This window comes from Nocardioides lianchengensis, assembly GCF_900101465.1.
Lineage (GTDB): Bacteria > Actinomycetota > Actinomycetes > Propionibacteriales > Nocardioidaceae > Nocardioides > Nocardioides lianchengensis.
In genome coordinates this window covers 1-113,742 of record NZ_FMZM01000002.1, presented here as the reverse complement: position 1 = coordinate 113,742, position 113,742 = coordinate 1, and the positions used below count along the sequence as shown (strand labels likewise).

Below are 113,742 nucleotides of genomic sequence, written 5' to 3'. Positions count from 1 at the left end.
CGCTCGAGCTCGACGGCCAGCGGCCGCGCGCGGCCCGGGCCGCCGCCCGACTGGCGCTGGACGAGGTCGGGATCGGCCACCTCGCCGACCGGTTCCCCGACGACATGTCCGGCGGCCAGGCCCAGCGGGTCGCGATCGCCCGGGCCGTGGTCGGGGAGCGGCGGCTGATCCTGGCCGACGAGCCGACCGGCGCCCTGGACACCGAGACCGGCGAGGACATCCTCCAGCTGCTGCGCGCCCGCTGCGACGCGGGTGCGGCCGGGGTCCTGGTCACCCACGAGGCCCGGCACGCGGCCTGGGCCGACCGGGTGGTCTTCCTGCGCGACGGGGTCGTCGTCGACGAGTCGGGGTCCGCCCCGGTCGACGCGCTGCTCGACGCCGGGCAGGGGCGATGAGGGGCTGGCGGCTGCCGCTGCGACTCGCCTGGCGTGACGCCCTCCGCTCCCGGGCGCGCAGCGCGCTGGTGCTGGTGATGATCGCGCTGCCGGTGCTCGGGGTGACGGCCGCGACGGTGCTGATCGCCACCTCCAACGTCAGCACCGTCGAGGGCCTCGACCGCGAGCTGGGCGACGCCGACGCCCTGGTCGCGGTCCGCGAGGGGGTCGACGAGGTCGCCCAGGCGCCCAACCCCGACGATGGCCTGGACTACGACGAGGACAGCGGCACCGCGCTCACACCGGCGCAGCTCGCGGCGGCACTCGGCGACCGCCCGCTCACGGAGGTCCGCCAGGGCTGGGGGATGCTGCGAACCGACCGCGGGGCCACCGACGCGCAGCTCACCGAGGTCGACCTCTCCGACCCTCTCGCCGCGCGCCTCGTCGACCTGACGGACGGTCGGTTGCCCCGCGCGGCGGGGGAGGTCGTGGTCAACCAGGCGCTCGCCGACAAGGGGTACGACGTCGGCGACCCGCTGCGGCTGCGCGGCCAGGACTCGCCCGAGTCGGTGGTGGTCGGCATTGCGGAGTCCAGCCGGGTCCGGTCCGAGCCCGCCGTGGCGGGCCTGGTCGGCAGCCTCGGCTTCGAGACGTTCGACACGAGCCGCACCTGGCTGGTCGGCGGCGGACCGATGGACTGGGACGAGGTCCTCGCGCTCAACGAGCGCGGGGTGTCGGCGTACTCCCGAACGGTCCTGGAGGACCCGCCGCCGGCCTCGGAGGTCCCCAGCGAGGTCGAGGTCTACGAGAGCTCCACCGACGAGACCGCCCTGGCGATCGCCGCGCTGGTGGTGACGATGGCGCTGCTCGAGGTGGTGCTGCTGGCCGGTCCGTCGTTCGCCGTCGGGGCCCGGCGCCAGGCGCGGACGCTGGCGCTGGTCGCCGCCAGTGGCGGCACTCCCGCCCAGGCGCGCCGGGTGGTGCTGGCGAGCGCGATCGTCCTCGGTGCGGTGGCCTCGGTCGGCGGTGTCCTGCTCGGCATCGCCCTCGCGGCGGCCCTGCTCCCGCTGGTGCAGTCGTTCACCTCGTCGTGGCTCGGGCCCTTCCAGGTGGCATGGCTGCCCCTGATCGGCGTGGCCGGCTTCGGCCTGGTGAGCGCCTTCCTGGCGGCGGTCGTCCCGGCCCACCTCGCCTCTCGGCAGGACATCGTCGCGGTGCTGGGCGGCCGGCGCGGGGACCGCAAGCCGTCCCTGCGTTCGCCGCTGCTGGGGGTGGTGCTGCTCGGGGTCGGGATCGTCGGCGCCGTGCTGGGGGCCCGTCCGGGGGGCGAGCTGCTGATCGCGGCCGCGGCGATCCCGGCGGTGCTGGGCATGGTGCTGCTGGTTCCGGTCGTGCTCGCCGTGCTGGGTCGGCTCGCCGGCCGGCTGCCGCTCAGCCTGCGCTTCGCCGTACGTGATGCGGCCCGGCACCGGACCCGCACCGTGCCGGCCGTGGCTGCGGTCGCCGCCACCGTGACCGGCGTCGTCGCGCTCGGCATCTCGACCAGCAGCGACGCCGCCGAGGCGAGGGCGACGTACGCGCCGATGCTCCCGGCCGGGGCGGCGATCGTCTCGACCCTCGGCGGCCAGGACGCCGAGCAGGTCCGGACCGCTATCGGGCGGGAGGTCCCGGGGGCGGAGCCCACCGACATCCGTGGCGTGCGCGACGCGACCGAGGAGCAATACCTCGAGGTGACGGTGACCGCCGGCTCCGACGACTGGTTGCTGAGCAGCAGCTCCTCGGTGCTCGGCTCCTCGCTGCTGGTCGGCGACGAGCTGCCGCCGCTGCTGCTGGGGGTGGATGAGGACGAGCGCACGTCCGCGGCCAGGGTCCTGGCCGCAGGCGGCGCCGTCGCCTTCACCGACCGGGGGGTGAGGGGTGACGAGGTCGGAGTGCGGGTCGCGCGGTCCGATGGCATGACCGGTGAGCCGATCGGGCGACCGGTGAGCGCCACCCTGCCGGCTGTCGTGATCGACGTGGACCCGGCCTCGACCGGCCCGGTGGCGGTCCTGGCACCCGCGGCGGCCCGACAGATGGACCTGGAGGTGACGACCGTCGCGGTCGCGATCACCGGCGCTCGCGTCACCGAGGAACAGGAGCAGGCGGTGACCGAGGTCCTGGCCGCGACGGCCTCTGGCCAGGAGATGTACGTCGAACGCGGCTACCGGGCCGACGGCGAGACGCTGATCATCCAGCTGGTGCTGGCCGGCCTCGGCGCCCTGCTGATGCTGGGCGGCACCCTGACGGCGACGTTCCTGGCCCTGTCGGACGCCCGGCCCGACCTAGCCACGCTGTCGGCCGTCGGCGCCTCGCCGCGGACCCGTCGCGGGGTGGCGGCGTCGTACGCGCTGGTGGTCGGCTTCGTCGGCGCCGTGCTCGGCGCGGCGGTCGGGTTCGTCCCAGGGATGGCCGTGTCCCGCCCGCTGACGACCATGGGAGGCGAGACGTGCGTCATCACCGGGTCCGGCTCCTGCACCCCCTCTGGGGTTCAGGTCGGCCCGTTCCTCGACGTCCCGTGGCTGCTGATCCTCGGCATCGTGGTCGTGCTGCCGCTGCTCACCGCCGCGGTCGTCGGGCTGACCGCCCGCTCGCGGCTGCCGCTGGTGGCGCGGCTGTCGTGACGGCGCTCAGTTGAGGACGACGACCGTGCTCATGAACTTGTCGCCGGTGGTCTGCCGCTTGTCGTCCCACAGCGGCCACAGCCAGCCGAGGTAGCAGACCAGGCTGTCGACGTAGTGGGCCAGACAGCGCACGAGGGTCTGTCCGGCGCCGGTCGGACGGCCGGCGCTCTCCTTCAGCACCCGGATGCCGAGGTGGGACTTGCCGAGCGTGGCGCCGGTCCGACCCTGGCGCACGCAGGTGTTCCAGATCCAGAACGCCAGGGTCACGAGCACGCCGAGCGTCACCAGCACGACCGGTCCGGCGCCGCCGGTGTACTGGGACGAGGTGCCGCCGGTGTTGCCGTCCGTCCGGATCTCGTGCGAGGCCAGCAGCCAGGCGTAGCCCGGCGATCAGGGGGACCGACGCGGCCAGCCCGAGGAAGAGCCGGGCGTAGGGATTCCCGGCGTACGGCGGGGGCGGCGGCTGGCTCACGGCCGCACCGTAGTCGCTTTCGGGGTGGAGCGCCGGTGGTTGCGGAGGTCGCGCAGCGGCCGTCTCGAAACCCGTCCGGACGGGCGTCGGGTCCCGGAGACCGACTGTCGGCCCACCGGGTTTCGAGACGGGACGTCGTCCCTCCTCAACCACCGGGGAACCGTCCGGCCCAATAAAAGTCAGGCTTGACTGTTTGTAGTGATCCGGACGATGCTGTCCGGGTGCCGACCCCCACCCGCGTCCCCCAGGAGGAGCGGACCCGCGTGATGCGGGCCCGGCTGCTGGAGGCCACGGTGGAGCTGCTGGTCGAGCGCGGCTTCGGCGGGACGTCGACCACGCTGGTCTCCGAGCGGGCCGGGGTCAGCCGGGGCGCCCAGCTGCATCACTTCCCGACCAAGAACGCGCTGGTCGTCGCGGCGGTCGAGCACCTGACCGAGGTGCGGGGGGCGGAGCTGGCGGCCGCGGCGAGCGCGCTGCCGGCGGGCGGGCGTCGTACCCGGGCGGTGCTGCAGGTGCTGGCCGACCACTTCACCTCGCCCGTCTTCACCGCGGCGCTCGAGCTCTGGGTGGCCGCGCGCACCGATCCCGCGCTGATGGAGGCCGTCGCGCCGCTGGAGCAGCGGGTGGGCCGCGAGGTGCACCGGCTGACCGTCGAGCTGCTCGAGGCCGACGAGGCGCGGCCCGGCGTACGCGAGCTGGTGCAGGCCACCCTCGACCTGGTGCGCGGCCTCGGTCTCGCCGACACCATCACCGACGACGCGCGCCGCCGCGACGGCGTGCTCGACCGCTGGGCCGACGTCCTCGACAAGGAGCTCCCATGACCCTGCTCGACGACCTGCTCGACGACCTCCGGGCGGAGGGCGACACCCTCTGGAGCGCCGTCGCCGGCCTCGACGACGCCGGCTGGGCCACGCCCACTCCCGCCAGCGGCTGGACCGTGGCCACCCAGGTGGCGCACCTCGTCTGGACCGACGAGGTGGCCGTCGTCGCGGCCACCGACCAGCCGGCCTGGGACGCGCTCGTCTTGCAGGGAATGGTCGACCCGAGCGGGTTCGTCGACGCGGGCGCCCACGAGATCGCCCGGCTGGCGCCGACCGCGCTGCTCGCCCGCTGGGGCACCGCCCGCACCGCGCTGACGACGGCGCTGCGGGAGTTCCCGGAGGGCGAGCGGATGCCGTGGTTCGGGCCGCCGATGTCGGCGACCTCGATGGCCACCGCGCGCTTCATGGAGACCTGGGCCCACGCCCTCGACGTGTACGACGCCCTCGGCATCGAGCCCGAGCGCAGCGACCGGGTCCGGCACGTCGCCCACCTCGGCGTCCGCACCCGGGGCTTCGCCTACTCCGTCCACGGCGAGACCGCGCCGGCCGAGGAGCCGCGGGTCGAGCTCACCGCCCCGTCCGGGGAGACCTGGTCGTGGGGCCCGGAGGACGCGGCCCAGTCGGTGACCGGCTCGGCGTACGACTTCTGCCTCCTGGTCACCCAGCGCGTCCACCGCGACGACACCGACCTGGTGGCCGTCGGCGACGACGCCGCCCACTGGCTGACCATCGCCCAGTGCTTCGCGGGGCCCGCGGGCGAGGGGCGGGCCCCGCGATGAGCGTGCCCCTGCGGATCGGCAACTGCTCCGGGTTCTACGGCGACCGGATGTCGGCGATGCGCGAGATGCTCGAGGGCGGGCCGCTCGACGTGCTGACCGGCGACTACCTGGCCGAGCTGACCATGCTCATCCTCGGCAAGGACACCATGCGGGACCCGGCGCTGGGCTACGCGAAGACCCACCTGCGCCAGCTCGAGGACTGCCTGGGCCTCGCCCTCGAGCGCGGCGTGCGGATCGTCAGCAACGCCGGCGGGCTCAACCCGGCCGGGCTGGCCGCGCGGGTCCGCGAGGTCGCCACCGGGCTCGGGCTCGACGCGAACGTCGCCCACGTCGAGGGCGACGACGTCCGCGCCCTGTCCTTCGACGGCGCGCTGACCGCCAACGCCTACCTGGGCGGGTTCGGCATCGCCGCCGCGCTCCGCGAGGGTGCCGACGTCGTCGTCACCGGCCGGGTCACGGACGCCTCGCTGGTCGTCGGTCCGGCGGTCGCGCACCACGGCTGGACGCCCACGTCGTACGACGAGCTCGCGGGCGCCGTCGTCGCGGGCCACGTCCTGGAGTGCGGGACCCAGGCCACCGGCGGCAACTTCTCCGGCTTCCGGACGCTGCCGCACACCGGTGCCCCGCTGGGTTTCCCGCTGGCCGAGATCGCCGCCGACGGGTCCAGCGTCATCACCAAGCACGACGGCACCGGGGGCGCGGTCACCGTCGACACCGTGACCGCCCAGCTGGTCTACGAGATCCAGTCGACCCGCTACCTCAACCCCGATGTCACCGTGCGCCTCGACTCGGTCCGGGTGCAGCAGGACGGCCCCGACCGGGTCCGCCTCGACCGGGTGCGCGGCGACGCCCCGCCCGAGCAGCTGAAGGTCTGCGTCAACAAGCTCGGCGGCTACCGCAACACCGTCGAGTTCGTGCTGACCGGCCTCGACGTCGAGGCCAAGGCCGACTGGGTGCGCGAGCAGCTCTCGCCCGCGCTCACCGCGAGCACCGTGCACTGGAGCCGGGCCGCGCTGCCGCTGGCCGACGCGGACACCGAGGAGGGCGCCTCCACCCTGCTGCGCTGCACGGTCATGGACGCCGAGGCCGGTCCGGTCGGCCGGGCGTTCACCGCGGCGGCGGTCGAGCTGGCGCTGGCGTCGTACCCCGGGTTCACGATGACCGGGCCGCCCGCCGCGCCCACGCCGTACGGCGTCTACGGCGCCGAGTACGTCGACCGCGGGCTGGTGACGCACGCCGTCGTGCACGCCGACGGGGCGCACGAGGTGATCCCCGATCCGCCCGGGTTCTCGTCCGCCGACCCGGCCCTGGGGCTGCGCGAGTCGCCGTACCCCGCCCCGGCGGACTCGCTGACCCGTCGCGTCCCGCTCGGCTCGTTCGTGCACGCACGGTCCGGTGACAAGGGCGGCGACGCCAACCTCGGGCTGTGGGTCGTGAACGACGGCTCGCTGCTCCGCGACGACCGGGTGCGCTGGCTGACCAAGCTGATGAGCCCGCGCAAGGTCCGCGAGCTGATCCCGGAGGCGGCCGACCTGGACGTCGAGGTCTACGTGCTGCCCAACCTCGGCGGCGTCAACGTGCTGATCCGGGGACTGCTCGGGCAGGGGGTCGCCGCGTCGACCCGGTTCGACCCGCAGGCGAAGGGGCTGGGCGAGTGGATCCGGTCCCGGATGGTCCACGTCCAGGAGGACTTGTTGTGAGTGAGCTGAAGGCGATGGGCGCCGAGTTCGTGCGGCGCGAGGTGGCGCCGTACCTCGACGACTGGGAGAGCGCCGGCGAGATCCCCCGGTCGCTGCACCTGGCGGCGGCCAAGCAGGGGCTGCTCGGCGTCTCCTTCCCCGAGTCGGTCGGTGGCGAGGGCGGCGACGTCCTCGACACCGTCGACCTGCAGGAGGGGATGTTCGAGGCGGGCGCGTCGAGCGGGCTGATGTCCGCGCTGTTCACCGGCGGCATCGCGCTGCCGCACATCGCGGCCCACGGGTCGCCCGAGCTGGTCGACCGGTTCGTCCGCCCGACGCTGGCCGGGGAGACGATCGGCTCGCTCGCGATCACCGAGCCGGGCGGCGGCTCCGACGTCGCCAACCTCCGCACCACCGCGCGCCGGGAGGGCGACGAGTACGTCGTCAACGGCACCAAGACCTTCATCACCAGCGGCGTGCGCGCCGACTTCGTGACCACGGCCGTCCGCACCGGTGGGCCGGGTCACGCGGGCATCTCGTTGCTCGTGATCGAGAAGGGCACGCCCGGCTTCACCGTCGACCGTGCACTGACCAAGATGGGCTGGCACTGCTCCGACACCGCCGAGCTCGGCTTCGCCGACGTCCGGGTCCCGGCCGCGAACCTGGTCGGCCCCGAGAACAGCGGCTTCTACCTGATCGCCGAGCAGTTCGTCGTCGAGCGGCTGGCCCTCGCGGTGCACGCCTACGGCATCGCGGCCCGGTCGCTGGAGCTGACGGCGTCGTACTGCCGCGAGCGGGAGACCTTCGGGAAGCCGCTGATCGCCAACCAGGTGGTGCGCCACAAGCTCGTCGAGATGCGCCGCCAGGTCGAGGTGGCCCGCACCTACACCCGCGAGGTGGCCCGGCGCCATGTGGCCGGGGAGAACGTGATCGCCGAGGTCTGCCTCGCCAAGCAGACCGCCTGCGACACCGCGACGTACGTCTGCGACCAGGCCGTCCAGCTGCACGGCGGGACCGGCTACCTGCACGGGACCGAGGTGGAGCGGCACTACCGCGACGCCCGGATCCTGCCGATCGGAGGGGGAGCGACCGAGGTGCTGACCGATCTCGCCGCCAAGCTGTTGGGCTACGCGTCATGAGGACCGACCCCCGGTGGTTGAGGAGGTCGCGCAGCGACCGTCTCGAAACCCCGGCACCTGACAGTCGACCTGGATCGACGTCGTCCCCCGGCTCACCGGGTTTCGAGACGGGACTTCGTCCCTCCTCAACCACCGATCAGCCGTCCCCCGGCTCACCGGGTTTCGAGACGGGACTTCGTCCCTCCTCAACCACCGGTCGGGGAGGTGCGCGATGACCGCCAATCGTGAGGCCATGCTGGAGAAGCTGGCCGACCTGGACGCCGAGCACGCGAAGGCGGTGGCGGGCGGGGGCGAGCGGTACGCCGAGCGCCATCGCGCGCGCGGGAAGCTGCTGCCGCGCGAGCGGATCGAGCTGCTGGTCGACGAGGGGTCGGCGTTCCTGGAGCTGAGCCCGCTGGCCGGGTGGGGCTCCGACTTCACGGTCGGGGCGAGCGTGGTCACGGGCATCGGCGTGGTCGAGGGCGTGGAGTGCCTGATCACCGCCAACGACCCGACCGTGAAGGGCGGGGCGAGCAACCCCTGGACGGTCAAGAAGATCTTCCGGGCCGCCCAGATCGCCGAGGAGAACGGGCTGCCGACGATCTCGCTGGTCGAGTCCGGCGGCGCCGACCTGCCGACCCAGAAGGAGATCTTCATCCCGGGCGGGAAGCTCTTCCGCGACCTGACCCGGGCCAGCGCGCGCAAGGAGCCGACCGTCGCGCTGGTCTTCGGCAACTCCACCGCCGGCGGCGCCTACGTGCCCGGCATGTCCGACTACACGGTGCTGGTCCGCGACCAGGCCAAGGTGTTCCTGGGCGGCCCGCCGCTGGTGAAGATGGCGACCGGCGAGGAGTCCGACGACGAGTCGCTGGGCGGTGCGGAGATGCACGCGCGCACCTCGGGGCTGGCCGACTACCTGGCCGAGGACGAGCGCGACGCGATCCGGATCGGACGGCGGATCATCGCCCGGCTGAACTGGCGCAAGGGTCTCGATACGCTCGCTGGCGCTCGCTGCTCGACCACCGAGAGGGAGTACGCCGAGCCGGACGCCGACCCCGAGGAGCTGCTCGACCTGGTGCCGGCCGACCTGAAGGAGCCGTTCGACCCCCGCGAGGTGATCGCCCGGATCGCCGACGGGGTGAGCGCGACGAACGGCGTCGCGTTCGACGAGTTCAAGCCGCTCTACGGCACCTCGCTGGTCACCGGCTGGGCGCGGATCCACGGCCGGCCGGTCGGGATCCTGGCCAACGCGCAGGGGGTGCTGTTCAGCCAGGAGGCGCAGAAGGCCACCCAGTTCGTGCAGTTGGCCAACCAGACCGACACCCCGCTGCTGTTCCTGCACAACACCACCGGCTACATGGTCGGCCGGGAGTACGAGCAGGGCGGGATCATCAAGCACGGCGCGATGATGATCAACGCGATCAGCAACTCCACCGTGCCGCACCTGACCGTGGTCATGGGAGCGTCGTACGGCGCCGGCAACTACGGCATGAACGGCCGGGCCTTCGACCCCCGCTTCCTCTTCACCTGGCCCTCGGCCAAGTCGGCGGTGATGGGCCCGGCCCAGCTCGCCGGCGTCCTCTCGATCGTCGCCCGCGCGGCGGCCGAGTCGCGCGGCAAGGAGTACGACGAGGAGGGCGACGCCGGCATGCGCGCCTTCATCGAGCAGTCGGTCGAGGAGCAGTCGCTGCCGCACTTCCTGTCCGGGATGCTCTACGACGACGGCGTCATCGACCCGCGCGACACCCGGACCGTCCTCGGCCTCTGCCTGTCCGTCATCGAGAACAAGGCGATCGTCGGCACCGACCGATTCGGAGTCTTCAGGCCATGATCCAGAGACTGCTCGTCGCCAACCGGGCCGAGATCGCCAGCCGGGTGTTCCGCACCTGCCGGCGGCTCGGGATCGAGACCGTGGCGATCCACAGCGACGCCGACGCCGACCTGCCCTACGTGCGGGAGGCCGACCACGCCGTACGCCTGCCGGGCAGCACGCCCGCGGAGACCTACCTGCGCACCGACCTGGTCGTCGAGGCGGCCAAGCGGGCGGGCGCGGACGCGATCCACCCCGGCTACGGCTTCCTGTCGGAGAACGCCGACTTCGCGCGGGCGGTGCAGGCGGTCGGGCTGACCTGGGTCGGCCCGCACCCGGACGCGATCGACGCGATGGGCTCCAAGATCGCCGCCAAGCGGATCATGGCGACGGCCAGCGTACCCGTGCTCGAGGCGCCCGACGAGCCGACCGAGGCCGACCTCCCGCTGATCGTGAAGGCGTCCGCCGGTGGTGGCGGCCGCGGGATGCGCATCGTCCGCACGCTGGCCGAGCTGCCGGGTGAGCTGGAGCGGGCGCGGGCCGAGGCGGCGTCGGCGTTCGGCGACGACACCGTGTTCGTCGAGCCGTACGTCGAGCGCGGGCGGCACGTCGAGGTCCAGGTGCTCGGCACGCCCGACGGCGTCATCGTGCTCGGCGAGCGCGACTGCTCGCTGCAGCGCCGGCACCAGAAGGTCGTGGAGGAGTCGCCGGCCCCCGGCCTCTCCGACCCGACCCGCGAGGCGCTCCACGACGCCGGCCGGGCCGCGGCGGCGGCGATCGACTACCTGGGCGCCGGCACCGTCGAGTTCCTGTACGACGCCGCGCGCGACACGTTCTTCTTCCTGGAGATGAACACCCGGCTCCAGGTCGAGCACCCGGTCACCGAGCTGGTGCACGGCGTCGACCTGGTGGAGCTGCAGCTCGCGGTGGCCGAGGGCGGGGTCGTGACCGACCCGTCGACCGGGCCGACCGGGCACGCGATCGAGGTGCGGCTCTACGCCGAGGACCCGGCGGCGGACTACCAGCCGCAGAGTGGCCTGCTCACCGTCTTCGAGCTCCCGACGGGTGACGGCCTGCGCGTGGACGCCGGCTTCGAGTCGGGCTCGACCGTGAGCACCCACTACGACGCGATGCTGGCCAAGGTCGTCGCACACGCGCCGACCCGCGAGCAGGCCGCGCGGAAGCTGGCCGGTGCGCTGCGCCGGGCGCGCATCCACGGCCTGACGACCAACCGCGACCAGCTGCTGGCCGCGCTCGCCGACCCGGGCTTCCTGGCCGGCGAGGTCAGCACCGCCTTCCTCGACGAGCTGCCCGCGCCGGTCGCCGACGAGCCGGAGGACAGCACCGGACCGACCACCGCGGCGGCGCTCGCCCTCGCGGCGCGGGCCGGCGCGGCACGCACGGTCCAGCGCGGCCTCCCCGTCGCCTGGCGGAACGTGCCGTCGCAGCCGCAGCGCACCGAGTTCGAGAGCGGGACGGTCGAGTGGTGGGGCGGACGCTCCGGCTACCGGGTCGACGGGGTCGAGGTCGTCGCGGTCGCGGCCGACCGGGTGACCCTCGGACACGACGGCCTGCGGACGTCGTACGACGTGACGGTGGCGGGTGACCGGGTCGACGTCGACTGGCCCGGCGGCCACCTGGCCCTGCGCCGGGTGCCGCGGTTCACCGACCCGGCCGACGCCGTGGCCAGCGGGAGCCTGCTCGCGCCGATGCCCGGCACGGTCGTGCAGGTCGCGGTGGAGGCGGGCCAGCAGGTGGAGGCCGGCCAGCCGGTCCTGGTCCTGGAGGCCATGAAGATGCAGCACACCGTGAGCGCGCCGCACGCCGGCACGGTCGCGGAGATCAGCGTGGAAGCCGGGTCGCAGGTCGCGGCCGGGGAGGTTCTGGCCGTGGTGGAGGAGACAGCGTGAGCATGTTCAACGAGTCCGAGGAGCGCCAGGAGCTGCGCAAGCAGGTGGCGCGGCTGGCCGGCAAGTACGGCCGCGACTGGTTCACCGAGAAGGCGCGAGCCGGCGAGAAGACCACCGAGCTGTGGCTCGAGATCGGCAAGAACGGCTACCTCGGCATCAACATCCCCGAGGAGTACGGCGGGGGCGGCGGCGGGATCGGCGACATCGCCGCGGTCTGCGAGGAGCTCTCGGCGCAGGGCTGCCCGCTGCTGCTGATGGTCGTCAGCCCGGCGATCTGCGGCACGATCATCAGCCGCTACGGCACGCCGGAGCAGAAGCAGCGCTGGCTGCCCGGCATCTGCGACGGCACCGGGACGATGGCCTTCGCGATCACCGAGCCGGACGCCGGCACCAACTCCCACAACATCACCACCACCGCCCGCAAGGACGGTGACGGCTGGGTGCTCAACGGGCGCAAGATCTACATCTCCGGCGTCGACGAGGCCGAGAACGTCCTCGTCGTCGCGCGCACCGAGGACGCCCGGACGGGCAAGCTGAAGCCCTGCCTGTTCGTCGTCCCGACCGACGCGGCCGGCTTCGAGGCGAAGCCGATCCCGATGGAGATCGTCAGCCCCGAGCTGCAGTTCCAGGTCTTCATCGACGACGTCCGGCTGCCGGCCGACGCGCTGGTGGGCGACGAGGACGGCGGGCTCGTGCAGCTGTTCGCCGGGCTCAACCCGGAGCGGATCATGGCGGCGTCGTTCTCGACCGGCCTGGCCCGCTTCGCGCTGGACAAGGCGGCGTCGTACGCGAAGGAGCGGACGGTGTTCAAGGCGCCCATCGGCTCCCACCAGGCCGTCGCGCACCCGCTCGCCCAGGCCCACATCGAGAACGAGCTGGCCCGGCTGATGACCCAGAAGGCGGCCGCGCTCTACGACGCCGGCGACGACATCGGGGCCGGCGAGGCGGCCAACATGGCCAAGTACGCCGCCGCCGAGGCCGCCTGCCACGCCGCCGACGCGGCCGTGCAGACCCACGGCGGCAACGGGATCACCCAGGAGTACGGCATGGCCGGCCTGCTGGTCGCGACCCGGGCCGGCCGAATCGCCCCGGTGAGCCGCGAGATGATCCTCAACTTCGTGGCGATGCACTCGCTGGGACTGCCCAAGTCCTACTAGCCCGATCTGCTCTAGCGTCGCCGGGATGGAGCACCTCGACCGGCACGCGCCCGGGGCCGCGGCGGCCTACGTCGCGGTCGCGGGCGCCCGGGTGGCGCCGTCGTACGACGTGGCCGCCCCGGCCGTGGTCGCGTTCGCCGAGCAGTTCGCGGTGGACGTGTCGGTGATCGACGACGCGCAGCGGGCGGCGTTCCTGGCCGCGACGGGGGCGTCGGCGTTTGCGGCGGTCCAGCGGGTCTACGTCGGCGACGTCTGGCCGCGGGTGCGTGCCGTGGTCGACGCGGTGCTGGGCCCGGCCGGCTGGCCGGAGCCGCCGGCCGTCGAGGTGGCCGACCTGTGGCCGCTGCTCGACGCGTTCATGCGCGAGGTCGCTCGGCTCGACGCGCTCGACCCGGTCACGACCGAGCTGGTCCGGCTGCGCGGTGCCCGGCAGCACGACTGCCGGGTCTGCCGTTCGCGGCGCAGCGTCGCCGCGCTCGACGCGGGCGCCTCCGAGGCGACCTTCGACGCGGTCGACCGGTGGCCCGACAGCGACCTCCCGGCGGACGCGAAGGCCGCCCTCGCGCTGACCGACGCGACGATCTGGACGCCGTACGCCGTCCCGGCCGACGTCGTGGCCGCCGCCCGCGCGCACCTCTCCGACGCCCAGGTCGTCGAGGTGGTCCTGGACGTTGCCCGCAACGCCGCGAACAAGATCGCCGTCGCGCTGCGCGCCGACGCCGCCGAGGTCACCGACGGCGTCCAGCTCTTCACGACCGACGCCGAGGGCAACCTGACGACGGTGTGACCGCCCCCCAACGGCGCAAGTGCGCTGTCGGGGGGACCACGAGTCCTCTCATCTCCCGCAACCGGCGCAATTGCGCCGGTCGCGGGCCGGGCCGCGCGGGTCGTCGCACGGCCGCCGACGGTGTGACCCGGGTCGCTCCGTAGGGTCGGGAGGGTGACAGGGGTCTTCGAGGGGTTCGCGACGATCGCGATCCTCATCGGCCTCGGCATCCTGCTGGCCCATCTGAAGGTCATCGACGACGCGGGGCGTCGCACGCTGGCCACGCTGGCGCTCTTCGTCGCCAGCCCGGCCCTGCTGATCACGGTGCTCGAGGACACCGACCTCGGCGGGGTCTTCTCCGGCAACCTGGTCGCGATGAGTGCGGGCGTGCTCGCGAGCGCGCTGCCCGTCGTCCTGGTCGCCCGGTGGCGGCGCCGCGGGCTGGGCGACACGGTCATCACGGCGATGGCGGCGTCGTACCAGAACGCGGGCAACCTCGGCCTCCCGATCGCGGCCTACGTCCTCGGCGACGCCAGCCTGGTCGCCCCCGTGCTGCTCCTGCAGATGCTGCTGCTCCAGCCGCTCGCGCTGACGCTGCTCGACGCCGACCGCGCGGGCGAGCGGATCTCGGTCGGCAAGGTGCTGAAGCGGCCGTTCACCAACCCGATCACCATCGCCACCCTGATCGGCCTGGGCCTGACGATCACCGGCATCCGGCTGCCCGGGGTCATCCACGACCCGCTGGAGCTGGTCGGCGGGATGGCCGTCCCCTCCATGCTCATCGCGTACGGCGTCGCGCTGCGGCTCGGTCCGCTCCCCGGCCGCGGCGTCCCGCCCCGGGTGCTGGCCGCGGTCACCGCGCTGAAGATGGTCGTCCAGCCGACGGCGGCGTACGTCGTCGGCCGGTTCCTGCTCGACCTCGACACCCCCGCCCTGCTCGCCGTGACCGTGCTGTCCGCGCTGCCGGCCGCCCAGAACGTCTACGTCATCTCGGCCCGCTACGACCGGGCCACCCTGCTGGCCCGCGACGCCGTCTTCGTGAGCACTCTCGCGTCGGTTCCCGTCATCCTGCTGATCACCGCGCTGGTGGCCTGACAGGCTTATCGCCATGTACGCACGCGCGCTGGCCACCACCGCGCTCTCGTACGGCGTCCTGCACCACCTCGGCCTGCTCCCCGACGGTCTCGGCACCGGGCCCGACGGCACCCGCTGGGCGGACTGGCTGGACCTGCTCGTGCCCTGGCTGGTGCTCGCGCCGGCGGCCTGGACGATGGTCGCGGCGGAGGCCGACCGCCGGACCTGGCTGCTCTTCGGGATGGGCGCGCTGGCCTACGCGAACGGCCACGGCATCCACCTCGCGGGCAACTCGCTGGCCAACACCGAGCCCGGCCCGACCGCCCACCTGTGGGACGAGGTGGTCGGTCACGCGATCTGGTACGCCGGCGTCGCGCTGGTCGTGGCCGCGCTCGCGACGACCATGCGCGGGCGGCCGCGACCGCCCTGGATCGGCTACCCCCTGGCGCTCGGCGTCGGGCTGACCTGGGCCACCAACGCGGTCGGCGGCGGCACCGTCGTACCCGCGCTGGTGCTGGCGCTGGCCGCCTCGGCGTGGGGCTGGCAGCGGCGCGCCGAGCTCGGCGTGGTGCTGCTCGTGGGCTTCCTGCCGGGTGCCGTGCTGCTCGCGGGTGAGCTGATCGGGCGGCTGAGCCAGTAGGTTGTGCCTGTGGGCCGGGTCATCGACGCTGTCGACCGCGGTCAGCAGAAGGTGCCGGTCGTCGGCTTCCCGCTCGCGGTCTTCTACAAGTACCTCGACGACCAGGGCAACTACCTGGCCGCGATCATCGCCTACTACGCGTTCATCGCGATCTTCCCGCTGCTGCTTCTCGGCACCTCGATCCTCGGCTTCATCCTCCAGGGCAACGCGGGTCTGCAGGACCGGATCCTCGACTCGGCGCTCGCGCAGTTCCCGATCATCGGCGACGAGCTCGGCCGCCCGAACGGCCTCGAGGGCTCGACCACCGGCGCCGTCGTCGGTGGCCTGGTCGCCCTGTACGGCGCGCTCGGGCTCGGCCAGGCCATCCAGAACGCGCTCAACCAGGCCTGGGCCATCCCGCGCAACAGCCGGCCCAACCCGGTCCTGCTCCGGCTGCGCAGCCTGCTCCTGCTCGTCACCGCCGGCGTCGCGCTGCTCGGCCTCTCGATCGTCTCGGCCCTGCTCAGCCAGACCGAGGTGTTCGGCGAGTTCGCGTCGTACCGCTGGCCGATCGTCGTGGTCACCGTCCTCCTGGTCACCCTGGTGCTCGCGCTGCTGCTGCGCCTCGGAGCCGCCCGCACCCATCAGCTGCGCAGCGTGCTGCCCGGCGCGTTCGTCGTGGCGCTGATGTGGCAGAGCCTGCAGAGCATCGGCACGGCGTACGTCACCGGCGTCATCGCCGAGGCCGAGGGCATGGACGAGACCTTCGCGGTCGTCCTGGGCCTGATCGGCCTCCTCTGGGTCGCCGCCGTGATGGGCGTGCTCGGCATGGAGGTCAACGTCGTCCTGGCCCGCCGGCTCTGGCCGCGCGCCCTGCTCACGATCGTCACCGACCACGTCGACCTCACCGACGCCGACCGCCGCGCCTACGCGTCGTACGCGCGGATGCAGCGGCACAAGGCCTACGAGGACATCTCGGTCGTCTGGCAGGAGCGGCAGCCCAAGCCGCGCCGGCGCCCCGACCCGCCGGAGGAGTACGACGCCGTCGAGCCGGTGATGGCCGAGGACGAGCCGGAGCCCTCGTCCGAGCCGTCGTCCGAGCCGTCGTCCGAGCCGTCGTCCGAGCCGGAGCCGACCCGGCCGATCAGCCGGCCGGGGGACTAGCCCCGCAGCTTGGCCCGCAACGCGTCGAGCACGTCGTCCCCGAGCCCGAGCCCCGTGCGCAGATAGGTGTCGCGGTCGCCGTACCCCCGCTCGACCGAGGCGTACGACGTCCGCAGGTAGTCGGCGTCGGCGACCAGCACCGGCTGGTAGACCTCGGCCTTGTCCGGGCCGAGGTGCTCGACGATCTGCGCCAGGACGGCCGCGCGGCTGGACTCGGCGTAGGTATTGGTGAGCAGGTAGTCGGCCTCGATCACGTCGTCGGCGACGCCGGCCAGGTGCAGCAGCAGGGCCGCGGTCCAGCCGGTCCGGTCCTTGCCGGCGCTGCAGTGGAAGAGGTGGACGCCGTCGCCGGCGAGGGTGGTGAGCACCCGGCCGAGGGCGGCGCGGGTGGCGTCGTCCTCGACGAAGCCGCGGTAGACCCGCTCCATCATCGCGACGGCGGCCGCGCGGTCGGGCAGGTTCGAGATCTCGTCCATGGGGATGCCGAGCACGTCGACGTGCGACCAGGTGGCGCCCGGGATCTCGATGTCGGGGTGCACGTCGATCTCGTGCTGGCTGCGCAGGTCGAGCACGCCGGTCACGCCGAGGGCCGCGATCGAGGCGGCGTCCTCGTGGGTCAGCCGCAGCTCGTTGGCCCGGAAGAAGACGCCGCGCCGCACGGTCGAGCCGTCGGCGGTGGGGTAGCCGGCACCCGGGCCGGCGACGTCGCGGAAGTTGTCGGCCGACGCGAGCCGGACCAGCTCCTCGGGCAGCTCCTCGGTGGTCACCGCGCCAGGTTAGGCGGCCTCTTCAACGGGAGAGTGAACGGATTCGCCTGACCGGGACTACCGGGATGCGCCACACTTCCGGCCATGATCCGGTTCCTGCCGCTCGTCCTCGGCTTCGTGCTGTGGCTCTACTGCCTCGTCGACTGCATCGGCACCCGCGACGACCGGGTGCGCAACCTGCCCAAGGTCGCCTGGATCATCATCGTCCTGCTCTTCCCGTTCGTCGGGTCGCTGGCCTGGCTGCTCGCCGGCCGCCCCGCGAAGGAGGCGCCGCTCACCCGCGAGCAGGGCGCCGCCCCGGGCTTCTCCGAGTACGAGCGCCGCGGCCGGTTCGCCGCCGCCGACCCGGAGAAGGACGCGGAGTTCCTGCGGCAGGTCCGCGAGCGGGCCGAGCAGCAGCGCCGGGCGTACGACGAGAAGAAGCGCCTCGAGCGCGAGGCGCAGGAGCAGCCGCGCGAGCCGGAGGCCTGATCAGCCGCGGAACGTCCTACTTACCCGGTTATCAGGGTAAGTAGGACACCGCCTCGCTCAGCCGCGCTTCGGCGGCAGCGGCACGAACGCCGAGGTCCGCTCGGCGTACTCGGGGTAGCCGGGCCGCTGCATCATCGTCTTCTCGAGCAGCCGCACGCCGGTGACCTGCACCAGGAAGAACGTCATGATCGCGGGGCAGACGACGGTGGCCAGGCCGGCGACCCAGCCGGAGCCGAGGCCGGCGGCGAGCCAGATGCCCCACCAGACCGTCGCGTCGCCGAAGTAGTTGGGGTGCCGGGTCCAGCCCCAGAGCCCGGAGTCCATGACCTGGGGGCGCGACTCCTTCGGGATCGCCTTGTAGGCCGCGAGCTGCCGGTCGCCGACCGCCTCGAAGAACAGCCCGACGCCCCAGACGACCACGCCGGCGACCACAGCAGGCCACCAGTCGGCGCCGAGGACCGCCCCGACCATGACCGGTACGGCGACCAGCCACTGGGCCAGCCCCTGCACCAGGAACACCCGCCGCAGCGCGGTCGCCATGCCGACCTCGGCGAGCGAGCCCCCGAGCATCTCGGCGTAGCGCGGGTCCTCCTTGCCCTGGTGCTCGCCGATGGCGCGGCCGCGCACGTGCCAGGCGAGCCGGAGCCCCCAGACCGCGACCAGGCCGGTGACGAGCCAGCGCTTCCACGCCGATCCGTCGTCCAGGACGGTCCCGACGACGGCCGACGTCAGGGCGACGAGCACGAAGCCCGCGCCCCAGGCGATGTCGACGACGGCGACCTTGTTGAGCTGCTGCGCGCGGACGGCGGCCGCGCCCATCCCGATCACCACGGCCACCAGGCCGGCGACCAGGACGACGAGGACGCTCACCAGTCACGCACCGGCGGCAGCGAGTGCGGGCCCCCGGGGCGGACCATCAGGATCTGGTCGACGCCCATTCGGCCGTCGCGGAAGGCCATCGAGCCGCCGACGAGGTAGAGCCGCCACACGCGGACGACCTCCTCGCCGACGAGCTCGACGAGGCGGGGGAGGTTCTTCTCGAACCTCTCCAGCCAGCCGGCCACGGTGAGCACGTAGTGCTCCCGCAGCGCGTGCACGTCCCGGACCTCGAGCCCCCCGCGCTCGAGGTACGCGACGGTCTCGCCCACCGGGCGCATGTACATGTCCGGGGCGATGAAGGACTCGATGAACGGCCCTCCGCCCGGCCACTTGCCGGTGCGCGACATCTGCTGGACCAGCACCCGCCCGCCCGGCTTCACCGAGCGCGCGAGCACCGAGGCGTACGTCGGGTAGTTGCCCTCGCCGACGTGCTCGCCCATCTCGATCGAGCCGACCGCGTCGAAGTGGTCGCGCTCGGGGACCTCGCGGTAGTCCTGCAGCCGGATCTGCACCCGATCCTGCAGACCCCGCTCGGCGATCCGGGCGTCGATGAACTTCTTCTGCTCGGCCGCGATGGTCACGCCGACGACCTGCGCGCCGAAGTGCTCGGCCGCGTGCAGCGACAGCGAGCCCCAGCCGCAGCCGACGTCGAGCATCGTCGAGCCGGACGAGAGCCCGAGCTTGCGGCAGACCAGGTCGAGCTTGGCCCGCTGGGCCTCCTCCAGGGACACCGACGGCGAGGCGTGGTAGCCCGACGAGTAGGCCATCGACTCCTCGAGGATGAGCGAGTAGAACTCGTTGGAGAGGTCGTAGTGGTGGCTGATCGAGCGCCGGTCGCGCAGCGGGCTGTGCAGCCGCCCGCGGATCCGGGCCTGCGACGCGGGGGCGGCGGGCGGGAGCCTGAGCAGGCCCAGCCCGGCCACCGCGCGCACGGCCCGCGCGAGGTCGGCCGGCGACGGCCGCTTCGGCAGGCCGCGTTCGCGGGCGACCGCGAAGGCGTGGGTCAGCGCGTCGTCGAGGTCGTGGTGCACCTCGAGCTCGCCGGTGACGTAGGCCTGCGCCGCGCCGAGCTCGCCGGGGTGCCGCAGCAGCCGTCGTACGGCGTCCGGCGAGCGCAGCTCGACCAGCGGGGCGTCGACCGGGCCGGCCTCGGAGCCGTCCCACGCGCGCAGCCGCACGGGCAGGTCGCCGCCGACGAACGGGCGCGCGGCCTCGGCCAGGGTGCTCGCGACGTTCACGAGGCCGCCTTGGTGAGGACGATCTGGTTGACGTCGATGTAGCCGGAGGCGAAGCCGGCGCGCGAGTACTCCAGGTAGAAGTGCCACATCCGCAGGAACATCGGGTCGAAGCCGAGGTCGAGCACGTCCTGGGAGCCGGCCAGGAAGGTCTCGTCCCACATCCGCAGCGTGGCCGCGTAGTGCTGGCCCATCGACAGCTGCTGCTCGAGGCGCAGCGACGTGTGCTTGCGCGTCACCTGGTCGATGACGTGGACCGAGGGCAGGAAGCCGCCCGGGAAGATGTACTTGTTGATCCAGGTCCAGGTGTTGCGGGTGGCCAGCATCCGGTCGTGCGGCATGGTGATCGCCTGGATGCCGGCGCGGCCGCCGGGCGCGAGGACCGCGTCGATGGTCTCGAAGTAGGTCTGCCAGAACTGCCAGCCGACCGCCTCGATCATCTCGATCGACAGCACGGCGTCGTACTGGCCGGTGACCTCGCGGTAGTCGCACAGGTCGACGTCGACCAGGTCGGTGAACCCGGCGGTGGCGATCCGCTCGCGGGCCAGCGTCTGCTGCTCGACCGACAGGGTGATGGTGCGGACCCGGGCGCCGCGGCGGGCGGCCCGGATGGCCAGCTCGCCCCAGCCGGAGCCGATCTCCAGCACCCGGGTGCCCTCGCCGACGTGGGCCAGGTCGAGGAGCCGCTCGATCTTGCGGCCCTGGGCCGTCTCGAGATCGGCGCGTACGGCGGTGGCCGGGTCGCCCTCGAAGAGCGCGGAGGAGTAGCTCAGCGTCGGGTCCAGGAACTGCTCGAACAGGTCGTTCGAGAGGTCGTAGTGGTGCGCGATGTTGCGCTGGGAGTTCTGCTTGCTGCTCAGCTCCTTGCGCGGCGGGCGCGCGACGATGAACGAGCGCAGCTTCTGCAGCCGCTTCGGCACCAGGTCGGTGATCTCCGCGGCCAGCACGGTGAGGAAGCCGCCGAGGTCCTCCGCGTCCCAGGCGCCGGTGAGGTAGGCCTCGCCGAAGCCGATCAGCTGGTCGCGGCCCAGCCGGGCGAAGAACTCGTCGGGCCGGTGCACGACGGCCACCGGGCCGCCGCGGCCGAGCTGCTGCGCGTCGACGCCGGAGCCGAGGTGGACCGTCACGTCGAGCCGGTTGACGGCGGCGCTGAACAGCCGTCGCGCGATCCGGGCGGCCACGGCAGCGCGGGGGCCGACCGGGACGTCGTGGAGACCGGGCCACGGGTCCGTGGTGGCGGTGCGGGCGGGGGCGAGCGTCATGACACTCCTTCCTGGTGGTGGGCGGGTCGGCGGTGCACGGGCAGGCGGCGCAGCCAGAGCCAGACGCCGTGTACCCGGATCAGCACGGCGCCCCTCAGCGCCGCGCCCGCCGCTCGCCGTGGGCTGTCAAAGGACCGCCGGCCGTCCAGCGAGGCGCTGAACGCGGCTCCGTCGTCGGTGTGCAGGGTGACGGCGACCCGGAGCTGGTCGCCCGGCAGCGGTACGGCGAGCTCGTAGCGGCCGTCCGTGCCGTGGAACGGCGAGACGTACATCGCCTTGTCGGTGCTCGCGCGGCCCTGCTCGTCGGGGTGCACGAGGTAGGCGTGGCGGTCGCCGTAGGTGTTGTGGACCTCGACGACGGTGGCGACCTGGCCGCCCCGAGCGTCGAGGCACCAGAAGACCGAGATCGGGTTGAACGTGTGGCCGAGGGTCCGTGGGTGGGCCGCCATCAGCACCCGGGCCGGTCGCTCGAGGCCGGCGTCGGCGAGGAACGCGTCGACGTTCTCCCGGATCGAGCGGTCGGGCGAGCCGAGGTGGTCGCGGGCCTCGAAGCTGCCGAGCAGCCAGGACCGGGCACCGTGGTCGGGCAGGTCGTCGAGGTCGACCAGCCAGGTGTGCGAGCGGTGCGTGAACGACCGCTGGAACGGCGTGCGCCGCGTGTGCCGGATCGTCGTGTCATAGAGGACGGCCCCGGTGGTTGAGGAGGTCGCTCTGCGACCGTCTCGAAACCCGGTGAGCCGGGAAGCAGCGGTGGTCGGGCCCGTCCGTCGACCTACTGGGTTTCGAGACGGTTGCTGCGCAACCTCCTCAACCACCGGAGCAGCGGCCGGCCAGGACAGTCCGAGCCGCTCCGCGGCGGCCAGCCCGGAGCGTGCGCCGTCCTCGTGGAAGCCCCAGCCGTGGTAGGCGCCGGCGAAGGCGATCCGGTCGGTGTCGAGCTCGGGCAGCCGGGCCTGGGCGGCGACCGAGGCGGGGTTGTAGAGCGGGTGCTCGTACTCCATCCGGTCGATGACCAGGGCCGGGTCGACGAGGTGCTCGCCGCCGAGGGTGACCAGGTAGTGGGTGTCGGTGTCGAGGCGCTGCAGCCGGGTCAGGTCGTAGGTGACGACCACGCCGTCGCGCTCCTCGGCCGGCCGGTGGAAGTTCCACGAGGCCCAGGTCTGCTCCAGGCGCGGCAGCAGCGAGGTGTCGGTGTGCAGCAGCGCGGTGTTCGGCGAGTACGGCATCGCGCCGAGCACCTCGGTGTGCCGCGGGGTCGGCTCGGCGAGCAGGGCCAGGGCCTGCGCGGGGTGGGTCGCGACCACGACCGCGTCGTACGACGTGACGACGCCGTTGCCGTCGGTGAGCTCGACGCCGGTCGGGGTCTCCAGCAGCGAGGTGACCTTGGTGCCGGTGCGGACCTCCGCGCCGGCGGCGGCGAGCGCGGCGGCCACGCGGTCGACGTACTCGTGGGAGCCGCCGGTGACCGTGCGCCACGTCGGCGAGCCGAAGATGCTCAGCATCCCGTGGTGCTGGAGGAACGAGAACAGGTAGCGGGCCGGGTAGTCGAGGGACACCGCCGGGTCGCAGGACCAGACAGCGGCGACGAGCGGCTCCATGAAGTGTCGCGCGAAGTACGGCGTGAAGCCGCCCACCTCCAGGAACGCCCGCAGCGTCAGGTCGTCCCCGGGCCGGGCCAGCAGCGCCTTCGCGCGACGGTGGAAGCGCGGGATCTCGGTGAGCATCCGCAGGTAGCGGGGGTTCGCGAGGTGCCCGCGAGTCGGCAGCACCCCCTGACGGCCGAGCGCGCCGGCCCACTCCAGGCCGGTGCCGGCGTCGCTGATCGACATCGACATCTCCGACTCCTGGGTCTCGACGCCGAGCTCGGAGAACAGGCGCAGGAGGACGGGGTAGGTCAGCTCGTTGTGGACGATGAATCCGGTGTCGATGGCCAGCCGGTCGTCGCCGTCCTGGACCAGGTGGGTGTCCGCGTGCCCGCCCAGACGGTCGTCGGCCTCGAACAGCGTGACGTGCGCGCTGCGCGAGGCGACGTAGGCGGCCACCAGGCCGGCCACGCCGGAGCCGACGACCGCCACGCGGCGGTGGGGCTGACCGGTCATGCCTGATCGAACCCGACGACCGCGACGACCTCGCCCTCGGGCTCACCGCTGGTGGAGCCGCCGTCGGTCTCGACGGTGATGCCGAAGCCATCGGCGGTCGCAGGGTCCCCGGACAGCTCGACCACGTTGTCGGGACCGTCGGGCATCAGCCCGGCGGCGACCATCCTGTCGTCGTGCTGGAGCCAGAGCTCGTAGACCTTGCCGGAGGGAGCGTCGGCCATGTTCTTCGTGACGATGGCCGCCTTGTTCATTGAGGTCGAGCGGTAGAGCGTCGCCGAAGATCCGTCGGGGAAGTCCTTGCTGAAGGACTGCACGTCGTCGGCGGCCTTGATCCGGTCCACGGCCGAGGGCTGGACCTGCGAGCTCTCGTCCTGCCAGGGCTGGGTGACGCCGACGCCGACGCCGATGGCCGTCACCACCGCAGCGGCAGCGACCAGTCCGGGAAACCAACGGCGCGCGGGCCGACGCGCCACCGCCTCTCCGGAGACCAAACCCGTCACGAGGGGCGGCAGCGGCCGCACGGTGGCGATGTCGGCGAGCACCCGGTCGCGCAGCCCGGCGGGCGGCGCCTCCAGGACGGTCTCAGCCATCAGCGCGCTGGCTTCCTGGAGACTCGCCACCTCGGCCCGGCAGGCCGGGCAGTCGGCGAGGTGCCGCTCGAACTGGGCCCGCTCGATGTCATCGAGCGCGTCGACGGCGTACGCCCCGGAGAGGGCGTGGATGTCGATGCTCATGCGCCCCCAACTCCCATCGTGTCGCGCAACCGGATCAGGCCGTCTCGGATGCGGGTCTTGGCGGTGCCGACCGGGAGGTCGAGCAAGCCTGCCACTTCTGTGTGCGTGTAGCCCCCGAAGTACGCGAGCTCCAGTGCTTCGCGCTGGACCGGGGTGAGGCTACCGAGTGCAGTGCGCACCCGGCGGGCCTCGAGCGAGGCGTGGGCCGCCTCGGCGGTCGCGTCGTGGTCGACCGGCTGGTTCTGCTGGTGGTACGACGTGTCGCGACGCGTGGACGCCTCTGCGGACCGGACCCGGTCGACCGATTTGCGGTGCACGATCGTCAGCATCCAGGCGAGCGGGCTGCCGCGATCGGGGTCGAACCGGCTGGCCGTGCGCCAGATCTCCAACAGTGCCTCCTGCGTCACCTCCTCGGCCTGCGCCCGGTCGCGGACGACCCGGACGGCGAGTCCGAAGACGCGCGGCGAGACGGCGTCGTACAGCTGGCTGAAGGCGCCCTGGTCCCCACGCCCGGAGAGCTTCAGCAGCTCTGCGAGGTCGGGGGCCACCGACGCCCCCTCCGCAGGGGAGGGGGCGTCGGAGACGGGCCGTAAGGGGTCCACGTGATGATCCTTGCGTCTCAGGTCAAGACCTTGGTGACGGGGATCGTCACATCGCCGGCATCAGGACGGTGTCGATGATGTAGACGGTGGCGTTGGCGGTCTGCACGTTGCCGCACAGGACGGTGGCTCCCTCGGTGCCGATGGTCGCCTCCTCGCCCTCACCCTCGATGGTCAGCTTGTCGCCGGCCAGCGTCTCGAACTCGCCCGACAGCTGGTCGGGGCTGATGCGCTCCGGCACCACGTGGTGGCTGAGGACGGTCCCGAGCAGCTTCGGGTCCTTCATGGCGGCCTCGAGGGTCGCCTGGTCCATCGCCTCGAAGGCCGGGTTGGCCGGCGCGAAGACGGTCAGGGCCTCGGCCGAGTTCAGCGCGTCGCCCAGGCCGGCCACGCCGACCGCCTCGACGAGGGTGCTGAGCAGCGGGTTGGCGCTCGCCGCAGTGGCGACCGGCTCGGCGGCCATGCCGCTGAACGAGGCGGCGCTGTCGTCGGTGGGGATGTCGCCACAGGCCGGGCCGTAGGTGTCGGCGGCCGCGTCGGTCATCCCGGCGTCCTCGGACGGCGAGGTCTCCTCGGACGGGGCGCTGGAGCTGGAGGAGCTGGTGTCGTCGCTCGCGGTGCTGCTGCTGTCGTCGCTGCCACAGGCGGCGAGACCCACGGAGAGCGTGATCGCGGCGGTCGCGAGGGCGCCGGTGCGGCGCAGGGTCTGGAGCTTCATGGTGATGCCTTCCGTCGGTGGGATTACGTGAGTGATTCGGGGTGAGGCCCGGACCGGATTGGTCCGGATCGGAAAAAGTTGGTCACGAGACCGTGACGCGGGTCTCCTGCACGCCGCTGGAGCCCTCAGGGAAGGGCTTCGCGCGCACAGGGGTCTGGGTCTCGCCGTCGCCGCTGATGGCGCGGACCGCGAGGGCGTGCTGGCCGGAGTCGGCGTTCCAGGGCAGGTACCACTGGCGCCAGTAGTCGTTGCCGGCGTCCGGGCCGAGGGTGGCGTCCTGCCAGGACCCGCCGTCGATGCGCACCTGCACCTTGGCCACGCCGCCGCGCTGCTGCGCCCACGCGACACCGCCGATGAACGTCTCGCCGGGGTCGATGGTCGACAGGGACTTGGGCGTGTCGATGCGGCTGGAGATCTTGATGGGGGCGTCGGTGGCCCACTTCTTCTTGGTCCAGTACGCGTCCTGCTCGGCGTACGTCGTCAGCGTCATCCGGGTGATCCACTTGGTCGCGCTGATGAAGCCGTAGAGGCCGGGGATGACCATCCGGGCCGGGAAGCCGTGCTCGAGCGGCAGCGGCTCGCCGTTCATGCCGACCGCGAGCAGCGCGTCGCGGCCGTCGATGGCCAGGTCGAGCGGGGTGCTGATCGTCATCCCCTCGACGTCCTCGCTGAAGATCTGGTCGGCCTTGGTCGAGTCGATGCCGGCCCGGTCGAGCAGGTCCTTCAGGGGTACGCCGAGCCAGCGCGCGGCGCCGACGTACTTGCCGCCGACGTCGTTGGAGACGCAGGTCATGGTGATGTCGCGCTCGACCATCGGCATCTCGAGGATCTCGTCGAAGGTGAAGCTGACCTTCTGGTCGACGTCGCCGTCGATGGTCAGCGTCCAGTCGTCGAGGTCGATGACGGGCAGGGTCAGGCGGGTGTCGACGCGGTAGAAGTCGCCGTTCGGGGTTTGGAACGGCGTGATGCCCTCGATCTTGCCCTCGATGCCCTGCGGGAGGGGCGGGGCGGGGTCGGCGGCCGCGGGGAGGTCGACGTTCGAGATCCGGGTGCGAACGCGCGCGATCCACTCGCCGGCACCGCCGACGACGGCGGCCGCCGCGGCCAGGACCGCGGTCGCGACCAGGACGCCGCGCCGGCTGGCGCCGCGGGCGGGCGCGGGCCGCTCGGCGGAGTCGACCACGTCGGGGTCGCCGGCCGACCCGGTGGCCCCGGCCATCGCGTCGTGCGGGGCGGCCACGGCGGACCCGCGCCGGAAGGTGCGGTCGAGGAACCACAGCGCGGCCACGGCGACGATCGCGGCGACCAGGCTGGGGAGCAGGTCGAGGGTCTCGAACTGGGGCCGGTTGGCCGTCGCCGCGCCGGCCACGACGACCAGCACGACCAGCAGGCCGGCGCCGAGTGCGAGCCGGCGCCGGGCGAGCACGCCGGCGATCGCGGCCAGGACCAGCACGCCGGCGAAGACCGAGCCGATCAGGATCGGCTTGTCCTTGGTGCCGAAGTTCTGGATGGCCCACTCCTTCAGCGAGGTGGGCGTCAGGTCGATGACCTGCGAGCCCACCGCCAGGACGGGGGAGGCGGCAGGGTCGGTCAGACCGGCCACCAGATGGGCGAGTGCGACCGCCACCAGGGTGGCCAGCACCCCGAAGCCTGCGTACGCGAGACGTGTCCTCATGGGGGGTGTTCGTCGCGGACGGCCCGGACGGATTGGCGTGGGGCAGGATGCGCGGCATGAGCGACGTCACTGCCGAGCTGGTCCACTACGCCGTCGAGGACGGCGTCGCGACCCTCACCCTCGACTCCCCGCACAACCGCAACGCCCTCTCCCGGCAGCTGGTCTCCGAGCTGCTCGCCGGTCTCGAGCGGGCCGACGGCGACCCGGCGGCCACGGTGGTCGTCCTGCGCGCGGCCGGGAAGGTCTTCTGCTCCGGCGCCGACCTGGCGGAGGCCGCGGGCGGCAGCATGGAGGAGGGCGCGCTGACCATCGTCCGGCTGCAGCGACAGCTGCTCACCCTGGCCAAGCCGGTCGTGGTCCGGCTGCACGGGGCGGTCCGGGCCGGCGGTATCGGGATCGTCGCCGCGGCCGACGTCGTGGTCGCCGCCGAGGACGCCACCTTCGCGCTGACCGAGGTGAAGCTCGGCCTGGCCCCGGCCGCGATCTCACTGACCGTGCTGCCCCGGCTGACCTCGCGGGCCGCCGCGCTCACCGCCCTGGGCGGCGAGGTGTTCACGGGAGCGCAGGCGGCGTCGTACGGGCTGGTGACGGAGGCGGTCCCCGCCGACGCGCTGGACGCGGTCGTGGACCGGGTCGTCGCGTCCCTGGTCACGGGGGCGCCCCAGGGGTTGCGCGAGACCAAGGCGCTGCTCAACCGCGACCTGGTGGCCCACCTCGACGCCCGGGGCCCCGAGGTGGCCGCGCTCAGTGCCCGGCTCTTCGGCTCCGAGGAGGCGAAGACGGCGATGACGGCGTTCCTGAGCCGCAAGAAGAGCTGACGACCACCCGTGTAACGGTCTGGGAAACTGGCGTCGGGCATGCCCCGGCGCCGGATAGAGTTGCTCTCTTGCCGCGTCCCGTCCGGGACCGGCGAGAAGAGGGCAGGGCACGTGGGTGCGGAGGGGAACGCAGCGTTGACGGACGAGGCAACGGAGTCCCGGGAGATCGCGCAGGAGCAGGCGTTCGTCGACCGGGTGTACCTCCAGCTGGAGGACTCGGCGAAGGCGGCGCAGGAGCTGGCGCGCGAGGGGCACGAGCGGGGCCGGCTGGGCCACGAGGGCGGGCTGGTCGAGCGGGACGCGATGGTCTTCCAGGCCGCGAAGCGGATCGCCCAGCTCGACGCCGCCCACGAGGGCCTGGTCTTCGGCCGGCTGGACCTGCGGCCGGGTCTCGACCCCGAGCCGCGGTACGTCGGCCGCATCGGCCTGCGTGACGCCGACCGCGACTCGCTCCTCATCGACTGGCGCGCGCCCGCGGCCGCGGTGTTCTACCAGGCCACCGCCGCCGAGCCCCAGCACGTCATCCGCCGCCGGGTGCTGCGCTCCGACGGCCGCAAGGTCGCCGGCGTCGAGGACGAGCTGCTCGACGCCGCCGCGCTCGAGGAGGACGGCGTCGACCTGCCGATCGTCGGCGAGGGCGCGCTGATGGCACAGCTCTCGCGGGCCCGCGACCGGTCCATGCACTCCATCGTCGCCACCATCCAGGCCGAGCAGGACAAGGCGATCCGGGCGCCCGGCAAGGGCGTCGTGTCGATCTCCGGCGGACCCGGCACGGGCAAGACCGTGGTCGCGCTGCACCGCGCGGCGTACCTCCTCTACAACGACCGGCGCCGCTACGAGACCGGCGGCGTGCTCGTCGTCGGCCCCAGCGGCGTCTTCATGCGCTACATCGAGCGGGTGCTGCCGAGCCTCGGCGAGACCGCCGTCGCGCTGCGCTCGCTCGGCGAGGTCGTCGACGGCCTCAAGGCCAGCCGGCACGACGAGCCGGCGGTGGCCGACGTGAAGGGCTCGGCGCGGATGGCCGAGCTGATCCGTCGTACGGCGCGGCAGCAGGCGCCGGGCAGCCCCACCGAGTTCCGCGTCTTCTACCGCGACGACACGGTCGTGCTCGACCGCGGGGTGCTCGGGCGGGTGCGCCGCAACCTGATGTCGCAGGGCCGGCGCAACCGCCAGCTGCCCCGGGTGACCCAGATGCTGCTCGACCAGATGTGGCGCCAGGTCCGCGGCGAGCGCGGCCGGGAGCGGGGCCGGGAGTCGTTCGACGAGGAGATGCTCGGCAACGACGCCTTCCTCGACTTCGCGGCCGCCTGGTGGCCGCCGCTCGACGCCCCCTCGGTGCTCGCCTGGCTGCGCGAGCCCGAGCTCCTCGCCCGGGTCGGGGAGGGCGTGGTCTCCGCCGAGGAGCAGCGGCTGCTGCTGAAGTCGTGGACCGCCGGCGGCCCGCCCTCGGTCGAGGACGTGCCGCTGATCGACGAGCTGCGCTACGCACTCGGCGACGTCCCGGCCAAGACCGAGGACGAGCGCGACAACCCGCTGACCGCCATCCAGGGCGCGATCGACCTGCAGGAGCTCTTCACCGCCTCCGACCGGGAGTACGCCCCGACCGGGCGTGCCTGGGCGCCGCCGACGCACAGCATCGAGGACGACGGCTACGCCCACGTCCTCATCGACGAGGCGCAGGACCTCACGCCGATGCAGTGGCGGATGGTCGGGCGCCGCGGACGGACCGCCTCCTGGACCATCGTCGGCGACCCCGCGCAGTCCTCCTGGCCGGTGCCGGCCGAGGCCGCCGCCGCCCGCGCCGAGGCGCTGGAGCGCAAGGTCCAGCACGACTTCCACCTCTCGACCAACTACCGCAACTCGTCCGAGATCTACGAGCACGCGGCGGCGTACGCCTCGCGGGTCGGGCTCGACGCCGACCTGCCCACCGCCGTCCGCTCCACCGGCGAGCACCCGACGGTCGTCGAGGGCGTGGTCGACGTGGAGGCGGCGACCCGGTCCGCCGTGGTCGAGATCGCCGGCCGGGTCTCCGGCACGGTCGGCATCGTGGTCCCTGTCGCTCGCCGCTCGGAGGTCAACGCCTGGCTGGCCTCCTGGCCCGAGCTCGCCGACGCCGCCCCCGGCGCCCGCGCGGCCATCGACTCCTCGGTGACCCCGTCGGGCGAGGACCGGGTCGTCGTCCTGACGGGTCTCGACACCAAGGGCCTGGAGTTCGACGGCATCGTCGTCGTCCGCCCGCAGGAGATCGAGGACGAGTCGGCCACCGGCCGGGCGACGCTGTACGTCGTCCTCACCCGCGCGACCCAGCTGCTGACCACGATCTCCTGATCGCGGTTTCCGGCCGCCTCCGCTCGGGGAGGGAGCGGGGCATGGGACGCATCGGGATCGTGGTCGGGCTGGTGGGCGCGCTGGTCGCGGGGCTGGTCGTGGGGTTCGGCGTGGGCTGGGCGGTCTCCGGCGGCTCGGACGACGCCGACCTCGCCTGCGCGGCGGCCGAGCGGCTGCCGGCGGAGCTGCCCGACACCGAGGACGGCGACGACCCTCCGGGGATCGGGCTGCTCAACCGGGTGGCCGGCGTCGGCCTGCTCGCCCAGGGCGCCGGGCAGACCGGGGACTCCCAGGGCGACCTGGACGACCTCGGCCGTGCCGGGCAGGAGCTGAGCCGGGTCCTGCAGACCCTGCGCCTCGAGGACTACAGCGACGCGCGCGACGCCCTGCTCCGGGCGTGCGACGACCGCTGACTAGGGTCCTGGGCGTGACCGACGTGGAGCACTACGAGTCCCTCCTCGCGGAGGGTCCCTTCGACACCGAGTCCCTCACCGTGCTGGTGGTCGCCGGGGCCACCCAGCAGGACGTCGCCACGGCGCTCGGCATCGACCTGGCCGCGGACCCGACCGAGTACCCCGAGGCCGACGACGAGGAGTTCTCGGCGTACGCGATCACCGACGTGGAGGGCGGCGTCCTCGCCGTCGAGCACAGCGGGTACGCCGATCCCAGCCTCGACGCCCTGCGCGCCCTCTCCGCCGGCGGCCGGAGCGTCGCGGTGGTCCGCGACAACATCCAGGCGCACGTCCGGTTCGGCTGCGCCCGTGACGGGGAGGTGGTGTTCGACGACGACGAGTACCTCTTCCTCGACGACCCCTCCCCGGTCCCGGCGGAGCTGCGTCCCCTCTTCGACCTCGCCTGGGTGGACCCGGAGGACGAGGACGCCGAGGACGACGCCGACGCCGTCGCTGTCGGCCTGGCCATGGCCGAGGTGGTCACCGGGCTGCGGCTCACCGCCGAGGACCTCCAGCGGGTCGCCGACTCCGGCTACCGACTGGCGCCGAGCCTGGTCTACCTGCCCGACGCTGATTGAGCCGGTCGCGCCCCCCGGTGGTTGAGCAGGTCGCGCAGCGACCGTGTCGACACCCCCGCAGCCCGAGAGTCCCTGTCGAGCCCGCCGCCACCGGCTCGTCGGTCGTGGGCCGCGGGTCGGTGGCCGGGCGTGGCCTGCTCCCCGCGGCCCGAGCGAACCCGCAAGCAGCGCAATTGCGCCGGCTACGGGCGAGTAGGCCTTGCCGGTTCCCTCAACCGGCGCAATGGCGCTGCTTGGGGATACGCACGGGTGGCCGGCCCGCCCAGGATCCGGCGCGCGGTCCGTGCGGGCCCGCGGCACAACTAGAGTTCCGCCATGACTGCCTCACGTGACGCCCGGGCCGCGATCGACGCGCTCCAGGGGCACGAGGCCTGGGCGATCATCCGGCGCTCCACGCGCGCGGGCGACCGTGACACCGTCGGCCTGGTCGGCGGGCGTCGTACCGTCGTGGAGTCGATCCTCGACGTGCCGCTCGAGGCCGGGGTGCCGGCCGACGGGCACATCGCCGACCGGCTGCTCGCCGTCCCGTTCCGCCAGGTCGCGGAGCGCGGGTTCGAGGCGCACGACGACGGGACCCCGCTGGTCGTGGTCGACGTCGAGACCGAGCTGGAGTTCTCGGTCGCCGAGATCGTCGACGCGATCGACGACACCGGGGTCGAGTTCGCCGACCGGGGCGGGTTCGAGACCGACGACGAGGAGTACGGCAAGCTCGTCGAGGCGATCATCCGCGACGAGATCGGCCAGGGCGAGGGCGCCAACCTGGTCATCGGACGCCACTACCGCGCCACCGTCGCCGACTGGGGTGCGCAGCGGGCGCTCACCGTCTTCAAGCGGCTCCTCGAGCGCGAGCGCGGCGCCTACTGGACCTACGTCTTCTTCACCGGCGACCGCTACCTGATCGGCGCCAGCCCGGAGCGGCACGTCTCCATCCACGGCGGCGACGTCCGGATGAACCCGATCAGCGGCACCTTCCGCATCCCCTCCGAGGGCGACACCCAGCAGCAGCTCCTCGACTTCCTCCACGACGAGAAGGAGATCTACGAGCTCTTCATGGTCGTCGACGAGGAGCTGAAGATGATGTGCGACATCTGCGACCGGGGCGGCCAGGTGCTCGGGCCGTTCCTGAAGCCGATGAGCCGTCTCGTGCACACCGAGTACCTCCTCGCCGGGCAGACCGACCGGGACCCGCGGGAGGTGCTGCGGGACACCATGTACGCCGCCACCGTGACCGGCAGCCCGGTCGAGAACGCCTGCCGGCTGATCAAGCAGTACGAGTCGGTGGGCCGCGGCTACTACGGCGCAGCGCTGGCCATCCTGGGCCGGGACGGCGACGGGGAGCCGGTGCTCGACAGCCCGATCGTGATCCGCACCGCCGACGTCGACCTGGAGGGTCGGCTGACCGTGACCGCGGGTGCGACTCTGGTCCGCGACTCGGACCCGGCGTACGAGGTCGCCGAGACGCACGCCAAGGCCGGCGGCATCCTCAGCGCCTTCGGCCTGGTCCCGCCGGCCCCGGTGCCGACCACGAACCTGGCCGAGCTCGTCAACGACGAGGACGTGCTGCTGGCGCTCAACAAGCGCAACCGGCGGCTGTCGCGGTTCTGGCTGACCGACCAGGGCGGCTCCCGGCCCGACCCCGGCCTGGCCGGCAAGCGCGTGGTGATCCTCGACGGCGAGGACGACTTCGTGAACATGCTGCGCCACGTCCTCGGCGTGCTCGGCATGACCAGCGAGGTGGTCCGCCACGAGGACTACGCACCCGGGGTCCTGGACGGCTTCGACCTGGTGATCGTCGGCCCCGGGCCGGGCGACCCGCGCGACGGCGACGACCCCAAGATGGCCCAGCTGCGCGCGGCCGTGGCCGAGCTGATGGCGGCCGAGCGGCCCTTCCTCGCGGTCTGCCTCGGCCACCAGGCGCTCTGCCACCACCTCGGCATCCCGCTGGCCTACAAGGACATCGTCTTCCAGGGCACCCAGTCACCGGTCGTCATCGACGGCCGGACCGAGCGGGTGGGGTTCTACAACACCTTCGTCGGCCGGGTGGACGCGGCGACCGCGCTGCCCGCGGGTGTGAGCGTCGAGACCGAGCCGGGCTCCGGCGACGTGCACCTGCTGCGCGGCCCGCACTACCGGGGCATCCAGTTCCACGCCGAGTCGATCCTCACCGAGCACGGCTACGACCTGCTGCACGAGCTGGTCGCCGACCTCCTCGTTCCTCAGGTTCCCTAGGTTCCCTGGGGTTCCCGAGAGTCGTCTTGGGTCCTAGGGTGGCGAGGTCAGGAACACGGGCCCGACGGTGACTGCCCCCCAGCGCCGCCGGGTCCGTCCTATTTCCGGGGCAGTAGGTTGCTGACCGTGGCCGGAGCGGACGTGGTCGTCGTGGACCACCACGACTCCTACACGTGGAACCTGGTCCACCTCGTCGCCGGCGTGACCGGGGTGCTGCCCCGCGTGGTCCAGCACGACGAGGCGGACGCCGCCGACCTGCTCCGCCACGAGTACGTCGTCCTGTCGCCGGGACCCGGCCACCCCGCCTCGCCGCGTGACTTCGCGGTCGGCCGCGAGGTGCTGCTCGCCGGCACCCGGCCGGTGCTGGGCGTCTGCCTCGGCATGCAGGGCCTCGTGACGTCGTACGGCGGCCGCGTCGACCGGGTGCCGCCCGGGCACGGCGTGCTGGCGAGCGTCGAGCACGACGGTGCCGGGCTGTTCGCCGGCGTACCGACCCCGTTCGCGGCGGTCCGCTACCACTCGCTGGCCGCCCTGGAGCTGCCCGCGTGCCTGCGGGTGACCGCGACCGACGCGTCGACCGGGCTGACCATGGCCGTCGCCCACCGGGACCTGCCGCTCGTCGGCGTCCAGTTCCACCCCGAGTCGATCCTCTCCGAGCACGGCGCGCGGCTGGTGGCCAACTTCCTGGAGCTGTCGTGAACGGGACTGTGGGGGACCCCGTCGCCGCGTTCCGTGACGTCGCCGCCGCCCACGCCCGCTGCGTGTGGCTCGACGGCGGCGGCGCGCGCGCGTGGTCCGGGCGGCGCTCGCTCCTCGGCTGGCTGGAGCCCGACGACGTCTCGCTCACCTACTCGGCCGCCACCCGCGAGGTGGTCCGGCACGCCTCCGGGCGGTCCGAGGTGGTCGGCGACGACCCGTTCGCCGTCCTCGAGGCCGAGCTCGCCGCCGGCTCGTCCACCGACCAGTGGTTCGGCTACCTCGGGTACGCCGCCCGCGCGGACCTGCCGGCGTACCCCTCGGACACGGTGCCGGATGCGGTCTGGATGCGGCCGAGCCACGTGCGGCTCTTCGACCACGAGCCGGGGGCGGGACAGGCCGAGAACCTCCCACGGCCCCGGATCACCGGCGACGTCGCACCCGCCTCCTACGCCGCCCACTTCGGCCGCGTCCAGGAGCACCTGCACGCGGGCAACAGCTACGAGGTCAACCTGACCTACCGCGCCGACGTGGCTGCCGACCTCGACCCGGCGACGGCGTACCTGCGGCTGCGCGAGCTCAACCCCGCGCCGTACGCCGGGTTCCTGCAGCACGACGTGCCGGGCGCGGAGGCGTGGCTGCTGAGCTCCAGCCCGGAGCGGTACGCCGTGGTCGGGGCGGACCGGAGCATCGAGACCAAGCCGATCAAGGGGACCACCCTGCGCGGGGCGACGCCGGCGGAGGACGACGCGCGGCGGCGTGAGCTGGCGGCGGAGCCGCGGTTCCGCAGCGAGAACCTGATGATCGTCGACCTGCTGCGCAACGACCTGTCGACGGTCTGCGAGGTCGGGTCGGTCGGGGTGCCGGTGCTGATGGAGGTCGAGTCGTACGCGACCGTGCACCAGCTGGTCTCGACGGTGCGCGGGCGGCTGCGCGACGACGTGACCACCCTCGGCGCGGTCCGCGCGCTCTTCCCGGCCGGGTCGATGACAGGCGCCCCGAAGCAGCGCACCATGGAGATCGTGCAGGAGGTCGAGGACACCCCACGCGGCGCGTACGCCGGCGCTTTCGGCTGGGTCTCCGCCGACGGCCGCGCCGACCTGGGCGTGGTCATCCGCTCGCTCACGACCGCCGGCGACGGGGTCTACCGGCTCGGCACGGGGGGCGGCATCACGGTCCACTCGTCCGCGAACGAGGAGTACGCCGAGTCCCGCTGGAAGGCCGAGCGGCTGCTGCGGGTGTTCGACGCCGACCCACCGACACCGGGAGGAAACACCGCGTGACTACCCTCGACGACATGGAGCAACCGCACGTCATCGTGCTCTTCGGCGCCACCGGCGACCTGGCCAAGCGCAAGCTGCTGCCGGGCCTGCTGCGCCTCTTCGAGGCCGGCCTGCTCAAGGACTCCTGCATCGTGGGGACGTCGCTGGAGGAGATTGACACCGACACGTTCGTGAAGATCGCCCGCGACGCCTGTGAGGAGTTCGGCAAGGGCGACGTGACCGACGCCCGCTGGGCGCCGTTCGCCGAGATGCTGAGCTACGTGTCGCAGGGCGCCGGCCCGCACGCGCTGGCCGAGGCGGTGCACGTCTCCGAGGCGGTGCTGGCCCGCCACGGCGAGGAGATCGGCCGGCTGCACTACCTCAGCGTGCCGCCGAAGGCCGCGCTCGACGTGATCCGCCAGCTCGACGAGGCGGGCCTGGTCGAGCGGTCGCGGATCATCATGGAGAAGCCGTTCGGCACCGACCTGGATTCGGCCAAGAGGCTGAACGCGCGGGTCCACGAGGTCTTCGACGAGAGCCAGGTCTTCCGCATCGACCACTTCCTCGGCAAGGAGGCGGCCCAGAACATCCTGGCGTTCCGGTTCGCCAACGGCCTCTTCGAGCCGATCTGGAACCGCAACTTCATCGACCACGTGCAGATCGACGTACCGGAGACCCTCGGCCTCGAGGGGCGTACGGCGTTCTACGAGGGCACCGGCGCCTACCGCGACATGGTCGTCACCCACCTGATGCAGGTGCTGGCCTTCATGGCGATGGAGCCGCCCACGTCGCTGGCGCCGGACCCGATCAGCGACGAGAAGCTGAAGGTCTTCCGCTCGATGCGGCCGATCGAGCCGCACAACGTCGTCCGCGGCCAGTACAACGGCTACCGCGGCAAGGCCGCCGTCGCCGAGGACTCCGACACCGAGACCTTCGTGGCGCTGAAGGTCGAGATCGACAACTGGCGCTGGGCGGGCGTGCCGTTCTTCCTGCGCACCGGCAAGAAGCTCGCCGAGGGCGCCCGGATCATCTCGATCGCCTTCAAGGAGCCCCCGCTGACGATGTTCCCGGCCGGCTCGAACGTCGGCCGCCAGGGCCCCGACCACCTCACCTTCGACCTGGCCGACCAGTCCCGGATGTCGCTGTCGTTCTACGGCAAGAAGCCGGGCCCGGGCATGAAGCTCGAGAAGCTGTCGATGCAGTTCGCCACCCACGAGACGTCGTCGTCCGCGTCGGTGCTGGAGGCCTACGAGCGGCTCATCCACGACGCCATGCGCGGCGACCACACCCTCTTCACGACCGCCGCCGGCATCGAGACGCTGTGGGAGAAGTCGATCCCGCTGCTCAACGACCCGCCGCCGGTGCGCGGCTACGCGCCGGGCAGCTGGGGCCCCAACGCCATCCACCAGCTGATCGCCCCGCACGCCTGGCGGCTGCCCTTCGAGCGGTCCTGGCGCGACTCGAACACGACGGTGCGGTAGGTCTCGATACGCCGCTCGTCCCTCGCGGCTACTCGACCACCGAAGACGTACGACGCCGCTCGTCCCTCGCGGCTACTCGACCACCGAAGACGTACGACGCCGCTCGTCCCTCGCGGCTACTCGACCACCGAAGACGTACGACGCCGCTCGTCCCTCGCGGCTACTCGACCACCGAAGACGTACGACGCCGCTCGTCCCTCGCGGCTACTCGACCACCGAAGACGTACGACGCCGCTCGCCGGAGTCGGTGTACTCGACGTCGCCGAAGTCGACGACGCGCCTCGCGTTCGCGAGCGAGGTGACGACGGCGGTGCCGAGCGGGCCGGTGCGGTCGAAGACGGCGGCGGTGCCGACGGCGATGCCGTCGACCTCGACCCGGTCCAGGGCGGACATGCCGATCGAGAGGCCGACGGGCTCGCGGGCCAGGGTGAGGGTGATGTCGGTGTTGATGTACTCGATCCCGCGGTCGCCCCAGTTGGTGACCATGCTGGCGCCGTCGGCGATCGAGGCGACCGCCTGGAACGGCGACGTCGGCTCGCCCGAGACGATCGGGATCGCGGTGTTCCAGGACGACTTGCGGTCGTCGTTCTGGTGCAGGCCGAAGGACTGCGACCAGCCGACGGAGCTGTGGAAGAACGGCACGTGCGGCTCCTCCGACGCCGGGGCGACGTCGAGCGGCGGCGGGACCGGCCGGTCGTCGGGCGACCAGACGGAGCCCTCGGTCGAGGCGGTCGGCAGCAGGAAGAGCGCGCTGGCCCGGGCGACCCGCACCTCGGTGCCGTCGACCTCCTGGGTCAGCACCGCGTCGACCAGGCAGAGCCGCGGCCCCTCCCGCACGACCTCGGTCGTCACCCGGCAGTCCCGCATCCGGGCCGCCTTGAACAGGTCGACGGTGTAGCGCGCCGGCCGCAGCTCGGTCCGCCCCAGCTCGCGCACCCGCTGCTCGGCCCCGCGCGCCAGCGCACCGCTGACGGCCACGCCGTGCATCTGGTCGTCGTCCCACATGCTGCGGGCCATGTCGGTCGGGGTCAGCGCGTCACCGGACTCGGCCGGGCGGAAGAAGGACAGCTGCATGCCCGTCATGGTGGGGTCTCCCCGGCGTACGTCGCCAGCTGCTGCATGGTCTCCTTGACAGCCGAGACGACCGGTGCCTCGTCGTACGGCTTGGTGTCGGCGGCGTTGACCACCAGCACCACGTCGCCGACCTGCACGAACCCGGTGACGCCGAGCACCTCGGTGCCGGGGTTCGCGACCATCCGGGCGTCGTCGGCGCCGGCGATCTCGGGCTCGGTCACGCTGCCGTCGTCGGGGGCGCCCATCTGCTCCCAGGCGGCGTCGAGGCCGGCGGGGAAGACGAGGTAGTTGGCGTCCACGACGGCCTCGCCCTCGGTCTGCGGCACCAGCGCGCAGCGCGGGGAGTCCTCGGTGCCCCGGTCGACCTCCACGGAGGTGCCGAGGACCCGGGCGATCCGTGCGGCGTCGAGGCCGTCGCAGGGGTTCCAGACCGGGTCGGCGGACGCGCTGGCCGACGGCTCCGCGGACGGCTCGGGGGAGGACGACGAGTCGCCACCGCACCCCGCCAGCAGCAGCGGTACGACGAGCAGCGCGACCCGGGCCCTCACGCCTCGGCCTCGGTCGAGGCGGCGGGCTCGGCGGGCGGCGGGGTGGACGCGCCGGGGATCCGCAGCACCATCCGGGCACCGCCGGACGCGGCCCGACCGGCCGCGACGGTGCCGGAGTGCCGCACCGCGACCTGCTGGACGATGGAGAGCCCGAGCCCGGAGCCGGGCATCGAGCGCGACTCGTCGGAGCGCCAGAACCGCTCGAAGACCCGCGGCAGGTCGGCGTCGGCGATGCCGGGGCCCTCGTCCTCGACGGTCAGCTCGCCGTCGGTGAGGGCGACCCGGACCGTGCCGCCGGCGGGGCTCCACTTCACCGCGTTGTCGAGCAGGTTGGTCACCGCGCGCTCGAGGGCGCCCTGCTCGCCGATGACGTACCAGGGGTCGACGTCGAGGTCGATGCGCACCCCGGGGCCGCGGCGGCGTACCCGGGACAGGGCGTGGTCGACCACCTCGGCCAGGTCGACGGTCTCGATGACGTGGGCCATCGGTTCGTCGCGGGCCAGCTCGACCAGGTCGCCGATCAGCGTCGTCATCTCCTCGATCTGGGCGCGGACGTCGTCGAGCAGCTCGGCCCGGGCCTCGGGCGGGAGGGCGGCCCCGCCGGACGCGTCGGACTGGGCCAGCAGGTCGAGGTTGGTGCGCAGCGAGGTGAGCGGGGTGCGCAGCTCGTGCCCGGCGTCGGCGACCAGCTGTCGCTGCCGGTCGCGGGAGGCCGCGAGCGAGGCGAGCATCTGGTTGAAGGCCGAGGACAGCCGGGCGATCTCGTCGTGGCCCTCGACCGGGATCGGCTGCAGCTCCTCGGTGCGGGCGATGTGCTCGACCCGCCCGGTGAGCAGCCGGACCGGGCGCAGGCCGTTGGCGGCCACGCCCCAGCCGGCCATCGCCGCGGCGATCACGCCGGCCGCACCGAAGAGGGCCATCACGACCCCGAGCTTGGTCAGCAGCTGCTCCTGCGACTCCAGGGACTCGCAGATGACGAGGGCCTCGTCGTCGCGGTAGGGCACCGCCACGACCCGGAACCGGCTGTCGCTGTCGTGCGCCCGCGCGGTCCGCACGCTCAGGTCGGACTTGCCGGCCGCGACCTCGAGCTCGGCGTCTCCGAGCTTGGGGACCTCGCCGTCCTTGTAGGGGTAGAAACCCCGGCCGTCGGCGCTGATCGTGCCGATCCGGACGTCGGTCGAGGTCAGGGCCCAGGCCGGGAACTCGTTGCCGGTGTTGGCGTTGATGAAGACCGGCAGCCCGGCGGTCGCGTTCGCGCGCTCGATCAGCGAGTCGTCCATCGAGGCCTGCAGCTGCATGCGGACGACGACGTACGCCCCGACGGCGACGAACGCGACGGCGACGCCGACGGCCATCGTCGTGAGCAGGGTGACCCGGCTGGCCAGGGACCGGCGGTAGTGCCAGCGTCCGTCGGGGTCGAGCGTGCCGGTCACGATTCCTTCAGCACGTAGCCGACGCCGCGGACCGTGTGGATCAGCCGCGGCTCCTCCTCGGCCTCGGTCTTGCGGCGCAGGTAGCCGACGTAGACCTCCAGCGAGTTGGCGGTGGTCGGGAAGTCGTAGCCCCAGACCTCCTCGAGGATGAAGCTGCGCTCCAGGACCCGCCGGGGGCGGCGCAGGAACATCTCGAGCAGGGTGAACTCGGTGCGGGTCAGCTCAATCGGGCGCGCGCCGCGGCGTACCTCGCGGGTCGCGACGTCCATCGTCAGGTCGGAGAAGGCGAGGACCTCCTCGTCGGCGTCGTCGGCGGGGACGACGCGGCGCAGCAGCGCCCGCAGCCGGGCCAGCAGCTCGGCCAGCGCGAACGGCTTGGTGAGGTAGTCGTCGGCGCCCGCGTCCAGGCCCTCGACCCGGTCGCCGACGGCGTCGCGAGCCGTCAGCACGAGGATCGGGACGTCGTGGCCGGCCGTGCGCAGCGCGCGGGTCGTCTCGATGCCGTCGAGGCGCGGCATCATCACGTCCATCACCACGACGTCGGGCGCGACCCGGCCGATGCTGGCCAAGGCCTCGGCGCCGTCGGAGGCCAGGTGGACGTCGTACCCGTTGAACTCGAGCGAGCGGCGCAGCGACTCGCGCACGGCCTTGTCGTCGTCGACGACGAGGACGCGTGGCAGGGGCACGGGAGGCACGTCCCTACTGTGCCAGGCCTGGCTGAGCCCTGTCTGAGAACGCGTGTGCGGACGACCCGGTTCGGGTAGATCACAGCAGCAGGCACGCGGGGGGCGCGGCCGGACCGGGGGGTCGTTCGTGGGCAGGATCGTGGGCGTTGCCCGGATGTCGGCCGTGGCGCTGGTCGTGGGGCTGCTGGTCCCGATCGGCGTCCCGAGCGGTACGGCGGCCGCGGACCCGGTGCTCCCGTCGGGCTTCCAGGACCGGGTCGTCATCGGCGGCCTCGACCAGCCGACCGTCGTCGACTTCGCCGCCGACGGCACCGCGTTCGTCGGCAACCAGGCGGGGGTGATCAGCACCGTCGCCCGGGCGGGCGCGGGCTTCGCCGGCACCCCGGCGCCGTTCGCCGACCTGACGCGCAGCGTCCAGAACTACTGGGACCGCGGCCTGGTGGGCCTCGCCGTCGACCCCGCGCTCGGCACCGGCGCCGGTCGCGACTTCGTGTACGTCGCCTACGCCTACGACCGCGACCCGCGCGACCCCGCCGGTGAGGTGCCGGCCTGGGGCGATCCGGCTGCGCCGTACTACGACGACTGCCCGGCGCCCGCGAGCCTGGAGCCCGGCGGCTCCCCGGGCTGCGCGGCGTCGATCCGGGTCACCCGGCTGGCCGCCGCGAAGGTCGACGGCGCGTGGACGATGACGTCGGAGACCGAGCTGCTGGCCGATGGCTGCCTGCAGTTCCCCAGCCACGGCTCCGGCGCCGTGCACGTCGGCCCCGACCGGATGCTCTACGTGACCGCGGGCGAGGGCGCGAGCTTCGACACCGCCGACCGTGGTCAGTTCGGTGGCAACCCCTGTGGCGACCCGGTGAACGAGGGCGGGTCGCTGCGCGCCCAGGACCTCCGCACCACCGGCGACCCGCTCGGCATCAACGGCAGCCTGCTCCGCATCGATCCGCTGACCGGCGAGCACGCGATCGCGGCGTACGGCTTCCGCAACCCGTGGCGCTTCGCCTTCCGCCCCGACACCGACGAGGTGTGGGTCGGCGACGTCGGCGCCGGCGGGTACGACGAGGTGAACCGGCTCACCGCCGCCACCTCGACGACGGCGCCGCGCAACTTCGGCTGGCCCTGCTTCGAGGGCCCGGCCCGCACGCCCGGCTGGGACGAGCTCGACGTCCCGCTCTGCGAGTCGCTGTACGCCGGCACCGCGCCGGTCGCGCAGCGGGCGGTGGCGCCGTACCTCCCCTACTCGCGCAGCGGCGAGGTCGTCCCGGGCGACGGCTGCCCGACCGGCACCGCCTCCGTCTCGGGCGTGCAGTTCCTCACCGGCTCCGCCTACCCGACCGACCTGCAGGGGGCGCTGGTCTTCGCCGACTTCGCCCGCGGCTGCGTCTGGTCGGTGCCGCTCGGCGCGGACGGCCAGCCCGACCGTTCACGGGCCCGGCTCCTCGTCGGCGACGCGGACTCGCCGGTCGACCTGACGACCGGGCCGGAGGGCGACCTCTACTACGTGGACTACGGGCTGAACGACGACGGCTACCCGGAGGCCGGCGCGGGCGCGATCCACCGCGTCTCGTACGACGCGATCGGCCGGCCGCCGGTGGCTCGGATCAGCGCGGACCCGCCGTACAGCTCGGTGCTCCCGCTCTCCGTCGAGCTCGACGCCTCGGCCTCGAGCGACCCGGACGGCGACCTGCTCGGCTACTCGTGGGACCTCGACGGGGACGGGTCCTTCGGCGACGACTTCGGACCGGTGGTCTACGAGACCTACACCGTCGCGAAGCCGGTCACGGTGTCCGTGCGGGTCACCGACGGCAACGGCGGCAGCGACGTCGCCGAGCTGACCCTGCACCCGGGCAACGACCCGCCGACCTTCACCGCGGTGACCCCCGCGCCCACCCTGACCTGGGCGGTCGGCGACCCGATCCCGTTCTCGGCCGCGGCCACCGACCTCCAGGACGGCACCCTGCCGGCCTCCGCCTTCACCTGGTCGCTGGCCGTCAGCCACTGCCCGTCGGTGTGCCACGTGCACCCGATCGAGACCCGCACCGGCGTCGCGTCGGGGACCTTCACCGCGCCGGACCACGAGTACCCCTCGCGGCTGGTGCTGCGGGTCCGGGCCACCGACGCCGGCGGCTTCGCGACCGAGCGGAGCTTCGAGCTGTCGCCGCAGACCGTCGACCTGCGGTTCGCCACCACCCCGGTGACGGCGCCGGTCAGCGTGCTGGGCGCCGAGGGCCCCTCGCCCCAGGCGCGGCGGGTCATCGTCGGCTCGACCTTCACCGTCGCGGTGCCGCCGACGGTGAACTCCGGTGGCCGGACCTGGCGCTTCGCCGGCTGGTCGGACTCCGGCGCGCGCGTGCACCAGTCGGTCGCGCCGGCCAGCGACACGTCGTACGTCGCCCGCTACGTCGCCGACGCCGTCGCCCCCGCCGCCACCTCCCGGCTCACCGTGCGCGCCGTACCCGCCCGCGCCCGGGCGCGGGTGCGGGTGGACGGCGTGGCCCGGCGCTCCGGCTGGACCGGGCGGTTCGAGGTGGGCGAGCGGGTCCGGATCGTCGCGCCGGCGCGGGTCCGTCGCGCCGGGAAGGTCTGGGTCTTCCGGCGCTGGAACGACGGCGGGAGGCGGGCCCACACCGTCACCGTCCGGCGTGATCAGGTGCTGCGGGCGGTCTACGTCCGGCGGCGGTAGGGGGTGCTGGGGGCCGCGGTGAGTTTTATCGGCTAGCCGATAAAACTCATCCCTGGACGATGAACCTTTGTCGTCCAGGCTCGAGGTTCATCGGCCAGCCGATGAAACTCTCCGACCGCCCGCCTCAGGCGTAGCGGCGGGCCGCGTCGGCGGCGCGGGCGCCGTAGCCGCCGCCGAAGAGGCAGGCGTGGACGAGCAGCGGGAAGAGCTGGTGGAGGGCGACCCGGTCGGCCCAGCCGTCGGCGAGCGGGGTGGCCTCGTCGTAGGCGTCGAGAACCCGCTGCAGGTGCGGGAGGCCGAAGAGGGCCAGCATCGCGAGGTCGACCTCGCGGTGGCCGCCGTACGCCGCGGGGTCGATGACGCTGACCCGGCCGTCGGTGCCCCACAGGACATTGCCGTTCCAGAGATCACCGTGCAGGCGGGCCGGCGGCTCCTCGGGGAGCAGGCCCGGCAGCCGACCGACCACCGCCTCGACGCTCGTGGCCTCGCGGGCGGTGACGGCGCCGCGGTCGCGGGCCAGCTTCAGGTAGGGCAGCACCCGTCGTACGGCGTAGAACTCCGCCCACGAGCCGGCGGTGCGGTTGGGCAGCGGGAGCCGGCCGATGAAGCCGTCCTCGTCGGCGCCGTACGACGGGGCGCCGGCGGCGTGCGTGGCGGCCAGGGCGCGGCCGAAGCCGGCGGCGGCGTCCCCGCTGTTGCGCCCGGGCTCGACCCACCGCAGGATCAGGCACTCGGCGTCGACGGCGAGCACCTCGGGCACGGCGACGCCGTCGCTGTCGGCGAGCCAGCGCAGCCCGCGCGCCTCGGTCTCGAAGAGGCCCGGGGGTGCCTGGGTGAGGGTCTTCATCAGCGCGGTGCTGCCGTCGCTGAGGCGGAGCTTGGTGGCGGTGGCGATGTCCCCGCCGGCGACGGGGGCCGTGGCCACCACCGCCGAGCCGAGGAGACCCTCGGCCCGTCGGGCGACCAGCGGCTGTCGGGTCACGAGGGGCCGAGCTCCTCCCGGAGGCCGCCGACGATCGCGGCGCAGGTCCGCTCCACCATGGTCAGCACCTCCTCGAAGCCGTCGTCCCCACCGTAGTACGGGTCCGGGACCTCGCCGCCGGCATCGACCGGGTCGAAGTCGCGGAACAGGCGAACCCGGTCGCCGGCCCCGCCGATGTCGGCGAGGTTGCTCCGGTCCATGGCGAGGACCAGGTCGTGCTCGTCGAGCCAGGCGGTCGACCAGTGCCGTGCGCGGTGCGTCGACGGGTCGTAGCCGGCAGCCGCGAGGGTGGCCGCGGCCCGGGCGTCCATGGGGTTGCCGACGTGCCAGTCGCCGGTGCCGGAGCTGACCACGGCGACCCGGCCGGCCAGGCCGGCCTCGTCGACGCGCTCGGTGAGGACGACGTCGGCCATCGGCGAGCGGCAGATGTTGCCGAGGCAGACCAGGGCCACCGAGTAGTGCCCCGGCGTCCGGGCCGGCGGGATGGGGGGCCTCATCGCCGCTCGTCGGACCCGATCAGCGCGTCGACGATCCAGGTGACGATCGTGATGACGACGGCGCCGCCCACGGCCGGCCAGAAGCCGGTCACCTCGAAGTCGACGTCGAGCTGGCCTGCGAGCCAGCCGGTCAGCATCAGCACCACGGCGTTGATGACGAGCAGGAACAGCCCGAGCGTGACGATGATGAACGGGATCGACAGGATCTGCAGGACCGGCTTCACGAACGACGTGATCACGCCGAGGATCAGCGCCACGACCAGCAGCGGGACGATCTTCTCGGAGGTCTCGGTGGAGCCGGTGAACCGGATCCCGTCGATGAACCAGGCCGCGACCGCGAGGGCCACGGCGTTGGTGACGAGCCAGGTGAGGAAGCGCACGCGACGATCCTGCCAGGCGGCGCCAGCAGCGTCCGGCGGAATGTGACCTTCGCCCGACCGGGTCAGGTCCGGGGCCGAGCGACCGATGGAGCGGGCTCCCCCCTTCTCCGACCAGGACGGACGCCATGACCCAGCCCTCTTCCCCGACCCGCCAGGCCCGCGGCTGGTGGGCCGACCGCCGGATCCGCACCAAGGTGCTGGCGCCCGCCGTCGTCGCCTCGCTGGTCGCGACGACGGTCGGGCTGCTCGGCCTCAACAGCCTCTCGTCGAGTGCGGAGACGAGCGAGCGGATCTACGCCAACAACCTCGCCGCGGTGAAGCTGCTCGGCGACCTCGACGTCACCCGCAAGAGCATCTCGCTGAGCATCCGCGACCTGCTGCTGGTTCCGAACGGCGAGGAGCGCCAGGCGGTCGAGGAGGAGTACGCCGGCCTGCAGGACACCTTCCGCAGCCAGCTCGACGAGTACGCCGCCACCGACCCGGCGACGGCCGACCTGGCGACGCTGGAGTCCGTGCGCGAGGGTCTCGAGGCCTACCTGGTGGCCATCGAGGAGAAGCTGGTCCCGCTCGCCGAGGCCGGCGACGAGGCCGGCTGGTGGGCCATGAACAGCACCGACCTGGTGCCGCTGGCCAAGGCCGTCGGCGGCGGGCTGGGCGAGCTCAAGGAGAGCGAGCAGGCCCAGGCCGCGGACGCGGCGTCCGACGCGCGGTCGTCGTACGACGCGGCGCGGCAGCTGGCGATCATCCTGCTGGTGGTCGGACTGCTGACCGCCCTCGGCTTCGCGTTCCTGGTCGCCCGCGGGGTGACGACGTCGATCGGCCGGCTGCAGCAGGCGCTGCGCGCGCTGGCCGGCGGCGACCTGACCGTGGACGCCGGGGTGAGCTCGCGTGACGAGGTCGGCCGGATGGCCGCGGACCTCGAGACGGCCCGCGAGAGCCTGCACGCCTCGCTGTCCGCGATGGGTGACAACACCGTGGTCCTCGCCTCGGCGGCGGAGGAGATGTCAGCCGTCTCGGCCCAGCTCGGCGCGTCCGCGAGCGAGTCGTCCACCCAGGCGCAGCTGGTCTCGGCCGCGGCCGAGGAGGTCTCGTCGAACGTGCAGACCGTCGCGGCTGGCAGTGAGCAGATGGGGGCCTCGATCCGGGAGATCGCACAGAACGCGTCCGATGCGGCGCGGGTGGCGACGCAGGCCGTGGTGACTGCGGAGGAGACGACCGCGACGGTGGCCAAGCTGGGTGAGTCGTCGGCGGAGATCGGCAGTGTGGTCAAGGCGATCACCTCGATCGCGGAGCAGACGAACCTGCTGGCGCTGAACGCGACCATCGAGGCCGCGCGTGCCGGTGAGGCCGGCAAGGGCTTCGCGGTGGTGGCGAACGAGGTCAAGGAGCTCGCGGTCGAGACCGCCCGCGCCACCGAGGACATCGCCAAGCGGGTGGAGGCGATCCAGGCCGACACCGGTGGTGCGGTGACGGCGATCGGGGAGATCACGGAGATCATCAGCCGGATCAGCGACTACCAGAACACCATCGCTGCGGCGGTGGAGGAGCAGACCGCGACGACCAACGAGATCTCGCGGAACGTCGCGGAGGCGGCGACGGGTGCGACGGAGATCGCGCGGAACGTGGGCTCGGTGTCCGAGGCCGCCGACCAGACCACGGACGCGGCGGGCAACACGACCGCGGCCGCGGGGGACCTGACCCGGATGGCCACCGAGATGCGCGACTTGGTGGGCCGGTTCCGCCTCTGACCCCGGACCCCCGGAACGCCGAGTCGGCGTGGGTTCAGTGCCGAGTCGGCGCGAGCTCGCGCCGACTCGGCGATTTCGGGTCAGGTCGGGGGCAGGGCGACCGATGGAGGGAGCGACCACGACTTCCCCCGCAACCCCAGGACGCCGAACGAGATGACCACGACCCCCGCCACCGCCCACTCCGCCCGCCGCTGGTGGACCGACCGCGGCATCCGCACCAAGGTGCTGGTCCCGGCCGTGCTGGCCGCCGTCGTCGCCCTCGTCGTCGGCCTCGTCGGGCTCAACAGCCTGTCCTCGAGCGCCGCGACCAGCCAGAGCATCTATGCCAACAACCTGAAGGCGATCAAGGTCCTCGGCCAGATCTCCGTGACCCGCAAGAGCATCTCGCTCAGCATCCGCGACATCCTCCTGGTGGGCAACGGCCCGGACCGTCAGGCGACCCTCGACGAGTACGCCGAGCTGCAGGACACGTTCCGCGCGCAGCTCGACGAGTACGAGGCGACGGGCGTCACCGGCGCCAACGCCCAGCGGCTCGACGCGATCCGCGAGCAGTTCGACCAGTACCTCGCCGCCATCGACGAGAAGGCCACGCCCTTCGTCCGCAGCGGCGACATGGCCGGCTGGCTGACCATGAACAACGCCGATCTCTCCCCGATCGCGGAGGGCATCAGCTCCCTGCTCGGCGAGATCGCCGACGACGAGGACGCCCAGGCCGCGGACGCCGCCGCCGACGCGCAGTCGTCGTACGAGGCCCAGCGCCGGCTCGCGATCATCCTGCTGGCCGTGGGTCTGCTGGCCGCGGTCGGGTTCGCCCTGCTGGTGGCCCGCGGCGTGACCGCCTCCATCAACAAGCTCCAGGTCGCCCTGCGGGCACTGGCCGGTGGCGACCTGACGGTGGACGCCGGGGTGAGCTCGCGTGACGAGGTCGGCCGGATGGCCGCGGACCTCGAGACGGCCCGCGAGAGCCTGCACGTGTCGCTGTCCGCGATGGGTGACAACACCGTCGTGCTGGCCTCGGCCGCCGAGGAGATGTCCGCGGTCTCCGCGCAGCTGGGGGCCTCGGCGAGCGAGTCCTCGAGCCAGGCCACGCTGGTCTCCGCGGCTGCGGAGGAGGTCTCGACCAACGTCCAGACCGTCGCCGCGGGCAGTGAGCAGATGGGGGCTTCGATCCGGGAGATCGCCCAGAACGCCTCGGACGCGGCGCGGGTGGCGACGCAGGCGGTGGTGACTGCGGAGGAGACGACCGCGACGGTGGCGAAGCTGGGTGAGTCGTCGGCGGAGATCGGCAGTGTGGTCAAGGCGATCACCTCGATCGCGGAGCAGACGAACCTGCTGGCGCTGAACGCGACCATCGAGGCCGCGCGTGCCGGTGAGGCCGGCAAGGGCTTCGCGGTGGTGGCGAACGAGGTCAAGGAGCTCGCGGTCGAGACTGCGCGGGCGACCGAGGACATCGCCAAGCGGGTGGAGGCGATCCAGGCCGACACCGGTGGTGCGGTGACGGCGATCGGGGAGATCACGGAGATCATCAGCCGGATCAGCGACTACCAGAACACCATCGCTGCGGCGGTGGAGGAGCAGACCGCGACGACCAACGAGATCTCGCGGAACGTCGCGGAGGCGGCGACGGGTGCGACGGAGATCGCGCGGAACGTGGGCTCGGTGTCCGAGGCCGCCGACCAGACGACCGAGGCGGCGGGCAACACGACCGCGGCCGCGGGGGATCTGACCCGGATGGCCACCGAGATGCGCGACCTGGTGGGTCGTTTCCGCCTCTGACCCCGGGAGACCCCCGAACGCCGAGTCGGCGTGGGTTCAGTGCCGAGTCGGCGCGAGCTCGCGCCGACTCGGCGATTTCGGGGTCAGGAGGGGTCAGTTCGGGGAGAGGCCGAGGGCGTCGATGATGTCGTCCTCGGCGTCGATGAGGTGCTGGCGCAGGAAGGCGTGGGCCGCCGCGGTGTCCCCGTCCTCCAGCAGGAGCAGCAGGGCGGTGTGGTTGTCGGCCTCGTCGTGGGCGTTGCGGCGGATCCGCTCGACCTGGGCCAGCGCGAGCTTCAGCTCGACGACCAGGTTGTCGGCCATCGCGACCAGCCGCGGCGACCCGGTGAGGCCGACCAGCGAGACGTGGAAGGCGAGGTGCCGCTCGTTGAGCTCCTGGTACGACGCGCCGCGTCGTACGGCCGAGGTGTAGGCCTCGAGCGTGCTGCGGACCCGGCCGCGCTGGCTCTCGTCGGCCTCGGCCCAGCGGAGCACGCCGGCGCCCTCGAGGACCCACCGGGCCGCGCAGACGTCGCGGACCGAGTCGACCTCGGGGGTGGCGACGTGGACGCCGCGGTTCGGCTCGCGGGTGGCCAGGCCCTCGGCGACCAGGATGGTCAGCGCCTCCCGCACGGTGGGGCGGGAGACCCCGAGCGAGGCGGCCAGCGCGACCTCGCGCAGCGGCGTGCCCGACTCCAGCTCGCCGTCGAAGACGGCGCGGCGCAGCTCCTGGGCGACCCGGTCCACGGTGGACGAGTGCTCCAGGTGCAGGGTCCCGAAGGAACCGACCGTCTCCGACATGGGGCCATTCTGGGGCACGGACCGCAGGTTGTCCGGACCACTGGTCACGCGAGCCCCGTTCTTCTCGTACACTTCTTGTCAGATTGTCTGACAATTATGACGAGGAGGTTAACGCCGATGGAGCAGCAGCTGGATGCGCCCACGCTGGACTGGGGCCGGCACTACGTGGCGGTCGAGCCCACCCACTTCCGGGTGGAGTACTCGATCAACCCCTTCATGGACACCGCCGTCCAGCCCGACCCGCAGGTCGCGATGCTCCAGTGGCACGCGATGGTCCGCACGCTGGAGGACCTCGGCGCAGAAGTCGACGTCCTCGCCCAGCGGGCCGACGCCCCCGACATGGTCTACGCGATGAACCTCGGCCTCGGCCTGGTCAAGGCCGACGGCACGCCCCACGTCGTGATGTCCCACATGCGCTTCCCCGAGCGGCGGATGGAGGGCCTGTCGGCCCAGCCGTGGTTCGCCGAGCACGGCTACGCGACGTCGTACGTCGGCCGCGACGGGGTCGGTGCCCACCTCGAGGCCGGTGACGCGTTCGCCTTCGGCGACGCCCTGGTCGTCGGCTACGGCCCTCGCACCGAGGAGCTGGCGCTGAAGCACCTCGCGGCCGACCTGGGCGTGCGGGTCCGCGGGCTGCGGATCACCCACCCGGGGATGTACCACCTCGACCTGGCCTTCTGCCCGCTCGACGAGCGGCGCGCGCTGGTCTGCCCCTCCGCCCTCGACGCGCCCTCGGCCGCCGCGCTGCTCGAGCTGGTGCCCGAGCCGCTGGTGCTGACCGAGGAGGAGGCGCTGACGACGTTCTGCGCCAACTCGGTCGTCGTCGGCAGCACCGTCGTGATGCCGGCGTGCCCGCCGCGGGTGCGTCGTCAGCTGGTCGAGTGGGGCTTCGACGTCGTGATCGTCGACGTGTCGGAGTTCCACAAGGGCGGCGGCTCGATCCGCTGCCTGGCCAACGCCGTCGACATCACCATCGGTCGCGACCTGCCGTCGGTCCCCGGCGGCGAGGTCGTGCTGCCGCCGCTGGCCTGACCCGGGTCAGGCCGGCGGGCAGCCGGTGCTGAGCCGGTAGCGGCGCCGCTGCTCGCCCTGGTCGGGCTGGGCCACCACGACGACGGCCCTGCTGTAGTAGCGGGTGCCGTCGTCGCACGTGCGGATCCGGCTCAGCCGGATCACCGCACGGCGGTGCGCCGGCGGCGGGCAGGACGCGCAGGTGCTGTCCCAGCGGCCGCGACCCACGGCGACGGCGTCGCCCCAGTGCTTCCAGCGCCGGACCGTCATCGTGGGCGAGGAGCTGTAGGCGGTGAAGACCAGCGACGGGCGCACCTCGGCCGAGCCGAGGTTGTAGTAGACGACCGGGTCGGCGGCGGGAGCCGCCCCGACCGCGGGCGGGGCGACGAGCAGGATGCTGAGCAGCGCCCCGAGCGCGGCGAGGAGACGGGTCATGGCGCGACGATAGGACGCGGACCGGCTCGGTACGGTCCTTTCCATGTTTCCGGTCGGCGGGTACGGCGTCATGCTGCTCGGCGCCCTGCTGTCCGGGCTGGTCTGCCTCGGTCTCGCGGTCGCGCTGCGCCGCCGCCTGGGCTGGCTCGGGGCCGGCGCGCTCGCCGGCCTGCTCTGGTCGGTCGCGGTGATCGCCTGCCTGACCCTGATCCCCGCCAACGGCGCCCCGGGGATCGTCAGCGCGGAGGGCCGGCTGACCACCTGCTCGTGGGACATCGGCGGCCCGGCCCCCGACGGCTTCTGGATCTTCTCCGGCGGCCAGCGGCTGCTCAACACGGTCGCGTTCGTGCCGTCCGGCGCGCTGCTGGTCGTGGTCGCCGCGCGCTGGCGGGCCACCGCGCTGCTCACCGTGCCGCTCGGCCTGGGGCTGCTGGCGGCGTACTCGGTCGCCATCGAGAAGACCCAGCTGGAGCTGGCCCGGATCGACCGCGCCTGCGACGTCACCGACATCATCGACAACATCACCGGCGCGGTGCTCGGCGTGCTGGTCGGGCTGGTGCTGGCGCTGCTGCTGCGACCCTGGCGGAGACATAACCTGACGGCATGAGCACCCCGCAGCCGCGCGCGACCATCGCCGACATCCCGCCGTACGTCGCGGGGAGGCCGCCGACCGTCCGGCCCGGGATGACGTCGTACAAGCTCTCGTCGAACGAGAACCCCTACCCGCCGCTGCCCGGCGTGGTGGAGGCGGTGCAGGCGGCGGTCGGCCAGATGAACCGCTACCCCGACATGGGCGCCTCGGCGCTCTACGCCGCGCTGGCGGACTCGCTGGACGTGCCGGTGGAGGACCTGTCGGTGGCGACCGGGTCGGTGGGGCTGATCTACCAGCTGGTGCAGGCGTTCTGCGACCCCGGCGACGAGGTCGTCTTCGCGTGGCGCTCCTTCGAGGCCTACCCGATCGCGGTCACGGCCGCCGGCGCCGCGAGCGTGCGGGTGCCGGTGCTCCCCGACGGCCGGCACGACCTCGACGCCATGGCCGCGGCCATCACCGACCGCACCAGGATCGTGCTGGTCTGCACGCCCAACAACCCGACCGGACCGGCGGTGACGCAGGCCGAGCTCGACGCGTTCCTGGCCCGGGTGCCGTCGCACGTCGTGGTCGTCGTCGACGAGGCGTACGTCGAGTTCGTGCGGATGGACGATCCGGTCGACGGGCTGGCGTCGTACCGCTCGCGCGCCAACGTGGTGCTCACCCGCACCTTCTCCAAGGCCTACGGCCTGGCCGGCTTCCGGGTCGGGTACGCCGTCGCGCCCGCGCCGATCGCCGCCGCGCTGCGGGCGGTGTCGCTGCCGTTCGGCGTCTCGACCGTCGCCCAGGTCGCCGCGATCGCCTCCCTGGAGCGGCAGCCCGAGCTGCTGGAGCGGGTCGATGCCCTGGTCGCCGAGCGGACCCGCGTCGTCGACGGGCTGAGGGCGGCCGGCTGGGACGTGCCGGACGCCCAGGGCAACTTCGTCTGGTTCGGGCTGGGGGAGCGGACCGCCGACTTCGCGCAGGCGGCCGACGAGCTCGGGATCGTCGTCCGGCCGTTCGCCGGGGAGGGGGCGCGGGTCTCGATCGGGGAGACCGAGGCCAACGACCGGCTGTTGCAGCTGGCGGCGTCCTTCCCGCGCTGATCCGGGCCTCCCTCACATCGCTGCGGCCAGGACGAAGGCGACCACCAGGAGCAGCGGCACGGTGGCCAGCACCAGCAGCCCCGCCGACCCGGCCGCGGACCCCGCCGCCCACGCGGACCGGACGAGACTGAGGGAGACCAGTCCCAGCCCGGCGAGGACCACGGCAACGGTGTAGCCGATCGGGGCGTACGACCCGAGGCCGCCGCGCTGCGCCCACCAGGTGCGGACGGCCAGCACCACGGCCAGCGCGAGCGGCACCACCGCGCCCGCGCCGACCACGACCGCGGCGGTCCGGCGGGGTCGTGAGCGGGTCGTCGGCACGGTCGGAGACTGCCCCGTGGTCCGGCATCCCTAACGAAGAGCCCTCTTCAAAGCGCCGCGTCTCGTTCACAGGGAGGTCACGGGCCGGTCCCGGACCGTTCCGGCGTCCGCGCGAGCGTGCCTGCGCCGGCCGGTCGGTCGGCACTCGGACACGATCTCGATCGGAGCACGGTGCACTCCCTCCCCTCCCCCCGTTCCCTCGCGACCCGCGGCCTCGCCGCGGCCGCGGTGCTGGCGACGCTGAGCCTCCCGCAGGCAGCCGGCGCCGCGGCCCCCGTCGACGCCGACGACGCGACGGACGCGTCGCGGTTCACCCTCGCGGTGCTGCCGGACACGCAGTTCTACTCCCGCTACGCCGCCGACCAGTTCATCCCTCGCTACGGCAAGGACCCGTTCCAGGTCCAGACCGAGTGGATCGCCGAGCACGCGGACGAGCTCAACATCCCGTTCGTGACCCACGTCGGCGACATCGTCGACCGGGCGGGCAACGCCGGCGAGTGGACCGCCGCCGACCGGGCCATGGACGTCCTCGACGCGGCCGGCGTTCCCTACGGCATCCTCGCGGGCAACCACGACGTCAACAACAGCAGCGACAGCGTCCTCGACACCGACTACACGGTCGCGAACGAGCGCTACTGGCAGAACTTCGGGCCCGGCAAGCGGCCCGCGCCCACCACCCTCGGCGGGTACGACGCCACCGGCTTCAGCCAGTGGCACGTCTTCGAGGCCCAGGGCCAGAAGTTCCTGTCGATGTCGCTGCCGTGGCGCGCGTCCGACGCGACCCTGGCCTGGGCCAAGCAGGTCATCGAGACCCAGAACCTCCCCACCATCCTCACCAGCCACGACCTGATCGGCATCGACGCCGACGCCGTGACGGCCCGGGAGTCGGGCTACGGCAAGCGGGTCTGGGACGGGCTCATCAAGAGCACCGACCAGATCTTCCTGACCTTCAACGGTCACTTCCACGGGTCGACCCACCTGACCCGCAACAACGACGCCGGCCACCCGGTCACCCAGGTGCTCATCGACCACCAGATGGCCTACGAGGGCGGCAACGGCTACCTCGGCCTGATGGAGTTCGACCTGACCAACAACACGATGACCATGCAGACCGCGTCGCCGTGGGTCGTGGGCAAGCCGGCCGAGAAGCTGACGTCGTACGACCAGGCGTTCCTGGAGGCGCCGAACCAGCAGTACCAGGTCAAGCTCGACTTCTCCGCCCGCTTCGCCGGGTTCCAGGACGGTCCGGCCGACCAGCCGTCGCTGACCAAGAAGGCGCGCGACATCATCCTCGACGGGTTCGTCCCGCCCGCGGGTGACTCCCGTGAGCTCGCCGGCAACGAGGACGACTACGTCCGGGTGCCGGGCACGCTCGCCCACTGGCGCTTCGGCGACGCGCAGCCCGGCGTCGTCGCGCCCGGCCAGGTGTTCGAGGACGCCGCGGGCGAGAGCGACCTGCGCCGCGCCACCCTCGCGGAGTCCGGCTCGACCACCGCCGAGGTCGGCGACGTCACCGTCACCGACCAGGTCAACCCCTACTCCTCCGACCCGCGCGCCGTCTGCTTCGACGGCTCGAACCAGACCACCGGCCGGTTCAGCTACCTGCAGTCGGCGGCGGGCACGCCCGTCACGAAGACCAAGTTCCCGAACGGCTACACCATCGAGACGTTCGTGAAGATGGACGCGTCGTGGGACGCGACCGCCAACGGCTGGAGCAAGGCCGTCGTCCGCTCGGGCAACCGCTCGACGATCCCGGGCTTCGCGCGCACGCAGTGGGACTACACCGCGTCGCCGACCGCGCTCGGCATCTCCAACCTGCGCGAGTTCCAGATGACCGAGGTTCCGGGCGACCCCACGCGCGGTGACAAGACGGCGTGGTCCGGCGAGATCATGGTCGACACCTGGCAGCACGTCGCCGTCGTCAACGACGTCGACACCCAGACCACCACGATGTACGTCGACGGCGCGCCCGTCCTCCGCAACGCCACCGCCTCCGGCGGCGCCTCGATGAACAGCGGCATGCCGTGGATCCTCGGCGCCGACTGGGTGGATGACAAGGCCAAGAACGGCTGGCACGGCTGCATCGGCGAGACCCGGATCATCGACCACCCGACGACGCCCGACCAGTGGCTGATCGCCCGCCCGGAGCTCGCCGGCTTCACCGTCGACCGCGAGCCCGCGGCCACCCTGCCCACCGGCACCGCCTCGACCGTCCTCACCGGCACCGGCACGCCCCGGGCCACCGTGACCCTCGGCGGCGACCTCGACGGCTCGGCGACGGTCGACGCCGACGGCCGCTGGTGGATCGCCGCCGACGTCCCGGCGACCGGCCGTCCGCTGACCTGGACCGCGGAGCAGGGCTTCGGCGAGCGCGTCGACGACACCGTGGCCACCGGCACCTTCGCCGTCGCCGCCCCGGCCCTCCCGGCCAGCAGCACGGCGGCGACCCTCGCCACCGACGCGCCGTCGTACGGCGCCCCGCACCGGGTCGTCGTCCGAGTGGCCGGCGCGGCCGCGCCGACCGGCGCCGTCCGGGTCTCGGCCGGTGGCCGGGTGCTCGGCACCGGCACCCTCGCCGGCGGTCGGGCCGTCGTCACGCTGCCCGGCACCGCGCTGGCGCCCGGACGGCACGAGCTGGTCGTCGACTATCCCGGCGACGCCGGCCACGCGCCGTCGTACGACCGGGTGACGGTGAGGGTCGCCCGGGCCGCCGCCGACCTGCGGGTCCGCACGGCCGGGACCGCCCGTCGTCCGCGCCTGGTCGTCCGGCTCGACGCCGACGTCGCGGCCCGGGGCCGGATCGAGGTCCGCTCCGGCAACCGCGTCGTCGCCCGCACCACGGCCACCGACGGTCGCCGGGTCGTCCGGCTGCCGAGGCTGACGCGCGGCCGGCACGTGCTGACCGTCCGGTACGCCGGCTCCGCCACGGTCGCGCCCGCGACCGAGCGGGTCGTCGTGCGGGTCCGCCGCTGAGGATCCTCAGGCGAGGCGGCTGCCGACCAGCAGCAGCGTCATGAGGGCCGGTGGGACGGCGGCGATGCCCAGCAGCACGTCGCCGGCCCGCCGGCCCCACCAGCAGCGGGCGAGACCGAGGAACGGCAACGAGGCCACGGCCGGAGCCGCGACGATCCCGGCGATCACGTAGCCGATCGCGGTCAGCGCGTCGGCCTCCGGGTTCGTCTCGAGCTCGATCCGGGTCCAGGCGTACATCGTCGCCGCGGCGGCGAGGGCGAGCAGGTCGGCGGCCAGCACGGCGACGGTGACGACGAGCCGGGTACGGCGCCGGGAGGTGGCGGACATGCCTCGATGCTCGGCCGGTGCGGCCCGCGGCACATCGGCCCGCGTACTCAGACCAGCGCCGCTACCGGATGGGCCTGCTCGGGGACCTGGCGCCAGCCACGGCACGGGGCCCGCCGTCCTCGACCGGACCGGCAGCCGCGACCGCGTGCAGGCCGCCATCCCGGCCATCCGGGCCGGGCTGGCGGGAGTCCAGCTCGCGCCAGCGGGGGTCGAGCGCGGGCAGCATCGTGACCGCGAGGTAGGCCACGCCGACCGCGACCAGCGCCGGGGCGAGACCGATCCCGCCGACCAGGACGCCGGCCAGCAGCCCGCCGAGCGGCATCAGCGCGAAGCACATCGCGGTGGTCAGCGACGAGACCCGGCCGACCAGGGGCTCGGGGATCCGCTCGAAGATCACCGCGCCGAGCACCGGGTTGAGGAAGCCGGCCGCGAACCCGCTCGCGACCGACACCGCCAGCACCGCCCAGGTCGGGGTGTCGAGGGCGAGCACCACGAACCGCGGCGCCCCGGCGACCAGGAACGCCACCAGGTACGTCGCGTACCGCGGCAGCCCGGCCGCCCAGGCCGCCGCGCAGAGGGCCCCGACCGCGGACGCACCGCCGAACACGGCCAGCACCAGCCCGATCGCGGCCGCGCCCCCGCCGTACTCGTCGGCCCAGACGGGGAGCAGCACGCTCACGTAGGCGACGTCGAGCAGGTTGGTCAGCGCCACCATCACCGAGATCCCCAGCAGCACCGGGTCGCGTCGCAGGAAGTCCCACCCCTCCCGCAGCTGCCGTGCGTACCCGCCTGTGGATGGTGCCGCCGAGTCGGCGCACATGTGCGCCGACTCGGCGGGGTTCTCCACAGGTGGGCGGGTGGCCCAGGCGAGGAGGGCGGCGGCGAGGCCGAACGACAGGGCGTCGACGAGCAGGGCGGTGGCGGGGCCGACGGCGGCGACCAGGAGGCCGGCGCAGATCGAGCCGAGCAGGGTGGCGGTGCGCTTGACGGTGGAGTGCAGGCCCGTCGCCCGCTCCAGGGGTACGGCGGCCTCGCGGGCCAGCGCCGGCACCATCGCGCCCTTGGCCGCGTCGCTCGGACCGCGCAGCGCCCCGGCCAGCGCGACCAGGGCCAGGAACAGCCCGAAGCTCAGCGCCCCGAGCCCATGGAGCAGCGGGATCGCGCCGACCACGGCGACCGAGCCGACGTCGCAGGTGATGGCCACCCGGCGCGGGCCGAGCCGGTCGATCACCGGCCCGCCGAGCACCTTGAGCACGACCAGCGGCAGCAGCTCGACCAGGGCGACCAGCCCGGTCCGCGTCGCCGACCCGGTCGTCGTGAGCACGAACCACGGCAGCGCGATCATCGAGACCCGGGTGCCGGTCAGGGAGACGGCCTCCGCGCTCAGCCAGCCGTAGAGCGGCCGCCTCACGACGGATCCACCACCTGGGTCCCGGGCCGCGGGTAGGCCTGCAGCACCACCATGAAGTCCCCGACCTCCGCGCCCTCCTCCTCGTCGACCTCCTCGACGATCCGCTCGAGCGCGGTGACCAGCGCCTCGGCCCGCGCCGGCGTCAGCCGGACCATCCAGTCGCTGAGCCTCGTCGTACGACGCCACGCCTCGGGCAGCAGCTCCTGCTCCTCGACCGCCCGCTGCAGGAACTCGGTCTGCACGACCGCGACCGACTGCTCGAACGCCCGCACCGCCGCCCGCTCCTCCTCGGTCGCCGGCTGGTCGGTGAACGTCGACTGGTGCGCCGCCCGCCACCACCGCTCGCGCCCGTTGCCGCGCCCGGCGTCGTCCTCGATGAACCCGTGGGTCGCCAGCTGGCGCAGGTGGTACGACGTCGCGCCGCTGTTCAGTCCCAGCCGGGTCGCCAGCCCGGTGGCCGTCGCCGGCCCCTCGGCCCGCAGCAGCCCGAGCATCCGCAGTCGCACGGGATGGCTGAGCGCCCGCAGCTGCTGCGGGGTCGGCGTGATCCGGGTGAGCTCCATGGGGAGATCGTAAACCGCAAAGACTCATTTGCAAATGTTCCTTTGCGGTGGTCGGCGTCGAGCTGTAACGCGATGTTCGCCGCACTAGGTACGTGCTGCAGCGCGTACCTAGTGCGGCGAACATCGCGTTACAGCCGCGCCCGCCCCCGGCCGGGCCGGGCCGCCGCGGGCTCGGCGTTACCACCCGGCAACGTCCGTCGGGGAGGCTGGGGACCATGTCGATCAAGGTCGCCCTGGAGCACCGGACCACCTACGACTTCGCCGAGCCCGTGAACGTCGCCCCGCACGTGGTCCGGCTGCGGCCGGCACCGCACGCGCGGACGCCGATCGAGGCGTACTCGCTCGAGGTCGAGCCGAAGGGGCACTTCCTCAACTGGCAGCAGGACCCGTTCGGGAACTGGCTGGCCCGGCTGGTGTTCCCGGAGAAGACCACGCGGCTGCAGATCACCGTCGGGCTGGTGGCCGACCTGATGGTGATCAACCCGTTCGACTTCTTCGTCGAGGAGTACGCCGAGCGCTTCCCGTTCGCCTACGAGCCCGGGCTGGCCGCCGACCTGGCGCCGTACCTGCGGCCGGTCGAGGACAGCGAGCAGGCCGCGGCCTGGAAGGACCGGCAGGCCGAGCCGGACGGCGTCCCGATCGTCGACTTCCTGGCCGGCCTGAACGCCGCGGTCAACCGCGACGTCGCCTACAGCGTCCGCATGGAGGCGGGCGTCCAGACCCCCGACGAGACCCTGGGCAAGGCGATCGGCTCGTGCCGTGACAGCGCGTGGCTGCTGGTCAGCCTGCTGCGCCAGTACGGCCTCGCGGCCCGGTTCGTCTCCGGCTACCTGGTCCAGCTGGCCGCCGACCAGGAGGCGCTCGACGGCCCCAGCGGACCGGTCCAGGACTTCACCGACCTGCACGCCTGGGCCGAGGTGTTCGTCCCGGGCGCGGGCTGGGTCGGGATGGACCCGACGTCGAGCCTGTTCGCCGGCGAGGGCCACATCCCGCTCAGCGCCACCCCCCACCCGAGCAGCGCCGCGCCGATCGAGGGCGCGACCGACCCGGTCGAGGTGACCTTCTCGTTCCACAACGAGGTCAGCCGGGTGCACGAGGACCCCCGGGTCACCAAGCCCTACACCGACGCCGAGTGGGGCCGCATCGACGCGCTCGGCGAGGCCGTCGACGCCCGCCTGGTGCAGGGCGACGTCCGGCTCACCATGGGCGGCGAGCCGACCTTCGTCTCCCTCGACGACGCCACCAGCCCGCAGTGGAACAGCGACGCCGACGGCGCCGAGAAGCGCGCGCTCGCGAACGACCTCGCCGACCGGCTGCGGACGACGTACGCCGCCGGCGGGGTGGTCCACCGCGGCCAGGGCAAGTGGTACCCGGGCGAGCCGTTGCCGCGCTGGAACATCGCGCTCCAGTGGCGCACCGACGGCGTACCGCTCTGGCAGGACCCGGCGCTGTTCGCCGACCCCTGGGGGGCCTCGACGGGCTCGACCACCGGTGGGGACGCCGCCGCGACCGAGCACGCCGAGGCCCTCGCGAGGCGGGTCACGAAGGTGCTCGGGCTGCCGGACGACCAGCTGCGGCCGGCGTACGAGGACCCGCTCCTCGCCCTCGCCGACGAGGTACGGCGCCCGCACGGCGAGCGACCCGGCAGCGAGGACGCGGACGTCGCGGAGCTCGACGCCACCGTGACCACCCCCACCGGCTGGGTCCTGCCCATCACCACCGGCGAGGAGTGGACCAGCCCGGCCTGGCGGTTCCGCCGCGGCCGGCTGGTGCTGACCGGCGGCACCAGCGCGGTCGGCCTGCGGCTGCCGCTCGACGCGATCTCGTGGGAGGACCCCGAGCACCCCGGCGACTGGCCGGCCCCCGAGCGGAGCACGCCGCTGGAGCCGAAGGTCCCGGTCGTGACGATGACCAGCCCCGAGGGGGTCGCCACCACGGCGATCGCCTTCGAGGCCCGCGAGGGTCACGTGCACGTCTTCCTGCCGCCGACCGAGCGGCTGGAGGACTACGCCGACCTGCTCCGCCTGGTCGAGGTGGCCACCCGCCGGGTCGGCTGCCCGGTGGTGCTGGAGGGCTACGGCCCGCCCGCCGACCCGCGGCTGACCCAGCTCGTGGTCACGCCCGACCCCGGCGTCATCGAGGTCAACGTGCAGCCCACGGCGAGCTGGGCGGAGCAGAGGGCGCTCACCGAGACCCTCTACGAGGAGGCCCGGCAGGCCCGGCTGACCACCGAGAAGTTCGACCTCGACGGGCTGCACACCGGCACCGGCGGCGGCAACCACCTGACCCTCGGCGGCACCCAGCCGACCGACAGCCCGCTGCTGCGCCGGCCCGACCTGCTGGTCAGCCTGATCACCTACTGGCAGCGCCACCCCGCGCTGTCGTACCTCTTCTCCGGGCGCTTCATCGGCCCCACCAGCCAGGCGCCGCGCTTCGACGAGGGCCGGCCGGAGGCGACGTACGAGATGGAGATCGCCTTCGCCGAGATCGCCCGGCTGGTCGCCGAGCAGGACGAGCACGGTCTGGAGCCGCGGCCGTGGCTGGTCGACCGCGCCCTGCGCCACCTGCTGACCGACCTCACCGGCAACACGCACCGGGCCGAGTTCTGCATCGACAAGATGTTCAGCCCGGACTCCTCGCGCGGCCGGCTCGGCCTGCTCGAGCTGCGCGGCTTCGAGATGCCCCCGCACCCGCAGATGGCGCTGCTCCAGGCCCTGCTCGTGCGCAGCCTGGTCGCCATGTTCTGGGAGCGCCCGCTCATCGCGCCGCTCACCCGCTGGGGCACCGCCCTGCACGAGGACTTCCTGCTCCCGCAGGGCGCAAGCGCCGACATCGCGGCCGTGGTCGCCGACCTGCGCGCCCACGGGATCGCCTTCGAGGAGTCCTGGCTGGCGCCGTTCACCGAGTTCCGCTTCCCGCGGATCGGCGCCACCCGGGTCGGCACCGGATCCGGGGGAGGCGTCGAGCTCGAGCTGCGCCAGGCCATCGAGCCCTGGCACGTCCTCGGCGAGGAGGCCACCGCCGGCGGCACCGCCCGGTACGTCGACTCCAGCGTCGAGCGGCTCCAGGTCTCCGCCCGCGGGATCGACCTGCACCGGCACCTGGTGACGTGTCAGGGTGTCCCGGTGCCTCTCACGCCCACGGGTGTCCCGGGCGAGTTCTACGCCGGGGTCCGCTACCGCGCCTGGCAGCCGTGGTCCGCGCTGCACCCGTCGATCGAGGTGCACGCCCCGCTCCACGTCGACGTCGTCGACACGGCCGCGGAGGTCAGCCTCGGCGGCGCGACGTACCACGTCGTCCACCCGGGGGGCCGCAGCTACGACCACCCGCCGGTGAACGCCAACGAGGCCGAGGCCCGGCGGGCCAGCCGGTTCGAGGCGCGCGGTCACACCGCCGGCCGGCTCGACGTCGCCGCGATCCGCGAGCGCGGCCGCCGCGCGGCCAGCGCCGAGTACCCGCACACGCTCGACCTCCGTCGGGTTCGATGACCGTCCTGCGCGACTACGCCGAGGCCGTGGGCCAGCCCGCGCTCGGCGACGAGCCCACCCGGTACGACGAGGTCGTCGGCCCGGACGGCTCGCTGCGGCCGGCCTGGAAGGGGCTGGCCGAGGTCGCGGTCGGGCTGACCCGGCGCGAGCTGGACCGCGTGCACGGCGAGATCACCCGCTTCCTGGCCGACGACGGCGTCACCTACGCGCGCCCGGGCGAGGGGGTCGGCCCGTGGCGGCTGGACCCGGTGCCGCTGGTGATCGACGCCGCGACCTGGACCCGGCTCGAGGTCGGCCTGGCCCAGCGGGCCGAGCTGCTCAACGCCGTCCTCGCCGACCTGTACGGCGAGCAGCAGCTGCTCTCCGAGGGCATCGTCCCGCCGGCGGTGGTGCTCGGCCACGGCGGCTTCACCCGGGTCGTGGCCCGGGCCTCGGCCAACGACCCCCGCCCGCTGGTGCTGGCCGCCACCGACCTGGGCCGGGACGCCGAGGGTGCCTGGCGGGTGCTGGCCGACCGGGCGCAGGCGCCGTCCGGCATCGGCTACGCGATGGAGAACCGCCGCGTCGTCTCCCGGGTGATGCCCGAGCTCTACCGCGAGGCCGGCCTGCACCGGATCGAGCCGTACTTCTGGGCGCTGCGCTCGGCCCTCATCCAGTCCGCGCAGGGCGAGCTGGCCGACCCGCGGGTCGTGGTGCTCTCGCCGGGCACCCACTCCGAGACGGCGTACGACCAGTCGTTCATCGCATCACAGCTCGGCTTCCCGCTGGTCCAGGGCAGCGACCTCGTCGTCCGCGACGGCTGGGTGTGGGCCAAGCGACCGGGTGGGCTCGACCGCGTCGACGTCATCCTGCGTCGCGTCGACGCCGCCTGGAGCGACCCGCTGGAGCTGCGCGGGGAGTCCCAGCTCGGCGTCGCCGGGCTCGTCGAGGCGGTACGGCGTGGCCGCGTCCGGGTCGTCAACGGCCTCGGCGCCGGCGTGCTGGAGAACCCCGGCCTGCTGCCCTACCTGCCCGCCGCCTCCGAGGCGCTGTTGGGCGAGCCGCTCCGGCTGTCCGCCGTCCCCACCTGGTGGTGCGGGGAGCCGCACGCGCTGGACCACGTGCTCGACCGGCTCGACTCGCTGGTGCTGCGGGCGATCGACGGCCCGGCCGACGCGCTGGCCGACCTGAGCGCGGCCGAGAAGCGCGAGCGGCTGCTCGACGAGCCGCACCGCTACGTCGGCCAGGAGTCGCTGCCGCTGTCGCAGTCCCCGACCTGGTCGGCGGGCGGCACCTCCCCGCGGCCGCTCACCCTCCGCACCTTCACGCTGCGCTACGGCTCGGCGTACCGGCCGATGGTCGGGGGGCTGGCCACGACGGCCGGCGACCGCCCGGTCAGCAAGGACGTGTGGGTGCTGAAGGCGGCGCCCGGCGACGCCGACCAGGGACTCTCCGAGGTCATGTCGATGACCAACGTCCGGTCGTCGGCGGTGCTCGTGCCGCGCATCCTCGAGGACATGTTCTGGTTCGGCCGGTACGCCGAGCGGGCCGAGGACCTGCTGCGCCTCGTGCTCGCCGCGCACGCGCTCGCCGAGGACTTCCGCACCCGGCCGCGCTCGACCGGCGGCGCCAGCCTGGGCGTGATGATGGCGGCCGTGCAGCGGCTGGCCGGGCGCTGGCACGACGACCTCGACGAGGAGTTCCGCTCGCTGGTGCTCGACGCCGGCCGGTCCGGGTCGGTCGCCCACGCGGTCGCGGGCCTGCGCGACTCGCTGCAGGGCGTCCGCGACCAGCTCTCCGGGGACATCTGGCGCGCGTTCGGCACCACCGACCGGGCCACCGCCGCGCTGGTCGAGTCGCCGCACAGCCACCAGCTCGCGGAGAGCGCCGGCCGGATGCTGACCGGCATCCTGTCGCTGCAGGGCGTCACCGCGAGCATGATCCGCGACGCCGGCTGGCACATGATCGGCGCGGGCCGGGCCCTCGAGCGCGGCGTCCAGCTCTGCCACCTGCTCCGCGGTACGACGACCGTGCGCCGCGGCATCGACGTCGACCGCGAGGTGCTCAACGCCGTCCTCCTCTCCGCGGAGAGCGCGGTCACCCACCGACGGCGTTACCGCGGCTACGTCCGCCCGGCCGGCGTGCTCGACCTGCTGCTGGTGGACCGCGACAACCCGCGCTCGCTGGCCTTCTCGCTGGCCGAGCTCCGCGTCCACCTGGCCGCGCTCCCGGCGTCCACCGGCTCGACCCGGCCCGAGCGGCTGCTCGACGACCTGGTCGCCGAGCTGGAGGCCCAGGAGATCGCGGCCCTGGTCGCCATCGGCGGCGTCGGCCGGCCCAACCTGGAGACCTTCCTCGACGGCTACCTCGTCCAGCTCGACCGGCTCGGCGCCGCCATCGCCGAGCTGCACCTGGCCTCCGGCCCCGCGCCGCGCCCGATCACCGCGATGACGCTCGTCGAGGAGCCGGTGTGAGCGCCCGCTACGTCGTCACCCACCGCACGACCTACTCCTACGACGAGGACGTCACCGACTCGCTCGGCATCGCCCACCTGGTCCCGCGGTCGCTGCCGTGGCAGGAGGTCGGGTCCGCGACGGTCACCGTCGACCCGGCCCCGGGCGACCTGGCCCACGACACCGACCACTACGGCAACACCGCGACGTACTTCCAGGTGACCCGCGGTCACCGCCGGCTGGAGATCACCGCCTCGAGCGAGGTCGCGGTCACCGCGCCGTCGTACGACGAGGCCGCGCTGGGCGCGCCCTGGGAGCAGGCCCGCCCGCTCGTCGTACCGCGGGTGCCCGGCGCCTGGCGGGCCACCGACTTCGCGCTCGGGTCCGACCAGGTCGAGCGGACCGCCGAGGCGCACGCCTACGCCGCGCAGTCGCTGCGGCCGGGGCGGGCGGTCGGCGAGGCCGCGCGGGACCTGATGCACCGCATCCACGCCGACTTCGAGTACGACCAGAAGGCCACCACCGTCACCAGCACGGTCCCGGAGATCCTCGCCAAGCGAGCCGGCGTCTGCCAGGACTTCGCCCACCTGACCATCGCCTGCCTGCGCAGCCACGGCCTCGCCGCGCGCTACGTCAGCGGCTACCTCTCCACCGACCCGCCGCCCGGCAAGGAGCGGGTCGTCGGCGCCGACGCGTCGCACGCCTGGGTGGCCGTCTGGGCGCCCGCGCCCGACGGGGCCTCGGACGGGGAGTGGCTGGCGCTCGACCCGACCAACGACCAGCCGGCGAACGACCGCTACGTCACCGTCGCCTGGGGCCGCGACTACGGCGACGTCACCCCGGTGAAGGGCGTGATCTTCACCGAGGCCAAGCGGTCCACGCTGCGGGTGTCGGTCGACGTCGCGCCGGTTACCCCCTCCTCGTGAAGTCCTTCCGCTGCCGGGTGTGCGACAACGCCCTCTTCTTCGAGAACTCCGTCTGCGTCTCCTGCGGGACCGCGCTGGGCTTCTCCCGTGCCGAGCGCGCGATCGTCCCCGTCGACGAGAACGGCCGGTACGTCGACGCGAGCGGCCTGGTCTGGCACGTCTGCGCCAACCTCAACCTGTCCGGCTGCACCTGGCTGGCCGCGATCGAGGGCGGCCAGTGCTTCGCCTGCGACCTGACCCGCACCCGGCCGAACGACGAGGACCTGGAGGGGCTCGCGAACTACCCCGTGGCCGAGCAGGCCAAGCGGCACCTGATCGTCGACCTCGACACCCTGGGCTTCCCCGTCGTCGGGAAGGACAGCGACCCGGTCGAGGGCCTCGCCTTCGACCTGCTCTCCTCGGTGGACGAGAACGTCGTCATCGGCCACGAGGACGGCGTGATCACCATCGACCTCGCCGAGAGCGACGACGCCTACCGCGAGAAGGTCCGCGCCCAGCTCGCCGAGCCCTACCGCACCATGCTCGGTCACTTCCGCCACGAGGTCGGCCACTACTACGAGTGGCAGCTGGTCCGCGGCGACGAGCGGATGGCCCGCTGCCGCGAGCTGTTCGGCGACGAGTCGAAGGACTACCAGGCCGAGATCGACCGCCACTACAGCGAGGGTCCGCCCGCCGACTGGGCCGAGCGCTACCTCTCGACGTACGCCACCATGCACCCGTTCGAGGACTTCGCCGAGACCTGGGCGCACTTCCTGCACATCAGCGACACCATCGAGACCGCCGGCGAGTACGGCCTCACCTCGGTCGCACCGGTCAGTGCCTTCTCGAACTTCCGTGACGTGGTCACCGGCATCTGGGTCCCGCTCTCGACCGCGCTCAACATGATCAACCGCAGCATGGGCAAGGACGACCTCTACCCGTTCGTCATCCCCGCGCCGGTCCTGGACAAGCTGGACTTCGTCGCCTCGCTGCGCGGGGCGCCGGACTCGTCGGCGGCCTAGACCTCACCGCGATTTCGCCACGGCCGGCCCGGCCGGTCCCTAGGGTCGGCCGGTGACCACCACCCTGCGCCGTACCTCCGTCGCCGTCCTGTCCCTCGCCCTGGGTGCTGCCGCCCTCGTCGGCACCGCCCCCACGGCCCACGCCGCGGCCCCCGAGGGAGGAGCCTTCGTCGGGACCACCTTCGACCATGACGGCGACCCGACCTGCTCCCTGGTCGACACCGGCGACGGCGACGAGGTGGCGCTCCCGTCCAACGGGGTTCCCGTCAAGCGGTCGTACTCGACGACCGGAACGGTCACCGACAGCAACGACCCCGAGGACGTCACCCGGCTCACGGCGTCGGTCACCGGCACCGCGCGGGCCACCACGGTCGGTGGCACCCTCGGCACGTTCGAGGTGACCTCGAACGCGCGGGCCACGGCCAGCGCCACGCAGGGCGCGAGCTCGTCCTGCATCGGCGAGGCGGAGGCGACGGCGGGCGCGGTCGTGCAGTTCCAGCTGACGACGCCTGGCTGGCTCACGATCACCACCGCGACCTCTCGCGGCGGAACGGCGCAGATCGCCGTCACGAGCGCGGACGACGGCGAGACGGCGCACGCGGAGATCAGCCAGGACGTCCAGGGCACGAGCACCCGTCGGGTGTACCTGCCGGTCGGCACGTTCGTGATCTACGTCAACCACGGCGTGACCGCCTACACCGGCAGCGACGCCCGGCCCTCGGTGGCCGCCTCGCTGACGACCACGGCGTCCTTCGTCCCGGCAGGCTCGGCCACCGCGCCGGCCGCCGGAGCCGCAGCGCCGTACGTCGCCCTCGGCGCGCGCGGGTGCGCGTCGCGCACCGTCGCCGCGACGTTCCCCAGCGCCAAGCTGCGCTCGAAGATCGCCACCACGACCTTCTACGTCAACGGGGTCCGCAGGGCCGTGGTCAAGGGCGGGCCGACGAAGCCGGTCGTCCTCGGCGCGGTGCCGACCGGCGCGGTCACGGTCAAGGCGGTCGTCCAGCTGAAGTCGACGAAGAAAAAGACCAAGAAGGGCAAGAAGCCGAAGACGGTCAAGGGCAAGGTGCTCACCGTGAGCCGGTCCTACGTCGGCTGCGCGTAGCCCGTCGTACACGAACGGACACAAGTCGGCCCGGGCGCCGCGGCTCAGGCGGCGCGGCGCCCGGGGCAGAGGACTTGTGTCCGTTCGTGTACGAGTGCCTCGAGCACGGCCCGCACGTCGTCGGGCCGGAACATCACGTCCTCCCAGGCGAAGCGCACCTCCACCACGGACACCCGAGCACCGTGCCGCAGGCCGCTCAGCTCCGCGACCGCTCCTCCACAGGCTCAGCGGTCGTTGAGCGAGAAGTGCTGGTAGTCCTTCAGCGACCGCCAGGCCCCGCCCCAGCCCCAGCCGATCGCGCCGAAGGCCCGCACCACCGGCCCGTCGGCGGTGATCATCCCGGGCCGCACCCGGCCGCGGTCGAGGTACGACGACGCCAGCTCCGGCAGCACCACGTCCCCCTTCTCGTAGGGGTTCTGGAAGGAGTTGACGTCGATCGCGGTCCCGTAGGCGTGCTGGGAATACGACGTCCCGCCGGTGACCGGGCGGCAGACGAAGGCCTCGGTGTTGTTGCCGTCCCCGGTCGGCTCGGCCTCCAGGTCGGCAGGCGTGCTGATCCGCATCTCCTCGAGCGGGAAGTCGGCCCGCCACAGCTCCCGGAACACCGCGACCACGTCGTCGGCGACCGGGGAGGCGACCAGCAGCTCGCCGGTGTGCCGGGCGCCGTCGAAGCCGCGGAAGGTCAGCCGCACCCAGGCGAGCCCGGACCGGTCGACGGGACAGCCCCGGGCCCAGGTGGAGCGCGCGACCACCTCGTCGGGTGCCGGGTCGGCGACCCGCGCCCGGAAGCCGGAGCCCGGGAGCATCGGCAGCCGGTCCGGCAGCGTGAACCGGCGCCGCCGGAGCTCGCGCGGGGTCGGCCGCACCTCGCCGTACCCGCTCGCGGTGACGGGCAGGGCCCGCGTGCCGAGCCAGGCGGGCGGGGTCGCCCCGGGCACCGGGGCGGTCGTCGGCGGGGCCGTGTCCGAGTTACCCGGTCCACCGGGTAACTCGGACGTTCCCGGGGTTCCTGTCCGGGTCGGCTCCGGCGGCGCGGCCGACTCCTCGGGGCTGCTGCACGCGACGAGCAGCAGCACGAGCAGCGGGAGGAGGCGGCGCACGGACCCGAACCTACGGCCCTGGGGGTGAACCCCGGTGATTGATCATTCACCTACAGTGGGCGCATGAGCACCGAGCCCGACCAGACCCCGACGTACGTCGCGAAGGGCCAGGAGTTCGACCGGGACATGACCTACGTCCCGGACCGGATCACCCGCGACGCCCGCACCCCCGAGCACGGCCCCGTGGAGGGGAGGCTGTGGCCGGTCGAGCCCGGCCGCTACCGGCTGGTCGCCGCGGCCGCGTGCCCGTGGGCCAACCGCACGCTCATCGTGCGCAAGCTGCTGGGCCTCGAGGACGTGCTGTCCGTCGGCATGCCCGGACCGACCCACGACCAGCGCAGCTGGACCTTCGACCTCGACCACGACGGAGTCGACCCGGTGCTCGGCATCCACTTCCTGCGCGACGCCTACGAGAAGCGCTTCCCGGGCTACCCGCGCGGCATCACCGTGCCGGCGATCGTGGAGGTCGAGACCGGCGAGCTCGTCACCAACGACTTCCCGTGGATCACCCACGACCTCTTCTTCGAGTGGACCGAGCACCACCGGCCGGGCGCCCCCGACCTGTGGCCGGCCGAGCTCCGCGAGGAGATGGAGACCGTGATGAAGCGGGTCTTCACCGAGGTCAACAACGGCGTCTACCGCTGCGGCTTCGCCGGCTCCCAGGAGGCGTACGACGCCGCCTACGAGCGGCTCTGGACCGCCCTGGACTGGCTGGAGGAGCGGCTCGCGACCCGTCGCTACCTGATGGGCGACGCGATCACCGAGGCCGACGTCCGGCTGTTCACGACCCTGGCCCGCTTCGACGCGGTCTACCACGGCCACTTCAAGTGCAACCGCCAGAAGCTGGTCGAGCTGCCGCACCTGTGGGGCTACGCGCGCGACCTGTTCCAGACGCCGGGCTTCGGCGAGACGATCGACTTCGAGCAGATCAAGCAGCACTACTACGTCGTGCACACCGACGTGAACCCGTCCGGCATCGTCCCGCTCGGCCCCGACCCGTCCGGCTGGGAGACGCCCCACGGCCGCGAGGCGCTCTCGGCCTAGCCTGAGGACATGGGTCACGACCACGCGCACGGGAAGGGGCACTCGCACGCCACCGGACGCGCCGAGGACCGGGCGCGGCTGAAGCTGGTCCTCGCGATCACCGGCAGTGTGCTGGTCATCGAGCTGATCGGCGCCTGGCTGGCCGGCTCCCTCGCCCTGCTCGCCGACGCCGGCCACATGGCCACCGACACGGCGGCGATCGTGCTCGCGCTGGGAGCGTCGTACGTCGCGGCGCGTCCGGCGGGTCCGCGCACCACGTTCGGCCTGCACCGCGCCGAGGTGCTCGCCGCGCTACTGAACGCCCTGGTCCTGCTCGGCGTCTGCGTCTACCTCGCGTACGCCGGGACGATGCGCCTGGTCGATCCCGGGACGGCCGAGGTCGAGGCCGGCCTGCTGATCGTCTTCGCGGCCGCCGGCCTGGCCGCCAACGCCGTGTCGCTGCTGGTGCTCAGCCGGTCGGGGAGCGACTCGCTCAACCTGCGCGGCGCGCTCAACGAGGTCATGGCCGACACCCTCGGCTCGGTGCTGGCCCTGGTCGCCGGCCTGGTGATCTGGCTGTGGGACTTCCAGCAGGCCGACGCGATCGCCTCGCTGCTGATCGCGGTGCTGATCCTGCCGCGCTCGGTGTCGCTGCTGAAGGACGCAGCCGTGGTCCTCCTGGAGATCGCGCCGGGCGACCTCGACCTCGACGACGTCCGCCACCACCTGATGCACGTCCCGGGCGTCGTCGACGTCCACGACCTGCACGCCTGGACCATCACCAGCGGCATCCCGAGCCTCTCCGCCCACGTCACCGTCACCGACTCCTGCCTGGCCGAGCGCGGCGTCGGCGCGACCCTCGACGCGCTGAGCACCTGCGTCACCGACCACTTCGACGTCCGGCACACGACCTTCCAGGTCGAGCCGGCGAGCCACCGCGAGCACGAGGACCTCGGCGAAGTGCACTGAGTCGGGTGCACTGAGTCGGGCTCAGGCCGTGAGCTCCGCGAAGTGCCGCGCCATCCGGTCCGGGTCGGCGGGGCGGCCGGTGAACTGCTCGAACGCGTCGACCGCCTGCCCGACCGCCATCCCGCCGCCGGGCACCACCCGGCAGCCGCGCGAGCGGGCCAGGGCGATGAGCTCGGTCTCCAGCGGGAAATAGACGACGTCGGAGACCCACAGGTCGGGGCGGACCAGGTCGGCGGGGACGGGCAGGCCCGGGTGCCCGGTCATCCCGACCGGGGTCGCGTTGACCAGGCCGGCGGCGTCGGCGAGGGCGCGCTCGAGGTCCGGGGCGACCGAGACGCGGTCGTCGCCGTACCGCTTCGCGAGCCGTACGACGCACGCGTGCGCCCGCCCCTCGTCGGTGTCCAGGACGGCGACGTGCTCCGCGCCCAGGTCGAGCAGGCCGTAGCCGACCGCCGCTCCGGCCCCGCCCGCGCCGACCAGGACCACCCGGTCGTGGACCGCGTCGGGGAGCGTCGAGCGCAGCGCCCGGGCGTAGCCGGACCAGTCGGTGTTGCGGCCCAGCCGGCGCCCGTCGCGCAGCAGCACGGTGTTGACCGCGCCGAGGTCGGCGGCGTCCTCCGACAGCTCGTCGAGCAGCGGCAGCACCGCCTGCTTGAACGGGTGGGTGACGTTGAGGCCGTCGTACCCCAGCCGCTCGGCCCAGGTCAGCAGGGCCGGCAGGTCGGCGACGCCCAGCCCGAGCCGCTCGGCGTCGATGATCCGGTAGGTCACCGACAGCCCGTGCTCGCGACCCTCCCGCTCCTGCATCGCCGGGGTCAGCGAGGCCGAGATGCCCTGCCCCACCAGTCCCAGGGAGTACGACGCGCTCACGCCACGCCGACCCGGAGCCGACTGTCGGTGGTGCCCGGGCGCCGGCCGAGGTCGGCCGTCGGGACCCGGTGGGTGCCGCCCGGGCCGGTGAGCACCGCGATCGCGGAGACCACGCAGGCGCCGGCGGTGAAGAGCGCGACCAGCCACCAGTTGTCCGCGTCGCCGCCCATCAGCGCGCCGGCGATGGTGGGGGTGAAGCCGGCCAGCGCGAAGCCGAACTGGGTGCCGATCGCCATGCCGGAGAGCCGGACGCTGGTGGGGAAGTACTCGGCGTACGTCGCCGGCCAGACCGCGTTGGGCATGGAGTAGACGACGCCGGCCAGGGCGATCCCCGACACGAACATCAGCACCACCTGGCCGTGGGCGATCGCGCCCAGGAACACCACGACCAGCACCGCGCTGCCGAGCAGCCCGGTGACGAAGACCGGCTTGCGGCCGACCCGGTCGGAGAGCCGGGCCCAGAGCGGGATGCAGGCGATGGCCACCAGGTTGGCGACGATGGCCAGCCACAGCATGGTGTCGTCGCTGATCCCGATCTCGTAGTCGTCGGACGTGGCGAAGTTGAGCGCGAAGACCGCGAACATCGTGTTGACGGTGGCGATGAAGGCCGCGAAGAACACCCGCAGCACCCCGCGCCAGTGGTCCTGGAACAGCCGGGCCAGGGGCGCGCGCGGAGTCTCGTCGGCGGCCGCCTCGGCCTGGAAGGTCGGCGTCTCCTCGAGCCGGCGCCGGATGACCAGCCCGGCCACCACGACCACCGCGCTGAGCCAGAACGGGATCCGCCAGCCCCAGGACTGCAGCTGGTCGTCGGAGAGCACCGCGGCCAGCGGCAGGAAGACCGCCGGGGCCAGGATCTGCCCGCCCTGGGTGCCGCTGAGCGTGAAGCTGGTGAAGAACCCGCGCCGGTCGTCGGGGGCGTGCTCGAAGGACATCGAGTTCGCGCCCGCCTGCTCGCCGGCGGCCGAGAGGCCCTGCAGGATCCGCAGCACGACCAGCAGGATCGGCGCCAGCATCCCGACCGAGCCGTACGTCGGCAGGCAGCCGACCAGGAACGTCGAGACGCCCATCAGCAGGATGGTCCCGATCATGACCTTCTTGCGGCCCAGCTTGTCCCCGATGTGGCCCATGAAGAACGACCCGACGGGACGGGCGACGTACGCGACGCCGAAGGTGGCGAAGGAGGCAACCGCCGCCGCGGTGTCGTTGCCCTCGGGGAAGAAGATGTCGGGGAAGACCAGCGCGGCCGCGGTGCCGTAGATCGCGAAGTCGTAGTACTCCAGCGCGCTGCCGAACCAGGCGGCGGTCGCCGCCCGGCCGGGCGTCCGGCTCGTCTCGGGGCTCGTGGTGCTCGTCGCGGTGCTCATGCGGACGAGTGTTGAAGTGGCCGTCGTCACATGGCAAGCGGTTGCCATGTGTTGCCAGAACCGGTCGGTGTCTTAGTGGGCGTCCTCCGCGGCGGCCCGCGCCAGCCGGACCAGCGTCTCGTCGACGGCCTTCTGGGTGCGGCCGCCGAAGAGCGCGCGCATCACCGGACGCAGCAGCCGGGGGTAGTGGGTGAGGTCCCAGGACTCCGTCACCCGGGTGCCGCCGTCGACCGGCGCCAGCTCGTAGCGCCAACGGTGCAGCCCCAGGTGCCGCCAGGCGATCAGCCGGTCCTCCTCGAACTCCACGACCCGGTTCTTGATCTTGTACGGCGCGCCCTGCTTCATGCTCATCCCGAACTCGGCGTCCAGGCTCAGCCGCTCCGGACCGGAGACGATCCCCTGCACGGTGCCCGACCCGTCGATCCGGGCGTGCTGGCGCGGGTCGGCGAGGATCGCGAAGACGACGCTCGGCGGAGCCGGGATGACGGCGGTGGCAGTGATGACGTCGGAGGACATGCCCCGACACTAAGGGCCGGGTCCGAACCTGTTCGAGGCTACGAACCGTTAACCGGGACCCGTGGCTAGGCTGCGGACGGCGTACGACGGAGGCCCCGGCCGACTTGGTACGCCGATCGGCGCGGCGCTAGGTTGGCGGCACCTGTTTGTGGTCCCGATCACACGGCGCACCACCCCCGCGCCGGTCGGTCGGATCCCGTGAGCGGCCGGACGGCGACCCCGTCAGGCCGGTGACCTCGAAGGAGCGCGCGTGTCCCAGTCCGACCAGTTCCCAGGGCCTGACCCCACCTCCGGGGAGGGCGCCGGCTTCGGCCCCGACCTCGCGGAGGTCTTCGGCCCCTCCCAGTCCGACGGCGGACCCGAGCTGGTCCAGCTCCTGACGCCCGAGGGCGAGCGGGTGCACCACCCGGAGTTCGACCTCGACTTCTCCGAGGAGCAGCTGCGCGGCTTCTACCGCGACATGGTGCTGACCCGGCGCATCGACGTCGAGGCGACCGCCCTCCAGCGGCACGGCGAGCTCGGCATCTGGGCCCAGCTGCTCGGCCAGGAGGCCGCCCAGATCGGCGCCGGCCGGGCGCTGCGCCGCCAGGACCACGTCTTCCCGACCTACCGCGAGCACGGGGTGGCCTGGTGCCGCGGCATCGACCCGCTCCGGCTGCTCGGGCTCTTCCGCGGCGTTGACCACGGCGACTGGGACCCCGCCGAGTACGGCTTCGGCCTCTACACGATCGTCATCGGCGCGCAGACCCTGCACGCGACCGGCTACGCGATGGGCATGCAGCGCGACGGGGTCGTCGGCACCGGCGACGCCGAGCGCGACGCGGCGGTGATCGCCCACTTCGGCGACGGCGCCTCGTCCCAGGGCGACGTCAACGAGGCCTTCATCTTCGCGGCGTCGTACAACGCGCCGGTGGTGTTCTTCTGCCAGAACAACCAGTGGGCGATCTCCGAGCCGATCGAGCGCCAGTCGCGGATCCCGCTCTACCAGCGCGCGCTCGGCTTCGGCTTCCCCGGCGTGCGCGTCGACGGCAACGACGTGCTCGCGACGTACGCCGTCACCCAGGCCGCGCTCCAGCGCGCCCGCGACGGCCAGGGCCCGACCTTCGTGGAGGCCTACACCTACCGGATGGGCGCCCACACCACGACCGACGACCCGACCCGCTACCGGCTCTCGGCGGACGTCGAGAGCTGGAAGCTGAAGGACCCGATCGCCCGGCTGGAGGCCTACCTCAAGCGCAACGGGCTGGCCGACGCGGCGTACTTCGAGGAGCTCGACGACGAGGCGGCCCGGCTCGGCGCGACCCTGCGCGAGGGCTGCAAGGCGCTGCCCGAGCCGCGGATCCTCGACACCTTCGAGCACGTGTACGCCGAGCAGACCGCGGAGCTGGCCGAGCAGCGGGCGGGCTACGCCGCCTACCTGGAGTCGTTCGAGACCGAGGGGAGTCACGCATGAATCACCCCACTCGATTCTCTGCCTCCCCCGCTTCGCTCCTCCGTCAGACAATCGATCGGGGACCCCGATGAGCACCAGGATCACCCTGGCCAAGGGCCTCAACATGGGCCTGCGCAAGGCGATGGAGGACGACCCCAAGGTCCTCGTCATGGGGGAGGACGTCGGCAAGCTCGGCGGCGTCTTCCGGATCACCGACGGGCTGCAGAAGGACTTCGGCGAGGACCGGGTCATCGACTCGCCGCTGGCCGAGTCCGGCATCGTCGGCACCGCCGTCGGCCTGGCCCTGCGGGGCTACCGGCCGGTGGTCGAGATCCAGTTCGACGGGTTCGTCTACCCGGCCTACGACCAGATCGTCTGCCAGGTCGCCAAGATGCACTTCCGCAGCAAGGGCCGCTCGAAGATGCCGATGGTCATCCGGATCCCCTTCGGGGGCGGCATCGGCGCGGTCGAGCACCACAGCGAGTCCCCGGAGGCGCAGTTCGCGCACACGCCGGGGCTGAAGGTCGTGGCCTGCTCCAACCCGGTCGACGGCTACTGGATGCTCCAGCAGGCCATCGCCTCCGACGACCCCGTGGTGTTCCTCGAGCCGAAGCGGCAGTACCACGCCGACAAGGCCGACCTCGACGAGTCGGCGACCCCCGAGCCGCTGTTCACCTCGCGCGTCGTCCGCCCCGGCACCGACCTCACGCTGCTGGCCTACGGGCCGACGGTGAAGACCGCGATGCGGGCCGCCGAGGCCGCGGCCACCGAGGGCCGCTCGGTCGAGGTGATCGACCTGCGCACCCTCTCGCCGCTCGACATGGACCCCGTGCTCGACTCCGTACGACGTACCGGCCGCGCGGTCGTCTGCCACGAGGCCCACGTCAACCTCGGGATGGGCGCCGAGCTCTCGGCGCGGATCACCGAGCAGTGCTTCTACTCGCTCGAGGCGCCGGTGCTGCGGGTCGGCGGGTTCGACACGCCGTACCCCGCCTCGCGGATCGAGGAGGACTTCCTGCCCGACCTCGACCGGGTGCTGGACGCCGTCGACCGCTCCCTCGATTTCTAGGCTTGGAGTTCTGATGGCCGAGTACAAGCTGCCTGACGTCGGCGAGGGCCTCACCGAGGCCGAGATCGTGGCGTGGAAGGTCAAGGTCGGCGACGTCATCGCCGTCAACGACGTCGTGGTCGAGATCGAGACCGCGAAGTCCCTCGTCGAGCTGCCCTCGCCGTACGCCGGCACGGTGACGGCGCTGCTCGTCGCCGAGGGCGAGACCGTCCAGGTCGGCACCCCGATCATCGCGGTCGGGACCCCGGACCTCGAGATCGACCTGTCCAACCCGGCCGCCAGCGGCGGTGGGGAGGGCGAGAGCCTGGTCGGGCGCAACAAGGCCGAGGGCGGGGTGACCCGGCGGGCGCGCAAGGTGGCCTCCGGCGCCGCGGCCGCGGCCGCGCAGACCCAGGCCTCCTTCGAGCCCGGGCCCGCGCCCGTGGTCGAGGTCGAGGACCCCGGCCCGGCCGTGCCCGCGACGTCCGCCGCGACCGCGCCGGCGGCCGTGCGGGCCCTCGCCAAGCCGCCGGTGCGCAAGCTGGCCAAGGACCTCGGCGTCGACCTGGCGTCGTGCGCGGCGTCCGGCCCGCTCGGCACCGTCACCCGCGCCGACGTCGAGGCCGCCGCATCCGCCACCCCGGTGGTCGAGGAGGTCGCGCAGCGACCGTCTCGAAACCCCCGGGGTGACGAGCGCGAGACCCGCGAGCCGATCAAGGGCGTCCGCAAGATGATGGGCCAGGCGATGGTGCAGTCCGCCTTCACCGTCCCGCACGTCACCGAGTGGGTCACCGTCGACGTCACGCCGACCATGCAGCTGGTCGAGCGGCTGCGCGCGCACCGCGAGCTGCGCGACGTGAAGGTCTCGCCGCTGCTGGTGCTGGCCAAGGCGGTGCTGCTGGCGGCACGCCGTACGCCCGAGATCAACTCGTTCTGGGACGAGGTGGCCGGCGAGGTCGTGTTCAAGCACTACGTCAACCTCGGCATCGCGGCCGCGACCCCGCGCGGCCTGGTCGTGCCCAACGTCAAGGACGCGCAGGACCTGTCCCTGGCCGACCTGGCCCGCGCGCTCACCGACCTCACGGTCACGGCCCGCGAGGGCCGCACGCAGCCGGGCGAGATGAGCGGCGGCACGTTCACGATCACCAACGTCGGCCCGTTCGGCGTCGACGGCGGCACCCCGATCATCAACCCGGGGGAGTCGGCCATCCTCTGCTTCGGGGCGATCAAGAAGCAGCCGTGGGTGGTCTCTTCCGGCGGCACCGACGAGATCGTGGTCCGCCAGGTCTGCACGCTGGCGCTCTCGTTCGACCACCGCCACATCGACGGCGAGAAGGGCTCGCGGTTCCTGGCCGACGTCGCGGCGATCATGGCCGACCCGGCGAGCGCGCTGCTCTTCTGAGAGGTCTGCCGAACCTCACCCCGGCCGGGGGCGTGAACCGCCGCCGGCCGGGGTAGACAGCACGCGTGAGCACGCCCGGCATCCCCGCACCCGGCGACAGCCTGGGCCCCTACCAGGTCGGTCGCCGCCTCGGTGGCGGCGGCATGGGCGTCGTCTTCGAGGCCCTCGACACCCAGCTGCAGCGCCAGGTCGCGCTGAAGGTGATCTCGCCGCACCTCGCCGACGACCCGGCGTTCCGCGAGCGGTTCGTGCGCGAGGCGCGCGGCCAGGCGTCCCTGGACTCCCCGCACGTCGTCTCGGTGCACGCCTTCGGCGAGCAGGACGGCCGGCTCTACATCGCCAGCCAGCTGGTCCCCGACGGCGACCTCCGCGCCCTCCTCGAGCAGTACGGCGCCCCGCCGCTCGACGTCGCCCTCGACCTGATCGGCCAGGTCGCCTCCGGGCTCGCCGACGCCCACGAGGCCGGCCTGGCCCACCGCGACATCAAGCCGGCCAACGTGCTGCTGCGCCGCCGCGGCTCCGACTGGCACGCCTACCTGGCCGACTTCGGGATCGCCCGCCAGGTCGGCGTGGAGCAGCAGCTCACCAACACCGCGGTCGGCACCCCGTCGTACATGGCGCCCGAGCTGCACACCGGCTCGGCGCCGGGGCTGGCCTCCGACGTCTACTCGCTCGGCTGCGTGCTCTGGGCGACGCTCACCGGCGCGGCGCCGTACGCCGGGACCACCGACTTCCAGGTCGTCTCCGCCCACCTCGAGGACCCGATCCCGCAGCTGCCGCCGGGCGGCCCGCGCGAGGCCGAGGTCAACCGGGTGCTGCGCACCGCGCTGGCCAAGAACCCGGCCGACCGCTACCCGACCGCCGCCGCGATGCGCGACGACCTGCGCCGGGTCCGGGCGATGCCCGCCGGCCCGCCGCCGCGGGGCTCGCGTCCGGGCGGCCCGCCCACCGGTCCGCTGACGCCGCGCCCGGTCGGACCGCCTTCCGGTCCGGCCCGGTCCGGGCGCCGGGTCGGCCTGATCGCCGCGGCCGTCGTGGTGCTGCTCGCGGCGGCCGGCGCCGGTACGGCGTACGCGCTGACCCGGGACGGCGACGAGCCGAAGCAGGCGTCCGCGGAGTCGAGCGCCTCGGAGGACCCCACGCCGTCGGAGGAGCCCACGCCCAGCCCGACGCCCACCCCGACCCCGACCCCGAGCCCCACCCCGACGCCGACCACGGAGGCACCGGCCACCGACGGCGGCGGGCGGTCGGGTCCGGAGAAGCGCGCGATCAAGGAGTTCACTGACCAGCTGCTCGCCACCGGTGCGGCCAACGAGGAGGACTCGCGCTGCATCTCCGCGGCCCTGGTCGACGACATCGGCTTCGACGAGATGGTCGAGATGGGGCTGTTCACGGCCGAGGGCAAGCTGCTCCCCGCGGGCATCGTCAGCAACCCCGACATGGTCCAGCAGATCACCGATGCCGCGGTCGGCTGCCTGATGCCGTCCTAGGTCCCGTCCTCGGGCCTCAGGGGCGCGGTGACTGCGGGTGCGTGATGGCGTCCGTGCCGCCGTCGACCATCAGCACCACGCCGACCACCAGCGACGCCGCGTCGGAGAGTAGGAAGCCGATGGCCGCGGCGACCTCCTCGGGACGGCCGGGCCGGCCGAGGGCGGTCGGGTAGGTGTCGGCGAACGGGCCGAAGACCGGGTCGGCCCGCAGCTGCTCGGTCATCGGGGTGGCGATGAGGCCGGGCGCCACGGCGTTCAGGCGGATGCCGGCGCCGGCCCACTCGGCGGTGACGCCGTGCGTGCGGGCCCACCACGCGAGCGCGCCCTTGGTCGCCGGGTAGACCATCACCGCGTCGATCCCCGCCACCCGCTCGCGCGCGGTCGCCTCGTCGGCGCCCAGCAGCATCTCGGCCAGCCCGGTGTCCCAGCCCGGCTGGCAGGTCATCGAGTTGGAGGCCAGCAGGACGACCCCCGCGCCCCCGGCCGCGGCCAGCTGCGGACGCAGCCCCTCGACGAGCGCGACCGCGCCGTAGTAGTTCACCGACACGACCAGCTGCGGGTCGACGCCCGTGAACCCCCCGATCCCCGCCGCCGGCACCAGCCCGTGCACCACGTCGGTCAGCGCCTGGACCCCGGCCACCGCCTCGGCCCGGCCGGCAGCAGTGGACAGATCGGCGACCACGTCGGCGTCGCGTTGGTCGACGGTGATCACCCGCCCGCCCTGCTCGCGCAGCAGGGCGGCGGTGGCCGCCCCGATCCCCGAGGCGGCCCCGGTCACGACGTACGTCTTCACGAGCCGAAACTGTAACGTGTTCTAACGACGCTGACCCGTCACTCAATGACCAGATTTCGCGGCGAGTCGGTCAGCGATCGACGGTTCGATGGAGCGACGTACGACGTCCGATGGTCGAACCGTCAATCCCGCCGCGACACGCCGCAAAAGAAGGTCATTCAGTGACGGGTCGGCGTAGGAGCTGGGTCTCCTCCTCGGCGGTCAGGCCGGTGACGGGGGCGTCGGGGGTGGCGCGCAGCCAGGCCAGGGTGTCGCGGGCGGTGTCGGCGAGCGGGCGGATCCGCAGACCGGCGTCGAGCGAGGGGGTGACGTCGTGGGCGAGCATGCCGTCGTACGCCGGGCGGGGCAGCCAGAGCGGGACGGACCGCGGACCGGACCAGGGCTCGACGCCCTGCGCCTCGAGCGCGTCCTGGGACACCCACGTCCAGATCGGGTCGGCGTCGCAGCCGGCCGCGACCTCGGCCAGCAGCTCGGAGAGGGGTCGGGCGGGGCCGACGCCGTCGTAGGCACCGGTACGACGGGTCTCGCAGCTGTCGACGACCCAGTCGGCGAGGTCGCGCACGTCGACCACCTGGACGACGTCGCCGGGGTCGCCGGGCGCGAGGACCTCCGCGGGTCCGGACCCGAGCCGGGCCGGCCAGTAGCTGAACCGCCCGGTCGGGTCGCCGGGTCCGACGATCAGCCCGGGCCGGACCACCATCGAGGACGCGGCGCCGGCGGCGACGATCTCCTCGCAGGCCACCTTCATCGGTCCGTAGGCCTCCGGGTCGATGGCCAGGTCGACGTCGTCGGGCTGCGGCGCGCGGAGCGGGAGCGTGCCGGGCCGGCCACCGGGGGTGGACTCGTCCTCGTAGACGTTGATCGTCGAGACGAAGACCCAGTGCGCGTCGGGCAGCCGCTCGACGGCGGCCCGGACCCACGACGGCTGGCGGGCCACGTCGACCACGGCGTCGAAGCCGGTCAGCTCGTCCGGCAGCGGTCCGGTGCGGTCGGTCTCCACGAGTCGCGCGCCGTCGGGGACGGAGCCCGACGTACCGCGGCAGGCGCAGACGACGTCGTGGCCCCGTCGTACCGCCTCCGCGGCGACCGCGCGCGAGAGGAACACCGAGCCGCCCAGCACCAGGATCCGCATGCGAACGACCCTCCCCCGGGCAGAGGGCCGCGACAACCCTCTTCTGCTGTGGACGGAATCGCCGAGTCGGCGCGGGCGGGTCAGTCGCGGGGTGGGGTGGTCTCGCCGAGGAGCCAGGCGTCGAACAGGTCGGTGAGCTCCTCGCCGGTCTCCTCCTCGACCCAGGCGAGGTAGTCCTCGCGGCCGGTGCTGAGGTTGTCGCGGGCGGCCGGCCAGGCACGGACCATCGACCAGAACCTCTCCTCGCCGATCCGCTCGCGGACCTCCTGCCACATCAGGGCCGGGCCGTAATAGATGTTCGAGGCGCCGAACTGGTCGGGGTCGAAGTCGGCGGGCGGGCCGGACTCGGCGCGGAAGTCCTCCTCGTACGGCGCCCACTCGTCCATCACGTCGGTGACCGGGACGCCGGCGTCGTCGGCCTCCCAGGCGCCCTGGAGGTACATGGCCATGCCCTCGTTCATCCACACGTCGCGCCAGTCGCGCGGCGTGACCTGGTCGCCGTACCAGTGGTGCGCCATCTCGTGGACCAGCACGGCGGGCGAGGTGGCGTACTCGGTGTCGCCGAGCGTGATCATGGTCTGGGTCTCCATGCCGCTCTCGGAGTCGACGATGACGATGCCGAGGGTGTCGAACGGGTAGGGCCCGAGCCTCTCCTCCAGCCAGGCGAGCCCGGCCGGGGTCTCCTGCAGCTTCTCGATGTACTCCGGCTCGTCGGAGGGCGTCCAGTAGGTGATGGGCACGCCCGAGGCCGACTCGTCCTCGGTCATCGTGAAGTCGCCCGTCGCGACGGTGACGAGGTACGACGCCGCCGGCTCCGCGAGGTGCCAGCGCGTCTCGGTGACGCCGTCGGCGTCGGTGCGGGAGAGCAGCTCGCCGTTGGCGACGCCGGACCAGGGCGACGGCACGGTGATGGTGAAGTCGTAGAGGGCCTTGTCGGAGGGCTGATCGTTGACGGCGTACCAGGTGTAGGCGCCGAACGGCTCCTGCATGGTCCAGGTCTCGCCGTCGTCGGTGATCGTCCAGCCGGTGGTGCTGAAGTCGCTGCGCTGGGTGGGGGCGGGCGCGGGGGTGGGCGTGCCGGCGTACGAGAGGGTCAGCTCGTGGCGGGCGTCCTCCTCGACGGGCGCGAGGACCACCAGGTCCTTGCCGTCGTGCTCGACCTCGACCGGCTCGCCGTCGAGCAGCACGTCGCCCACCTCCAGCGGCTCGCCGAGGTCGAGCTGGAACCGCTCGGCCGTCGCGGTCGCCCGGAAGGTGAGCACCTCCTCGCCGGTGAGCACCGACGTCGCGGGGTCCCAGTCGAGGGTCAGGTCGTAGTGGAGTGCGTCGACGCCGGGGTCGCCGACCTCGGGGTAGAGCGGGTCCTCGACCGGCTCGCTGAGGGCCAGGTCGAGATCGGCCTCGGGCGTGTCGTCGGTGCCGGTGTCGGTGTCGGTGCCGGTGGTCGGCTCCGAGGAGCTGGTCGGGTCCTGGTCGGCCTCGCCCTCCCAGGTCCCGTCGCTGCACCCGCCGGCCAGCACGGCCAGCGCGGTCAGCGCGGCGGCGCCGGCGGCCAGCCGGACGCGGGCGGTCACTCCTGCCCCCGCAGCAGCGGGCGGGCCAGCTTGCGGCCGTGGTGGATCTGGGCCTTGACGGTGCCGAGCGGGGCGCCGACCAGCCGGGCGATCTCGTCGTACGGGAGGCCGTAGACGTCGCGCAGCAGGAGCGGCTCCACGAACTGGGGGTGGTCGCGCTCGATGGTCTCCATCGCCTCGAGCAGGTCGAGGCGGGTGCCGGCGATGACGCTGGTGGTGCGGGGGTCGGGCCGTTCGAGGGGCCCGTGGTCGTGCGGGTCGGTGGCGACGGCCTGGTTCTTCATCCGGCGGTACGTCGACCGCGCGCTGTTCACCGCGACCACGTGCATCCAGGTGGTGAACCGGCCCTGGCCGTTCCAGCCGCCGATCTTGGTGGCGACGTTGATCATCGCCTCCTGGCAGGCGTCCTCGGCGTCCGGCGTATAGGGCAGCACACCGCGACACACGTTGAGCGCCCGCGGGCGGACCGCGGCGAGCAGATCCTCCAGGGCGTCGCGGTCACCGTCTCGGGCCCGACGGGCGAGGTCGTCGATCTCGTCGGGCCCGAGAGGTGTCTCCGTCATGCGCACATCATCCCTGGTGGGGGCTACTTCACCTCGGAGCGCAGCACCGCCCAGATCCCGATCGTCAGCGGCAGCACCAGCCAGACCGCGCCGGTGACCGCCAGTTGCGCCCACTGCTGGCCGCTGACCGAGCCCTCGAAGAGCGGGCCCTGGGCGAAGTTGAAGTCGATCCAGGCCTGCTTGTCGGCGAACCACTTCTGGGTCTCGCCGAGCACCAGGGTGACGGTCGGGAGCACCAGCGAGTAGACGAAGTAGGCCACGATCGCGCCGGGGCTGTTGCGGATCAGCACGCCGAGCATGAAGCCGACGGCCATCCCGATCAGGTTGCCGAGCACGATCAGCGCGAACTCCTGCGCCGAGATGTTCCAGACCAGGTCGGTGCCGTTGATCGCCGACCCGACGACGTTGCCGAGGCCGCCGATGCCGAGGGCCAGGACCATGGAGACGACGCCGACGATGCCGGCGACGATCGCCTTGGCCCGCAGCACCCGGCCCCGGTGGGGCACCAGCGTGTACGACGTCAGTCCGGTGCGCTGGCTCCACTCGCTCGTCACCGAGAGGATCGCCACCATCGGCAGCACGATGGCCATCGGGAAGCCGATGGCGCTCGCGAACGCCTCGAAGTCGACCTCGGAGTCGGGCGCGAAGAGGATGACCGCGGCGGTGGCGAGCGTGGCCAGGATGCCGATGCTGGCGATCAGCCAGAAGCCGGACCGGGTGTCGAAGGACTTGCGGGCCTCGACGTGCACCAGGCGCGCGGTGGGGATGGGCGTGATGGTGCGGGCGGGGGCGGTGAGCGTGCTCATCAGGAGTTTCCTTCGCGCTGGGTGTCGGAGGTGAGCTCGAGGAACATCTCCTCGAGGCCCGCGCCGTCGGCGGCGCGCAGCTCGACGAGCGGGATGCCCGCCTCGTGCGCGACCTTGCCGACGACCTCGGGGTCGGCGTCGACGCGCAGCACGTCCGAGCCGCCGGTGGCGCCGCTGAGGACCGGGTTGAGCCCGGAGGCGGTGAGGGCGGTGGCCAGGTCGTCGACCACCCGGGTGCGGACCAGGGTGCCGGCGCTGGCCAGCAGCTCGGCCTTGGTGCCGTCGGCGACGATCCGGCCCTGGCCGATGACGACCAGGTCGTCGGCGATGACCTCGATCTCGTGCAGCAGGTGGCTGGAGAGCAGGACGGTCCCGCCCTGGTCGGCGTACCCGCGCAGCAGGTCGCGCATCCAGCGGATGCCGGCCGGGTCGAGGCCGTTGGCCGGCTCGTCGAGGATCAGCACCTCGGGGTCGCCGAGCAGGGCGGTGGCGATGCCGAGCCGCTGCCGCATGCCGAGCGAGTAGTTGCGGACCCGGCGACCGGCCTCGGTGGGGGTCAGGCTGACCCGGTCGAGCATCTCGTCGACCCGGCGCTTGGGCAGGCCCATGGTCAGGGCCGCGACGGTGAGGATCTCCCGGCCGGTGCGGCCCGCGTGCTGGGCGGAGGCGTCGAGCAGGACGCCGACCTCCAGACCGGGGTTGGGCAGGTCGGCGAAGCTCCGACCGGCGATGGTCGCGGTCCCGGAGTCGGTGGGGGTGAGCCCCACCATGATCCGCATGGTGGTGGACTTCCCGGCGCCGTTGGGCCCGAGGAAGCCGGTGACGCGCCCGGAGCGCGCCGTGAAGCTGACGTCGTCGACGGCGGTGAAGGCGCCGTACTTCTTGGTGAGGTTCTCGACCTGGATCATGGACCTCAGCCTGCTGGCGGTCCGACCCCTGCCGCATCGGGGAGGAACGCTGGCCCGACCCCGGCGCGAACCCTGGCTCGGTCTCAGGGGCCTTCTCAGGGTTCGCCCATAATGGCGCGGTGTCCATGCCCAGCCGCCTCGGCCGCTACGCCGTGCGCCGCCGGATCGGTGCGGGCGGGTTCGCGACCGTGTGGCTGGTCTACGACGAGCAGCTGGACGCGCCGGTCGCGGTGAAGGTGCTGGCCGACAACTGGACCGAGGACCACCAGGTACGGCGCCGCTTCCTCGAGGAGGGCCGCTACCTGCGGCGGGTCGAGTCGCCGCACGTCGTCCAGGTCTTCGACGCCGGCGAGCTCGAGGACGGCCGGCCCTACCTGGTGATGACCTACGCCGACCAGGGCACCCTCGCCGACCGGCTCGAGGTCGAGGGCCTGGCCGCCGGTCAGGCGCTGGAGGTGGTCCGCCAGGTCGGGGCCGGGCTCGCCGCCCTGCACCGCAACGACATCCTGCACCGCGACGTGAAGCCGGCGAACGTGCTGTTCCGCAGCGTCGACGGGACGGTCCGCGCGATGGTCGCCGACCTCGGGCTGGGCAAGGCGCTCGACGTGTCGTCGCGGCTGACCATGGTCGCGGGCACCCCGTCGTTCGTGGCGCCCGAGCAGGCGGCCGCCGAGTCGCTGGACGCCCGGGCCGACCAGTACTCCCTCGGCGCGCTGACCTACCTGCTGCTGACGGGGCGGGCGCCGTACACGCACGCGACGCTGAGCGCCGCCGCCAGCCCGGTGCCGCCCCCGCCGCTGTCCACCGACGAGCGGCCCTACGACGACGCGGTCGACGCCGTCGTACGACGGGCGCTGGCGGTCGACCGCGAGGAGCGCTGGCCCGACGTCGCGTCGTACGTCGACGCGCTGGCCGCGGCGCTCGGCCCGGAGGCGACCGCCGCCACCCCCGCGCCGTGGCTGCCGATCGACCCCGAGCTCACCCAGCCCGGGGCCCGCCCGGCCCCCGCGACCGACGTCGCGGCGGCCCCCGAGCCGTCCGTCCCCGCCCGGTCGTCCTCGGCTCGGCGCCCGCTCCGGGTGCTGGCCGCCGTGGTGGCCGGACTCGTCGTGCTGGGAGCGGGAGCGACCGGCGGCTGGATCTGGCAGCAGAGCCGCCCCGATCCCGACGTCACCGTCTCCGACGACGACGGCACCTTCGAGGTCACCGTGCCCGCGGCCTGGGACGCCGCGGTGGCGACCGGGGCCTGGGCGCCGCCGGGCGGCGACGACCAGGGCGAGCAGCCCGCCCTCTCCGTCGGCACCGCCCGCGACTGGAACGACCCCGACGGCGACGATCAGGGCGTGTTCGTCGGCGTCCTCGCCGGCACCGAGCTGCCCGAGCAGCTGCCCCAGCACCCCGAGTGCGGCCGGGCCGGCCCGCACTCCGACGACGTCCAGGACGGCGACGCCGTACGGACGGTCGTCTTCGGGGACTGCCCCGGCGGCCTCACCGTCGAGCGGGTCGTCCAGGTCACCGCCGACCAGCTGGTCTGGATCCAGGTCCGCAGCCACGACCGGGCCACCGCCAACCGGGTGCTCGACTCGGTGGCGGTGTACGGGATGTGAGGCGGGGCGCGAGGCCGGGTGAGAGTTTCATCGGCTAGCCGATGAAACTTTGCGGCGGCGGCCGGCGGCGGGCGGCCGCCCGGGTCAGCCGAGGCGCAGCGAGTCGCTGACCCGCGTCAGCAGGTCCTGCAGGCCGTCCCGGTCCGCCTCGCGACCCACGGCCGCGACCGCCGCGGTCGCCCCGCTGTCGCCGAGGACCAGGAAGCGCTCCATCGACACCCGGCGGTAGCCGCCCTGCAGGTACGTCGCCACGAAGCGGTCGTCGCCCTGGGTCTCGATCACCAGGTTCTCGAGCTGCTCGTTGGCCTCGGCGTCGCGCAGGGCGTTGATCCGGTTCATCACCTCGACCCGCTGCGAGCTCAGCCCGCCCAGGCCGGTCACCCGGAGCTGGTAGGTGTTCGTGGCGCTCCGGTCGGCGGTGAAGATCGCGTTCGGCAGGTCGCCGCCGCGACTCCAGCCCTCCGGGACCCCGAACTCGAGGCGCTTGCCGTTGGCCCGCAGCTTGGCGGCCTCCAGCGGCAGCCCCGTCGCCAGCGGGGCGTCGTCGGGGTCGGGCTCGACGTCGTACTCGGTGACCGGGTACGACGGCGACGCGGCCGGGACGGGCGCCGCGACCGAGATGGTGAGCGGGGCGTCGGTCTGCAGGGCGCTGACGCCGTACCCGCCGGCGACGCCCGCGATCGCGAGGACCGCGAAGGCCCCCAGCGCGCGCACAGACATGGCGGACACCGTAGTGGGTGCCGTGGGGTCAGCCGCCCGTGGGTCGCCGCAGCAGCGCGGGCAGCCAGACGTCGTCGAGGAGCAGCTCGACGGCGGGACCGCGCAGCGGCGCGGCGGTGTGGACGAGCTCCGAGGTCATCAGGGCGTGGCCCAGGTTCTGCACGAGGGCGGGGGGTCGGGCGGTGAGCTCGCCCCTGCCCAGAGCGGCGTCGACGATGGCCACGATCGGGGACGGGACCTCGGGCCCGGTGAGCGAGCTGGTGCGGTCGGCCCGTTCCAGCAGCACCCCGCGGACGGCCTCCCCGAACGGGCCGTCGTAGAACGCCTCCAGGCCGCGGAGGAAGCCCAGCAGGTCGGAGCGGAGGTCGCCGGACGTCGCGACGACCTCGTCGGCCGAGCGCAGGGCCCGCACGAGCATCTCCTGGGCGAGCTGGATCCGGTTCTCCCACCGTCGGTAGACCACGTTCTTCGCCGTGCCGCAGCGGGCGGCGACGCCGGCGATCGTGAAGCTCGACCACCCGTGCTCGCCGAGCTCGGCCCACGCGGCGTCGAGGATCGCCTGCTCGAGGACGGCGCCCCGGCGTCGCGTCCTCACCTGGTCCACGGGGGCGTCCACGGAGGCGATTGTCGCGCATCAGCGACGTGCCAGAGACGTCTAGCCCGGAGATAAGACACTGCCAGTGTCCTATTGACGCGACGAGAGAGGCCGTCCTACGGTGACGACCGCCACATTGAAACCTTTCATCACCCCGGGGGACCGATGACCAGAACTCCTGCACCTCGGCGGCTCGGCCGCCTTCCAGCGGTCGCGGCGACCGCGCTGGCCGTCGCTGCCTCGGCCGCCCTCGCCGTACCGGTCACGGCGACCGTGGGCCCCGCGGCCTCCGCGGCCGTCGCTGCCCCGACCGCCGCCCCGACGACGGGGACACCGGCGCTGACCGCGGCGACGTACGCCGACCCGCCGACCAGCGTGCGGCCGATGTACCGCTACTGGATGCCGCTGGCCTACACCGACGACGAGGTGCTGCGCCAGGAGCTCCGGGACATGGCGGCCTCGGGCGCCGGCGGGGTGGAGATCGCGCCGTTCGGCGTCCCCGGCGCGGGCAACCAGACCAACGCCTTCCTCCAGCAGTACGGCTGGGGCACGCCGGCCTGGGCGCACAAGATGGAGGTCATCACCGCCGAGGCGGCGGAGCTCGGCCTGGTGGTGGACCAGAACCTGGGCCCGCAGTACCCGCCCACGGTCCCGACCCTGAACAGCTTCAACCAGCGCGAGGCCGAGCAGAAGCTGATCTTCGGCCGCGAGTTCAACCCGGCCGGCTCCACCCGCAGCGGTGCGCTGCCGGCGCCGACGGTGGCCCCGCCCAACGTCACCACCCAGCTGTGCGGTCCGGCAGCCCCGGGCGACGAGGTGCTGAAGGTGAACAGCCTCGGCGGCTACGCCCCGGGCGACACGGTCACCGTGGGAGCCGGCGGGACCGCCGAGAAGGTGGTCGTGAGCGCTCTCGGCGACCGTACGGCGACCTGCGCCGACCTGTCGGTCTCGCCGCTCCGCAACGCGCACGCCGTCGCGGAGGCCGTCGTCACCGTGGCCCGCACCACCCGCCTCAAGACGCTGGTCGCCCAGTGCGCGGCCGCGTGCGACGCGACCACCCCGGCGCCGGTCCAGCTGGTCCCGTCGTCGGTCACCGACGTCACCGCCCAGGTCAGCGGCGGACGCCTGGACCACACCTTCCCGACCGGCAACGGCAACCCCTGGGTGGTCATCGACCTCGTCCAGACGGCCTCCGGCCTGGTCGCCCAGCGCAACGGCTACACCGCGACCCAGCCCAACTACGTCCCGGACCACTGGAGTCGCGGCGGCGTGCAGATCCAGACCAACTTCTGGGACGAGCACATCCTCACCCCGAAGGTCCGGGCCAACCTGCGCAAGATCGGCAGCGGCGCCGTCTTCGAGGACTCCCTCGAGCTCGGTGAGACCCAGAAGTGGACCTGGGGCCTCCTGCAGCAGTTCGAGAAGCGCCGCGGCTACGACCCGACCACCCTGCTGCCGGCCCTCGCCGGCGCCGGGATCCAGGGCAGCGGCACCCCCGCCTTCGAGCTCGCCGGGATCGGCGCGCAGGTGCGCGAGGACTACCGCCAGACCCTGAGCGACCTCTACGTCGAGCGCTACGTCGCGCCGATGCAGGAGTGGGCCGAGGGCCACGGGCTGAACTACCGGGCGCAGTCGTACGGCGTCCCGATCTCGACCAGCGCCGCCGGAGCGGTCGCCGGGATCCCCGAGGGCGAGTCCCTGAACTTCTGGAACGGCACCCTCGGCGCCGAGCAGAACTACCGGGCGGTCTCGTCGGGTGCGCACCTGAGCGGCAAGAACGTCGTCTCGGTCGAGTGCTGCGCGGTGTTCCAGGGCGGCTACCGCTCGAGCCTGGCCGGGCCCTACGTCGGCGGCCAGTTCGGCCAGGGCGGCGACGGCACCCAGGTCGGCGGCAAGTACTCGCAGGGCCTGCTCGACAGCATCTACACGTCGTACGCCGGGGGCGTGAACCAGCTCGTCTGGCACGGCTACGCCTACCGCGACGCTCCGGTCGGCGTCGGCACCAGCGGCCGCGACGGCTCCTGGCCCGGCTACCACCCGTGGGACATCTTCGGCGCGATCAGCGTCAACGACGAGTTCGGACCGCGGCAGGCCAGCTGGCCCGACTACGCCCCGGTCAACGACTCGCTGGCCCGCGACCAGCTGGTCCTGCGCCAGGGTCGCGCGACGGTCGACCTCGGCGTCTACTACGAGGACCTCGGCCTCGCCGGGGCCAGCGTCGGCACCCAGCAGCCCGTCCAGCACCTGCTCGGCACCGGCTCGGCCACCTCGAAGGCCGGCTACACCTACGAGTACGTCGCGCCCGACTTCCTGGCCGACCCGGAGCTCGAGGTCGAGGCCGACGGCGGGCTCTTCGCCGACCGGTCCGACCACGCGGCGCTGCTGCTGAACAACCAGACGACGCTGTCGGTCGCCACCGCCGAGCGCCTCCGCGACCTGGCCGCGGACGGCCTGCGGGTCTTCCTCGTCGGCGGCCTGCCGACCACCACCACCGGCGCGAGGCCGGGCGGTGCCGCGCTCGCCACGGTCGTCGACCAGCTGCTCGCGCAGCCGACGGTCGAGCACGTGGCCGACGAGGCCGAGCTCCCGGCCGCCCTGGTGGCCGCCGGCATCCGGCCGACCGTCACCCCCGAGGAGCCGACCGCGGCCCTCGGCCTGGTCCGTCGGGAGGCGGACGGGGTCAGCTACGACTTCGTCCACAACCGGTCCGGCGAGACCGTCGAGCAGCGCCTCACCCTCACGGGGACGGGCCGCCCGTACCTGCTGGACAGCTGGACCGGCGAGATCACCCCGATCGCGGAGTACACGACCGGCGACGGCACCGTGACGGTCCCGGTCGAGATCGCGCCGTACGACAAGGTGGTCGTCGCCCTCGCCGGTACGACGGCCGCACCGGCCCCGGCTCCGGCCGTCCACGCCGTCGACAGCACCGGCGACGTCCGCGCCGCCGGTGACGCCCTGACCCTGCGGGCCGGTGCCGACGGCCAGTACGTCACCCGGCTCAGCAACGGCGCCACCCGCACGACCGCGGTGAGCGGCCTGGCCGCCGCGCGGGGCCTGGACACCTGGTCGCTCGTGGCCCAGACCTGGACCCCGGGCGCCCAGCAGTGGACGACGGTCAAGACCGACCAGGCCGCGGTCGGCCTGAGCGCTCGCGAGGACGGCACCCTGCCCTCCTGGCGCGACGTCACCTCTCCCGTCGACCTGAGTCAGTCGTCCGGGGTCGGCACCTACACGACCACGGTGGAGCTGCCGGCGACCTGGAAGGCGGCCACCGACGGCGCCTACCTGGCGCTCGGCGCGGTCCTCGACTCCGCGTCGGTCACGGTCAATGGCACCTCGGTCGTCGTCGACCAGGCCGACCGGGACCGGATCGACCTCGGCAAGAACCTGCGCCCGGGGACGAACACGATCGTGGTCCGGGTGGCGACGACGATGTTCAACGCGGTTCGCAAGTCGGGCGACAGCAACTACCAGCTGCCGGCCTGGCAGGAGGCGGGCCTCCGCGGCCCGGTCGTGCTGTCGCCGTACCGCGACACGGCGATCCCCGTGTCCACGACGCCGCCGACGCCCCCGGTCCCGCCGTCCCAGCCGGCGAAGGCGACCACGACGAAGCTGGCGGTGACGCCGAAGCGGGTCACCGCAGGCAAGCGGGCGGTCGCCACGGTCACCGTCTCCTCGCGGGCGAGCGGCCAGGTCCGCATCCGGGTGGACGGCAAGGTCGTCCGCACGGTCACCGTGACCCGGGGTCGGGCCCGGGTGAGCCTGCCGCGGCTGCGGGTCGGGCGGCACCGGGTCCGGGCCGAGTTCCTCGGCACGACCGCGTGGAAGCCGTCCGCGTCGAAGCGGGTGGTCGTGAAGGTGGTGCGCAAGCGGCGGTGACGTAGGAGAGGGTGAGGGCGGTGCGATCCGACGGGTCGCACCGCCCTCGCGCGTCCATGGGGGGTGGTCGGGTTCGGCGACGGCGTGCCGCTGCCCTAGCGTCGGCCCCATGACGAGCCTGCTGCTGCGCGACGCGCGCCTGGTCCCGGTCGAGGCCGGCCACCGGGTGCCCGACGCGCCCGTCGACGTCCTGGTCGAGCACGGCACCGTGACCGCGGTCGGTCCGGGGCTGGCTCGCCCGGACGGCGTGGAGGAGGTCGACGGCGGGGGCCGGTGGCTGGTGCCGGGGCTGTGGGACGCCCACGTGCACATGGCGCAGTGGACCCTCGCCTCGCAGCGGCTCGACCTGGCCGCGGTCCGGACGCCGGAGGAGATCCTGGCCCGGGTGACGGAGTGGATCGCCGACTACCCCGGGTTCCCGGTCATCGGCTGGGGCCACCGCTCCGGCGCCTGGGAGCGCGACGTCACCGTCTCCGAGCTGGACGCGGTCTCCGGCGACACGGCCGTGGTGCTGATCAGCGGCGACGGGCACCACGCCTGGCTCAACACCACCGCGCTGATGCACCTGGCCATGCCGGTGCGCGACTCGGTCGTCCGCGAGACGGAGTGGTTCGCGGCGTACCCCCGGCTGGCCACCCTGGTCGGCAACGACGGCACCTCGCCCGAGGCCTACCGGCGCACCCTCGACCACGCCGCGTCGATGGGCATCGTCGGGTTCACCGACTTCGAGTTCGGCGCCAGCCGGGCCGACTGGCTGGAGCGCTGGTCGCAGGGCTGCGACACGCTTCGGGTGCGGTGGGCGACGTACGCCGACACGCTCGAGGACGTGATCGCGGCCGGGCTGCGCACCGGCGACCCGCTGCTGGGTCCTCCTCTGGGCGACGACCGGCTGACGATGGGCCCGCTGAAGATCATCAGCGACGGCTCGCTCAACACCCGCACGGCCTGGTGCTGCCAGCCGTACGCCGACGCTCACCGCCTGGAGTACCCCGCCGGTCAGCCCAACCAGCCGCCCGAGGAGCTGCGCCGGCTGCTCGCCCGCGCCCACGGCGCCGGGCTGGAGATCGCCACCCACGCGATCGGCGACGCGGCGGTGGCCGACGCGCTGGCGGCGTACGCCGAGACGGGCGCGCGCGGCTCGATCGAGCACGCCCAGCTGGTCGGCCGCGACGACGTACGGCGGATGGCCGGGCTGGGCATCCGCGGCAGCGTCCAGCCCGCCCACCTCCTTGACGACCGGGACCTGACCGAGAAGGTCTGGCCGGACCGCACCGAGCGCTGCTTCGCATTCCGCTGGATGCTCGACGACGGGGTGACCCTGGCCCTCGGGTCGGACGCGCCGGTCTCGCCGCTCGACCCCTGGCTGGCCATGGCCGCGGCCGTGCACCGCAGCGCCGACGAGCGCGAGGCCTGGCACGGCGAGCAGGCCCTCACCGCCCGCGAGACCCTCGCCGCGTCGGTCGACGGCCAGCCCACCGTGGCGGTCGGCTCCCGCGGCGACCTGGTCCTCCTCGACGCCGACCCGCTCGCGCCCGCGGCCTCGGCCGCCGACGCCGCCACGGTCCTGCGCAACATGTCCGTCGCGCTAACCGTCGTGGCGGGGCGGGTCGTGCATCACTCCGCGTAGTCACCACCCGGCAGGTCGAAGAACTCCTCCAGGGTGCCGGTGCCGGTGCGGGTCAGCTCGGCGGCCAGCCGGCGGCCGACGTACCGCAGGTGCCAGGGCTCGGGGCCGTAGCCGGTGATCGCCTGGTCGGCCTCGGTGTAGCGCAGCCAGAACCCGAAGCGGGCGGCGTGCTCGCGCACCCAGCGGCCGGCGTCGGTGTCGCCGAAGCAGGCCTCGATCCGGCACTCCGGATGGGCGGGGGTGTCGACGTCGACGGCCAGGCCGGTCTGGTGCTCGCTGTGCCCGGGTCGGGCCGACCAGCGGTCGGCGAGCTCCGGCCCGTCGCGGGCGACGATGCCGTCGTACACGCCGCGTTGGTACGACGGCGAGCGGTAGGCGCTCGCCACGTGCAGCTCGATCCCGTCGTCGGCGGCCGCGTCGAGCAGCGCCTGCAGGTCCGCCGCCGCGGCCCGGGCGACCAGGTGCTGGTCGACGACGACCAGGTCCGGCTCGAAGTCGGCGGGCGTCATCGGGAGCCGCTTGTTCACCACGACCCAGGGGCTCGACGGGTCGGTCGTCGAGCGCGCGGCGCGGTCGAAGGACGGGGGCGGGACGACGGCGGTGAGCAGGCTCAGCAGGGCAGCGATGAAGGAGGCGAACACACTCGGGGACTGTCCGGTCGGCCGGTCGCGATGACCGGCGACCGGGTGAGCAAACCCACCTGCGTCCGCCTGTCACGGACCGCCGGGTGCCGGACACTTCGAGGTGTGGATCGGGTGGACGAGCTGTACCGGCGGCACGGGCCGGTGGTCTTCCGCTACGCCCGCAGCCGGCTCGACACCGAGGACGCGCACGACGTGACGGCCGAGGTGTTCGTGGTCGCGCTGCGGCGGTGGCGGGAGGTCCCCGAGCACGAGCTGGCCTGGCTGCTGGGCGTCGCCCGCCGCGTCATCGCCAACCACGTGCGCTCCGCGCGTCGTCGTACGGCGCTGGGAGAGCGGTTGCGCGCGCAGCGGACCCCGGAGGCGGTCGACCCGGCCCGGTCGGTGGACCGCACCGATGCGCTGCGGCGGGCCGTCGCCACCCTCGGGCCGCGCGACCAGGAGGTCGTCGGCCTGCTGCTGGCCGCCGACCTCGACCAGCGCGACCTGGCCGCCGCCCTCGGCTGCAGCCCGAACACCGCCTCGGCCCGCGCCTCGCGGGCCCGCCGCCGGCTCCGGGACGCGCTGGCCGCCCAGGACTCCGAGCACGACGACGACACCGAAGGGGTGTTCTCCCGATGAGCGACGACCTGCAGGACCTCCGGACCGTGCTGCGCTCCGTGGACGCCGAGCTCGACCACGCCCGCGTGCTGCGGACCGTGCACGCGTCCCGCCGTACGACGCGGTGGGTGCCGCTCGCCGCGGCCGCCGCGGTGGCCTGCGTGCTGCTGGCCTCGGTCGGCACGCTCGCCTGGGTGACCTCTCGCGACGAGCCGGTCCCGGCGGTGCAGCCGGCGACGACGGCACCGCTGCCCGACCCGCAGACGCTGGCGGAGCGGGTCCGGGTGGCGATCTCGGCCGGCACCGCCTGCACCCGGATCGAGCAGCACGGTCGAGTGGTTATGGAGCAGCTCCGCCGGGTCGGCGCGGACGGTCCGACCGTGCTCCTCGCGAGCCCCGGGTCGGACCGGTGGCCGCTGTGTGCCCCGGACCGGGCCCCCACGCCCCGCGCGCTCGACGACGTGCCCTCCGGCAGCGCCACCCGGGCCCCCTCGCCGGACCTGAAGGTCGCCACGACGCGCGACCTGCTGGGGCCGCTGGCCGAGCGGGCGCCGGCCGTCTCGGTGGCCCGCGACGTCGCGGGCGACCTGGTCCTGCGGGTGCGCACCGCACGGCTGCGGTACGACTACCGGCTCGACGCCGCGGACCGCCCGGTCGCCGTCCGGGTCCGGCCGCTGGACGCGGCCGGGCCGGTCCTCGACGCCACGGTCGGCTGGGGCTAGCCCGCGAGCGCCGCGAGCACCAGGTCGGCCGTCTCGCGCTGGCCGACGGCCAGCGGGTGCAGGGCCAGGCCGACGCCGGGCGTGGTCTGCACGCCGTTGACCCAGGGATCGTCGGAGCACACGTCGTGGCCGGCGCTGGCGTCGTACAGGTCGACGTAGGTGACGCCCGCGGCCTCCGCGGCCGCCTGCTGGACGGTGTGCAGCCGCTCGTTGAGCGCGGCCAGCGCGGGGGCGTCGGCGGCGGCCACGGGGAGCAGATCGGGGCAGTCGGCGTCGGGCGCGATGATCTGCGGGTAGCCGACGACCACGACCTGCGCCTCGGGCGCCCGCTCGGCGATCGCGGCGACGGCCGCGGTGAGGTGGCCGCCGACCTCGTCGATCGCGGCCTCCAGGGGAGCCCCGCACGCGGGGGCGGAGGCGCCGGTGGTCGCGCAGCCGATCAGGCGCGAGAAGACGGCGCCGTCGTTGCCGCCCATCCCGATCGTCACCAGCTCGGCGTCCGCGGTGACCGCGTCCAGCTGGGGCGGCGCCTCGCCGGTGCTGGTGCCCTGGGCGGTCCGCAGGTTGTCGGTGGTGGCGCCCGCGCAGCTGACATCGTTCAGCGTGTAGCCCAGCTCCGCCGCCACCAGGGCCGGGTAGTTGGCCGGCGAGCGCAGGCAGCCGTCGGTCGCGGCGTCGTCGGTGATGAGCGGCGCGGCGGTGTAGGAGTCCCCGAGGGCGACGTACGTCGGCCCTGCGGGCTCGGTGGTCGTGCTCCCGGTGGGGGACGGCGCGGTCTCGGGGGTGTCGGTGTCCGCGGACGACCCGTCGTCGCTGCACGCGGCCAGCGCCAGCACCAGCAGACCCCCGGCCAGCAGCCGCCTCACAGCAGCTCCAGCAGCAGGTCGGCGACGGCCTGCTCGTAGGCGCGGAACGGGTGGTAGGCCATGGCGGCTCCCTCGTCGGTGGTCCGCCCGTTGATCCACGGGTCGGTGGAGCAGATGTCGTGCCCGGCGCTGGCGGCCCAGGTGTCGACGTACTCGAGCCCGGCCTTCGCGGCCGCGTCCTGCACGGTGAGCGTGAGGCCCTGGTTGAGCCGGTAGGCCCAGGCCCGGTCGCCCAGGCCGAGCGGCAGGTCGCCGCAGCCGCCCTCGGACGGGACGATCTGCGGGTAGCCCACCACCACCACCCGCGCCTCGGGCGCGCGCTCGCGGACCGCGGCGAAGGCGTCGACGAGCCGCGTGTTCAGGCGGGCCAGCCGGGTGCTCACCGGGTCGCCGCCGGAAGCCTCGGCCGTGGCGCAGGGGGCGCCGGTGGGGTCGGCGACGGCGAGCTGCTGGCAGACCCCGAGCAGCGATCCCGCGATCTGGTCGTCGTTGCCGCCGATGCTCACCGTCACTAGGTCGGTGTCGGCGTCGAGCGCGTCCAGCTGCGGGGCGTGGATGTCCGCCCCGATCGTCTGCGGCGTGGTCAGGTGGACGGTGCCGGCGCCCGAGCAGCTCACGTCGGTGAGCTCCACGTCGTCCCGGGCCGCCGCGACCAGCGACGGGTAGTTGCTCCCCGAGCGCAGGCAGCCGCCGGCCGGGTCGGCCGGCGGGATGAACGGTCCCGCGGTGAAGGAGTCGCCGAGGGCGACGTACTCGAGCGCCTCGGGCTCCTCCTGCTCGCTGCCGCTGCCGCAGCCCGTGAGGGCCGCGAGGGCCAGGACCCCGCACACGAGCGGTCTCGCGAGCGCCGGGAGCCGTCGGGACATGCGGCAACGGTACGGATCGGGTACCACCCGGCGGTGAGCACACCCGAGGAGAAGAGCGGATCCGAGGAGCAGGACGGTCAGGAGTCCCTGCTGACCGTGCTGGTCGCCCTGGCCGCCAACGGGCTGCTCGCCGTGGCCAAGTCGGTGGCCGCGGTGCTGACCGGGTCCGCGGCGATGGTCGCGGAGGCGGCGCACTCGTGGGCCGACACCGGCAACGAGGTCTTCCTGCTGGTCGCCGAGCGGACCGGTCGCCGGCCACGCGACGAGGAGCACCCGCGCGGCTACGGGCGCTCGACGTACATCTGGTCGTTGGTGGCGGCCTTCGGTCTCTTCTCGGCCGGCGCCGTGGTGTCGGTGTGGCACGGCGTCACCGAGCTGCTGGACGAGGAGTCGGGCCCGGAGAGCTACCTGGTCAACTACGTCGTCCTCGCGGTGGCCCTCGTGCTGGAGGGCTCGTCGTTCCTGCAGGCGTCGCGGCAGGTCGGCGGCGCGGCGAAGCGGTGGGGGATGCGCCCGCTGCGTTACGTCAGCCGTACGTCGAACCCCACGCTGCGGGCGGTCTTCTTCGAGGACTCCGCCGCGCTCGTCGGCATCCTGCTCGCGGGCGGCGGCATCGCCCTGCACCAGCTGACCGGGGACCCGGTCTGGGACGCCCTCGGGTCGATCGCGGTCGGCGTGCTGCTGGCCGGGGTGGCGATCTTCCTGATGCGCCGCAACATGGAGTACCTGCTGGGGGAGGGGCTGTCGCCTCAGCTGCGCGCCCGGGTCCTGGCCCGGCTGCTCGAGCACCCCGAGATCGACCGGATCACCTACCTCCACGTCGAGTACGTCGGCCCGCAGCGGGTCTTCGTCGTCGCCGCGGTCGACCTGGTCGGCGACGACACCGAGAACCACCTCGCTCTGCGCTTCCGCCGGGTCGAGGCCGACGTCGAGCAGGACCCGATGATCGAGGACGCGATCCTCACCCTCGCCCCGCCCGACGAGCCCGCCCTCACCCCCTGACCCCCTGTTTCCCGCCGAGTCAGCAGAAGTGGGGGGCCGAGTCAGCACCAGTAGTGCTGACTCGGCAGCTCTGGACCAGTGCGGATTGGTGAGTCGGACCCTCTTGACGAGGAATATGTAAGTGCGCTGAACTAACAAACGTGACCCAGACGACACCGGTGAGCCGGCCGCTCCGCCCGCGGGGCAAGCTGCTGCAGGAGGACGCCCGGCGGCACCACCGCTCGCTGCTCCTCCAGCAGCTGTTCCGGGAGGGACCGGCGAGCCGGGCCGACCTGGCCCGGACCAGCGGCCTCACCCGGGTGACCGTCTCGGACCTGGTGGGTCAGCTCGTCGAGGAGGGGCTGATCGAGGAGCTCGGCGCGCCCGTCGAGAGCCGGGTCGGCAAGCCGCCGACGCTGGTCGGGCTGGCCGCCGACGCGACCCACATCGTCGCGGTCGACCTGTCCGGCGACGACCGGGTCACCGGGGCCGTGCTCACCCTGCTCGGGGACGTCCGCGAGCGGCACGAGCTCCCGATCGCCGGTCGCCGCGGGGCTCAGGCCGTCGAGCTGGTCCACCAGCTGGTCCGCGAGCTCGTGGGGCGTACGACGAAGCCGGTCCTGGGCATCGGGGTCGGGACGCCGGGCGTCGTAGACCACGACGGCACGGTGGTCGACGCCCCCAACCTCGGCTGGTCCGGTACGACGCTGGCCGCCGGCCTGCGCGAGGCCTTCGGGCTGCCGGTCTTCGTGGCCAACGACGCCAACACCGCGGTGCTGGGCGAGCACACCTTCGGCGACGCCCGGGACGGCGGCCTGATGCTGCTGCGGATCGGCACCGGCGTCGGCGCCGGGCTGGTGCTCGGCGGCGCGCTGCTGCACGGCCACCGCGCGGCCGCCGGCGAGATCGGCCACGTGGTCGTGGACCCCGCCGGCGCGACCTGCGCCTGCGGGCGCCGCGGCTGCCTGGAGACCCTGCTCGCCGTCCCGCACCTGCGCGAGCGGATCGCCGCGTCCGACCACGACACGGCCCTGACCGAGGTGGGCGAGCAGCTCGGCGCCGCGCTGGCGCCCGTCGTCGGCACCCTCAACCTGCACGAGGTCGTCCTCAGCGGCCCGGCCGAGCTCCTCGACGGTCCGCTGCGCGAGGCCGCCGACCGCACCATCCGGGCGCGGACCATGCCCGTCACCGGCGACGAGCTCGTCGTCCGAACCTCGACCCTCGGCGAGGACGTCGTCCTCGTCGGTGCCGCCGTGCTCGTCCTCGCGGGCCAGCTCGGCGTCTCCTGACCTCCCAGAAGACAGACAACGACCCGCTCCACCCCACAGAAAGGCACCGCAGTGCGCAACAGGAAGACACTGGCGATCGCCGCCGTCACGGCCACCGCCCTGCTGGGCCTCTCGGCCTGCGGTGACGACAGCGAGGCGAGCCCCGACGCCGGGCCCGACAAGGCCGACATCCGCGTGTGGCTGAACGGCGCGGACACGCCGCAGGCCGCCCGCGACTGGCTGAAGACCACCTTCGAGAAGGACCACCCGGGCTCCACGCTCACCATCGAGGAGCAGCAGTGGGAGGGCCTCGTCGAGCGGCTCACCACCGCCCTGTCCAGCGAGTCCGAGACCCCCGACGTCGTCGAGGTCGGCAACACCCAGGCCCCCACGTTCACCGAGGCCGGCGCCTTCTCCGACCTCTCCGACCAGCTGGGTGACCTGGGCGGCGACGACCTGCTCCCGGGCTTCGTCGACGGCGCCACCGTCGACGGCGCGACCTACGCCGTGCCCTACTACGCCGGCTCGAAGTACGTCTTCTACCGCAAGGACCTGCTCGAGGCCGCCGGCCTCGAGGTGCCGACCACGATGGCGGAGTTCGTCGACGCCGCCGTCGCGCTGAAGAAGGCCAACCCGGAGCCGGCCAACTTCTCCGGCTTCTGGCTCCCCGGCCAGGACTGGCGCAACGGCGTCGCGTTCCTCTGGGACGCCGGCGGGGACCTGGCCACCGAGGACGGCGGGGCCTGGACGGGCAGCCTGTCCAGCCCCGAGTCGATCGCCGGTCTCGAGACGGTGCAGACGCTCTTCCAGGACGCCTCCGGCGCGGCCAAGGACGGCAACGAGGCCGACCCGTGGACGCCGTACTGCAACAACGAGATCGGCATGATGTCGGCGCCCGGCTGGGTCAAGGGTCAGATCGAGGACCCAGAGGCGGGCTGCCCCGACATGATCGAGAAGACCGGTGTCTTCGCGCTCCCGGGCTCGGACGGCTCGCCCGCCCCGGTGCTCCTGGGCGGGTCCGACATCGCCGTCTCGGCGAAGTCGCCGAACCAGGCGCTGGCCCAGGACGCGGTGGCGCTCATGCTGAGCGACGACTACCAGACGATCCTGGCCGAGAACGGGCTGACGCCGGCCAAGACGTCGCTGGCCACGCTGCTGGGCGACGACGAGTACGCCGCCGCGACCATCGCCGCCGCCTCCAACGCCAAGCTCACGCCGGCCGCGTCCGGCTGGGCCAAGGTCGAGGGTGCGCGGGTGCTGGAGGACCTGTTCGTCGACCTGGCCAAGGGCGGGGACCCCGCCGAGCTCGCGCAGGCCGCCGACGAGCAGATGGACGCCCAGCTCGGCTGATCCGCTGGCGGAGGAGCCTCGAAAGTCGCTGGTTGAGGTGCTCCGGAGCGACGGAGGAGCCTCGAAACCTGGCTGGTCGACCCTCGGTCCTGATCGAGGTCGACTCTCGGCGCACCGGGTTTCGAGGCTCGTCGCTAGCGCTCCTCGCACCTCAACCAACGTGAGGGCTCGACCAGCGTGGGGCCTCGACCAGCGGTGGGGCCATGCTCATCACGACGACTGAAGGAAGGAGGGCCGGATGGCCACCAGCACGCTGACCCCGCCCTCCGTGGACGACGCCGCTCCCGACGGCTCCCGACCGGCGCGGCCGCGGCGTACCCGCTCGCCGCTGCCGTTCGGCCTGCTGCTGCCGGCGGTGCTCGCCCTGGGCCTGGCCCTCGGCTACCCCCTGGTGCGGCAGGTGGTGCTGTCGCTGCAGGAGTTCGGCCTGGCCCAGCAGTTCGGGCGGCCCGCGGAGTGGGTCGGCCTGCAGAACTACCGCGAGCTGGTCGGCGACCCCTACCTGTGGAAGGTCGTCCTCCGGTCGGTCCTCTTCTGCCTGGTCAACGCCGCCGTGACGATGGCCGTCGGCGTGGGACTGGCGCTGCTGATGCAGCGGATGTCCAAGCCGGTCCGGCTGCTCGTCCAGAGCGGGCTGCTGCTCGCCTGGGCGATGCCGGTGCTCGCCGCGCTGACCGTGTGGCAGTGGCTCTTCGACAGCCAGTACGGCGTCGTGAACTGGCTGCTGACGAAGGCCGGCGGCGACTACGCGGGCCACTCGTGGCTCCTCGAGCCGCTCTCCTTCTTCCTGGTCGCCAGCGTCATCGTGGTCTGGATGAGCGTGCCGTTCGTGGCGTTCACGGCGTACGCCGCCCTCACCCAGGTGCCCGCCGAGCTGGTCGAGGCCGCCGCGATGGACGGCGCCAGCCCGCGCCAGCGGCTGCGGCACGTGGTGCTGCCGACGGTCAGCCCGGTGCTGCTGGTGGTCGGGCTGCTCCAGGTCATCTGGGACCTGCGGGTCTTCACCCAGATCTACGTGCTGCAGAAGGCCGGCGGCACCACGCGGGACACCAACCTGCTCGGCACCTACATCTACCGGCTCGGGATCGGCAGCGGCGACTTCGGGACGGCGGCCGCCGTCGCGGTCTTCATGCTCGCGCTGACCGTGGTGCTGACCGCGCCGTACGTCCGGCTGATGCTGCGCCAGGAGGAGTCCTGATGAGCCGTCCCACCTCGCGCCCCGCGCGGATCCTGGTCGACCTGGTCGGGCTGCTCGTCTTCGTGGTCGCGGTCTTCCCGGTCTACTGGATGGTCAACACCTCGCTGCTGCAGCGCAACGAGATCCGCTCGCCGGACCCGACCTGGCTGCCGTTCGGCGGCTCGTTCGACAACTACCGGCGGGTGCTCTCCGGGGGTCGGTTCACCGACGCGCTGCTGGTCAGCCTGTCGGTCACCCTGGCCACCGTCGTGGTCGCGCTGGTCTTCGCCTTCCTCGCGGCGCTGGCGGTCTCGCGGTTCCGCTTCCGCGGGCGGACCAGCTTCATCGTGGCGCTGCTGCTGATCCAGATGATCCCGGTCGAGGGCCTGTTCATCAGCCAGTACAAGATGCTGGAGGGCTTCTCGCTCCTCAACACCGTCGCCGGCCTGACGCTCGTCTACGTCGCCTCGGTGCTGCCCTTCACGATCTGGACCCTGCGCGGCTTCGTGGCCGGCGTGCCCTACGAGCTGGAGGAGGCGGCGATGGTCGACGGCTGCTCGCGGCTCGGGGCCTTCTGGCGGGTGACCTTCCCGCTGCTGGCGCCCGGCCTGGTCGCCACCGGCGTCTTCGGCTTCCTCCAGGCGTGGAACGAGTTCACCCTCGCCGTGGTCGTGATGACCCGCGAGGACAAGCAGACCCTGCCGGTCTGGCTGAGCACCTTCCTCGACGTCAACCGCGGCACCGACTGGGGCGCGGTGATGGCCGGATCCACGCTGATCGCCGTCCCGGTCGTCGTCTTCTTCCTCATCGTGCAGGGTCGGATGGTCTCCGGGCTGACGGCCGGGGCGGTGAAGGGATGAGCCTCGACGCGCTGGCGCTGGCCGTCCAGCTCCCCGGCTTCAGCGGCACGACGCTCGCCCCCGAGGTCGCTGCGCTGCTCGGCGAGGGGCTGGGCGGGGTCTGCCTCTTCGGTGCCAACGTCGGCGGCTCGCTGCGCGACCTCACCGACGCGGTGCACGCCGCGGGCCCGGGCGCGATCGTCGCGGTCGACGAGGAGGGCGGCGACGTCACCCGGCTGCACCCCGACGAGGGCAGCCCGGTCCTGGGCGCCGCGGCGCTGGGGCGGGTCGGCGACCTCGCGCTGACCCGCCGCACGGCCCGGGCGGTGGGGGCCGAGCTGGCCGCCGCCGGGGTCGACCTCGACCTGGCGCCGGTGGCCGACGTGAACAGCAACCCCGACAACCCGGTCATCGGCACCCGCAGCTTCGGGGCCCGGCCGCAGCCGGTGGCCGCCCACGTCGTGGCCTGGACCACCGGGCTCCAGGAGGCGGGCGTCGCGGCGTGCGTGAAGCACTTCCCGGGCCACGGGGACACCGCCCAGGACAGCCACGTCGCGCTGCCCGTCCTCGACCGGGACCGCGCCCAGCTCGCGGCGCGCGAGCTGGTGCCGTTCGCGGCCGCCGTCGACGCCGGGGTGGCCGCGATCATGACCTCCCACATCCTGGTGCCGGCGATCGATCCGGACCTGCCGGCGACGCTGAGCCGCCCGGTGCTCACGCTGCTGCGCGACCGGCTGGGCTTCGACGGCGTCGTCGTCAGCGACGCGCTCGACATGGCCGGCGCGTCCGCCGGCCGCGGTATCCCCGAGGCGGCCGTGCTGGCGCTGGCCGCCGGTGCCGACCTGCTCTGCCTCGGCGCCGACAAGGACGTCGCGCTGGTCCGCGAGGTGCAGGCGGCGATCGTGGCGGCCGTGGGCTCGGGACGCCTCGAGCAGGCCCGCCTGGAGGACGCCGTACGACGGATCGCCGCGCTGCGCGGACGGGTCCGCCCGGAGCCGATGGCGGTCGAGGAGCTCGCGGACGCCCGGCTCTCGCTGGTCCTGGACGGCACGCTGCCGCCGCTGGCCGGGGCCCGCGTGGTGACCGTCGAGACGCCCGCGACCATCGCCGTCGGCGACGTGCCGTGGGGGCTGCCCGCGGACGTGTCGGTGACCCCGGACGACTACGACGCCTGGCGCGCGGTGGCCGACGGGTCGCCGCTGGTGCTCCAGGTCCGCGACCTGCACCGCCAGCCGTGGGCGCGCTGCGTGGTCGACCACGTCGCCGAGCGGGCCGGCGTCCCGGTGGTGGTCGTCGAGTGGGGCTGGCCCGGCCCGTGGGAGAGCGGGCTGCCGAGGATCCGAACGCACGGCTGGTCCCGCCCCGGGGCCGTCGCCGTGACCGAGCTGTTGAGGGAAGCAGGGTGGGACCGGTGAACGTCGGCCTGGACATCGGCGCCACGAAGACGCTGGGCGTCGTCGTGGACGCGGACGGGCGGGTGCTGGCCCAGGAGCGGCTGGCGACGGCGCCCGGCGCCGAGGGCATCGTGGCCACGGCCGTGGGCGTCGTCGAGGCGCTGGCCGCTGCGGCGGGGGCCGTCACGGCCGTCGGCGTCGGCGTCCCCGGCCTGGTCGACGTCGAGCGCGGGGCCCTCGCCCACGCGGTCAACCTCGGCGTCGACGGCGAGTGGCTCCCACTCGGGGATCTGCTCGCGAGCCGACTCGGGGTCCCGGTCTCCCTCGAGAACGACGTCAACGCCGCCGCGCTCGGCGCGGTCGCGCTCACCGGGGTCGACGACCTCGTCTACCTGAGCATCGGCACCGGCCTGGCCGCCGGGCTGGTGCTCGACGGCCGGCTCCGCCGCGGCGTCTCGGGGGCCGCGGGGGAGATCGGCCACGTGCCGGTCGACCCGGCCGGCGCGGCCTGCCAGTGCGGTCAGCGCGGCTGCCTGGAGACCGTCGCGTCCGGGCGCGCGATCACCGACGCCTGGCCGTCCGGGGACGTCCCGGCGGCCCAGGCCCTCTTCGCGGCCGCGGCTGCCGGGGACGTGCGGGCGGTCGCCGTACGCGACCGCTTCGCCGCCGGGGTGGCCGACGCCGTGCGCGTGCTCGGGCTGTCCCTGGATCCCGGGGTCGTGATGCTCGGCGGCGGCGTCGCCCAGCTCGGCGAGCCGTTGCGGGCCGCCGTCTCGTCCGCCCTGCACGACCAGGCGATCGCCTCCCCGTTCCTCGCCTCGCTCGACCTCGCCGGCCGGCTGCGGGTCGTTCCCGTCGACCACCCGGTCGCCGCGGTCGGCGCGGCGCTGCTCGGCCCCCGCGAGGCCGTGGCGTGACCTCGCTGGTCGTCACCGGGGCGCTGTCGGTCGACGGCACGCCGACCACGCTGCGGGTCGCCGACGGGGTCGTCGCGGCCGCGTCCGACGGGCCGGTGCTCGATGCCGCCGGCCTGGTCGTGCTGCCCGGCCTGGTCGACCTCCAGGTGAACGGCGCGGCGGGGGTCGACGTCACCGCGGAGCCCACCCGGCTCTGGGAGGTCGCGGCCGCGCTGCCGTCGTACGGCGTCACCGCGTTCCTGCCGACCGTCATCACGTCGTCGCCCGAGGCCCGGACCGCCGCCCTGGCCGCCCTGGCCGCCGGGCCACCCGCGGGCTGGGTCGGCGCCGTCCCGCTGGGCCTGCACCTCGAAGGGCCGATGATCGCGCCCGAGCGGCGCGGGGCGCACCCGGCCGCCCGGCTGGCGCCACCGTCCCCCGAGCTGGTCGCCGGCTGGACCCGGGACGCCGGCGTGGCGCTGGTGACCCTCGCACCCGAGCTGCCCGGGGCGCTCGACGCGGTCCGCGCGCTCGTGGCGAGCGGGGTGGTGGTGTCGCTCGGCCACACCGCGGCCTCGGCCGCGGAGATCGAGGCCGCCGTCACCGCCGGTGCCACGGCGGTGACCCACCTGGGCAACGCGATGCCGGCGCTGGCCGGACGCTCGCCCGGCCCCGTGGGGGCGGCGCTCGCCTCCGCCTCGCTGGTGGCCGGGGTGATCGCCGACGGCCACCACCTCGACCCGGTCACCCTGGCCGCCTACCGGCGCGCCCTCGGTCCCGAGCGGCTCCTCGCCGTCTCCGACACCACCGCCGCGCTCGGGCTGCCCGACGGACCGGCCCGGCTGGGCGACCAGGAGGTCGTCGTCAGCGCGGGGACGGTGCGGCTGGCCGACGGCACGCTCGCCGGCTCGGCGGCGTCGCTGATGGACTGCCTGGCGGTGCTGCGCGCGGCCACCGGCTGCTCGCTCGCGGAGGCCGTGCACGCGGCGACCGTCGTACCGGCCCGTCTGCTGGGCGACCCCTCCCGCGGCTCGCTGGCGATCGGGGCGCGGGGCGACCTGGTGCTGGTCACGCCGGCGCTGGAGCCGGTGGTCACCGTCGTCGGCGGGGTGGTCGTGCTGGACCGGAGGTCCTGATGGAGGTCGTCCCCTGCCCGTCGGTCGACGCGCTCGCCGCCCTGGCCGCGGACGCGGTCGAGGCGCTCGTCCGGGCCCGGCCCGACGCGGTGCTCGGACTGGCGACCGGGTCGTCGCCGCTCCCGGTCTACCGCGAGCTGGTCGCGCGGCACCGGGCCGGCGCGGGTCCGTCGTACGACGCGGTCTCGGCCTTCACCCTCGACGAGTACGTCGGTCTCCCGCTCGGCCACCCCGAGTCCTACCGCGCGACCATCGCCCGCGAGCTGACCGACGACCTCGGGCTGCCGCCCGAGCGGGTGCATGGACCCGACCCGGCACCGGACGCGCTGCCGACGGCCGGGGAACGCTACGAGCGGGCGCTGCAGCAGGCCGGTGGCGTGGACCTGCAGGTGCTCGGCATCGGCACCGACGGCCACCTGGCCTTCAACGAGCCCGGCTCCTCCCTGGCCTCGCTGACCCGGATCAAGACGCTCACCGAGCAGACCCGGCAGGACAACGCGCGCTTCTTCGAATCGCCCGACGAGGTGCCGCGGCACGTCCTGACCCAGGGGCTCGGCACCATCCTCCGCGCCCGGCACCTGCTCCTCGTAGCCGTCGGGTCGGCCAAGGCCGCCGCGGTGGCCGCTGCGCTGGAGGGCCCGCTGTCCGCCTCCTGCCCGGCGAGCGTGCTCCAGCTGCACCCGCACGTCACGGTGCTGCTCGACCCCGGCGCGGCCGGCGGCCTGGCCCGCGCCGAGCACCACCGGGCCGTGTTCGACGCCAAGCCCGCCTGGCAGGGCCTCTGAGAAGGCCCCGCCAGGCGGGCGGCAGGTTGATCAGGGCAGGTCGATCGGGCGCAGGACCCGGTTGACGGCGTGCCCGACCTGCTTGTTGCCCCGGTTGATGTCGACCACGACCACGCGGGCGTTGCGGTCGTTCTTGTCGAGGTCGCTGACGATGACCTTCTTCCCGCGGACCCGGATGCCGACCTTGCCGCCCTGGGCCGTCGTGAGCCGCTTGCCGGCCGAGGCGACCACCTTCGGCGAGGTCAGGGTCCGCCCGGCGACCACGTGGTAGAGCAGCACCGTCTCCAGCGTGTCGACGTCCGCGACCTTCAGCAGCGCGCGGACCGTGGCGCGCTCGGTCCGCGGCTTCTTCCCGGTGAGGTCGGTGACCAGCGCGCGGAACGCGGCGTCGGTCGGCAGGAAGACCGTCGCCCGCTTGCGCCCCTGGGTGAGCAGGGCGACCGGGCTTTCCGGCTTGGCCTTCAGGACGGTCAGCACGCCCTTCTCCAGGATGTCGAAGTCCTGCCAGTTCCGGTCGAGGCGGTTGCCGTCCGCGGCGAGCACCTTGGCCAGGCTCCGGTTGCCGGCCTTGCGCTCCGCGGGCTCGCTCGCCTGCGCCGGCGCGACGGCCGTCAGGGTGAGCGCGGCCGTCGCGAGGGCGGCCAGGCCGGTGGTGATGCGTGTCTTCATGGGTTTCCTCCGGTGGTGGGATTCTCAGTGGGACATCTGGGGGTCATCTGGCGGGGTCAGCCGTCGGTGTCGTACGACGCGCGCAGCACCGAGGTGACCGAGTGCTGCGGGTCGCCGTCGTCGTCCTCGAGGCTCACGTCGATCGCGCCGTAGCTGCCGAGGAGGGCATCGTCGATCTCGAACGAGGCGGTGCCGCGCGGGCCGAGCTGGCCGAGGGCGAGCATCTTGTTCGTGGCCGGGTCGAGCAGCCAGGCCTGGTAGAACCGGCCGCTCCCGGCCGCCGGCAGGTCGTGGGTCGTGATCGTCATCCGGGTGCCGCCGTCCCCGGGCGTCATCTCCACCCGGCCGGTGGCCGTGCCCTCGACCGGGTCCAGCACGGCCACGGCCGGCGCGGGCTCCTCGTCGTCGTGCAGCACGCCGTACGTCGTGCCGGCGGTCGCCGCGACGGCGACAGCAGCGGCGGCCAGGAGCAGCGGGCCGCGTCGCGACCGCCGGGGGGCGGGAGCGGGCCGGAGCTCGTCGGCCGCAGGGACGACCCCGAGGGTGCGGCCCGAGCGGGCGAGCATCGCGTGGGCGGTGGCCAGCTCCGCGAGGTCCTCGCGGCACTGCGCGCACGCGTCGAGGTGGTCGCCCGTCGTGGCCGCGTCGTGGTTGGAGAGCTCGGCACGCAGCAGCGCCAGCAGGTCGGGGTGCTCGCTCACGACGGGCCTCCTTCGTCGGTCCGGTCGTCCTGGTCGGTCCGGTCGGCCTGCTCGCGCATGAGGGCACCGAGGCGCCGGGTGCCCCGGGACGCCCGTGCCTTCACCGTGCCGAGCGGCACGTCGAGCCGACGGGCCACCTCGCGCTGGGTCAGACCCGCGTAGTAGGTGAGCTCCAGGACCTCACGCTCGTGGTCCTTGAGCTGCGCCAGCGCGGCCCGTACCTCGGCCGCGTCGGCGTAGCGCTGCAGCGTCTCCCGGCCGTCCTCGCCGACCAGGTCGCGTGCCGCCTCGACCGGCACGACCTGGTGCCGCCGGGCGCGGAGCGTGTCGACCGCGCGCCGGTGGGCGATCGTGAAGAGCCAGGTCGAGAAGCGCTGACCGGAGTCGTAGCGGCCGGCGTACCGCCAGACGTCGAGGAAGGTGCGCTGCAGGACGTCCTCGGCCTCGTCGCCCACGTAGCGGCGCAGGTAGCCGAGCAGGCTCGGTCCGTAGACCGCGTAGGCGTCCTCGAGCGCCGCCTCCTCGCGGCGCGCGAGGCGCACGCCGATGGCCCGCCCGCTCTCCATGACAGGTGGTTCGTCGCGCAGCCCCGAACGGTTGCCGTCGGGACCGGGAGGTCATCAACGTTGGGGAGGGACCCCCAGCGCCAGGGTGAGGGCGAGGACGGTCTCAGGGTCGTCGAGGGCGTCGCCGAAGAGCTCGCGGAGCTGGTTCATCCGGTAGCGCACCGTCTGCGGATGCACGAACAGCGCCTCGGCGACGTCCTCGCGGCGGCCGAGGTGGAGCAGCCAGGCACGCAGCGTCTCGGTCAGCTTCTCGGCCGCGGCCGGCCGGAGGTCGGCGAGCGGGGCCAGCGCGCGGGCGCGGAGGTCGGCGAGGGCGTCGGGGTCGGCGGTGAGCACCAGGTCGGGCAGGTGCGCCTCGGTGTCGGAGGTGTCGGCCCCGAGGCCGAGCAGCCGCGCCCTCCGGGCCCGGTCGTACGACGTCCGCACCTGCTCCCACGGCCGGGCCGGTCCGGCGACCGCACCTCGGTCGCGCAGGGCCCGCAGCAGCGCGGTCCGCCGGCGACCGTGGACGTCCGGCACCAGCAGCAGCGCGTCGTCCTCGAGCCCCGGGACGTCGATGGCCCGCAGCGTCGTCGGGGTCAGCGCCCCGAGGACCGGGCGGACCTGGGCGGCCGGGACCAGGACGGCGGTGAGCGTGGTCGGAGGCTCCCAGCCCGCGCGCTCGCAGGCGGCCAGCACCGACTCCGCGCTCGATCCGTCGAGCAGCCGCTGGGCGAGCCGCTCGAGCGCCTCCTGGCGGACCCGGCCGGTGAGGGCCGACTCGTCGTCGTGGCCGGCCACGCTCGCGGCCGACAGCTCGTCGATGTAGGCGAAGACCAGCTCGGCGAAGCCGGCGAGGGTCTCGCCGTCCATCCCGGCCTCGACCGCGGTCGAGGACATCTCGCGCCAGCAGACCCGGGCCCCGATCCGGTAGGCCGCCAGGATGGCGTCGGTCGAGCGACCGCTGCGCGCCTCACCGCGCCCCAGCTGGTAGGCGCCCTCGACCGCGGGCGCTCCGGGGGTGCGCAGGTCGGCGCCGCGCCGCCCGCTCGCGAGCGACAGGAACCCGGCCAGCGCGAGCTGCACCGCGGTGCGGATCCGCGCGCCCATCGGCCCGCTGAAGGCGTCGGTGTAGCTCGGGACCTGCTCGATGATCTCGGTGACCGCGTGCTCGGCGACCTCGGGCAGGTGGTCGCGCATCTCGGCCACCGCGGCCGCCGGCAGGCGCAGGCCGTGATCGGTCGTCCGACGGCCGCTGGGTCGCGCCACGGCGTACTCCTTTGTTCTCAGTGAACAAGAAACCGGGCCCGGTTCACGTCACGTGGACAGGACTTTACCCCCGCGTCGCAGGAGACTAGGAGCATGACCGCCGCCGCTATGCCCCGCACCACCCCCGGAGCGACACGCTCGCTCAAGGGGATGCTGCGTCGCGTCGCCGATGCGGCGGTCACGCCGCTCGAGCTCGACGACGTCCTCGACCACTTCCACCCGCTGCGCCGCGGCACCGAGCTGCGCGGTCGGATCGTCCAGGTCGTCCCCGAGACGGCGCAGTCCGCGACCCTGGTCATCAAGCCGGGTCGCGACTGGGACGGCCACGTGCCCGGTCAGTACGTCCGGGTCGGCGTCGACGTCGACGGCGTCCGGCTGTGGCGCACCTACTCCCTGACCCACGGCCCGCGCCAGGACCGCTGCATCTCCATCACGGTCAAGGCGATCCCGGACGGTGTGGTCTCCGGCTACCTCGTGCACCGCGCGAAGGTCGGCGAGATGATCCAGCTCGCCCAGCCCGAGGGCGAGTTCGTGCTGCCCCAGCCGCTGCCGCGCAAGCTGCTCCTGGTCACCGCCGGCTCCGGCATCACCCCGGTGATCGGGATGCTGCGCAACCTGTTCTCCAAGGCGACGGCCCCGGCTACCGACATCACCCTGGTGCACGTCAACCCGAGCGAGTCGGCGTCGATCTTCCGCGACGAGCTCCGCGCCCACGGCGCCGCCGGGCGGATCACCCTCGTCGAGCGGTACGACGACCAGCACGGCCTGCTCGACGTGAGCGACCTGACGACCTTCGTCCCCGACCTCGACGAGCGGCTCACCTACGCCTGCGGCCCGGCCGGGCTCCTCGACGCGCTCGAGGCCCACCACGCCGAGCGCGGTCTCGACCTCACCACCGAGCGGTTCCGCCCGATGCTGGTCGAGCCCGGCGACGGCGGCACCGTCACCTTCACCAACGGCATCACCCTCGACGCCGACGGCGCCACCCCGATCCTCGACGCCGCCGAGGACGCCGGCGTCCTGATGCCCAGCGGCTGCCGGATGGGCATCTGTATGGGCTGCGTCCTCCCGATGCGCTCCGGCGCCGTGCGCGACCTGCGCAACGGTGCGATCACCACCGCCGTCCCCGGCGAGACCGGCCCCCAGGGCGTCCCGATCCAGACGTGCATCAGCGCCGCCGCCGGCGCCTGCACGATCGACCACTAGGTCTCGATACGCCGTCGCTCGTTCCTCGCGACGGCTACTCGACCACCGAATCCACGTACCGACGAAAGGCGACCTGAGATGACCGTCATCACGAAGCAGCCCGTCAACCCGACCGCGCACCTCACCCCCGAGGACATCGAGCAGCTGGGCGCCGAGCTCGACGCCATCCGCCAGGAGGTCCTCGACACCCGGGGCGAGCGCGACGCGGCGTACATCCGCAAGATCGTGAAGGTGCAGCGCAACCTGGAGTTCGGCTCGCGGGCCGTGCTGCTGGGCTCCGCGCTCCCGCCGGTCTGGGTGGTCGGCACGATCGGTCTCTCGATCTCCAAGATCCTCGAGAACATGGAGATCGGCCACAACGTCATGCACGGCCAGTGGGACTGGATGCGCGACCCGAAGATCCACTCGACCACCTGGGAGTGGGACAACGCCTCGACCGCCGAGGCCTGGAAGCACAGCCACAACGAGATCCACCACACCTACACGAACATCGTCGGCAAGGACAACGACCTCGGCTACGGCATCATGCGCGTCGACGAGGACCAGCGCTGGATCCCGATGTACCTCGCGCAGCCGCTGTGGAACTTCATCAACGCCTGCTTCTTCGAGTACGGCATCGCGGCCTACGACCTCGAGCTCGGCAAGAACCTGTCGATCCCGAAGGAGAAGCGCAGCGACGCCTTCAAGGCCAACCTGAAGAGCACCCTGAAGAAGATCCGCAAGCAGGCCACCAAGGACTACGTCGTCAACCCGGCCCTCGCACTGCCGTTCGGCGCCGCGCTGCCGACCCTGGCCGCCAACTTCACCGCCAACCTGGTGCGCAACCTCTGGTCGCACTCGGTGATCATGTGCGGCCACTTCCCCGAGGGCGTCGAGACCTTCGAGAAGAAGTCGATCCCGGACAAGGAGACCCGCGGCGAGTGGTACCTCCGCCAGATGCTGGGCTCCGCCAACATCTCGGGCTCCAAGGCCATGCACCTGATGACCGGCAACCTGTCGCACCAGATCGAGCACCACCTCTTCCCCGACCTCCCGTCCAACCGGTACGCCGAGGTCGCGCCGAAGGTGAAGGCGCTGTTCGAGAAGTACGAGCTGAACTACCACGAGGCCCCGCTGCCGGCCCAGGTCTACTCCGCCTGGCACAAGGTCGTGCGGCTCTCGCTGCCCAACGGCTGGATGGCCACCACCAACGCCAAGAACCTGCCGGCGCAGACCAAGCTGCTCTGGGCCATGACCACCAAGGGCCCGAAGGTGCGCCGCGCCGCCCAGGCCCGGCTCCAGCAGCAGGCGCGCAAGCTGACCCAGGCCGCCTGATCGCTCGGGCCTGAGCCGATTGGTCGTCGGGTGGCGGGGTACCGCCGCCCGATGACGACCTTCGCGCTGCCCGACCGGCTGTCGTTCCGCCTGGCCGCCCTCGACCTCGCCGGCACCACCGTCGACGACGGCGGTCTCGGCGACCGGGTGCTCGGCGAGGCGGTGGCCGAGGCGGTGGGTCGGCCGGTGCCCGACGACGTCCTGGAGATGTGGAAGGGCAGCGGCGCGCACGACGGCGTCGCCGGACTGCTGGGTGCGCTCGGCGCCCCGGCGGACGGCCCCGACGTCGAGAAGGCGTACGCCGACTTCACCCAGCGGCTCGCGACCGCCTACCGCGACCAGCCGCCCACGCCGCTGCCCGGCGTACCCGAGGCGATCGCCGAGCTGCGGGCCCGCGGGGTGAAGGTCGCCGTCCAGACCGGGCTGACCGCGGACCTCGCGGAGCCGGCGCTGGCGGCGCTCGGCCCCGTCGACGCCGTGGTGGCCTCGGACGAGGTGGCCGCGAGCCGGCCCGCGCCGTACCTGGTCTTCCGCTGCATGGAGCGCACCGGCGTCCGCGACGTCGCCGACGTGCTGGTCGCCGGCGACACCCCCAACGACCTGGCCGCCGGCACCAACGCCGGCGCCGGGCACGTGGTCGGGGTGCTCAGCGGGGCGTTCGACGCCGACGCGCTCGGCCGCGAGCCGCACACGCACCTGCTGTCGAGCGTCGCGGGACTGCCGTCACTGCTGGGCTGAATTCACTGCTGGGCTGAGATGAGCTCTCCGCGGTGCGCGCGGTTGGCCGCGATGAAGCCGTCGATCGCGTCGCGGGTGTGCAACAGCTCGGCGATGTGGGCGTCCAGCTTGGCGCGCTCCTCGACCATCACGTCGAACGCGTGGTCGGAGGTGGTGGTGCTCGGCGCGTAGGCGCACGGCAGCAGCTGGGCGATGGTGCTGCTGGTCAGCCCGGCGGCGTACAGGCGTCGCAGGAAGAGCACCCGCTCGACGGCGGACTCGGCGTAGTGCCGCTGACCGCTGGCGCTGCGCTCGCTCGCCAGCAGCCCCTGCTCCTCGTAGTAGCGCAGCGAGCGAATGCTCGCCCCGCTCCGGTCGGCGAGCTCTCCGATCCGCATCGGGTGACTTCCTCTCTCAGGACGTGCCTCTGACGTCAGTGTCAGGCCCTGATCCTAGCGCTCGGCGGCTCCGGGCCGGTACGTCGTCTGGCTGTGCGGGTCCTTGCCGAAGGCGATGACCTTGTCCGGGCGGACGACGTACACCCACGGGGTGGAGCCGTCACCGTCGTCGAAGCCGTGCTCGGTGGCGCGCCACGGCCAGTCCCCGTCGTACTTGTCCCGCCAGGCGGCCGCCAGCGGTTCGAGGGAGCCCCGGCCGACGACGCGGTCGGCCCGGCCCTCGATCACCAGGTCGGTGCCGGCGGTCCAGGTCGGCGTCCCGGTCGTGACGGCGACGTACGGCGAGCCCGCGAGGTTGACCTGCTTCTGCTCGCCCACCCCGGTGCAGAACGCGAAGGCGTCGTCGTGCCAGACCCCGACCAGCGGCGTGACGTGCGGGCGGCCGTCGGCACGGACGGTCGTCAACCAGTAGAGCTCGGCCTCGGCCAGCTGCCGCCCGACGTCGGCCCAGGCGGGCGGGGTCGCGTCGGGCTGGCCGAAGCGGAGGTCGAGGTGTCCGGTGATCATGGGATTCCGACCGGGTCGCGCGCCCGGACTCATCGGTCGGCAACGTGCGGATGCGGATCATCACGACGCGTCAGTAGTCGAGCCCGGTGGCTCGGTATCCCTAGGTTTCCGGTGGAAGCGAAACTTGCCTTCGAGGAGGTGTTCCGCGTCGTAGGCGGGGTCATGGATGTGGTGGTGATGTCGGCTGCAGAGCAGCACCCCGTCGTCGAGGTCGGTCCGCCCGCCCGCGGACCACGGTGTGAGGTGGTGCGCTTCGCACCACGGCGCCGGGACGTGGCACCCCTCGGCGCGGCACTCCCGATCGCGGAGCCCCATCGCCCGGCGCTGGGACCGGTTGTAGAGCCGCTGGGAACGTCCCAGGTCGAGGATCTCGGACTTCGCTCCGAGGACGGCGGGGACGAGGTTCGCGGTGCACGCCAACCGGCGGGCCTCACCGGCGGTGATCCGATCATGTGAGTCACCCGGCCCGGGGTTGCC

General features: G+C 73.5%; 103 protein-coding genes (1 of these 103 only partly in view). 57 read left to right on the top strand and 46 right to left on the bottom strand.

Annotated elements, in window-relative coordinates:
• Both BLT76_RS04040 and BLT76_RS04035 read left to right on the top strand, forming a co-directional pair.
• Window positions 1-395 carry the 3' portion of an ABC transporter ATP-binding protein gene (locus tag BLT76_RS04040; RefSeq protein ID WP_090851084.1) on the top strand. It extends 328 nt beyond the left edge of the window, so the window shows 395 of its 723 coding nt (coding positions 329-723); its start codon lies beyond the left edge, outside the window; its stop codon occupies window positions 393-395.
• Window positions 392-3,034 carry an ABC transporter permease gene (locus BLT76_RS04035; RefSeq protein WP_090851081.1) on the top strand — a complete coding sequence of 881 codons (2,643 nt, stop codon included), beginning with the start codon at window positions 392-394 and terminating at the stop codon, window positions 3,032-3,034. The genes BLT76_RS04040 and BLT76_RS04035 overlap by 4 nt, the downstream gene beginning before the upstream one ends.
• 6 nt (window positions 3,035-3,040) lie before the next feature.
• Here BLT76_RS04035 and BLT76_RS04030 read toward each other — a convergent pair whose 3' ends face one another.
• Complete coding sequence (locus BLT76_RS04030; RefSeq protein WP_280139623.1) at window positions 3,041-3,388, bottom strand: RDD family protein; 348 nt, start codon at window positions 3,386-3,388, stop codon at window positions 3,041-3,043.
• Between the two features lie 339 nt (window positions 3,389-3,727).
• Between BLT76_RS04030 and BLT76_RS04025 the strand changes: the two genes are divergently transcribed.
• The 11 genes from BLT76_RS04025 to BLT76_RS03975 all read left to right on the top strand — a co-directional run bounded on the left by BLT76_RS04025 (window position 3,728) and on the right by BLT76_RS03975 (window position 16,403).
• On the top strand, window positions 3,728-4,327 hold the full coding sequence (locus BLT76_RS04025) for a TetR/AcrR family transcriptional regulator (protein ID WP_244509246.1): 600 nt from the start codon (window positions 3,728-3,730) through the stop codon (window positions 4,325-4,327).
• The gene (locus BLT76_RS04020; RefSeq protein WP_090851074.1) at window positions 4,324-5,106 is read left to right on the top strand and encodes a TIGR03084 family metal-binding protein; all 783 of its coding nucleotides are present in this window, start codon (window positions 4,324-4,326) and stop codon (window positions 5,104-5,106) included. The genes BLT76_RS04025 and BLT76_RS04020 overlap by 4 nt, the downstream gene beginning before the upstream one ends.
• Entirely contained in the window at window positions 5,103-6,806 is a 1,704-nt protein-coding gene (locus tag BLT76_RS04015; protein WP_090852121.1) for an acyclic terpene utilization AtuA family protein, read from the top strand. Before BLT76_RS04020 ends, BLT76_RS04015 begins: the two co-directional genes overlap by 4 nt.
• 14 nt (window positions 6,807-6,820) lie before the next feature.
• On the top strand, window positions 6,821-7,924 hold the full coding sequence (locus tag BLT76_RS04010) for an acyl-CoA dehydrogenase family protein (RefSeq protein ID WP_090852118.1): 1,104 nt from the start codon (window positions 6,821-6,823) through the stop codon (window positions 7,922-7,924).
• Between the two features lie 211 nt (window positions 7,925-8,135).
• On the top strand, window positions 8,136-9,734 hold the full coding sequence (locus BLT76_RS04005) for an acyl-CoA carboxylase subunit beta (RefSeq protein WP_090851070.1): 1,599 nt from the start codon (window positions 8,136-8,138) through the stop codon (window positions 9,732-9,734).
• Window positions 9,731-11,623 carry an acetyl/propionyl/methylcrotonyl-CoA carboxylase subunit alpha gene (locus BLT76_RS04000; protein WP_090851068.1) on the top strand — a complete coding sequence of 631 codons (1,893 nt, stop codon included), beginning with the start codon at window positions 9,731-9,733 and terminating at the stop codon, window positions 11,621-11,623. Before BLT76_RS04005 ends, BLT76_RS04000 begins: the two co-directional genes overlap by 4 nt.
• 2 nt (window positions 11,624-11,625) lie before the next feature.
• Window positions 11,626-12,780, top strand: a complete 1,155-nt coding sequence (locus tag BLT76_RS03995) for an acyl-CoA dehydrogenase family protein (protein WP_090851065.1) — start codon at window positions 11,626-11,628, stop codon at window positions 12,778-12,780.
• Window positions 12,781-12,805: 25 nt separating this feature from the next.
• The gene (locus BLT76_RS03990; RefSeq protein ID WP_090851062.1) at window positions 12,806-13,567 is read left to right on the top strand and encodes a carboxymuconolactone decarboxylase family protein; all 762 of its coding nucleotides are present in this window, start codon (window positions 12,806-12,808) and stop codon (window positions 13,565-13,567) included.
• A gap of 153 nt (window positions 13,568-13,720) precedes the next feature.
• The gene (locus tag BLT76_RS03985; protein ID WP_090851059.1) at window positions 13,721-14,641 is read left to right on the top strand and encodes an AEC family transporter; all 921 of its coding nucleotides are present in this window, start codon (window positions 13,721-13,723) and stop codon (window positions 14,639-14,641) included.
• Between the two features lie 13 nt (window positions 14,642-14,654).
• Window positions 14,655-15,260 (top strand): hypothetical protein, encoded by a 606-nt coding sequence (locus BLT76_RS03980; protein WP_090851056.1) that lies wholly within the window; start codon window positions 14,655-14,657, stop codon window positions 15,258-15,260.
• Window positions 15,261-15,269: 9 nt separating this feature from the next.
• A complete protein-coding gene (locus BLT76_RS03975) occupies window positions 15,270-16,403 on the top strand; it encodes a YihY/virulence factor BrkB family protein (RefSeq protein WP_090851053.1) in 1,134 nt (377 codons plus the stop codon).
• On the opposite strand, the gene BLT76_RS03970 is transcribed toward BLT76_RS03975, so the two are convergent.
• Window positions 16,400-17,170 (bottom strand): tyrosine-protein phosphatase, encoded by a 771-nt coding sequence (locus BLT76_RS03970; protein ID WP_090851050.1) that lies wholly within the window; start codon window positions 17,168-17,170, stop codon window positions 16,400-16,402. The genes BLT76_RS03975 and BLT76_RS03970 overlap by 4 nt on opposite strands.
• An 84-nt stretch (window positions 17,171-17,254) precedes the next feature.
• On the opposite strand from BLT76_RS03970, the gene BLT76_RS03965 reads away from it, so the two are divergent.
• The gene (locus BLT76_RS03965) at window positions 17,255-17,641 is read left to right on the top strand and encodes a PLD nuclease N-terminal domain-containing protein (RefSeq protein ID WP_090851047.1); all 387 of its coding nucleotides are present in this window, start codon (window positions 17,255-17,257) and stop codon (window positions 17,639-17,641) included.
• Window positions 17,642-17,698: 57 nt separating this feature from the next.
• On the opposite strand, the gene BLT76_RS03960 is transcribed toward BLT76_RS03965, so the two are convergent.
• The 8 genes from BLT76_RS03960 to BLT76_RS03925 all read right to left on the bottom strand — a co-directional run bounded on the left by BLT76_RS03960 (window position 17,699) and on the right by BLT76_RS03925 (window position 26,842).
• Window positions 17,699-18,511 carry a DUF1295 domain-containing protein gene (locus BLT76_RS03960; RefSeq protein WP_244509245.1) on the bottom strand — a complete coding sequence of 271 codons (813 nt, stop codon included), beginning with the start codon at window positions 18,509-18,511 and terminating at the stop codon, window positions 17,699-17,701.
• Window positions 18,508-19,758, bottom strand: a complete 1,251-nt coding sequence (locus tag BLT76_RS03955) for an SAM-dependent methyltransferase (protein ID WP_090851044.1) — start codon at window positions 19,756-19,758, stop codon at window positions 18,508-18,510. Before BLT76_RS03955 ends, BLT76_RS03960 begins: the two co-directional genes overlap by 4 nt.
• Window positions 19,755-21,017: an SAM-dependent methyltransferase gene (locus tag BLT76_RS03950; RefSeq protein ID WP_090851041.1), complete on the bottom strand. Its 1,263-nt coding sequence runs from the start codon at window positions 21,015-21,017 to the stop codon at window positions 19,755-19,757. The genes BLT76_RS03955 and BLT76_RS03950 overlap by 4 nt, the downstream gene beginning before the upstream one ends.
• Window positions 21,014-23,116, bottom strand: coding sequence for an FAD-dependent oxidoreductase (locus BLT76_RS03945; RefSeq protein ID WP_090851036.1), 2,103 nt, complete (start codon window positions 23,114-23,116; stop codon window positions 21,014-21,016). Before BLT76_RS03945 ends, BLT76_RS03950 begins: the two co-directional genes overlap by 4 nt.
• The gene (locus BLT76_RS03940; RefSeq protein ID WP_090851033.1) at window positions 23,113-23,850 is read right to left on the bottom strand and encodes an anti-sigma factor; all 738 of its coding nucleotides are present in this window, start codon (window positions 23,848-23,850) and stop codon (window positions 23,113-23,115) included. The genes BLT76_RS03945 and BLT76_RS03940 overlap by 4 nt, the downstream gene beginning before the upstream one ends.
• Window positions 23,847-24,398, bottom strand: a complete 552-nt coding sequence (gene sigK, locus BLT76_RS03935) for an ECF RNA polymerase sigma factor SigK (protein WP_244509244.1) — start codon at window positions 24,396-24,398, stop codon at window positions 23,847-23,849. The genes BLT76_RS03940 and sigK overlap by 4 nt, the downstream gene beginning before the upstream one ends.
• A 100-nt stretch (window positions 24,399-24,498) precedes the next feature.
• Window positions 24,499-25,167, bottom strand: a complete 669-nt coding sequence (locus BLT76_RS03930; protein WP_090851027.1) for a fasciclin domain-containing protein — start codon at window positions 25,165-25,167, stop codon at window positions 24,499-24,501.
• Between the two features lie 82 nt (window positions 25,168-25,249).
• Window positions 25,250-26,842, bottom strand: a complete 1,593-nt coding sequence (locus BLT76_RS03925) for a molybdopterin-dependent oxidoreductase (protein WP_090851023.1) — start codon at window positions 26,840-26,842, stop codon at window positions 25,250-25,252.
• A gap of 56 nt (window positions 26,843-26,898) precedes the next feature.
• On the opposite strand from BLT76_RS03925, the gene BLT76_RS03920 reads away from it, so the two are divergent.
• The 8 genes from BLT76_RS03920 (at window position 26,899) to zwf (ending at window position 36,686) form a co-directional block, all read left to right on the top strand.
• Window positions 26,899-27,660 carry an enoyl-CoA hydratase-related protein gene (locus tag BLT76_RS03920; RefSeq protein WP_090851020.1) on the top strand — a complete coding sequence of 254 codons (762 nt, stop codon included), beginning with the start codon at window positions 26,899-26,901 and terminating at the stop codon, window positions 27,658-27,660.
• A gap of 135 nt (window positions 27,661-27,795) precedes the next feature.
• Window positions 27,796-29,988, top strand: a complete 2,193-nt coding sequence (locus tag BLT76_RS03915; protein WP_090851017.1) for a HelD family protein — start codon at window positions 27,796-27,798, stop codon at window positions 29,986-29,988.
• 41 nt (window positions 29,989-30,029) lie between these two features.
• Window positions 30,030-30,401: a hypothetical protein gene (locus BLT76_RS03910; protein ID WP_090851015.1), complete on the top strand. Its 372-nt coding sequence runs from the start codon at window positions 30,030-30,032 to the stop codon at window positions 30,399-30,401.
• 14 nt (window positions 30,402-30,415) lie between these two features.
• On the top strand, window positions 30,416-31,018 hold the full coding sequence (locus tag BLT76_RS03905) for a DUF6461 domain-containing protein (protein ID WP_090851013.1): 603 nt from the start codon (window positions 30,416-30,418) through the stop codon (window positions 31,016-31,018).
• A 315-nt stretch (window positions 31,019-31,333) separates the two neighbouring features.
• Window positions 31,334-33,247, top strand: coding sequence for an anthranilate synthase family protein (locus tag BLT76_RS03900; protein ID WP_090851011.1), 1,914 nt, complete (start codon window positions 31,334-31,336; stop codon window positions 33,245-33,247).
• Window positions 33,248-33,373: 126 nt separating this feature from the next.
• On the top strand, window positions 33,374-33,946 hold the full coding sequence (locus tag BLT76_RS03895) for an anthranilate synthase component II (RefSeq protein WP_090851009.1): 573 nt from the start codon (window positions 33,374-33,376) through the stop codon (window positions 33,944-33,946).
• Window positions 33,943-35,226, top strand: coding sequence for an anthranilate synthase component I family protein (locus BLT76_RS03890; RefSeq protein WP_090851007.1), 1,284 nt, complete (start codon window positions 33,943-33,945; stop codon window positions 35,224-35,226). Before BLT76_RS03895 ends, BLT76_RS03890 begins: the two co-directional genes overlap by 4 nt.
• 14 nt (window positions 35,227-35,240) lie before the next feature.
• The gene (gene zwf / locus BLT76_RS03885; RefSeq protein WP_090852112.1) at window positions 35,241-36,686 is read left to right on the top strand and encodes a glucose-6-phosphate dehydrogenase; all 1,446 of its coding nucleotides are present in this window, start codon (window positions 35,241-35,243) and stop codon (window positions 36,684-36,686) included.
• 204 nt (window positions 36,687-36,890) lie between these two features.
• On the opposite strand, the gene BLT76_RS03880 is transcribed toward zwf, so the two are convergent.
• From BLT76_RS03880 to BLT76_RS03865, 4 genes are read right to left on the bottom strand one after another with little or no spacing between them, the layout of a single operon-like run.
• Window positions 36,891-37,760, bottom strand: coding sequence for an acyl-CoA thioesterase domain-containing protein (locus tag BLT76_RS03880; protein WP_244509243.1), 870 nt, complete (start codon window positions 37,758-37,760; stop codon window positions 36,891-36,893).
• A gap of 5 nt (window positions 37,761-37,765) precedes the next feature.
• Window positions 37,766-38,308 (bottom strand): DUF3558 domain-containing protein, encoded by a 543-nt coding sequence (locus tag BLT76_RS03875; RefSeq protein WP_090851003.1) that lies wholly within the window; start codon window positions 38,306-38,308, stop codon window positions 37,766-37,768.
• Window positions 38,305-39,741: a sensor histidine kinase gene (locus BLT76_RS03870; protein WP_244509242.1), complete on the bottom strand. Its 1,437-nt coding sequence runs from the start codon at window positions 39,739-39,741 to the stop codon at window positions 38,305-38,307. Before BLT76_RS03870 ends, BLT76_RS03875 begins: the two co-directional genes overlap by 4 nt.
• Window positions 39,738-40,436 carry a response regulator transcription factor gene (locus BLT76_RS03865; protein WP_280139618.1) on the bottom strand — a complete coding sequence of 233 codons (699 nt, stop codon included), beginning with the start codon at window positions 40,434-40,436 and terminating at the stop codon, window positions 39,738-39,740. The genes BLT76_RS03870 and BLT76_RS03865 overlap by 4 nt, the downstream gene beginning before the upstream one ends.
• A 118-nt stretch (window positions 40,437-40,554) precedes the next feature.
• Between BLT76_RS03865 and BLT76_RS03860 the strand changes: the two genes are divergently transcribed.
• On the top strand, window positions 40,555-43,110 hold the full coding sequence (locus BLT76_RS03860) for a PQQ-dependent sugar dehydrogenase (RefSeq protein WP_139175404.1): 2,556 nt from the start codon (window positions 40,555-40,557) through the stop codon (window positions 43,108-43,110).
• A 124-nt stretch (window positions 43,111-43,234) separates the two neighbouring features.
• Here BLT76_RS03860 and BLT76_RS03855 read toward each other — a convergent pair whose 3' ends face one another.
• The 3 genes from BLT76_RS03855 to BLT76_RS03845 are packed head-to-tail and all read right to left on the bottom strand — an operon-like array spanning window position 43,235 to window position 44,969.
• Window positions 43,235-44,092, bottom strand: a complete 858-nt coding sequence (locus tag BLT76_RS03855) for a fructosamine kinase family protein (RefSeq protein ID WP_090850999.1) — start codon at window positions 44,090-44,092, stop codon at window positions 43,235-43,237.
• Complete coding sequence (locus tag BLT76_RS03850) at window positions 44,089-44,589, bottom strand: low molecular weight protein-tyrosine-phosphatase (protein WP_090850997.1); 501 nt, start codon at window positions 44,587-44,589, stop codon at window positions 44,089-44,091. Before BLT76_RS03850 ends, BLT76_RS03855 begins: the two co-directional genes overlap by 4 nt.
• The gene (locus BLT76_RS03845; protein WP_090850995.1) at window positions 44,586-44,969 is read right to left on the bottom strand and encodes a phage holin family protein; all 384 of its coding nucleotides are present in this window, start codon (window positions 44,967-44,969) and stop codon (window positions 44,586-44,588) included. Before BLT76_RS03845 ends, BLT76_RS03850 begins: the two co-directional genes overlap by 4 nt.
• 125 nt (window positions 44,970-45,094) lie before the next feature.
• On the opposite strand from BLT76_RS03845, the gene BLT76_RS03840 reads away from it, so the two are divergent.
• Both BLT76_RS03840 and BLT76_RS03835 read left to right on the top strand, forming a co-directional pair.
• The gene (locus BLT76_RS03840; RefSeq protein WP_090850993.1) at window positions 45,095-46,717 is read left to right on the top strand and encodes a methyl-accepting chemotaxis protein; all 1,623 of its coding nucleotides are present in this window, start codon (window positions 45,095-45,097) and stop codon (window positions 46,715-46,717) included.
• A gap of 153 nt (window positions 46,718-46,870) precedes the next feature.
• Entirely contained in the window at window positions 46,871-48,493 is a 1,623-nt protein-coding gene (locus BLT76_RS03835; protein ID WP_090850991.1) for a methyl-accepting chemotaxis protein, read from the top strand.
• Between the two features lie 93 nt (window positions 48,494-48,586).
• Here BLT76_RS03835 and BLT76_RS03830 read toward each other — a convergent pair whose 3' ends face one another.
• Window positions 48,587-49,273: a GntR family transcriptional regulator gene (locus tag BLT76_RS03830; protein WP_090850989.1), complete on the bottom strand. Its 687-nt coding sequence runs from the start codon at window positions 49,271-49,273 to the stop codon at window positions 48,587-48,589.
• Window positions 49,274-49,390: 117 nt separating this feature from the next.
• Here BLT76_RS03830 and BLT76_RS03825 point away from each other — a divergent pair, with 117 nt between their 5' ends.
• Window positions 49,391-50,305 (top strand): dimethylarginine dimethylaminohydrolase family protein, encoded by a 915-nt coding sequence (locus BLT76_RS03825; RefSeq protein ID WP_244509241.1) that lies wholly within the window; start codon window positions 49,391-49,393, stop codon window positions 50,303-50,305.
• Window positions 50,306-50,311: 6 nt separating this feature from the next.
• Here BLT76_RS03825 and BLT76_RS03820 read toward each other — a convergent pair whose 3' ends face one another.
• Entirely contained in the window at window positions 50,312-50,719 is a 408-nt protein-coding gene (locus BLT76_RS03820; RefSeq protein ID WP_090850987.1) for a hypothetical protein, read from the bottom strand.
• Window positions 50,720-50,762: 43 nt separating this feature from the next.
• Here BLT76_RS03820 and BLT76_RS03815 point away from each other — a divergent pair, with 43 nt between their 5' ends.
• Both BLT76_RS03815 and hisC read left to right on the top strand, forming a co-directional pair.
• Window positions 50,763-51,326, top strand: coding sequence for a VanZ family protein (locus BLT76_RS03815; RefSeq protein WP_090850985.1), 564 nt, complete (start codon window positions 50,763-50,765; stop codon window positions 51,324-51,326).
• The gene (gene hisC / locus BLT76_RS03810; protein ID WP_090850983.1) at window positions 51,323-52,393 is read left to right on the top strand and encodes a histidinol-phosphate transaminase; all 1,071 of its coding nucleotides are present in this window, start codon (window positions 51,323-51,325) and stop codon (window positions 52,391-52,393) included. Before BLT76_RS03815 ends, hisC begins: the two co-directional genes overlap by 4 nt.
• 12 nt (window positions 52,394-52,405) lie before the next feature.
• On the opposite strand, the gene BLT76_RS03805 is transcribed toward hisC, so the two are convergent.
• A complete protein-coding gene (locus BLT76_RS03805) occupies window positions 52,406-52,714 on the bottom strand; it encodes a hypothetical protein (protein ID WP_090850981.1) in 309 nt (102 codons plus the stop codon).
• A gap of 171 nt (window positions 52,715-52,885) precedes the next feature.
• Here BLT76_RS03805 and BLT76_RS03800 point away from each other — a divergent pair, with 171 nt between their 5' ends.
• Window positions 52,886-55,687, top strand: coding sequence for an Ig-like domain repeat protein (locus tag BLT76_RS03800; protein WP_139175403.1), 2,802 nt, complete (start codon window positions 52,886-52,888; stop codon window positions 55,685-55,687).
• A 6-nt stretch (window positions 55,688-55,693) separates the two neighbouring features.
• Here BLT76_RS03800 and BLT76_RS03795 read toward each other — a convergent pair whose 3' ends face one another.
• The 3 genes from BLT76_RS03795 to BLT76_RS03785 form a co-directional block, all read right to left on the bottom strand.
• A complete protein-coding gene (locus tag BLT76_RS03795) occupies window positions 55,694-56,014 on the bottom strand; it encodes a hypothetical protein (protein WP_090850977.1) in 321 nt (106 codons plus the stop codon).
• A 61-nt stretch (window positions 56,015-56,075) separates the two neighbouring features.
• Window positions 56,076-57,425 carry an MFS transporter gene (locus BLT76_RS03790; RefSeq protein ID WP_211752707.1) on the bottom strand — a complete coding sequence of 450 codons (1,350 nt, stop codon included), beginning with the start codon at window positions 57,423-57,425 and terminating at the stop codon, window positions 56,076-56,078.
• On the bottom strand, window positions 57,422-57,988 hold the full coding sequence (locus BLT76_RS03785; RefSeq protein WP_090850976.1) for an ArsR/SmtB family transcription factor: 567 nt from the start codon (window positions 57,986-57,988) through the stop codon (window positions 57,422-57,424). Before BLT76_RS03785 ends, BLT76_RS03790 begins: the two co-directional genes overlap by 4 nt.
• 215 nt (window positions 57,989-58,203) lie before the next feature.
• Here BLT76_RS03785 and BLT76_RS03780 point away from each other — a divergent pair, with 215 nt between their 5' ends.
• From BLT76_RS03780 to BLT76_RS03760, 5 genes are read left to right on the top strand one after another with little or no spacing between them, the layout of a single operon-like run.
• Window positions 58,204-61,476 (top strand): transglutaminase family protein, encoded by a 3,273-nt coding sequence (locus BLT76_RS03780; RefSeq protein ID WP_090850974.1) that lies wholly within the window; start codon window positions 58,204-58,206, stop codon window positions 61,474-61,476.
• The gene (locus BLT76_RS03775) at window positions 61,473-63,929 is read left to right on the top strand and encodes a circularly permuted type 2 ATP-grasp protein (RefSeq protein WP_090850972.1); all 2,457 of its coding nucleotides are present in this window, start codon (window positions 61,473-61,475) and stop codon (window positions 63,927-63,929) included. The genes BLT76_RS03780 and BLT76_RS03775 overlap by 4 nt, the downstream gene beginning before the upstream one ends.
• Window positions 63,926-64,834, top strand: coding sequence for a transglutaminase family protein (locus BLT76_RS03770; RefSeq protein WP_090850970.1), 909 nt, complete (start codon window positions 63,926-63,928; stop codon window positions 64,832-64,834). The genes BLT76_RS03775 and BLT76_RS03770 overlap by 4 nt, the downstream gene beginning before the upstream one ends.
• Entirely contained in the window at window positions 64,831-65,835 is a 1,005-nt protein-coding gene (locus BLT76_RS03765) for a zinc-binding metallopeptidase family protein (protein WP_090850968.1), read from the top strand. The genes BLT76_RS03770 and BLT76_RS03765 overlap by 4 nt, the downstream gene beginning before the upstream one ends.
• Before the next feature lie 52 nt (window positions 65,836-65,887).
• Window positions 65,888-66,937: a hypothetical protein gene (locus BLT76_RS03760; protein WP_090850966.1), complete on the top strand. Its 1,050-nt coding sequence runs from the start codon at window positions 65,888-65,890 to the stop codon at window positions 66,935-66,937.
• 44 nt (window positions 66,938-66,981) lie between these two features.
• Here BLT76_RS03760 and BLT76_RS26515 read toward each other — a convergent pair whose 3' ends face one another.
• Both BLT76_RS26515 and BLT76_RS03755 read right to left on the bottom strand, forming a co-directional pair.
• Window positions 66,982-67,110, bottom strand: a complete 129-nt coding sequence (locus tag BLT76_RS26515; protein ID WP_257025126.1) for a hypothetical protein — start codon at window positions 67,108-67,110, stop codon at window positions 66,982-66,984.
• A gap of 51 nt (window positions 67,111-67,161) precedes the next feature.
• Complete coding sequence (locus BLT76_RS03755; protein ID WP_090850964.1) at window positions 67,162-68,037, bottom strand: M15 family metallopeptidase; 876 nt, start codon at window positions 68,035-68,037, stop codon at window positions 67,162-67,164.
• 63 nt (window positions 68,038-68,100) lie between these two features.
• Here BLT76_RS03755 and BLT76_RS03750 point away from each other — a divergent pair, with 63 nt between their 5' ends.
• Both BLT76_RS03750 and BLT76_RS03745 read left to right on the top strand, forming a co-directional pair.
• Window positions 68,101-69,081 carry a glutathione S-transferase family protein gene (locus BLT76_RS03750; RefSeq protein WP_090850962.1) on the top strand — a complete coding sequence of 327 codons (981 nt, stop codon included), beginning with the start codon at window positions 68,101-68,103 and terminating at the stop codon, window positions 69,079-69,081.
• A 9-nt stretch (window positions 69,082-69,090) separates the two neighbouring features.
• Window positions 69,091-70,029 (top strand): cation diffusion facilitator family transporter, encoded by a 939-nt coding sequence (locus BLT76_RS03745; protein WP_090850959.1) that lies wholly within the window; start codon window positions 69,091-69,093, stop codon window positions 70,027-70,029.
• 21 nt (window positions 70,030-70,050) lie between these two features.
• On the opposite strand, the gene BLT76_RS03740 is transcribed toward BLT76_RS03745, so the two are convergent.
• The 3 genes from BLT76_RS03740 to BLT76_RS03730 all read right to left on the bottom strand — a co-directional run bounded on the left by BLT76_RS03740 (window position 70,051) and on the right by BLT76_RS03730 (window position 72,779).
• Window positions 70,051-70,899: a shikimate dehydrogenase gene (locus BLT76_RS03740; RefSeq protein WP_090850957.1), complete on the bottom strand. Its 849-nt coding sequence runs from the start codon at window positions 70,897-70,899 to the stop codon at window positions 70,051-70,053.
• Entirely contained in the window at window positions 70,896-72,263 is a 1,368-nt protein-coding gene (locus tag BLT76_RS03735) for an MFS transporter (RefSeq protein WP_090850955.1), read from the bottom strand. Before BLT76_RS03735 ends, BLT76_RS03740 begins: the two co-directional genes overlap by 4 nt.
• A 72-nt stretch (window positions 72,264-72,335) precedes the next feature.
• On the bottom strand, window positions 72,336-72,779 hold the full coding sequence (locus tag BLT76_RS03730; protein WP_090850953.1) for an SRPBCC family protein: 444 nt from the start codon (window positions 72,777-72,779) through the stop codon (window positions 72,336-72,338).
• A gap of 250 nt (window positions 72,780-73,029) precedes the next feature.
• Here BLT76_RS03730 and pdhA point away from each other — a divergent pair, with 250 nt between their 5' ends.
• The 4 genes from pdhA (at window position 73,030) to BLT76_RS03710 (ending at window position 78,151) form a co-directional block, all read left to right on the top strand.
• Complete coding sequence (gene pdhA, locus BLT76_RS03725) at window positions 73,030-74,232, top strand: pyruvate dehydrogenase (acetyl-transferring) E1 component subunit alpha (protein ID WP_090850952.1); 1,203 nt, start codon at window positions 73,030-73,032, stop codon at window positions 74,230-74,232.
• Window positions 74,233-74,299: 67 nt separating this feature from the next.
• Complete coding sequence (locus BLT76_RS03720; protein WP_090850950.1) at window positions 74,300-75,280, top strand: alpha-ketoacid dehydrogenase subunit beta; 981 nt, start codon at window positions 74,300-74,302, stop codon at window positions 75,278-75,280.
• A 13-nt stretch (window positions 75,281-75,293) separates the two neighbouring features.
• Window positions 75,294-76,661: a dihydrolipoamide acetyltransferase family protein gene (locus tag BLT76_RS03715; protein ID WP_090850948.1), complete on the top strand. Its 1,368-nt coding sequence runs from the start codon at window positions 75,294-75,296 to the stop codon at window positions 76,659-76,661.
• Window positions 76,662-76,726: 65 nt separating this feature from the next.
• The gene (locus BLT76_RS03710; RefSeq protein WP_090850946.1) at window positions 76,727-78,151 is read left to right on the top strand and encodes a serine/threonine-protein kinase; all 1,425 of its coding nucleotides are present in this window, start codon (window positions 76,727-76,729) and stop codon (window positions 78,149-78,151) included.
• 16 nt (window positions 78,152-78,167) lie between these two features.
• Here the strand turns inward: BLT76_RS03710 and BLT76_RS03705 are convergent, their stop codons facing one another.
• The 6 genes from BLT76_RS03705 to BLT76_RS03680 all read right to left on the bottom strand — a co-directional run bounded on the left by BLT76_RS03705 (window position 78,168) and on the right by BLT76_RS03680 (window position 83,927).
• Window positions 78,168-78,944, bottom strand: coding sequence for an SDR family oxidoreductase (locus BLT76_RS03705; protein WP_090850944.1), 777 nt, complete (start codon window positions 78,942-78,944; stop codon window positions 78,168-78,170).
• Between the two features lie 154 nt (window positions 78,945-79,098).
• Window positions 79,099-80,076: an NAD-dependent epimerase/dehydratase family protein gene (locus tag BLT76_RS03700; RefSeq protein WP_090850942.1), complete on the bottom strand. Its 978-nt coding sequence runs from the start codon at window positions 80,074-80,076 to the stop codon at window positions 79,099-79,101.
• Between the two features lie 80 nt (window positions 80,077-80,156).
• On the bottom strand, window positions 80,157-81,650 hold the full coding sequence (locus BLT76_RS03695) for a M1 family metallopeptidase (protein ID WP_090850940.1): 1,494 nt from the start codon (window positions 81,648-81,650) through the stop codon (window positions 80,157-80,159).
• Entirely contained in the window at window positions 81,647-82,213 is a 567-nt protein-coding gene (locus BLT76_RS03690; protein ID WP_090850938.1) for an RNA polymerase sigma factor, read from the bottom strand. The genes BLT76_RS03695 and BLT76_RS03690 overlap by 4 nt, the downstream gene beginning before the upstream one ends.
• Window positions 82,214-82,236: 23 nt before the next feature.
• Window positions 82,237-83,019 (bottom strand): ABC-2 transporter permease, encoded by a 783-nt coding sequence (locus BLT76_RS03685; RefSeq protein WP_090850936.1) that lies wholly within the window; start codon window positions 83,017-83,019, stop codon window positions 82,237-82,239.
• Entirely contained in the window at window positions 83,019-83,927 is a 909-nt protein-coding gene (locus tag BLT76_RS03680) for an ABC transporter ATP-binding protein (protein WP_170866930.1), read from the bottom strand. The genes BLT76_RS03685 and BLT76_RS03680 overlap by 1 nt, the downstream gene beginning before the upstream one ends.
• Before the next feature lie 125 nt (window positions 83,928-84,052).
• On the opposite strand from BLT76_RS03680, the gene BLT76_RS26110 reads away from it, so the two are divergent.
• A complete protein-coding gene (locus tag BLT76_RS26110; protein WP_218856978.1) occupies window positions 84,053-85,534 on the top strand; it encodes a serine/threonine-protein kinase in 1,482 nt (493 codons plus the stop codon).
• 84 nt (window positions 85,535-85,618) lie between these two features.
• Here BLT76_RS26110 and BLT76_RS03670 read toward each other — a convergent pair whose 3' ends face one another.
• Together BLT76_RS03670 and BLT76_RS03665 are read right to left on the bottom strand one after the other, a co-directional pair.
• Window positions 85,619-86,254 (bottom strand): hypothetical protein, encoded by a 636-nt coding sequence (locus BLT76_RS03670; protein ID WP_139175402.1) that lies wholly within the window; start codon window positions 86,252-86,254, stop codon window positions 85,619-85,621.
• A 28-nt stretch (window positions 86,255-86,282) separates the two neighbouring features.
• Window positions 86,283-86,870: a TetR/AcrR family transcriptional regulator gene (locus BLT76_RS03665; protein ID WP_090850932.1), complete on the bottom strand. Its 588-nt coding sequence runs from the start codon at window positions 86,868-86,870 to the stop codon at window positions 86,283-86,285.
• Between the two features lie 144 nt (window positions 86,871-87,014).
• On the opposite strand from BLT76_RS03665, the gene BLT76_RS03660 reads away from it, so the two are divergent.
• Both BLT76_RS03660 and BLT76_RS03655 read left to right on the top strand, forming a co-directional pair.
• Complete coding sequence (locus tag BLT76_RS03660) at window positions 87,015-90,731, top strand: glycosyl hydrolase (RefSeq protein WP_139175401.1); 3,717 nt, start codon at window positions 87,015-87,017, stop codon at window positions 90,729-90,731.
• Between the two features lie 109 nt (window positions 90,732-90,840).
• A complete protein-coding gene (locus tag BLT76_RS03655) occupies window positions 90,841-92,358 on the top strand; it encodes an amidohydrolase (RefSeq protein WP_090850928.1) in 1,518 nt (505 codons plus the stop codon).
• Here the strand turns inward: BLT76_RS03655 and BLT76_RS03650 are convergent.
• Window positions 92,346-92,999 (bottom strand): M15 family metallopeptidase, encoded by a 654-nt coding sequence (locus BLT76_RS03650; protein WP_090850926.1) that lies wholly within the window; start codon window positions 92,997-92,999, stop codon window positions 92,346-92,348. The two genes, BLT76_RS03655 and BLT76_RS03650, sit on opposite strands and share 13 nt — an antisense overlap.
• Window positions 93,000-93,113: 114 nt before the next feature.
• On the opposite strand from BLT76_RS03650, the gene BLT76_RS03645 reads away from it, so the two are divergent.
• Window positions 93,114-93,620 (top strand): RNA polymerase sigma factor, encoded by a 507-nt coding sequence (locus BLT76_RS03645; RefSeq protein ID WP_170866929.1) that lies wholly within the window; start codon window positions 93,114-93,116, stop codon window positions 93,618-93,620.
• Window positions 93,617-94,321 (top strand): hypothetical protein, encoded by a 705-nt coding sequence (locus tag BLT76_RS03640; RefSeq protein WP_090850922.1) that lies wholly within the window; start codon window positions 93,617-93,619, stop codon window positions 94,319-94,321. The genes BLT76_RS03645 and BLT76_RS03640 overlap by 4 nt, the downstream gene beginning before the upstream one ends.
• Here BLT76_RS03640 and BLT76_RS03635 read toward each other — a convergent pair.
• On the bottom strand, window positions 94,318-95,187 hold the full coding sequence (locus BLT76_RS03635; RefSeq protein WP_170866928.1) for an SGNH/GDSL hydrolase family protein: 870 nt from the start codon (window positions 95,185-95,187) through the stop codon (window positions 94,318-94,320). The genes BLT76_RS03640 and BLT76_RS03635 overlap by 4 nt on opposite strands.
• Complete coding sequence (locus tag BLT76_RS03630; protein WP_090850919.1) at window positions 95,184-96,053, bottom strand: SGNH/GDSL hydrolase family protein; 870 nt, start codon at window positions 96,051-96,053, stop codon at window positions 95,184-95,186. Before BLT76_RS03630 ends, BLT76_RS03635 begins: the two co-directional genes overlap by 4 nt.
• A 33-nt stretch (window positions 96,054-96,086) precedes the next feature.
• Between BLT76_RS03630 and BLT76_RS03625 the strand changes: the two genes are divergently transcribed.
• From BLT76_RS03625 to BLT76_RS03585, 9 genes are all read left to right on the top strand, one after another.
• Window positions 96,087-97,055, top strand: a complete 969-nt coding sequence (locus BLT76_RS03625) for a cation diffusion facilitator family transporter (RefSeq protein ID WP_090850917.1) — start codon at window positions 96,087-96,089, stop codon at window positions 97,053-97,055.
• A 140-nt stretch (window positions 97,056-97,195) separates the two neighbouring features.
• Window positions 97,196-98,323 carry an ROK family transcriptional regulator gene (locus tag BLT76_RS03620; protein WP_170866927.1) on the top strand — a complete coding sequence of 376 codons (1,128 nt, stop codon included), beginning with the start codon at window positions 97,196-97,198 and terminating at the stop codon, window positions 98,321-98,323.
• Window positions 98,324-98,374: 51 nt separating this feature from the next.
• On the top strand, window positions 98,375-99,652 hold the full coding sequence (locus tag BLT76_RS03615) for an extracellular solute-binding protein (protein WP_211752705.1): 1,278 nt from the start codon (window positions 98,375-98,377) through the stop codon (window positions 99,650-99,652).
• 238 nt (window positions 99,653-99,890) lie between these two features.
• Window positions 99,891-100,850, top strand: a complete 960-nt coding sequence (locus BLT76_RS03610; RefSeq protein WP_090850913.1) for a carbohydrate ABC transporter permease — start codon at window positions 99,891-99,893, stop codon at window positions 100,848-100,850.
• Window positions 100,850-101,689, top strand: coding sequence for a carbohydrate ABC transporter permease (locus BLT76_RS03605; protein WP_090850911.1), 840 nt, complete (start codon window positions 100,850-100,852; stop codon window positions 101,687-101,689). The genes BLT76_RS03610 and BLT76_RS03605 overlap by 1 nt, the downstream gene beginning before the upstream one ends.
• A complete protein-coding gene (locus BLT76_RS03600; protein WP_090850909.1) occupies window positions 101,686-103,083 on the top strand; it encodes a glycoside hydrolase family 3 N-terminal domain-containing protein in 1,398 nt (465 codons plus the stop codon). The genes BLT76_RS03605 and BLT76_RS03600 overlap by 4 nt, the downstream gene beginning before the upstream one ends.
• Window positions 103,080-103,979: an ROK family protein gene (locus tag BLT76_RS03595; protein ID WP_244509240.1), complete on the top strand. Its 900-nt coding sequence runs from the start codon at window positions 103,080-103,082 to the stop codon at window positions 103,977-103,979. Before BLT76_RS03600 ends, BLT76_RS03595 begins: the two co-directional genes overlap by 4 nt.
• Window positions 103,976-105,094: an N-acetylglucosamine-6-phosphate deacetylase gene (gene nagA, locus BLT76_RS03590; RefSeq protein ID WP_244509239.1), complete on the top strand. Its 1,119-nt coding sequence runs from the start codon at window positions 103,976-103,978 to the stop codon at window positions 105,092-105,094. The genes BLT76_RS03595 and nagA overlap by 4 nt, the downstream gene beginning before the upstream one ends.
• On the top strand, window positions 105,094-105,879 hold the full coding sequence (locus BLT76_RS03585) for a glucosamine-6-phosphate deaminase (protein ID WP_090850905.1): 786 nt from the start codon (window positions 105,094-105,096) through the stop codon (window positions 105,877-105,879). Before nagA ends, BLT76_RS03585 begins: the two co-directional genes overlap by 1 nt.
• Window positions 105,880-105,909: 30 nt before the next feature.
• Here BLT76_RS03585 and BLT76_RS03580 read toward each other — a convergent pair whose 3' ends face one another.
• From BLT76_RS03580 to BLT76_RS03565, 4 genes are read right to left on the bottom strand one after another with little or no spacing between them, the layout of a single operon-like run.
• Entirely contained in the window at window positions 105,910-106,548 is a 639-nt protein-coding gene (locus BLT76_RS03580) for a fasciclin domain-containing protein (protein ID WP_090850903.1), read from the bottom strand.
• A gap of 56 nt (window positions 106,549-106,604) precedes the next feature.
• On the bottom strand, window positions 106,605-107,249 hold the full coding sequence (locus BLT76_RS03575; protein WP_090850901.1) for an anti-sigma factor: 645 nt from the start codon (window positions 107,247-107,249) through the stop codon (window positions 106,605-106,607).
• Complete coding sequence (locus tag BLT76_RS03570; protein WP_090850898.1) at window positions 107,246-107,815, bottom strand: RNA polymerase sigma factor; 570 nt, start codon at window positions 107,813-107,815, stop codon at window positions 107,246-107,248. The genes BLT76_RS03575 and BLT76_RS03570 overlap by 4 nt, the downstream gene beginning before the upstream one ends.
• Window positions 107,816-107,869: 54 nt before the next feature.
• Window positions 107,870-109,063, bottom strand: coding sequence for a PucR family transcriptional regulator (locus BLT76_RS03565; protein WP_244509238.1), 1,194 nt, complete (start codon window positions 109,061-109,063; stop codon window positions 107,870-107,872).
• Window positions 109,064-109,156: 93 nt separating this feature from the next.
• On the opposite strand from BLT76_RS03565, the gene BLT76_RS03560 reads away from it, so the two are divergent.
• From BLT76_RS03560 to BLT76_RS03550, 3 genes are all read left to right on the top strand, one after another.
• A complete protein-coding gene (locus BLT76_RS03560) occupies window positions 109,157-110,269 on the top strand; it encodes a ferredoxin reductase (protein WP_090850896.1) in 1,113 nt (370 codons plus the stop codon).
• Between the two features lie 78 nt (window positions 110,270-110,347).
• Window positions 110,348-111,583 (top strand): fatty acid desaturase family protein, encoded by a 1,236-nt coding sequence (locus BLT76_RS03555; protein WP_090850894.1) that lies wholly within the window; start codon window positions 110,348-110,350, stop codon window positions 111,581-111,583.
• 51 nt (window positions 111,584-111,634) lie between these two features.
• The gene (locus BLT76_RS03550) at window positions 111,635-112,321 is read left to right on the top strand and encodes a phosphonatase-like hydrolase (RefSeq protein WP_090850892.1); all 687 of its coding nucleotides are present in this window, start codon (window positions 111,635-111,637) and stop codon (window positions 112,319-112,321) included.
• 2 nt (window positions 112,322-112,323) lie between these two features.
• Here BLT76_RS03550 and BLT76_RS03545 read toward each other — a convergent pair whose 3' ends face one another.
• The 3 genes from BLT76_RS03545 to BLT76_RS03535 are packed head-to-tail and all read right to left on the bottom strand — an operon-like array spanning window position 112,324 to window position 113,580.
• Window positions 112,324-112,698 carry a MerR family transcriptional regulator gene (locus BLT76_RS03545; RefSeq protein WP_090850890.1) on the bottom strand — a complete coding sequence of 125 codons (375 nt, stop codon included), beginning with the start codon at window positions 112,696-112,698 and terminating at the stop codon, window positions 112,324-112,326.
• A gap of 54 nt (window positions 112,699-112,752) precedes the next feature.
• Window positions 112,753-113,265: a pyridoxamine 5'-phosphate oxidase family protein gene (locus BLT76_RS03540; protein WP_090850888.1), complete on the bottom strand. Its 513-nt coding sequence runs from the start codon at window positions 113,263-113,265 to the stop codon at window positions 112,753-112,755.
• 60 nt (window positions 113,266-113,325) lie between these two features.
• On the bottom strand, window positions 113,326-113,580 hold the full coding sequence (locus tag BLT76_RS03535; RefSeq protein WP_342027892.1) for an HNH endonuclease signature motif containing protein: 255 nt from the start codon (window positions 113,578-113,580) through the stop codon (window positions 113,326-113,328).
• Between the last annotated feature and the right edge of the window lie 162 nt (window positions 113,581-113,742).

Excerpts from the sequence above, each read along its gene's own strand:
- BLT76_RS04035 (WP_090851081.1), top strand. The coding sequence starts at position 392 with ATGAGGGGCTGGCGGCTGCCGCTGCGACTCGCCTGGCGTGACGCCCTC.
- BLT76_RS04020 (WP_090851074.1), top strand. The coding sequence starts at position 4,324 with ATGACCCTGCTCGACGACCTGCTCGACGACCTCCGGGCGGAGGGCGAC.
- BLT76_RS04015 (WP_090852121.1), top strand. The coding sequence starts at position 5,103 with ATGAGCGTGCCCCTGCGGATCGGCAACTGCTCCGGGTTCTACGGCGAC.
- BLT76_RS04010 (WP_090852118.1), top strand. The coding sequence starts at position 6,821 with ATGGGCGCCGAGTTCGTGCGGCGCGAGGTGGCGCCGTACCTCGACGAC.
- BLT76_RS04005 (WP_090851070.1), top strand. The coding sequence starts at position 8,136 with ATGACCGCCAATCGTGAGGCCATGCTGGAGAAGCTGGCCGACCTGGAC.
- BLT76_RS04000 (WP_090851068.1), top strand. The coding sequence starts at position 9,731 with ATGATCCAGAGACTGCTCGTCGCCAACCGGGCCGAGATCGCCAGCCGG.
- BLT76_RS03995 (WP_090851065.1), top strand. The coding sequence starts at position 11,626 with ATGTTCAACGAGTCCGAGGAGCGCCAGGAGCTGCGCAAGCAGGTGGCG.
- BLT76_RS03990 (WP_090851062.1), top strand. The coding sequence starts at position 12,806 with ATGGAGCACCTCGACCGGCACGCGCCCGGGGCCGCGGCGGCCTACGTC.
- BLT76_RS03980 (WP_090851056.1), top strand. The coding sequence starts at position 14,655 with ATGTACGCACGCGCGCTGGCCACCACCGCGCTCTCGTACGGCGTCCTG.
- BLT76_RS03965 (WP_090851047.1), top strand. The coding sequence starts at position 17,255 with ATGATCCGGTTCCTGCCGCTCGTCCTCGGCTTCGTGCTGTGGCTCTAC.
- BLT76_RS03950 (WP_090851041.1), bottom strand. The coding sequence starts at position 21,017 with ATGACGCTCGCCCCCGCCCGCACCGCCACCACGGACCCGTGGCCCGGT.
- BLT76_RS03945 (WP_090851036.1), bottom strand. The coding sequence starts at position 23,116 with ATGACCGGTCAGCCCCACCGCCGCGTGGCGGTCGTCGGCTCCGGCGTG.
- BLT76_RS03940 (WP_090851033.1), bottom strand. The coding sequence starts at position 23,850 with ATGAGCATCGACATCCACGCCCTCTCCGGGGCGTACGCCGTCGACGCG.
- BLT76_RS03930 (WP_090851027.1), bottom strand. The coding sequence starts at position 25,167 with ATGAAGCTCCAGACCCTGCGCCGCACCGGCGCCCTCGCGACCGCCGCG.
- BLT76_RS03925 (WP_090851023.1), bottom strand. The coding sequence starts at position 26,842 with ATGAGGACACGTCTCGCGTACGCAGGCTTCGGGGTGCTGGCCACCCTG.
- BLT76_RS03920 (WP_090851020.1), top strand. The coding sequence starts at position 26,899 with ATGAGCGACGTCACTGCCGAGCTGGTCCACTACGCCGTCGAGGACGGC.
- BLT76_RS03910 (WP_090851015.1), top strand. The coding sequence starts at position 30,030 with ATGGGACGCATCGGGATCGTGGTCGGGCTGGTGGGCGCGCTGGTCGCG.
- BLT76_RS03900 (WP_090851011.1), top strand. The coding sequence starts at position 31,334 with ATGACTGCCTCACGTGACGCCCGGGCCGCGATCGACGCGCTCCAGGGG.
- zwf (WP_090852112.1), top strand. The coding sequence starts at position 35,241 with ATGGAGCAACCGCACGTCATCGTGCTCTTCGGCGCCACCGGCGACCTG.
- BLT76_RS03880 (WP_244509243.1), bottom strand. The coding sequence starts at position 37,760 with ATGCAGCTGTCCTTCTTCCGCCCGGCCGAGTCCGGTGACGCGCTGACC.
- BLT76_RS03850 (WP_090850997.1), bottom strand. The coding sequence starts at position 44,589 with ATGAGGCCCCCCATCCCGCCGGCCCGGACGCCGGGGCACTACTCGGTG.
- BLT76_RS03840 (WP_090850993.1), top strand. The coding sequence starts at position 45,095 with ATGACCCAGCCCTCTTCCCCGACCCGCCAGGCCCGCGGCTGGTGGGCC.
- BLT76_RS03835 (WP_090850991.1), top strand. The coding sequence starts at position 46,871 with ATGACCACGACCCCCGCCACCGCCCACTCCGCCCGCCGCTGGTGGACC.
- BLT76_RS03830 (WP_090850989.1), bottom strand. The coding sequence starts at position 49,273 with ATGTCGGAGACGGTCGGTTCCTTCGGGACCCTGCACCTGGAGCACTCG.
- BLT76_RS03825 (WP_244509241.1), top strand. The coding sequence starts at position 49,391 with ATGGAGCAGCAGCTGGATGCGCCCACGCTGGACTGGGGCCGGCACTAC.
- BLT76_RS03820 (WP_090850987.1), bottom strand. The coding sequence starts at position 50,719 with ATGACCCGTCTCCTCGCCGCGCTCGGGGCGCTGCTCAGCATCCTGCTC.
- BLT76_RS03815 (WP_090850985.1), top strand. The coding sequence starts at position 50,763 with ATGTTTCCGGTCGGCGGGTACGGCGTCATGCTGCTCGGCGCCCTGCTG.
- hisC (WP_090850983.1), top strand. The coding sequence starts at position 51,323 with ATGAGCACCCCGCAGCCGCGCGCGACCATCGCCGACATCCCGCCGTAC.
- BLT76_RS03795 (WP_090850977.1), bottom strand. The coding sequence starts at position 56,014 with ATGTCCGCCACCTCCCGGCGCCGTACCCGGCTCGTCGTCACCGTCGCC.
- BLT76_RS03785 (WP_090850976.1), bottom strand. The coding sequence starts at position 57,988 with ATGGAGCTCACCCGGATCACGCCGACCCCGCAGCAGCTGCGGGCGCTC.
- BLT76_RS03780 (WP_090850974.1), top strand. The coding sequence starts at position 58,204 with ATGTCGATCAAGGTCGCCCTGGAGCACCGGACCACCTACGACTTCGCC.
- BLT76_RS03775 (WP_090850972.1), top strand. The coding sequence starts at position 61,473 with ATGACCGTCCTGCGCGACTACGCCGAGGCCGTGGGCCAGCCCGCGCTC.
- BLT76_RS03750 (WP_090850962.1), top strand. The coding sequence starts at position 68,101 with ATGAGCACCGAGCCCGACCAGACCCCGACGTACGTCGCGAAGGGCCAG.
- BLT76_RS03745 (WP_090850959.1), top strand. The coding sequence starts at position 69,091 with ATGGGTCACGACCACGCGCACGGGAAGGGGCACTCGCACGCCACCGGA.
- BLT76_RS03735 (WP_090850955.1), bottom strand. The coding sequence starts at position 72,263 with ATGAGCACCGCGACGAGCACCACGAGCCCCGAGACGAGCCGGACGCCC.
- BLT76_RS03730 (WP_090850953.1), bottom strand. The coding sequence starts at position 72,779 with ATGTCCTCCGACGTCATCACTGCCACCGCCGTCATCCCGGCTCCGCCG.
- BLT76_RS03720 (WP_090850950.1), top strand. The coding sequence starts at position 74,300 with ATGAGCACCAGGATCACCCTGGCCAAGGGCCTCAACATGGGCCTGCGC.
- BLT76_RS03715 (WP_090850948.1), top strand. The coding sequence starts at position 75,294 with ATGGCCGAGTACAAGCTGCCTGACGTCGGCGAGGGCCTCACCGAGGCC.
- BLT76_RS03700 (WP_090850942.1), bottom strand. The coding sequence starts at position 80,076 with ATGCGGATCCTGGTGCTGGGCGGCTCGGTGTTCCTCTCGCGCGCGGTC.
- BLT76_RS03690 (WP_090850938.1), bottom strand. The coding sequence starts at position 82,213 with ATGACGGAGACACCTCTCGGGCCCGACGAGATCGACGACCTCGCCCGT.
- BLT76_RS03685 (WP_090850936.1), bottom strand. The coding sequence starts at position 83,019 with ATGAGCACGCTCACCGCCCCCGCCCGCACCATCACGCCCATCCCCACC.
- BLT76_RS03680 (WP_170866930.1), bottom strand. The coding sequence starts at position 83,927 with ATGATCCAGGTCGAGAACCTCACCAAGAAGTACGGCGCCTTCACCGCC.
- BLT76_RS26110 (WP_218856978.1), top strand. The coding sequence starts at position 84,053 with ATGCCCAGCCGCCTCGGCCGCTACGCCGTGCGCCGCCGGATCGGTGCG.
- BLT76_RS03670 (WP_139175402.1), bottom strand. The coding sequence starts at position 86,254 with ATGTCTGTGCGCGCGCTGGGGGCCTTCGCGGTCCTCGCGATCGCGGGC.
- BLT76_RS03660 (WP_139175401.1), top strand. The coding sequence starts at position 87,015 with ATGACCAGAACTCCTGCACCTCGGCGGCTCGGCCGCCTTCCAGCGGTC.
- BLT76_RS03655 (WP_090850928.1), top strand. The coding sequence starts at position 90,841 with ATGACGAGCCTGCTGCTGCGCGACGCGCGCCTGGTCCCGGTCGAGGCC.
- BLT76_RS03640 (WP_090850922.1), top strand. The coding sequence starts at position 93,617 with ATGAGCGACGACCTGCAGGACCTCCGGACCGTGCTGCGCTCCGTGGAC.
- BLT76_RS03630 (WP_090850919.1), bottom strand. The coding sequence starts at position 96,053 with ATGTCCCGACGGCTCCCGGCGCTCGCGAGACCGCTCGTGTGCGGGGTC.
- BLT76_RS03610 (WP_090850913.1), top strand. The coding sequence starts at position 99,891 with ATGGCCACCAGCACGCTGACCCCGCCCTCCGTGGACGACGCCGCTCCC.
- BLT76_RS03605 (WP_090850911.1), top strand. The coding sequence starts at position 100,850 with ATGAGCCGTCCCACCTCGCGCCCCGCGCGGATCCTGGTCGACCTGGTC.
- BLT76_RS03600 (WP_090850909.1), top strand. The coding sequence starts at position 101,686 with ATGAGCCTCGACGCGCTGGCGCTGGCCGTCCAGCTCCCCGGCTTCAGC.
- BLT76_RS03585 (WP_090850905.1), top strand. The coding sequence starts at position 105,094 with ATGGAGGTCGTCCCCTGCCCGTCGGTCGACGCGCTCGCCGCCCTGGCC.
- BLT76_RS03580 (WP_090850903.1), bottom strand. The coding sequence starts at position 106,548 with ATGAAGACACGCATCACCACCGGCCTGGCCGCCCTCGCGACGGCCGCG.
- BLT76_RS03570 (WP_090850898.1), bottom strand. The coding sequence starts at position 107,815 with ATGGAGAGCGGGCGGGCCATCGGCGTGCGCCTCGCGCGCCGCGAGGAG.
- BLT76_RS03560 (WP_090850896.1), top strand. The coding sequence starts at position 109,157 with ATGACCGCCGCCGCTATGCCCCGCACCACCCCCGGAGCGACACGCTCG.
- BLT76_RS03555 (WP_090850894.1), top strand. The coding sequence starts at position 110,348 with ATGACCGTCATCACGAAGCAGCCCGTCAACCCGACCGCGCACCTCACC.
- BLT76_RS03550 (WP_090850892.1), top strand. The coding sequence starts at position 111,635 with ATGACGACCTTCGCGCTGCCCGACCGGCTGTCGTTCCGCCTGGCCGCC.
- BLT76_RS03545 (WP_090850890.1), bottom strand. The coding sequence starts at position 112,698 with ATGCGGATCGGAGAGCTCGCCGACCGGAGCGGGGCGAGCATTCGCTCG.
- BLT76_RS03540 (WP_090850888.1), bottom strand. The coding sequence starts at position 113,265 with ATGATCACCGGACACCTCGACCTCCGCTTCGGCCAGCCCGACGCGACC.
- BLT76_RS03535 (WP_342027892.1), bottom strand. The coding sequence starts at position 113,580 with ATGGGGCTCCGCGATCGGGAGTGCCGCGCCGAGGGGTGCCACGTCCCG.